106 protein-coding genes and 1 pseudogene (1 of these 107 running past the window's edge) are annotated in these 113,681 nt (G+C 61.9%); 56 read left to right on the plus strand and 51 right to left on the minus strand.

Annotated features, from left to right (window positions below):
• From VMP31_RS05620 to VMP31_RS05630, 3 genes are all read left to right on the plus strand, one after another.
• The coding region (locus tag VMP31_RS05620; protein ID WP_325504935.1) for an isomerizing glutamine--fructose-6-phosphate transaminase at nt 1-866 on the plus strand (866 nt) is incomplete at its 5' end.
• 11 nt (nt 867-877) lie between these two features.
• Complete coding sequence (locus VMP31_RS05625) at nt 878-1,108, plus strand: hypothetical protein (protein ID WP_325504937.1); 231 nt, start codon at nt 878-880, stop codon at nt 1,106-1,108.
• A gap of 33 nt (nt 1,109-1,141) precedes the next feature.
• A complete protein-coding gene (locus VMP31_RS05630; RefSeq protein ID WP_325504939.1) occupies nt 1,142-1,912 on the plus strand; it encodes a YoaK family protein in 771 nt (256 codons plus the stop codon).
• A 54-nt stretch (nt 1,913-1,966) separates the two neighbouring features.
• Here the strand turns inward: VMP31_RS05630 and VMP31_RS05635 are convergent, their stop codons facing one another.
• Nucleotides 1,967-5,035 (minus strand): efflux RND transporter permease subunit, encoded by a 3,069-nt coding sequence (locus VMP31_RS05635; RefSeq protein ID WP_325504941.1) that lies wholly within the window; start codon nt 5,033-5,035, stop codon nt 1,967-1,969.
• Nucleotides 5,035-6,129, minus strand: a complete 1,095-nt coding sequence (locus VMP31_RS05640) for an efflux RND transporter periplasmic adaptor subunit (RefSeq protein WP_325504943.1) — start codon at nt 6,127-6,129, stop codon at nt 5,035-5,037. The genes VMP31_RS05635 and VMP31_RS05640 overlap by 1 nt, the downstream gene beginning before the upstream one ends.
• A gap of 115 nt (nt 6,130-6,244) precedes the next feature.
• Between VMP31_RS05640 and VMP31_RS05645 the strand changes: the two genes are divergently transcribed.
• Nucleotides 6,245-6,487, plus strand: a complete 243-nt coding sequence (locus VMP31_RS05645) for a hypothetical protein (protein ID WP_325504945.1) — start codon at nt 6,245-6,247, stop codon at nt 6,485-6,487.
• Between the two features lie 82 nt (nt 6,488-6,569).
• The gene (locus VMP31_RS05650) at nt 6,570-6,962 is read left to right on the plus strand and encodes a VOC family protein (RefSeq protein ID WP_325504947.1); all 393 of its coding nucleotides are present in this window, start codon (nt 6,570-6,572) and stop codon (nt 6,960-6,962) included.
• Between the two features lie 191 nt (nt 6,963-7,153).
• Here VMP31_RS05650 and VMP31_RS05655 read toward each other — a convergent pair whose 3' ends face one another.
• The 6 genes from VMP31_RS05655 to VMP31_RS05680 form a co-directional block, all read right to left on the minus strand.
• The gene (locus VMP31_RS05655; RefSeq protein ID WP_325504949.1) at nt 7,154-7,633 is read right to left on the minus strand and encodes a YegJ family protein; all 480 of its coding nucleotides are present in this window, start codon (nt 7,631-7,633) and stop codon (nt 7,154-7,156) included.
• 144 nt (nt 7,634-7,777) lie between these two features.
• Nucleotides 7,778-8,839 carry a type VI secretion system protein TssA gene (tssA, locus tag VMP31_RS05660; RefSeq protein ID WP_325504951.1) on the minus strand — a complete coding sequence of 354 codons (1,062 nt, stop codon included), beginning with the start codon at nt 8,837-8,839 and terminating at the stop codon, nt 7,778-7,780.
• Between the two features lie 15 nt (nt 8,840-8,854).
• On the minus strand, nt 8,855-12,712 hold the full coding sequence (locus tag VMP31_RS05665) for a type VI secretion system protein (RefSeq protein WP_325504953.1): 3,858 nt from the start codon (nt 12,710-12,712) through the stop codon (nt 8,855-8,857).
• A complete protein-coding gene (locus VMP31_RS05670; RefSeq protein WP_325504955.1) occupies nt 12,709-13,473 on the minus strand; it encodes a DotU family type IV/VI secretion system protein in 765 nt (254 codons plus the stop codon). The genes VMP31_RS05665 and VMP31_RS05670 overlap by 4 nt, the downstream gene beginning before the upstream one ends.
• 9 nt (nt 13,474-13,482) lie before the next feature.
• Nucleotides 13,483-14,823, minus strand: coding sequence for a type VI secretion system baseplate subunit TssK (tssK, locus tag VMP31_RS05675; protein WP_325504957.1), 1,341 nt, complete (start codon nt 14,821-14,823; stop codon nt 13,483-13,485).
• 66 nt (nt 14,824-14,889) lie between these two features.
• Nucleotides 14,890-15,363 (minus strand): type VI secretion protein, encoded by a 474-nt coding sequence (locus VMP31_RS05680; protein WP_325504959.1) that lies wholly within the window; start codon nt 15,361-15,363, stop codon nt 14,890-14,892.
• A 187-nt stretch (nt 15,364-15,550) separates the two neighbouring features.
• Here VMP31_RS05680 and tssB point away from each other — a divergent pair, with 187 nt between their 5' ends.
• The 12 genes from tssB (at nt 15,551) to VMP31_RS05740 (ending at nt 29,044) form a co-directional block, all read left to right on the plus strand.
• Nucleotides 15,551-16,108: a type VI secretion system contractile sheath small subunit gene (gene tssB / locus VMP31_RS05685; protein ID WP_325504961.1), complete on the plus strand. Its 558-nt coding sequence runs from the start codon at nt 15,551-15,553 to the stop codon at nt 16,106-16,108.
• Nucleotides 16,109-16,139: 31 nt separating this feature from the next.
• A complete protein-coding gene (gene tssC / locus VMP31_RS05690; protein WP_325504962.1) occupies nt 16,140-17,618 on the plus strand; it encodes a type VI secretion system contractile sheath large subunit in 1,479 nt (492 codons plus the stop codon).
• A 74-nt stretch (nt 17,619-17,692) separates the two neighbouring features.
• Nucleotides 17,693-18,190 carry an Hcp family type VI secretion system effector gene (locus tag VMP31_RS05695; RefSeq protein WP_325504964.1) on the plus strand — a complete coding sequence of 166 codons (498 nt, stop codon included), beginning with the start codon at nt 17,693-17,695 and terminating at the stop codon, nt 18,188-18,190.
• A gap of 3 nt (nt 18,191-18,193) precedes the next feature.
• Nucleotides 18,194-18,643, plus strand: coding sequence for a type VI secretion system baseplate subunit TssE (gene tssE / locus VMP31_RS05700; protein ID WP_325504966.1), 450 nt, complete (start codon nt 18,194-18,196; stop codon nt 18,641-18,643).
• Nucleotides 18,627-20,420 (plus strand): type VI secretion system baseplate subunit TssF, encoded by a 1,794-nt coding sequence (tssF, locus tag VMP31_RS05705; RefSeq protein ID WP_325504968.1) that lies wholly within the window; start codon nt 18,627-18,629, stop codon nt 20,418-20,420. The genes tssE and tssF overlap by 17 nt, the downstream gene beginning before the upstream one ends.
• The gene (gene tssG, locus VMP31_RS05710) at nt 20,384-21,403 is read left to right on the plus strand and encodes a type VI secretion system baseplate subunit TssG (protein ID WP_325504970.1); all 1,020 of its coding nucleotides are present in this window, start codon (nt 20,384-20,386) and stop codon (nt 21,401-21,403) included. The genes tssF and tssG overlap by 37 nt, the downstream gene beginning before the upstream one ends.
• A 2-nt stretch (nt 21,404-21,405) precedes the next feature.
• A complete protein-coding gene (gene tssH, locus VMP31_RS05715; RefSeq protein ID WP_325504972.1) occupies nt 21,406-23,952 on the plus strand; it encodes a type VI secretion system ATPase TssH in 2,547 nt (848 codons plus the stop codon).
• A 69-nt stretch (nt 23,953-24,021) separates the two neighbouring features.
• Nucleotides 24,022-24,927, plus strand: coding sequence for a hypothetical protein (locus VMP31_RS05720; protein WP_325504974.1), 906 nt, complete (start codon nt 24,022-24,024; stop codon nt 24,925-24,927).
• Nucleotides 24,928-25,091: 164 nt separating this feature from the next.
• The gene (locus VMP31_RS05725) at nt 25,092-25,571 is read left to right on the plus strand and encodes a hypothetical protein (RefSeq protein WP_325504976.1); all 480 of its coding nucleotides are present in this window, start codon (nt 25,092-25,094) and stop codon (nt 25,569-25,571) included.
• 264 nt (nt 25,572-25,835) lie between these two features.
• Nucleotides 25,836-26,405, plus strand: a complete 570-nt coding sequence (locus VMP31_RS05730; RefSeq protein ID WP_325504978.1) for a hypothetical protein — start codon at nt 25,836-25,838, stop codon at nt 26,403-26,405.
• A gap of 46 nt (nt 26,406-26,451) precedes the next feature.
• Nucleotides 26,452-28,458 carry a type VI secretion system tip protein TssI/VgrG gene (tssI, locus tag VMP31_RS05735; RefSeq protein ID WP_325504980.1) on the plus strand — a complete coding sequence of 669 codons (2,007 nt, stop codon included), beginning with the start codon at nt 26,452-26,454 and terminating at the stop codon, nt 28,456-28,458.
• 37 nt (nt 28,459-28,495) lie between these two features.
• Entirely contained in the window at nt 28,496-29,044 is a 549-nt protein-coding gene (locus tag VMP31_RS05740; RefSeq protein ID WP_325504982.1) for a toxin-antitoxin system YwqK family antitoxin, read from the plus strand.
• A gap of 84 nt (nt 29,045-29,128) precedes the next feature.
• On the opposite strand, the gene VMP31_RS05745 is transcribed toward VMP31_RS05740, so the two are convergent.
• On the minus strand, nt 29,129-29,521 hold the full coding sequence (locus tag VMP31_RS05745) for a DUF4280 domain-containing protein (RefSeq protein ID WP_325504984.1): 393 nt from the start codon (nt 29,519-29,521) through the stop codon (nt 29,129-29,131).
• Between the two features lie 388 nt (nt 29,522-29,909).
• On the opposite strand from VMP31_RS05745, the gene VMP31_RS05750 reads away from it, so the two are divergent.
• From VMP31_RS05750 to VMP31_RS05790, 9 genes are all read left to right on the plus strand, one after another.
• Complete coding sequence (locus VMP31_RS05750) at nt 29,910-31,658, plus strand: sensor histidine kinase (protein ID WP_325504986.1); 1,749 nt, start codon at nt 29,910-29,912, stop codon at nt 31,656-31,658.
• A gap of 127 nt (nt 31,659-31,785) precedes the next feature.
• A complete protein-coding gene (locus VMP31_RS05755) occupies nt 31,786-33,138 on the plus strand; it encodes a sigma-54 dependent transcriptional regulator (RefSeq protein WP_325504988.1) in 1,353 nt (450 codons plus the stop codon).
• Nucleotides 33,139-33,627: 489 nt separating this feature from the next.
• Nucleotides 33,628-34,581 carry a TAXI family TRAP transporter solute-binding subunit gene (locus VMP31_RS05760; protein WP_325504989.1) on the plus strand — a complete coding sequence of 318 codons (954 nt, stop codon included), beginning with the start codon at nt 33,628-33,630 and terminating at the stop codon, nt 34,579-34,581.
• Between the two features lie 272 nt (nt 34,582-34,853).
• Complete coding sequence (locus VMP31_RS05765; RefSeq protein WP_325504991.1) at nt 34,854-36,881, plus strand: TRAP transporter permease; 2,028 nt, start codon at nt 34,854-34,856, stop codon at nt 36,879-36,881.
• Nucleotides 36,878-37,300 carry a DUF1850 domain-containing protein gene (locus VMP31_RS05770; RefSeq protein WP_325504993.1) on the plus strand — a complete coding sequence of 141 codons (423 nt, stop codon included), beginning with the start codon at nt 36,878-36,880 and terminating at the stop codon, nt 37,298-37,300. The genes VMP31_RS05765 and VMP31_RS05770 overlap by 4 nt, the downstream gene beginning before the upstream one ends.
• Nucleotides 37,301-37,507: 207 nt before the next feature.
• Nucleotides 37,508-37,999, plus strand: coding sequence for a GNAT family N-acetyltransferase (locus tag VMP31_RS05775; RefSeq protein ID WP_325504995.1), 492 nt, complete (start codon nt 37,508-37,510; stop codon nt 37,997-37,999).
• 120 nt (nt 38,000-38,119) lie between these two features.
• Entirely contained in the window at nt 38,120-38,623 is a 504-nt protein-coding gene (locus VMP31_RS05780) for a DUF3617 domain-containing protein (RefSeq protein ID WP_325504997.1), read from the plus strand.
• Between the two features lie 280 nt (nt 38,624-38,903).
• Complete coding sequence (locus VMP31_RS05785; protein WP_325504999.1) at nt 38,904-41,021, plus strand: TonB-dependent siderophore receptor; 2,118 nt, start codon at nt 38,904-38,906, stop codon at nt 41,019-41,021.
• 65 nt (nt 41,022-41,086) lie between these two features.
• Nucleotides 41,087-42,310 (plus strand): PepSY-associated TM helix domain-containing protein, encoded by a 1,224-nt coding sequence (locus VMP31_RS05790; protein ID WP_325505001.1) that lies wholly within the window; start codon nt 41,087-41,089, stop codon nt 42,308-42,310.
• Between the two features lie 162 nt (nt 42,311-42,472).
• On the opposite strand, the gene VMP31_RS05795 is transcribed toward VMP31_RS05790, so the two are convergent.
• Nucleotides 42,473-43,213: a transporter substrate-binding domain-containing protein gene (locus VMP31_RS05795; protein WP_325505003.1), complete on the minus strand. Its 741-nt coding sequence runs from the start codon at nt 43,211-43,213 to the stop codon at nt 42,473-42,475.
• 274 nt (nt 43,214-43,487) lie between these two features.
• On the opposite strand from VMP31_RS05795, the gene VMP31_RS05800 reads away from it, so the two are divergent.
• Nucleotides 43,488-45,155 (plus strand): BCCT family transporter, encoded by a 1,668-nt coding sequence (locus VMP31_RS05800; RefSeq protein WP_325505005.1) that lies wholly within the window; start codon nt 43,488-43,490, stop codon nt 45,153-45,155.
• Between the two features lie 257 nt (nt 45,156-45,412).
• On the opposite strand, the gene VMP31_RS05805 is transcribed toward VMP31_RS05800, so the two are convergent.
• From VMP31_RS05805 to VMP31_RS05825, 5 genes are all read right to left on the minus strand, one after another.
• On the minus strand, nt 45,413-45,877 hold the full coding sequence (locus VMP31_RS05805; RefSeq protein ID WP_325505007.1) for a hypothetical protein: 465 nt from the start codon (nt 45,875-45,877) through the stop codon (nt 45,413-45,415).
• Between the two features lie 87 nt (nt 45,878-45,964).
• Nucleotides 45,965-46,660 (minus strand): AbiV family abortive infection protein, encoded by a 696-nt coding sequence (locus VMP31_RS05810; protein ID WP_325505009.1) that lies wholly within the window; start codon nt 46,658-46,660, stop codon nt 45,965-45,967.
• 481 nt (nt 46,661-47,141) lie between these two features.
• Nucleotides 47,142-47,867 carry a 3'-5' exonuclease gene (locus tag VMP31_RS05815; RefSeq protein WP_325505011.1) on the minus strand — a complete coding sequence of 242 codons (726 nt, stop codon included), beginning with the start codon at nt 47,865-47,867 and terminating at the stop codon, nt 47,142-47,144.
• The gene (locus VMP31_RS05820) at nt 47,864-49,738 is read right to left on the minus strand and encodes a DUF294 nucleotidyltransferase-like domain-containing protein (protein ID WP_325505013.1); all 1,875 of its coding nucleotides are present in this window, start codon (nt 49,736-49,738) and stop codon (nt 47,864-47,866) included. The genes VMP31_RS05815 and VMP31_RS05820 overlap by 4 nt, the downstream gene beginning before the upstream one ends.
• A 317-nt stretch (nt 49,739-50,055) precedes the next feature.
• Nucleotides 50,056-50,460: a ribonucleotide reductase subunit alpha gene (locus tag VMP31_RS05825; RefSeq protein WP_325505015.1), complete on the minus strand. Its 405-nt coding sequence runs from the start codon at nt 50,458-50,460 to the stop codon at nt 50,056-50,058.
• A 205-nt stretch (nt 50,461-50,665) separates the two neighbouring features.
• Between VMP31_RS05825 and VMP31_RS05830 the strand changes: the two genes are divergently transcribed.
• Nucleotides 50,666-51,232 (plus strand): LemA family protein, encoded by a 567-nt coding sequence (locus VMP31_RS05830; protein WP_325505017.1) that lies wholly within the window; start codon nt 50,666-50,668, stop codon nt 51,230-51,232.
• Between the two features lies 1 nt (nt 51,233).
• Nucleotides 51,234-53,165: a DUF2207 domain-containing protein gene (locus tag VMP31_RS05835; RefSeq protein ID WP_325505019.1), complete on the plus strand. Its 1,932-nt coding sequence runs from the start codon at nt 51,234-51,236 to the stop codon at nt 53,163-53,165.
• Between the two features lie 190 nt (nt 53,166-53,355).
• Here the strand turns inward: VMP31_RS05835 and VMP31_RS05840 are convergent, their stop codons facing one another.
• Nucleotides 53,356-53,592, minus strand: coding sequence for a hypothetical protein (locus VMP31_RS05840; RefSeq protein WP_325505021.1), 237 nt, complete (start codon nt 53,590-53,592; stop codon nt 53,356-53,358).
• Between the two features lie 443 nt (nt 53,593-54,035).
• Here VMP31_RS05840 and VMP31_RS23340 point away from each other — a divergent pair.
• Both VMP31_RS23340 and VMP31_RS23345 read left to right on the plus strand, forming a co-directional pair.
• A pseudogene (locus tag VMP31_RS23340) lies at nt 54,036-54,803 on the plus strand (PAS domain-containing protein); the annotation flags it as partial.
• 78 nt (nt 54,804-54,881) lie between these two features.
• The gene (locus VMP31_RS23345) at nt 54,882-55,340 is read left to right on the plus strand and encodes a methyl-accepting chemotaxis protein (RefSeq protein ID WP_414705436.1); all 459 of its coding nucleotides are present in this window, start codon (nt 54,882-54,884) and stop codon (nt 55,338-55,340) included.
• A gap of 156 nt (nt 55,341-55,496) precedes the next feature.
• On the opposite strand, the gene folE2 is transcribed toward VMP31_RS23345, so the two are convergent.
• A complete protein-coding gene (gene folE2, locus VMP31_RS05850) occupies nt 55,497-56,393 on the minus strand; it encodes a GTP cyclohydrolase FolE2 (protein WP_325505025.1) in 897 nt (298 codons plus the stop codon).
• Nucleotides 56,394-56,469: 76 nt separating this feature from the next.
• On the opposite strand from folE2, the gene dksA reads away from it, so the two are divergent.
• Genes dksA through VMP31_RS05865 form a run of 3 tightly spaced genes read left to right on the plus strand, consistent with a single transcriptional unit; the run spans nt 56,470 to nt 58,759 of the window.
• Nucleotides 56,470-56,895: an RNA polymerase-binding protein DksA gene (gene dksA, locus VMP31_RS05855; protein ID WP_325506094.1), complete on the plus strand. Its 426-nt coding sequence runs from the start codon at nt 56,470-56,472 to the stop codon at nt 56,893-56,895.
• Nucleotides 56,896-56,909: 14 nt separating this feature from the next.
• Nucleotides 56,910-58,115, plus strand: a complete 1,206-nt coding sequence (zigA, locus tag VMP31_RS05860) for a zinc metallochaperone GTPase ZigA (RefSeq protein ID WP_325505027.1) — start codon at nt 56,910-56,912, stop codon at nt 58,113-58,115.
• Nucleotides 58,115-58,759, plus strand: a complete 645-nt coding sequence (locus VMP31_RS05865; RefSeq protein ID WP_325505029.1) for a DUF1826 domain-containing protein — start codon at nt 58,115-58,117, stop codon at nt 58,757-58,759. Before zigA ends, VMP31_RS05865 begins: the two co-directional genes overlap by 1 nt.
• A gap of 18 nt (nt 58,760-58,777) precedes the next feature.
• On the opposite strand, the gene VMP31_RS05870 is transcribed toward VMP31_RS05865, so the two are convergent.
• Nucleotides 58,778-59,131 carry an NADH:ubiquinone oxidoreductase gene (locus VMP31_RS05870; protein ID WP_325505031.1) on the minus strand — a complete coding sequence of 118 codons (354 nt, stop codon included), beginning with the start codon at nt 59,129-59,131 and terminating at the stop codon, nt 58,778-58,780.
• Between the two features lie 203 nt (nt 59,132-59,334).
• Between VMP31_RS05870 and VMP31_RS05875 the strand changes: the two genes are divergently transcribed.
• Nucleotides 59,335-60,297 (plus strand): CobW family GTP-binding protein, encoded by a 963-nt coding sequence (locus VMP31_RS05875; RefSeq protein WP_325505032.1) that lies wholly within the window; start codon nt 59,335-59,337, stop codon nt 60,295-60,297.
• A gap of 36 nt (nt 60,298-60,333) precedes the next feature.
• Here the strand turns inward: VMP31_RS05875 and VMP31_RS05880 are convergent, their stop codons facing one another.
• Both VMP31_RS05880 and VMP31_RS05885 read right to left on the minus strand, forming a co-directional pair.
• On the minus strand, nt 60,334-61,110 hold the full coding sequence (locus VMP31_RS05880; protein ID WP_325505034.1) for a hypothetical protein: 777 nt from the start codon (nt 61,108-61,110) through the stop codon (nt 60,334-60,336).
• A gap of 52 nt (nt 61,111-61,162) precedes the next feature.
• The gene (locus VMP31_RS05885) at nt 61,163-62,023 is read right to left on the minus strand and encodes a plasmid partitioning protein (RefSeq protein WP_325505036.1); all 861 of its coding nucleotides are present in this window, start codon (nt 62,021-62,023) and stop codon (nt 61,163-61,165) included.
• A 417-nt stretch (nt 62,024-62,440) separates the two neighbouring features.
• On the opposite strand from VMP31_RS05885, the gene VMP31_RS05890 reads away from it, so the two are divergent.
• Together VMP31_RS05890 and VMP31_RS05895 are read left to right on the plus strand one after the other, a co-directional pair.
• Nucleotides 62,441-64,183, plus strand: a complete 1,743-nt coding sequence (locus VMP31_RS05890) for a DUF1302 domain-containing protein (protein WP_325505038.1) — start codon at nt 62,441-62,443, stop codon at nt 64,181-64,183.
• Between the two features lie 12 nt (nt 64,184-64,195).
• Nucleotides 64,196-65,557 (plus strand): DUF1329 domain-containing protein, encoded by a 1,362-nt coding sequence (locus VMP31_RS05895; protein WP_325505040.1) that lies wholly within the window; start codon nt 64,196-64,198, stop codon nt 65,555-65,557.
• Here VMP31_RS05895 and VMP31_RS05900 read toward each other — a convergent pair.
• Nucleotides 65,554-66,174, minus strand: a complete 621-nt coding sequence (locus VMP31_RS05900) for a TetR/AcrR family transcriptional regulator (RefSeq protein ID WP_325505042.1) — start codon at nt 66,172-66,174, stop codon at nt 65,554-65,556. The two genes, VMP31_RS05895 and VMP31_RS05900, sit on opposite strands and share 4 nt — an antisense overlap.
• Nucleotides 66,175-66,354: 180 nt before the next feature.
• On the opposite strand from VMP31_RS05900, the gene VMP31_RS05905 reads away from it, so the two are divergent.
• Nucleotides 66,355-67,134 carry an alpha/beta hydrolase gene (locus tag VMP31_RS05905; RefSeq protein ID WP_325505044.1) on the plus strand — a complete coding sequence of 260 codons (780 nt, stop codon included), beginning with the start codon at nt 66,355-66,357 and terminating at the stop codon, nt 67,132-67,134.
• 126 nt (nt 67,135-67,260) lie between these two features.
• Nucleotides 67,261-68,139: an alpha/beta hydrolase gene (locus tag VMP31_RS05910; RefSeq protein WP_325505046.1), complete on the plus strand. Its 879-nt coding sequence runs from the start codon at nt 67,261-67,263 to the stop codon at nt 68,137-68,139.
• Between the two features lie 224 nt (nt 68,140-68,363).
• Here the strand turns inward: VMP31_RS05910 and VMP31_RS05915 are convergent, their stop codons facing one another.
• From VMP31_RS05915 to VMP31_RS05935, 5 genes are all read right to left on the minus strand, one after another.
• Complete coding sequence (locus VMP31_RS05915; RefSeq protein WP_325505048.1) at nt 68,364-68,756, minus strand: DUF3301 domain-containing protein; 393 nt, start codon at nt 68,754-68,756, stop codon at nt 68,364-68,366.
• 72 nt (nt 68,757-68,828) lie between these two features.
• Nucleotides 68,829-69,314, minus strand: coding sequence for an acyl-CoA thioesterase (locus VMP31_RS05920; RefSeq protein WP_325505050.1), 486 nt, complete (start codon nt 69,312-69,314; stop codon nt 68,829-68,831).
• 123 nt (nt 69,315-69,437) lie between these two features.
• Entirely contained in the window at nt 69,438-70,169 is a 732-nt protein-coding gene (locus VMP31_RS05925) for a transporter substrate-binding domain-containing protein (RefSeq protein ID WP_325505052.1), read from the minus strand.
• A gap of 49 nt (nt 70,170-70,218) precedes the next feature.
• Nucleotides 70,219-71,586 carry a glutamine synthetase family protein gene (locus tag VMP31_RS05930; protein ID WP_325505054.1) on the minus strand — a complete coding sequence of 456 codons (1,368 nt, stop codon included), beginning with the start codon at nt 71,584-71,586 and terminating at the stop codon, nt 70,219-70,221.
• Nucleotides 71,587-71,712: 126 nt separating this feature from the next.
• The gene (locus VMP31_RS05935) at nt 71,713-73,104 is read right to left on the minus strand and encodes an aspartate aminotransferase family protein (protein WP_325505056.1); all 1,392 of its coding nucleotides are present in this window, start codon (nt 73,102-73,104) and stop codon (nt 71,713-71,715) included.
• 131 nt (nt 73,105-73,235) lie between these two features.
• Here VMP31_RS05935 and VMP31_RS05940 point away from each other — a divergent pair, with 131 nt between their 5' ends.
• Nucleotides 73,236-73,997, plus strand: a complete 762-nt coding sequence (locus tag VMP31_RS05940) for an SDR family NAD(P)-dependent oxidoreductase (RefSeq protein WP_325506096.1) — start codon at nt 73,236-73,238, stop codon at nt 73,995-73,997.
• A 152-nt stretch (nt 73,998-74,149) separates the two neighbouring features.
• A complete protein-coding gene (locus tag VMP31_RS05945; RefSeq protein ID WP_325505058.1) occupies nt 74,150-74,797 on the plus strand; it encodes a GntR family transcriptional regulator in 648 nt (215 codons plus the stop codon).
• 22 nt (nt 74,798-74,819) lie between these two features.
• Here the strand turns inward: VMP31_RS05945 and VMP31_RS05950 are convergent, their stop codons facing one another.
• Nucleotides 74,820-75,230 carry an SMI1/KNR4 family protein gene (locus VMP31_RS05950; protein ID WP_325505060.1) on the minus strand — a complete coding sequence of 137 codons (411 nt, stop codon included), beginning with the start codon at nt 75,228-75,230 and terminating at the stop codon, nt 74,820-74,822.
• A 135-nt stretch (nt 75,231-75,365) separates the two neighbouring features.
• Here VMP31_RS05950 and VMP31_RS05955 point away from each other — a divergent pair, with 135 nt between their 5' ends.
• Complete coding sequence (locus VMP31_RS05955) at nt 75,366-75,923, plus strand: hypothetical protein (RefSeq protein ID WP_325505062.1); 558 nt, start codon at nt 75,366-75,368, stop codon at nt 75,921-75,923.
• Here VMP31_RS05955 and VMP31_RS05960 read toward each other — a convergent pair whose 3' ends face one another.
• From VMP31_RS05960 to uvrD, 6 genes are all read right to left on the minus strand, one after another.
• A complete protein-coding gene (locus tag VMP31_RS05960; protein ID WP_325505064.1) occupies nt 75,924-76,355 on the minus strand; it encodes a hypothetical protein in 432 nt (143 codons plus the stop codon).
• Nucleotides 76,356-76,413: 58 nt separating this feature from the next.
• Nucleotides 76,414-76,782 carry a VOC family protein gene (locus VMP31_RS05965; RefSeq protein WP_325505066.1) on the minus strand — a complete coding sequence of 123 codons (369 nt, stop codon included), beginning with the start codon at nt 76,780-76,782 and terminating at the stop codon, nt 76,414-76,416.
• Nucleotides 76,783-76,916: 134 nt separating this feature from the next.
• Nucleotides 76,917-77,765 carry a Tim44 domain-containing protein gene (locus tag VMP31_RS05970; protein WP_325505068.1) on the minus strand — a complete coding sequence of 283 codons (849 nt, stop codon included), beginning with the start codon at nt 77,763-77,765 and terminating at the stop codon, nt 76,917-76,919.
• A 159-nt stretch (nt 77,766-77,924) separates the two neighbouring features.
• Nucleotides 77,925-78,503, minus strand: a complete 579-nt coding sequence (locus VMP31_RS05975; protein ID WP_325505070.1) for a TetR/AcrR family transcriptional regulator — start codon at nt 78,501-78,503, stop codon at nt 77,925-77,927.
• Between the two features lie 162 nt (nt 78,504-78,665).
• A complete protein-coding gene (locus VMP31_RS05980; RefSeq protein ID WP_325505072.1) occupies nt 78,666-79,757 on the minus strand; it encodes a TRAP transporter substrate-binding protein in 1,092 nt (363 codons plus the stop codon).
• Between the two features lie 126 nt (nt 79,758-79,883).
• Complete coding sequence (uvrD, locus tag VMP31_RS05985) at nt 79,884-82,088, minus strand: DNA helicase II (protein WP_325505074.1); 2,205 nt, start codon at nt 82,086-82,088, stop codon at nt 79,884-79,886.
• A gap of 161 nt (nt 82,089-82,249) precedes the next feature.
• Here uvrD and VMP31_RS05990 point away from each other — a divergent pair, with 161 nt between their 5' ends.
• From VMP31_RS05990 to VMP31_RS06000, 3 genes are all read left to right on the plus strand, one after another.
• The gene (locus tag VMP31_RS05990; protein ID WP_325505076.1) at nt 82,250-85,192 is read left to right on the plus strand and encodes a putative bifunctional diguanylate cyclase/phosphodiesterase; all 2,943 of its coding nucleotides are present in this window, start codon (nt 82,250-82,252) and stop codon (nt 85,190-85,192) included.
• 327 nt (nt 85,193-85,519) lie between these two features.
• A complete protein-coding gene (locus VMP31_RS05995; protein WP_325505078.1) occupies nt 85,520-85,822 on the plus strand; it encodes a c-type cytochrome in 303 nt (100 codons plus the stop codon).
• A gap of 159 nt (nt 85,823-85,981) precedes the next feature.
• Nucleotides 85,982-87,226, plus strand: coding sequence for an MFS transporter (locus VMP31_RS06000; protein ID WP_325505080.1), 1,245 nt, complete (start codon nt 85,982-85,984; stop codon nt 87,224-87,226).
• Between the two features lie 88 nt (nt 87,227-87,314).
• On the opposite strand, the gene VMP31_RS06005 is transcribed toward VMP31_RS06000, so the two are convergent.
• Nucleotides 87,315-87,635, minus strand: a complete 321-nt coding sequence (locus tag VMP31_RS06005; protein ID WP_325505082.1) for a type II toxin-antitoxin system RelE/ParE family toxin — start codon at nt 87,633-87,635, stop codon at nt 87,315-87,317.
• Nucleotides 87,623-87,880 (minus strand): type II toxin-antitoxin system Phd/YefM family antitoxin, encoded by a 258-nt coding sequence (locus tag VMP31_RS06010; RefSeq protein WP_325505084.1) that lies wholly within the window; start codon nt 87,878-87,880, stop codon nt 87,623-87,625. The genes VMP31_RS06005 and VMP31_RS06010 overlap by 13 nt, the downstream gene beginning before the upstream one ends.
• 49 nt (nt 87,881-87,929) lie before the next feature.
• On the opposite strand from VMP31_RS06010, the gene VMP31_RS06015 reads away from it, so the two are divergent.
• Nucleotides 87,930-88,088 (plus strand): hypothetical protein, encoded by a 159-nt coding sequence (locus tag VMP31_RS06015; protein ID WP_325505086.1) that lies wholly within the window; start codon nt 87,930-87,932, stop codon nt 88,086-88,088.
• Between the two features lie 47 nt (nt 88,089-88,135).
• On the opposite strand, the gene VMP31_RS06020 is transcribed toward VMP31_RS06015, so the two are convergent.
• The 6 genes from VMP31_RS06020 to VMP31_RS06045 all read right to left on the minus strand — a co-directional run bounded on the left by VMP31_RS06020 (nt 88,136) and on the right by VMP31_RS06045 (nt 92,325).
• Nucleotides 88,136-88,684, minus strand: coding sequence for a cysteine hydrolase family protein (locus VMP31_RS06020; protein WP_325505088.1), 549 nt, complete (start codon nt 88,682-88,684; stop codon nt 88,136-88,138).
• A 92-nt stretch (nt 88,685-88,776) separates the two neighbouring features.
• Nucleotides 88,777-89,103, minus strand: a complete 327-nt coding sequence (locus VMP31_RS06025) for a phosphotyrosine protein phosphatase (protein ID WP_325505090.1) — start codon at nt 89,101-89,103, stop codon at nt 88,777-88,779.
• A gap of 120 nt (nt 89,104-89,223) precedes the next feature.
• A complete protein-coding gene (locus tag VMP31_RS06030; protein WP_325505092.1) occupies nt 89,224-89,514 on the minus strand; it encodes a lysozyme inhibitor LprI family protein in 291 nt (96 codons plus the stop codon).
• A 186-nt stretch (nt 89,515-89,700) separates the two neighbouring features.
• Complete coding sequence (locus tag VMP31_RS06035; protein WP_325505094.1) at nt 89,701-90,117, minus strand: GFA family protein; 417 nt, start codon at nt 90,115-90,117, stop codon at nt 89,701-89,703.
• A gap of 1,203 nt (nt 90,118-91,320) precedes the next feature.
• On the minus strand, nt 91,321-91,482 hold the full coding sequence (locus VMP31_RS06040; RefSeq protein WP_325505096.1) for a DUF2986 domain-containing protein: 162 nt from the start codon (nt 91,480-91,482) through the stop codon (nt 91,321-91,323).
• A gap of 168 nt (nt 91,483-91,650) precedes the next feature.
• Nucleotides 91,651-92,325 carry a hypothetical protein gene (locus VMP31_RS06045; RefSeq protein ID WP_325505098.1) on the minus strand — a complete coding sequence of 225 codons (675 nt, stop codon included), beginning with the start codon at nt 92,323-92,325 and terminating at the stop codon, nt 91,651-91,653.
• Between the two features lie 393 nt (nt 92,326-92,718).
• Here VMP31_RS06045 and VMP31_RS06050 point away from each other — a divergent pair, with 393 nt between their 5' ends.
• Nucleotides 92,719-93,393: a hypothetical protein gene (locus VMP31_RS06050; RefSeq protein WP_325505100.1), complete on the plus strand. Its 675-nt coding sequence runs from the start codon at nt 92,719-92,721 to the stop codon at nt 93,391-93,393.
• Nucleotides 93,394-93,465: 72 nt separating this feature from the next.
• Here VMP31_RS06050 and zwf read toward each other — a convergent pair whose 3' ends face one another.
• Nucleotides 93,466-94,953 carry a glucose-6-phosphate dehydrogenase gene (zwf, locus tag VMP31_RS06055; protein WP_325505102.1) on the minus strand — a complete coding sequence of 496 codons (1,488 nt, stop codon included), beginning with the start codon at nt 94,951-94,953 and terminating at the stop codon, nt 93,466-93,468.
• Between the two features lie 110 nt (nt 94,954-95,063).
• Here zwf and hexR point away from each other — a divergent pair, with 110 nt between their 5' ends.
• Both hexR and VMP31_RS06065 read left to right on the plus strand, forming a co-directional pair.
• Nucleotides 95,064-95,930, plus strand: a complete 867-nt coding sequence (gene hexR / locus VMP31_RS06060; RefSeq protein WP_325506098.1) for a transcriptional regulator HexR — start codon at nt 95,064-95,066, stop codon at nt 95,928-95,930.
• Between the two features lie 285 nt (nt 95,931-96,215).
• Complete coding sequence (locus tag VMP31_RS06065) at nt 96,216-96,440, plus strand: PA3496 family putative envelope integrity protein (protein WP_325505104.1); 225 nt, start codon at nt 96,216-96,218, stop codon at nt 96,438-96,440.
• Here VMP31_RS06065 and VMP31_RS06070 read toward each other — a convergent pair.
• Nucleotides 96,382-97,344 (minus strand): LysR family transcriptional regulator, encoded by a 963-nt coding sequence (locus VMP31_RS06070; RefSeq protein ID WP_325505106.1) that lies wholly within the window; start codon nt 97,342-97,344, stop codon nt 96,382-96,384. The genes VMP31_RS06065 and VMP31_RS06070 overlap by 59 nt on opposite strands.
• Before the next feature lie 233 nt (nt 97,345-97,577).
• Between VMP31_RS06070 and VMP31_RS06075 the strand changes: the two genes are divergently transcribed.
• From VMP31_RS06075 to glsB, 5 genes are all read left to right on the plus strand, one after another.
• Nucleotides 97,578-98,993 carry an acetyl-CoA carboxylase biotin carboxylase subunit gene (locus VMP31_RS06075; protein WP_325505108.1) on the plus strand — a complete coding sequence of 472 codons (1,416 nt, stop codon included), beginning with the start codon at nt 97,578-97,580 and terminating at the stop codon, nt 98,991-98,993.
• 11 nt (nt 98,994-99,004) lie between these two features.
• A complete protein-coding gene (gene oadA / locus VMP31_RS06080; RefSeq protein WP_325505110.1) occupies nt 99,005-100,828 on the plus strand; it encodes a sodium-extruding oxaloacetate decarboxylase subunit alpha in 1,824 nt (607 codons plus the stop codon).
• Nucleotides 100,829-102,010: 1,182 nt separating this feature from the next.
• On the plus strand, nt 102,011-102,952 hold the full coding sequence (locus VMP31_RS06085) for a sodium-dependent bicarbonate transport family permease (RefSeq protein ID WP_325505112.1): 942 nt from the start codon (nt 102,011-102,013) through the stop codon (nt 102,950-102,952).
• Between the two features lies 1 nt (nt 102,953).
• Nucleotides 102,954-103,256, plus strand: a complete 303-nt coding sequence (locus VMP31_RS06090) for a P-II family nitrogen regulator (protein WP_325505114.1) — start codon at nt 102,954-102,956, stop codon at nt 103,254-103,256.
• Nucleotides 103,257-103,625: 369 nt separating this feature from the next.
• On the plus strand, nt 103,626-104,534 hold the full coding sequence (gene glsB / locus VMP31_RS06095) for a glutaminase B (protein WP_325505116.1): 909 nt from the start codon (nt 103,626-103,628) through the stop codon (nt 104,532-104,534).
• 243 nt (nt 104,535-104,777) lie between these two features.
• Here the strand turns inward: glsB and VMP31_RS06100 are convergent, their stop codons facing one another.
• From VMP31_RS06100 to VMP31_RS06120, 5 genes are all read right to left on the minus strand, one after another.
• The gene (locus VMP31_RS06100) at nt 104,778-106,133 is read right to left on the minus strand and encodes an 8-oxoguanine deaminase (protein ID WP_325505118.1); all 1,356 of its coding nucleotides are present in this window, start codon (nt 106,131-106,133) and stop codon (nt 104,778-104,780) included.
• Between the two features lie 161 nt (nt 106,134-106,294).
• Nucleotides 106,295-106,750, minus strand: a complete 456-nt coding sequence (locus tag VMP31_RS06105; RefSeq protein ID WP_325505120.1) for a GNAT family N-acetyltransferase — start codon at nt 106,748-106,750, stop codon at nt 106,295-106,297.
• 93 nt (nt 106,751-106,843) lie between these two features.
• Nucleotides 106,844-107,239 carry a hypothetical protein gene (locus VMP31_RS06110; protein WP_325505122.1) on the minus strand — a complete coding sequence of 132 codons (396 nt, stop codon included), beginning with the start codon at nt 107,237-107,239 and terminating at the stop codon, nt 106,844-106,846.
• Nucleotides 107,240-107,342: 103 nt separating this feature from the next.
• Nucleotides 107,343-108,329, minus strand: coding sequence for an asparaginase (locus tag VMP31_RS06115; protein WP_325505124.1), 987 nt, complete (start codon nt 108,327-108,329; stop codon nt 107,343-107,345).
• Between the two features lie 79 nt (nt 108,330-108,408).
• Nucleotides 108,409-109,854, minus strand: coding sequence for an alanine/glycine:cation symporter family protein (locus VMP31_RS06120; protein ID WP_325505126.1), 1,446 nt, complete (start codon nt 109,852-109,854; stop codon nt 108,409-108,411).
• Nucleotides 109,855-110,005: 151 nt separating this feature from the next.
• On the opposite strand from VMP31_RS06120, the gene VMP31_RS06125 reads away from it, so the two are divergent.
• Nucleotides 110,006-110,824 carry a helix-turn-helix domain-containing protein gene (locus tag VMP31_RS06125; RefSeq protein WP_325505128.1) on the plus strand — a complete coding sequence of 273 codons (819 nt, stop codon included), beginning with the start codon at nt 110,006-110,008 and terminating at the stop codon, nt 110,822-110,824.
• A 9-nt stretch (nt 110,825-110,833) separates the two neighbouring features.
• Here VMP31_RS06125 and VMP31_RS06130 read toward each other — a convergent pair whose 3' ends face one another.
• From VMP31_RS06130 to VMP31_RS06140, 3 genes are read right to left on the minus strand one after another with little or no spacing between them, the layout of a single operon-like run.
• Complete coding sequence (locus VMP31_RS06130) at nt 110,834-111,511, minus strand: GNAT family protein (RefSeq protein ID WP_325505129.1); 678 nt, start codon at nt 111,509-111,511, stop codon at nt 110,834-110,836.
• A complete protein-coding gene (locus VMP31_RS06135; RefSeq protein WP_325505131.1) occupies nt 111,511-111,954 on the minus strand; it encodes a GNAT family N-acetyltransferase in 444 nt (147 codons plus the stop codon). The genes VMP31_RS06130 and VMP31_RS06135 overlap by 1 nt, the downstream gene beginning before the upstream one ends.
• Before the next feature lie 14 nt (nt 111,955-111,968).
• Nucleotides 111,969-112,601, minus strand: coding sequence for an FMN-binding negative transcriptional regulator (locus VMP31_RS06140; RefSeq protein ID WP_325505133.1), 633 nt, complete (start codon nt 112,599-112,601; stop codon nt 111,969-111,971).
• Between the two features lie 249 nt (nt 112,602-112,850).
• On the opposite strand from VMP31_RS06140, the gene VMP31_RS06145 reads away from it, so the two are divergent.
• Nucleotides 112,851-113,681, plus strand: the 5' portion of a protein-coding gene (locus VMP31_RS06145; RefSeq protein ID WP_325505135.1) for a PLP-dependent aminotransferase family protein. Its footprint extends 651 nt past the window's final position; the window shows 831 of its 1,482 coding nt (coding positions 1-831); it begins with the start codon at nt 112,851-112,853; its stop codon lies beyond the right edge, outside the window.

Below are 113,681 nucleotides of genomic sequence, written 5' to 3' on the forward strand. Positions count from 1 at the left end.
CCGAGGTGGAGTACGCGTCCGAGTTCCGCTACCGCCGACCGGTCGTCGAGCCGGAGACGCTCGCCATCGCGATCTCCCAGTCGGGTGAGACGGCGGACACGCTCTGGGCGATGCGGGAGGCGAAGCAGCAGGGCGCGACGTGCCTCGGCATCGTCAACGCCGTCGGGTCGACGATCGCGCGGGAGACCGACGCCGGCGTGTACCTTCACGCGGGTCCCGAAATCGGAGTCGCCTCGACCAAGGCGTTCACCTCGCAGGTGATCGTGCTCGCGATGCTGACGGTGCACCTCGGCCGTCTGCGCGGCTCCCTCGGTCCTTCGCGTGGCCGTGAGATCGTGCGGGCGCTGGCCCGGCTGCCGGAGCAGGTTGCCGAGATCCTCGAGATGGACCCCGCCATTCAGGAGCTCGCGCTGGAGTACAAGGATCACCCGAATTTCCTGTACCTCGGGCGGGGCTACAACTTCCCGGCCGCGCTCGAGGGTGCGCTGAAGCTGAAGGAGATCTCGTACATTCATGCGGAGGGCTACCCCGCCGCCGAGATGAAGCACGGTCCGATCGCGCTGATCGACGAGCACGTGCCGGTGATCGTGATCGCGCCGCACGATGCCTGGTTCGACAAGACGATGAGCAACGTGCAGGAGACGATCGCGCGCGGCGGCAAGGTGATCCTGTTCTCCGACCAGCGGGGCGTCGACACGCTCGCCGGCCAGACCGCCGCGGCCTTCGCCCTGCCGGAGGTGGATGCGCTGACCGCCCCGATCCTCTACGCGATCCCGGTGCAGCTGCTGGCCTATCACACCGCGGTGCTGAAGGGCACCGACGTCGACCAGCCGCGCAACCTGGCCAAGAGCGTAACGGTTGAGTAAGGAGGAACGCTGTGCAGCGTGAAGAAGTGAAGAGCAAGCAGGCCGCCGGGGTGTTTTTCGATACCCATGTCATCGTCAACCCGGCCAACACCCAGGAATGGATCGTGCTGTTCAAGAAGGGCGCGGGCACCAGCTTCTTTCTGGTCGATGACCAGGAGCAGGTGGAGTCCTTTGTCGACCTGAACCTGCTGATCGAGGAGTTGCGGCAACTCGGCATCAAAGGTGCAGAGATTCATTTCTGAGTCTCTCGCGCTACTTCGCCACGCAGGTGTCCCATGCCCATCCGCTATGCCCGCCGCCTGACCGGGCGCAGGCGCACTGCCATTGCCAACCGTCACCTGGGTTTTGCCCTGGCCTTTGTTGCCGGGGCGATCAATGCCGGCGGTTTTCTCGCGGTGCAGCAGTACACCTCGCATATGACCGGGATCGTTTCGGCGATGGCCGACAATATCGCCCTGGGGGCTTATCCCCTGGTGCTGAGCGGCCTGGGCGGGGTGCTGTCGTTTCTGCTCGGGGCCATCTGTTCGACCATGATGGTCAGTTATGCACGGCGGCGGCGGATGCACAGCGTTAATGCCCTGCCGCTGTTGTTCGAGGCTTTCCTGCTGCTGTGTTTCGGCTTTCTCGGCGCGACCCTGGCGAGCATCGAGGGCCTGTTCGTGCCGCTCACGGTGATGCTGTTGTGTTTCATCATGGGCCTGCAGAATGCCCTGATCACCAAGTTGTCACGGGCGGAAATCCGCACCACCCATATCACCGGCATCGTTACCGATATCGGCATCGAACTGGGCAAGCTGTTCTACTGGAACCGGCGCAAGATCGGCCCCAAGCTCGGCGTCATGGCCGACCGGCAACGGCTGCGGGTGCTCGCCTTATTGGGTATGTATTTCTTTCTCGGCGGGCTGGCCGGGGCCTTTGGCTTCAATCGCCTGGGCTATATCGCCACGGTCCCCCTGGCCCTGTTGCTGGTGGCCCTGGCCAGCGTACCGGCGCTGGATGATCTGCGCTCGGGGTGGCGTCGGTTCAGGCGCGCCAGGCTGGGCTGATCGGTTGCCAAAGGTGGGTGGACAAGCTGCGCATTGTCCACCCACTTCAAGCGTTTAGGCCTCTGCCGTGTGCTGTTCCTTGATCCCGTAGAACACGCAGTACAGCACCGGCAACACCACCAGGGTCAGCAGGGTGGCGAAGCCCAGGCCGAACATGATGACCACCGCCATGCTCTGGAAGAAGGCATCGGTTAGCAGCGGGCTCATGCCCAGGATGGTGGTCAGCGCGGCCATGGATACCGGGCGTACGCGGCTGATCGAGGCCTCTTCCACGGCCTGCAGGGCGTCCTTGCCGCTGTCTAGCTGCAGCTTGATCTCGTCCACCAGAACAATGCCGTTTTTCACCAGCATGCCGCTGAGGCTGAGCAAACCGAGCAGGGCCATAAAGCCGAAGGGAATGCCGGTGATCAGGAAGCCCAGGGTTACGCCGATCATCGCCAGGGGCACGGTGAGCCAGATCACCAGGGCGCGCTTGAGCGAGTCGAACAGCAGGATGGTGATCAGGAACATCACCAGATAACCCAGGGGTAGGCTACCGAATACCGCCGTCTGGGCATCACGCGAGCTTTCGTATTCCCCACCCCATTCCAGGGTATAACCCGCCGGCAAGGCGATGGCCTCGATTTGCGGCTTGAGGCGCTGCAGTAACTGCGCCGCCGTCTCGCCACTGAGCAGCGCTGGATCGGCCTGCACGGTGAGGGTGCGCTTGCGGTCCAGGCGCATGATCAGCGGGTCTTCCCACTCGGTGCTGAAGCCCTGCAGCACCTGCTCGATGGGCAGGTAACCGCCACGGGCGCTGCTCCAGATCTGCAGATCGGCCAGGCTATCGGCGTTGAGTCGTTCGCTGTCCGGCGTGCGCGCCACGATCGGCAACAGCCGCGTGCCGTCGCGGTACAGGCCGACATCCATGCCGGAGAAACTCATGCGCAGCAGGTCATCCAGCTCGCGCTTGTCCACCCCCAGCTCGCGGGCGCGGGCTTCGGCGAACTGTGGACGGATCAGCTTGGTGCGATCGTGCCAGTCGTGCATTACCGCATTGGCCACCGGGTCCTGGCGCATCAGGCGGCTGACCTCGGCCCCCAGGCTACGCAACACCTCGGGGTCGGGGCCGCTGAAGCGTGCCTCGATCTTGCTGTCGCTGCCGGGGCCGAGCATCAGCTGCTTGAACTTGGGCTTGATCTGCGGATATTGCGTGGCGACATGCTGCTGCAATTGATTGATCAGTGGCTCGATGCGCTCCAGGCTGTCGGTGCGCACCAGCAATTGCGCGTAGTTGGGATACTGCTTCTGCGGTGAGTAGGTGAGGATAAAGCGCAGCGCGCCCCGGCCGATGCTGCTGCTCACCGCCGTAACCCCCTCCTGGGCCAGCACATGCTGGTCCAGCTCCGCCACCAGCTGCTCGGTGTAACGAATGTCGCTGCCCTGGGGCAGCCACAGGTCGACGAAGAACATCGGCGTGTTGGACGGCGGGAAGAAGCTCTGGCGTACCGTGGCGAAACCGGCGATGGCCACCACCAGCAGCGCCACCAGCAGCCCCAGAGTCAGGCCGCGCCAGCGCAGGGCGAAATCGAGCAGAGCGCGATAGGCCGTGAAGATCACCCCGCCATACGGGTCGGCCTGATCCTGCTCGAGCAGGGTCTGGTTATCGCGGAAGAACAGGCTGGCGAAGAACGGCGTGATGCTGATGGCGGTGACCCAGCTCAGCAGCAGGGAAATCAACAGCACCTGGAACAGCGACAGGCAGTATTCGCCGGTGGAGTCGTCCGACAGGCCGATGGGGGCGAAGGCGATGATGGCGATCAGGGTGGCGCCGAGCAACGGCAGGTTGGTCTGGCGCACGATGGCCCGAGCCGCCTCCAGGGTGCTCTGGCCGCGCTGACGGCCGACCAGAATACCCTCGACGATGACAATGGCGTTGTCCACCAGCATGCCCAGAGCGATCACCAGGGCACCGAGGGAGATGCGTTGCAGCTCGATGCCCAGCAGGCGCATAAAGATAAAGGTGCCGAGCACCGTCAGGGCCAGGACCAGGCCGATCAACAGGCCGCTGCGCAGGCCCATAAAGATCAGCAGCACGACGATAACGATGACCACCGAGGCGACGAAGTTGAGCACGAAGTCGTCTACCGAGGCCTGCACCTCGGTAGTCTGGTCGTAGAACACCTGTAGCTGCATGCCGGCTGGCCGCTGGTCATCCAGCTCGGCCAGGCGCGAATTGATCGCCACGCCCACATCCACCACGTTGACCCCAGGGACGAAGGCAATCCCCAAGGCCAGGGCCGGCTTGCCATTCATGCGATAGAGGTTGTCGGGGGTTTCACTGAAGCCGCGGCTGACCTGGGCAATGTCGCCCAGGCTGACCTGCTGCGAGCTACCCGGTTCGCTGATGATCAGCCGCTCCAGTTCGCCCACATCCTGCAGTTCGCCAGTGGGGTGCAAGCGAATCGACTCGCTGCCGACCAGAATACGGCCCGCATTGGACACCACATTCTGCTGGCTGAGCACCTGGCTCAGACGCTCCGGCGCAATGCCCAGGGCCGTCATCTTGCTGCGTGACAACTCAACCTGTACCTGCTCCTGGCGCGCGCCGGCCAGGCTGACCTTGCCCACCCCGGGCAGCAACACCAGCTCGCGGCGCAGGTAGTCGGCGAAGTCACGCAGCTCCTGAGCGCTGTAGCCCTCGCCGGTCACCAGCAGGAAGAAACCGAACACATCGCTGAAATCGTCGCGGATCAGCGGTGGGTTGACCCCAGGAGGCAGATTGGGCTGCAGATCATTGATCTTGCGCCGCAGCTCGTCCCAGATCTGCGGTAGCTGCTCGCTCTTGTACTGGCTTTGCAATTCCAGGCTGATCTGCGACAGCCCGGCGCTGGAGATGGACGTGACCTTCTTGATCGAGGGCAACTGCTGGATAGCGTTTTCCAGCGGATAGCTGACCTCCTCCTCCACCTGCTGCGGCGACGCACCGGGGTAGCTGGTGATGACCATGGCGCTCTTCAGGGTGAAGGAAGGATCCTCCAGCCGACCGAGGTCCAGAAACGCGAGCATGCCGCCGATACCCAGCAGCAGCGTGACCAGCCAGCTTGTGACGCGGCGCTGGATAAAATAACCGGCGATATCCATTACAGACCCCGCTCGCGAACCCAGGGACGTACCGCCTGGCCTTCCTCCAGTTCGGCACCGCCGACAGCGACAATCTGCTCGCCAGGCTCCAGGCCACTGAGCACCTCGATGCCGCTGTGGGTCAGCTTGCCAACCTCGATCTGACGAGCGCTAAGGCGCAGCGCACCGTCCTGCTCGCGCGCCACCCACACCTGTTTGGCGCTGGCCGGGCCAGTGTCGGCGCTGAATACCGCCTCCACCGGCACCAGCAGGCGTGTGTCCGGGGTGCGCGAAAGCTGGGCGAAATCCACCCTCACCGTAGCGCTCATGCCCGGCAGCAGGGTGAGTTCCTCGGGGCGTGGCATGGACAGGGTGACCTGATAGGTCAGGGTGCGCGGGTCGGGCTGGGTGCTGTGTTCCTTGTATACCGCCTCGAATTCGCGATCGGGCAGGCTGTCGAGAATCACGCTGGGGTGATAGTCGATGCTGTCCTCGCGGCTGCGCAGGTTGGTCAGCAGGTTTTCCGGCATCTGGAACAGCACATCGAGGCGGTCGCCGCTCTGCAGGGTGGCGACCGGTTGCTTGGCCTGCACCACTTGGAAGTTATCCACATGGGTGTTGGCCACTACACCGTCGAAGGGCGCGAGGATGCGGGTGTAGTCCAGCTCCTGGCGGGCCAGGTTCAGGGCCGCGTTGGCCGAGTCGAGGGCAGCCTTGCGTTGGTCGTATTCGGAGCGGGAGATCATCTGCCGCTCGAGCAGCTTGGCAATCCGCTTGAACTGGGCGTTGGCCAGATCGAAGCTGGCCAGGCGATCACCCACCCGCAGGCGCTGGTCGGTGTCTTCGATGCTGGCGATCAGCTGGCCGCGTTTGACCGGCTGGCCCTGCAACACCTCCAGGCTCTTCAACTGGCCGCCGATGCGGAAGGACAGCTCGGCTTCCTCGGTGGCCTTGAGGCGTGCGGGGAACTCGCGCAGGCGCTGGCTGGCGGGGTCTTCCACGGTGAACAGCTTGACCAGGCGCGGTGCCTGCTCCTGGGGAGCGGGGGGCTGGTCGCATCCGGCCAGCAGCAGGCCAGCAGGCAGGCACAGGTAGAGGAGGGGGCGAAGGTTCAAGATGACTATTCCTGATAACGACACGATCAATAGAAGGTTGCACCCGATCGGGTGCAGATGGCCGAGAGTTTAAGGGGTAATTGCGGCTATCTCCACGTGGCTTGCTGAGACGACAGTGAAGTTCACGATCTGCCGGGTAGCGATATCCGAACACCTGGTACCCAGTACGAAAGTGATCAGGCAACTGGCCGAGGAAAAAGCGACGGCCGAAGACCAGGGTGCCTTTGCTCAACTGCTTGGTAATGCCCTTACCCATCTCCACGAAGGTAGCGTGGCCCGTTATCGGTTGCGGCATTCGGAGTTTCTGGCCTGGCAGCCGGTTAGGGATGGGGCGGAAGGCGCTGGTTCGGCAGGCTGATCGCCGAAGGGTCTTGTGCAGTACATACTCCGGCCATCTTGTCGCGATCTTATGTCCCTCTGCCCCTACCGAGAGCAAGCCTATGTTTTCCCATATCTGCATCGGCGTAAGCGATTTTCCGCAGGCGCTGGCCTTTTACCAGCCGATCATGACGCTGCTGGGTATCGAGCTGCGTTTTCTCGACGAGCACAAACCCTGGGCGGCCTGGCAATCTAAGCCGGAGCCCCGGCCGCTGCTGCTGATCGGCAAACCCCATGATGGTGCCCCGCATCACCCCGGTAACGGGCAGATGGTGGCGCTGTTGGCGCAGAGCCGGGCCCAGGTCGAGCAGGCCTATCGGCTGGCACTCGCCCACGGTGGGTACTGTGAAGGGCCGCCGGGGCTGCGCGCCGAGTACCACCCGGACTACTACGGTGCCTACTTTCGCGACCCGGACGGCAACAAGCTCTGCGTGGTTTGCCATCAGCGCGAGTGAGGGGCCACTTCGTGTCTGGTTTAGCCGGCGCTTGGCCAAGCAGCTCGTAGGATGGGTTGAGCGTAGCGCTACCCATGCTGTGGCCCCCCCATTCTAGGGCTGCGGATAACTCTCAACCGATACCCCCGAGCCCCTCCATCGGCCCGCGCAAAGCGGCAGTTCTGACTGGAGCACGCAAGGTTTCGTCGCTATCAGCAGTCGAAGCCGTGTTGGCTGCGGTAGTACTCCACCTGTTCAGCGGGCATCTCTTTGAACAGCGCGCAGATGGTGAAGCTGCCCACCTGGCGGCCGTTTTTCAGGTAGCCCCAGTCGGTGATCTGTTCGCGGGTAAAGCGCAGTTGCTGGCCCCAGGTCACGCTTTTGACGATGCGCGGCTCGTTGGCCACTTCACCGATAAAGCCTTGTTCAAGCGGCCGGAAGCGAGTGATCCAGAAGGTTTCAATACCGTTGCTGTCCTCGGCCATGACCTGAACCTGGAAGCCACTGGTATTGGCTGGCGGCTTGGCGGCCAGTGCCAGGAACTCTGTCAGGCCAGCCTGGGCCTGGCGTACGGCCGCTGAGATGGCGGGGTCCTGGCGATCGGCGGTGACCACTTCATTGGTGTCGCGCGCGCTGGCGTGAAATGCCGTCAGGCCGATTACGAGTAGAGAAGCAACATATGAGGGGTGCATGTCTGCCTTTTTGCTGCGTTGCCCAGATCGTCCTGCTGATTCTGCTCTGGCTGCTGGCGAGCATCTTACTGGTCGGGTGTAGGGCGTTAGGCGATGTGTTTTTCCTGATACGCCGCCATGCGCGCAGGTAGCGCGACTCGGTTGCTAGGGCAATACCCCAAGCAAGGTCCATAGCCGCCGCGATTCCGGGTCGGCGTTAATCAGTTCCGCCAGCAGGTCGCGCAGCGGCTTCTGTCCCCATTCGACGGCGCGATTGATCAGGTAGGGCACGGGGCTGTGCGGTTCGGTCTTGGCCAGGTATTCGGCGACCAGCGCCAGCTGTCGGTAGGCCTCGTCGCGGCTAGTCGGTGCGCGCCCCATGGTCACAGTGGGCGGCGGCTCGTCGGTGAAAAATGGCGATTCGTCGACGGTCGGCTGGGGCGGTGTGGCGGGATGCATGGCGAGAAACTCCTGCATAAGCGTGGTCAACTGCTCGATGGTTTGACGCAGTGGGGTAAAGGATGGCGAGTCGAACGCCAGTTGCCCATCGCTCCACGCCTCCAGCCTGGTGAGGGCGGCGCGGCTCTCCGTGAGCCAGAGCAGGTTCTGGCGAAACTGCACACCGGGCAGCATGCGCAGGCAGTCGTTCAACTGCCGTTGAGTCGCTTGTGCGGCCTCGCGTTCCGCCTTGGCACCTTTGCTGTCGCCGCCGGTCAATAGCTTGCGCTGCAGCTGCTGCCAGTCGGCAAAGCTGAATTTGGCGAAATCCTGGCCCACTTCGCCGAGCAGCGGCACGCGGGTCAGCAGCACCTCCGCATATCGCCGCACCAGCCATTCCAATGGGCTGGAGCGCCAGGACAGGTCGCCGTCTTCCGGCTGTGGGTGCAGTTCGTCGGCGAAGCGCTCGCAGAGGCTGGCCAGTAGATTCAACCCCGCGGCCAAGCCGGCGAAGCCGTGGCGATGCAGCCAGGCTTCGCCGAGCCAGACGGCGACCATCATGTCCTTGCTTTTGCGGCTGAGCACCTCGGTCGCCAGGCGCTCCACGACTACCCAGTCGGCGCGTTTCAGGTTGGCTTGCCAGACGCCCGTAGGCAGGCTCTCGTCGTCCTCGCGGCGAGCTTCGCGCAAGCTGTCGTATTCCGGTTGATGGCGGATATTGACTCCGCACGGGCGCGCGCCGGCTATTGGTTCCAGCAGCCCGGTGGCTTGAAAGGCGACGTCGTCCATTGGTGGGGCTAACTCCTAGTCTGGCTGGTTGGCGGAGACGGCGGCCGGCCAGGCTTCGGCAGGCGAGACGGCGAGGGAAGCAGCTGGGGCCCTGGTGAATGGCGAGGCCGGTGCTTTGACCGGTAGCGGTGCCAAGGCCAATGGTGCCTTACCGCTGGCGTTCATCAGGGCTACGCGCATAAACATCAGCGCGTGGTTATCGGGGCTGTAAGGGGCGTACACCGGCAAGCGGAAAGCCAGCGGTGTTTCGCTGTAATCGATGGTCGCCAGACGCTCGAAGGCGACGTGGGTACGCAGCAGCCGCAGCAATGCCCAGGGCCCTTCGTATTCCCAGCCAGCCTCGTGGTCGAACACCGCCAAGGTAGATTGCAGCGGATCGTCCGCCGGTTTCTGCGCGGCGTTCTTGGCCCAACGTAATGTCAGTTTGACCGGCTCATTAAGGGTCCAGCGCAGGCGGTGGTTGTCCTCGCCGGGATAGCGGATCAACTGGCTGCCCGACTGCATCGACCACTCGATTACTTGATCAGCACCAAGCTCGGCGGCCCGGTCGGTGCGCCAGCGCACGTCCAGGTCGATGCCTTTGATGCCGTCCTGATCACGCTGGAACAGCGGGTCGAGCCAGACCCTGGCCTGCTGCAGATTATTCAGAAAATCTGCTGCCGCCAGCGCATCGACGGACGGGCTTTGCGCGAGCCCAGTTTGTGCCTGGGCCAGGTTCTCATCGAGCAATTGCAGGAACAGGCGTACACGGTCGGGATCGGCATCCGGGGCGTTGAGGTTGAAGGAGAACGGGAAGCGCCCGGCCAGGTAGTGGGAGAAGTAGGTGGACAGATGATTCCAGGCAGCTGCCGCACTCTGCTCCTGCAAGTAGTGGCAGCGCTGTGCGGCTAGGCCGGCAACTTCGCGGGCGCGTTGGGAAAATTCATCCATGCCGCTGGGCAGCTCGGCTTCGCTGAGGACGGTGCGGCAGTTGCTCAGCTCTATGCTGTTGAGATTATTGGTGAACCGTTCGAATAGGGCCGGCGCGCTACTCGGGTTTTTGTCGGCGTATTTCTGCAACTCCACCGACATCGCTTGCCAGCGCAGCAGTTGTTCGACATTCCCGGAGGCCAGGCTGGCACGATTGGCCTGCAGCCAGCCGAGTGCCGGCGCTATGCGTCCGTGCAGATCGGCGACCAGGTTGGTCTGCGCCGCCAGGTATTGCTGCATGTCCTGGGCAGTGGCTGAGCGATAGGCACGTAGTCCTGGGTTCTGGCTGCCGTCCCACCAGTTGAAGTTGCCGTGCAGGGGTTGGTACAAGGCCAGGGCCTGCAGCTCGGCATTGGCATTGCCGAGGTCATGCAGGGCACGCCTATTCAGTTCCTGCTGCAAGGCGTTGGCCATATCCCCATGGCCGAGGGTGCGAAATGCCGTGACCACTTCGCTGGCAGCTTGCGCCGGCACAGTGAAGACACGGCCATCGTTCAGGCTGATAGCGTTGTTCGGCTTGAGCGCGGTGAGCAACCGCCAAAGGGTCGTGGCGGTGCTTGATTTGGCGCTAACGGTCAAGGCGTCGCGATACTCGTAGGGCACCTTGACCACGCCTTGTTTGAGGTAGCTGCGGTAGCTGGCGATATAACGCGAAGCAGCGTCGAGGCTATCGCTGTCGACACCGCGCAAGGGGGCGGCGTGGTTGATCTGACCATCGCCAAGCATTGCCGCAGCGGCGAAATCCTGGCGTAGCAGCATCTCGATGGCGATATCCAATTTGACCACGCTGGGCTGCAACTCGATGCTGCCGCCGTTTTGCTGGCGCAGGATGCTGTTTTGCGGATCGTCTTCATCCAGCCATTGATCGCGGAAGACTCTCTGCAGAAGGCTGGCGTGGTCGACTACTTGATCGACCATCGCCGGGCCGATCAAACTGCTCTGCCGCGCTTCGTCGAGCATCGCCGAATATCCTGGGGCCAGATCCTGGCCGGAGCTGCGGCTCCAGGCGGAGTTGGTGACGGCGACCATGCGCCGCAGCTGAGCGATGTTCAGGCTCAACTCTTCCAGTTCGAGTATCGAATTACGCTGACCGTTTTCCAGGTACTGCAGGTGGCGGCGAACCTGCCCGGCGGTGGCGCTGAAGCTTTCGTCGGCGAACAGCCGGTCAAGCCACATACGCATCTGTTGCACGTATTGCTTGCCGGTTTGCTGACGAATGGTGGCGAGCTCCACCGGGCTGGCCGGTGCCTCGCTGGTACGCGCGAACAGCCAGTTGTAACGGCTGTGCAAGGGTAGGGCCTGGGCACTCAAGGGCAGATTGAGCAGCTCGCCGGACAGCGCCGCGGCATCGTCGAGTGGGGTCTTGCTGCCCATTAGCATCTGGTTGAAATGGGCGCTGTTTTTTTCCAGGGCGATGGCTTGATCGAGCAGTTGCCGGGCGCGCAGGTAGCTCGACCATTCCTCCGGCGACTCGGCTTCGCCGCCACCGCGGCGCTGGTTATCCGTGTGTTGCGTGGTGATTGCCTCTATGTCCCGTTGCAGGCTGGCGCGCAAGGGCTGATAGAGGCGCTCGCTGGCGAGTTGGCGCAGGTACTGACGCAGCTGAGGATCAAGCGATGAGAGCAACGAACTGGGCATCAGCGCCGAGGCATAACGCCAGCGCGGTGCTTCGTCCAAGAGCGTCCAGAAGGTGCTGATGCTTTTGCGGGCCTCGGCGTCGCTGTCCAAGCCGGGGCGATGGTCGTCCCTGAGGTCATGCAGCAGGCTGGCGAGGGTGTCGGCCTCGTTGCGCTCGACCTGCCAGAGCCACAGCATGCCGACCAGCCAGAACAGCCCGAACGCGGCGGCGCTGATAGCGGCCACGCGTTGCCAGCGACGGCGCAGATAAAGAATCCGTGGCACCGGTTGGGTCAGCCCCTGCTCGGCCAGTACTCGCTGGCGCAGCAGGCGGCGCACGAACAGCGGGTCACGCGGCAACTCTGCCACTTCGGTCAGCGGGTCGGTATCGAAGCCGGGCACCGGCAAGGCGGCGCAGAAGTAGATGCCGCGTAGTTGCGGGGCCTCGCCCAGGGCGCTGCCTTGAAACACTGGATCGCACAGTGCCTGCAGATTGCCGCGAATGGCCTCGAACTGGCGCGGTAGCAGGTAGAGTGCTTCTTCTACTTTGCCGGACAGTGCGCCCAGCTCGGTGATCTCCTCGGACAGTACGCGCACCAGTTGATCAATGGCGATCTCGCTCCACTCCGGGTGCCAGGCCGTACCTGGGGCGAAGGGCGAGGACCAGCCGAACACCCGGTCGCGCGCATCATCGGGCAGCACGTCGGCCAGCTCCTTGATCCCGGGCAGGGTTTCCAGGCCGGTTATCAATAGATAAACCGGTACGCTCAGGCCCAGGCGCTGGAGCATCTCGTTGAGTTTGCGCCGCGCCTTCAGGCCGGTCGCAGCGGCTTGGTCGCTGGCCCACAGCTGTTCGGCGGTTACCGTCCAGATCAGCGCATCCAGTGGCCGACCGGCACGCATCATCAGCAGCAGGCGCAGCAACCGCCACCAGGCGGCGATCTGCACCAGGGCACCTTCGCCGTGGTTGAACATGGCACCGGGTACCGCCAGCACCGCCGCATCGCTGTCGTACCACCAGCGGCCGAACCAGCCGGGCTTGCCGGCGCTGGACAGGCGCCAGCCGCGACAGAGTTCGCTGCTTTGCTGCTCATCGCCGAGCAGCATGATCCAGGGAGTCTGGTAGCGATCCTTGACACCAAGGTCGTGCTCCATCTGTTGCACGGCGAAGTAGCAGCTGCGCGCGGCACCATCGATACGCCCGCGCAACCACAAAACCAGCGCTCCCAGCATCAGCAGAAGAAGCAGTGCGCCGATTACCAGCAGGAGTATTTCCAAGCCGCTCATAGATGCTGTCTCTCGGCACCGCCGACCTGGGAAAGGCTGGGTTCGAGGCGTTGCGCTATATCGCGCCAGAACAGGTGACCGACGAGCAGCATCAGTACCAGGCCGAGGCCGATAAACAGGCTTAGGCGCAAACCATCAGGCAGTATGCGCCGCAGCGGTAGCCGGCTCGGCGTGGCCATCGCGGGCTGTTCGAGCATAACGCCGACGCGCCGCTCATCGGCGTCGCGCTGCCAGGCGAAGGCAAACAGCGCGTGGCGCCATTTCTCATGCAGAATCCGCCCGCGGGCACCGCGCAGACGCCCCTGAAATCCCAGAATCAGACACTGCAGATAGACGTTGGCCAGATCGCGGGTAGCCGGATCGGATTCGCCGAGTAATTTGTTGATCGCTAGGGGTATACGCTCGCCTGCCGCGCGGCTGTTGAACAGGCGCGATTCCAGCGGTTGTTCCTGCCACAGCGCACGCCCCGGCCAGGGATTGAACACCAGGGTTTCGTCGAGCAGGGCGACAAAGGCGTAGACCATCGCCTTGGCCTGCCCGCCCGGAGCGTCGCCAACTGCGGCGTAGGCATCGCGCCACAGCCGCCGGGCCAGGCGGCCGGCTTCGGTGGCTGCCTGGGCGGCCACTTGTTCGGCGCCTTCGGTGCTGCCGCTGAGGCCGGACCAGATTTCCAACCACTGCACCCAGGATTTGCCAAAGGCTGCGCTCAGAGGGGCTTCGTTCATCGATCCGCTGCGCAGGCGCACGTGGCTATCAGGCATGCGTTACCCTCACTCGCTGCCATCGCCAGAGGTTTCGGGGACGAACAGCAGCACTTCCCAGGGCTCGACGCCGGTGCCGCCGCCGGGCACCAGAATACGCAAACGTTGACTGGGATCGAACCATTCCCGCTCGCCTTGCAGGCTGAACAGCCGGGTGTCCTCGCTCACGCTGTAGGCGATCTGTTCGCTGCGACTCAACGGCTGTTGCGCCATGCCATGCATGCGTTGCCGAGCCAGGGTAACGATATGCGCTTCAGAGGCCACTATGGCGCTCTCCAGCCATTGCCCGGCCGCCCGCTCGCCAACCCCGGCAGGCATGCGCAGGCCGATTACCAGACGCTGCCAGGGCTCTTCGCGCTCCGGCAGATCAATCCAGAATCCACGGGTGTCGCGGGCAAATGCCAGGGTGCGATAGCCGGCGCGCACCAGATCCAGGGTGGTGTTCAGCCAATCCAGCACCTCGCTGTAGCCATCCAGCAATTCTTCGTAGACCAGGGGTTTGAACGCCGGCACCCCGGCCAAGGGATTGAGCGTACACAACGAGCCGGCCATACCGGCCAGCAGCCGATGCAAGGTGGCCGGGGCCACGACGCGGCTGCCCAAGGCGGCTTCGACTTCCGGCAGGCGCGCCCAGAGTGCGGCGAGCAGGCGACCGATCTCGCTGGCGTCCTCGGCATTGCCGGCTTGTTGTGCCTGGCGCAGGCGACCGGCGAGGAACACGCATTTTTCCCGAGCGCGGGCGCAAACCGCGGCGACCTTGTGCCCCAGCGGCGTCTCCGGCAACACCCGTGAAGTGGGTGCTACGTAAGCTATGCGCGCGTAGCCGCCGGCCTGTTTGCCGATACGCAGCAGCGGTAGGCATATCGAATCGGCTTTGTTGCTTTCGCACACCAGGTGCAGATCGGGGCGCCAGACGTTGATCGGTTCGGGGAATTGGCCACTGGCCAGATCCGGAACCGGCTCGCCCTGGGCCGAGAGGAAGCGCCCGCTGAGTGGCACCAGTTGCCCAGCGCGGTAGAGCGGCGCGACGGCGAGGTAAACGGTGGTCATGGCCTGGGGCGAGGCGTCAATCGCCTCTATCACGTCCAGTTCCAGGGGGCTGCGACTGGCGGCGTCGAAGCCGACCGGTAAACCGTCAGGGAGTATGGCGTCGAGGCCGGTAATACGCACTTTGCCGCTGCTCAGCGCGGCCTCGTCCACTTCCAGCAGATCGATGCCCCAGTACCAGGGTTGCGCCGCTGCCGCTTGGCGTGAAGCCAGGGTTTCGGCTCGCAAACTCTGCAATTGGAAGTGTTGAGGCAGCAGGTGCATGCCTTCATGCCAACAGATTGCATCCGGTATGCCACTCATGCCACGCCCCTCCAACGTCCATTTTGCTACTGCAGGTAGCGTTCCCGTCGCGTGTCTGTGCGTGGCTCAGCGTTGAGAGGCGTCGCCGAGCAACCGCATATTCTTGCTTTCGAAACGAAGCCAGACCGTCTTCTGCTGATCCAAACGCAGTCTGTGCGTACCGGGATTGTTATAGCCGGCATACACCAAAAGTCCAACCGCGGGGTTGCCGGCCATAGGGATATCGCGTGACTCCATGAACTGGCCCGGAACCAGTTCCAGGCTCCACACATCGATGGCTTTGAGGTAATCGCGGCGCAACTGCTCGCGCTGCTCAAACCACTGCTTGGCGGGAATCGACAGCAGCAGCTTGAACAACTCGGGGTCCTGCACGGCGACGAAATCTATGGCGAGTGGGGTGTCGCCATTGGCCTTGGGTGCCATGTCCAGCGTGAGTGAGCGCAATTCGACCGAGGGTGGGGAGGAAAAAAACGAACAAGCAGACAGCAGGTTGAACAAGCCCAGCAGCGCGGCTGTGCAGGCGAAACGTCCGAGTTTCATGGGAATCCGTTAGTCAATGAATTTGCTTTTTTATAGACCTGTTCTAGCGTCTTGGGTAGTTCGCCGACAAGGCGAATGACAGATCGTTCCTCTCAGGATTCAACTCTGGGTAGTGATCTGCAGGAGCGTAATGGGAGGGAAACCGAAACATTGCGCGCGAGCTCAATGTTTGCAGAAGGGCAGGATCATGGCTGAAAGTACCCAACACAAGCTCGACCGAGTACGCCCGCCGCGTGTGCAGATTACCTACGACGTAGAAATTGGCGACGCCATCGAGAAGAAAGAATTACCCCTGGTGGTCGGCATCCTCTCCGATTTGTCCGGTAAACCGGAAACCCCGCTAGCAAAATTGGGCGAACGACGCTTTATCGAGATTGACCGCGACAACTTCAACGAAGTACTCGCCGCCACGGCACCGCGTCTGGCCGTGCAGGTTGACAACAGCATCAGTGGCGATGGCAGCAAACTTAACGTAGAGCTGAAATTCTCCCATTTCGACGATTTCGATCCGGTCAATCTGGTCAAGCAGGTGACGCCACTGCGCCGTCTGTTCGAGGCTCGTCAGCGCCTGCGCGACCTACTCACCAAGCTCGACGGTAACGACGATCTGGACAAGTTACTGCAGGAAGTCGTGGCCAACACCGATGGCCTGCAGGAAATCAAAGCAGCTCGCCCCGAAGGCTCCGCGGAAACCGCCGAGGCCTCCGCCGAAGCCCCCGAACAGCCTGAAGAACCCCAAGCCTGATCGTCCCGAATATAAACCGGAGTAAATTGCCATGGCCGAAACAGAACCCGGCACTCAAGGCACGACCTCGACTGCCAGCTTATCCCTACTCGACCGCATCGTCGCAGAAGGCCGCATGGCCCACGACGACAGCCAGCAAGCCTATGCCCGCGACATGCTCGCGGAGTTCGCCACCCAGGTACTCGATGAAGGCATGGTGGTCGACAAAGACACCGTAGCCATGATCAACGACCGCATCGATCAGATCGATCAGTTGATCAGCGGTCAGCTCAACGAAATCCTCCATCACCCCGAGGTGAAGAAGCTCGAGGCCTCCTGGCGTGGCCTGCATTTCTTGGTGATGAACACCGAAACCAGCACCCGGCTCAAACTGCGCCTGCTCAACGTGACCCAGAAGGAGCTGTTGAACGACCTGGAAAAAGCCGTCGAATTCGACCAGAGCGTACTGTTCAAGAAGATCTACGAAGAAGATTACGGCACCTTCGGCGGGCATCCGTTTAGCGTGTTGATGGGCGACTTCGAGTTCGGTCGCCATCCGCAGGACATCGCCCTGCTGGAAAAACTCTCGAATGTCGCCGCCGCCGCTCATGCGCCCTTTCTCGCCGCCGCCAGCCCGCGTCTGTTCGACATGAGCAGCTTCACCGAACTGGCCGTACCCCGTGACCTGGCCAAGGTCTTCGAGAGCATGGAGCTGGTCAAGTGGCGGTCGTTCCGCGCCAGCGAGGATTCGCGTTACGTGTCGCTGGTGCTGCCGCATGTGCTGCTGCGTCTGCCTTACGGCCCGGAGACCCTGCCGGTGGAAGGCATGAACTATGTCGAGGACGTCAACGGCACCGACCACAGCAAATACCTGTGGGGCAATGCCGCCTGGGCGCTGACCCAACGCATCACCGATGCCTACGCCAAATACGGCTGGTGCGCGGCGATCCGTGGGGTCGAGGGCGGCGGCGCAGTCGAAGGGCTGCCGGCGCATACCTTCACCACCAGTGCCGGTGATCTGGCGCTTAAATGCCCGACCGAAGTGGCGATCACCGACCGCCGTGAGAAGGAACTCGACGGGCTGGGCTTTATTTCCCTCTGCCACAAGAAGAACAGCGACCTGGCGGTGTTCTTCGGTGGCCAGACCACCAACCTGGCGAGGACCTACAACACCGCCGAAGCCAACTCCAATGCGCGTATCTCGGCGATGTTGCCGTACGTGTTGGCGGCCTCGCGTTTCGCTCATTACCTCAAGGTAATCATGCGCGACAAGATCGGCAGCTTTATGACCCGCGACAACGTACAGACCTACCTCAACAACTGGATCGCCGACTACGTGCTGATCAACGACAACGCACCCCAGGAAATCAAGGCGCAGTACCCGCTGCGCGAAGCGCGGGTGGACGTCAGCGAAGTGGCCGGCAAGCCCGGTGCCTACCGCGCCACCGTGTTCCTACGGCCGCACTTCCAGCTTGAGGAACTGACCGCCTCGATCCGCCTGGTGGCCAACCTGCCGCCACCTGCCGCCTGATGTTGCCCGCCGGCCCCTGGCCGGCGGTTTTTCGCTCGCTTTTTTCCTCTTTTTAGATTCAGGAGCTGCACGCGATGGATGCGATTATTCTCGACCTGGGTGCCGATATTAAAGGCGACAGCCTGCTCGAAGGTTTTGCCGACAAGATCGAGCTGATGTCCTACAGCCACAACGTCGCCATGCAGGTGACCAACGACGTCAGCAACTCGGAGCGCACCTCCGGTCGTCCTCATATCGGCGAGTTCACCGTCACCAAGTTCATCGACACCTCGACCCCTACCCTCAACGAATACTGTTGCGCCGGCAAACCCATCACCGAAGCCAAGATCACCATCGGCCGTAACGCCGCCGAGGGCAGCGGGCAGATCCTCCCCTTCATCGTCTACACCCTGACCAACGTGGTGTTCTCCAACCTCAGCGTCAGCGGCGGCACGGGCGGCAAGCCAGTGGAAACCCTGTCGATGAACTTCACCAAAATCAAATGGGAGCTGACCGCGCAGAAAGACGACGGCACCAAGGAAGGCACGGCCGCGTCCACCTGGGACCTGGCCGCTAACAAGGTCGTCAAGTAAGCGGTGGTCGCACTCCGGCAACGCAGCCGGGCGCCGCTGCTCGACCGCCTGGCCTCGCAGGACGAGGCCAGGTTGGCCCAGGCAGTGGCTTTCGACCGTCAAGCGCTCAGCGAATCGGTACGCCAGGAGCTGTTGCGCCTGCTCAACACCCGGCGCTCGGTTCGCCCACGGCTCAAGCAATTGACCGTGATCGACTACGGCATCGCCGACTGGAGCGGGCTGTATGCCGACCGCAGCGACGACCGTCTCAAGCTGGCGCGGGAGATTCGCCTGGCGATTGCCCACTTTGAGCCGCGTTTGCAACTGACCGATGTCGACGTACAACCTTTGGATGGCAGCCGCCATGCCCTGCGCGTAAGGATCGCCGGGCTGCTGCGCGGCGGTAGCGAAACCTGGCCGGTGGACTTTGTAATGGATATGGCCGACGGGGTGGTGCATGAGCGATTCGATTGACGAGAAACTGCTGGATTACTACCAGCGCGAGCTGACCTGGCTGCGCCAGGCAGGTGCCGGTTTTGCCGAGCGTTACCCGAAGATCGCCAGCCGCCTGGAACTCTCTGCTGGCGAATGCCCGGATCCGCATGTCGAACGCTTGCTGGAAAGCTTCTCGCTGCTCTCCGCTCGGCTGCAACGGCGCCTTGATGACGGCTATGCGGAATTCAGCGACGCCCTGCTCGAGCAACTTTATCCCCTGGCGCTGCGGCCCTTGCCGTCCTGCGCGATTGCCCGTTTCGAACCCGATCCGAGCAAGGGCAACCTTAGCGAAGGTTATGCGCTGCCCCGCGATACCCCTTTGTTTGTCACCACCGCTACGGGCGACAGTGTGTATTTTCGCAGCGCCGCCTCTCTCACCCTGTGGCCCCTGGAGGTAGTCGGTGCGGTGCTGCTCGACACCGAAGAAACCCAGGCCCTGACCGGCGTACCCATGGCCCGCTCGGCCCTGCGCCTGAGCCTGCGCTGTACCGCCGAGGAACCCTGGAGCGCCTTGCCGATTCAGACTCTGCGCATCCATCTGGCCGGTTCGCCGGTCACCGCCGCGGTGCTCTATGACCTGCTGTGCGGCAGTGCGCTGCACACGCTATGCGGCCTGCCCGGCAATCAGCCGCGCGCTTATTCCGGGTGCCCCGAGCCGGTTGGCTTTGGCCCTGACGAGGCCCTGCTGCCGGACGAGGACGGTCTGCATCCTGGCCTGCGCCTGCTCGCCGAATACTTCGCCTGCCCGGAAAAATTCGCCTTCTTCGACCTGCCCCTGACGATTCCCGCCGACGCCGGCGAACTGCTCGACATCTATATCCTCTTCGACCGTTCGCCTACCGCCCGGCTCAGCCTGCGCCCCGAGGACATTGCCCTCGGCTGCGCGCCGGTAATCAACCTGTTCCCACGCACTTCCGAGCCGCTGCGCCCGGACGGCACCCGCAGCGAGTACCGGCTGATCGCCGATGCGTACCGCGAGAACAGCGTGGAAATTCACAGCATTCGCAATCTGCGCGCCGGCAGCGGCCAGCGTGCGCAATGGATCGCGCCTTATTACGCCTGCCAACACGGCTTGGGTGAAGGCCGGCTGTTCTGGCACGCGCGGCGTATCTCCGGGCGCAATCCGGGCCGGCATGGCACCGATATGTTGCTGAGCCTGGTCGACACCCATTTCAATCCGGCCATCGATATTCCCGATTACAGCCTCACCGCTGAACTGCTGTGCACCAACCGGCACCTGGCGGAAACCCTGCCGGCCGGCACTCGTCTGGATTTCGAACGACCCGGCCCGGTGCTGCGCGTCAGCCTGCTGCGCTCGCCCCATGCGCAGTCGTTGCCGGACCTGGGTGGCGCTTCGCGTTGGCGTCTGGTGTCGCAACTGACCCTCAATCATCTGTCGCTGGTGGAGGGCGAGCAGGCCCTGGCCGCGCTCAAGGAAATGCTCACCTTGCACAACCTGCGCGATGAGGCCGCGGCGCGGCGGCAGATCGAGGGGCTCAGCGGCATCGCCAGTGTGCGCATCGTCGAGCGGGTCGGCAGCGATGCCTGGCGCGGTTGGCGCAATGGCTTGGAAGTGCGGGTCAGCCTTGATCCGCAGCACTTCGTCGGTGCCAGCACGCTGTTGTTTTCCGGGGTGTTGGCGCATTTCTTCTCGCTTTACGCCAATACCAACCGCTTCGTGCGCACCGTGCTGCTGCTTGGCGATAAGGAGATCAAGACATGGCGTCCCCAGGTCGGCGAACCCCTGTCGCTGTAGGCCAACGCCTGCGCGACGAGCCGCAGGCATTTGAGCTGTTGCAGGCCTTGCTCTTGCTCGAACGTGGGCAGCCCAACGCCACGCCCCTGGGCCAAGGTATAGACCCGCGCCGCGAAGCCGTGCGTCTGCGCGGGCCTTTGACCCCGCTGTTCTCTGCCAGCCAGGTGGCACTGCTGGAGTATCCCGAGCAGGCTCAGCCGATCTTGAGCACCCCGGTATTCGGCCTCGGTGGCCCGGACGGTCCACTGCCTTACGCCTATCAGGAATGGCTGCAGCAGCGCGCGCGGTTGAAGGATCACGGCCCGGCGGAATTCCTCGACCTGTTCCAGCATCGCCTGCTCTCGCTGCTCTATCAGATTTTGCGCAAGTACCGGGTGGCGATTGGTTTTGTGCCGCCCGAGGAAAGCCCGGTGCAGGATCAACTGCGTGCCCTCACCGGCCTGCTGCCGCGCCCGCTGCAAGGGTGCCAGGCGATCCCCGATGGCTTGATCTTCGCCCGCACCGGGTTATTCGCTGGGGCGCGTCGCTCTCTGGCCGGTTTCGAGACCATCGTCCGCCATCATTTTGCTGTGACCGCACGCCTCGAACAATTCCTGGGTGCCTGGCGTGAGATACCCGTTGCCAGCCGCAGTTGTCTGGGCCGCCCAGGACGCAACCTGCAACTAGGCGTGAGTGCGGTGGCCGGCAAGCGAGTCTGGGACGAGCACGCCGGCGTGCGCATCGTGCTCGGCCCGCTGAATGCCCAGCGCTACCCGACATTTCTGCCGGACGGTGCCGCCCATGGCCAACTGGCGGCGCTGGCCGCGTTCTACTTCGGCCCGGATCTGGACTGCTCACTGCGCCTGTTGGTCAGTGAAACCTCAGGCCTGACCCTGAGTCGCCAAGCGCCGCCGCGGGCGGCCTGGAATACCTGGCTGGAGCGTGAGCCAAAGCGTCATCAACGCCACATCGATACGCGCCTCACCACCGCGGGGAGTGCCTGACAATGGATCTCGGAACCCTGGTCACCCGACTTAATGGCGACTGCCGCCGCGCCCTGGAGCGCGCCGCCCAGCGCTGCATGCAACGCAGCCACCACTATGTGGAAATCGAGCACGTACTGCTCGAGCTGCTGGATATCGAAGGCGGCGACCTGGCCTGGTTGCTACCGCGCTTCGGCCTGGAGCGCGATGCCCTGGCCGCGGAAATCAACCTGGCGCTGGAACTGTTCAAGGGTGGTTGCACCCGCACCCCGGCGTTCTCCAATCAGGCTGTGGGGCTGCTGGAAGATGCGGTGCTGCAAGCCAGCATGCAGAACCAGCAGAGCGTGCGTTCCGGCTTGCTGCTGCTGGCCTTGCTGGAGCGCGACGAACGCCGCGCGCTGCTGCTCAACAGCGCCTCCTCGCTGCTGCGCATTCCTCGCGAGGCGTTGCGCAGCAACTTGCAGGAGTGGTGCGCGAGCTCCCGTGAAAGTGTTGCCGTCGGCGCAGCCAAACCGGGCAAAGCCACCAAGGCCGGTGCCGAGCCATCGCTGCTGGAGCAGTTCACCCAGGATCTTACCGAGGACGCGCGCAACGGCCGCATCGATCCCATAGTCGGGCGTGACGGCGAGATTCGTCAGTGCATCGATATCCTCCTGCGCCGCCGGCAGAACAACCCGATCCTGGTCGGCGCTCCTGGGGTCGGTAAAACCGCAGTGGTCGAGGGTTTGGCCCTGCGCATTGCCGCCGGCGATGTGCCACCGCCGCTCAAGGACGTCAGCGTGCGGGTGCTCGACCTCGGGCTGTTGCAGGCGGGTGCTGGGGTCAAAGGCGAATTCGAGCAACGCCTCAAGGGCGTGATCGAGGGGGTGCGCAGCTCAGAGAAGCCGATCATTCTGTTTATCGACGAGGCCCATACCCTGGTAGGTGCCGGTGCCGCCGAAGGTCAGAGCGACGCCGCCAACCTGCTCAAGCCGGCGCTGGCCCGTGGCGAGCTGCGCACTGTCGCCGCCACTACCTGGTTGGAATACAAAAAGTACTTCGAGAAAGACCCGGCGCTGACCCGGCGCTTCCAGCTGGTGCAAGTGGAAGAGCCGGACGAAGCCACCGCCGTGGACATGCTGCGTGGCGTCGCTGCCAAACTGGAACAGCACCACGGCGTACAGGTGCTGGATGCGGCTATCCACGACGCGGTAAAGCTCTCCCATCGTTATATCTCCGGCCGCCAGCTGCCGGACAAAGCCATCAGCGTGCTGGACACTGCCTGCGCCCGTGTTGCTCTGGCCCAGCACGATGTGCCGCCGCAGCTGGAAAGTCTGCGCCACCGCCAGGTTGCGGTGCAGGACGAACTCGATCGGCTCAAGCGCGAACAGGCCACCGGCCTCGACCATGGTCCGCGCCTCGGCGAGCTGGACAGCGAGACTCTCGACAACGCGCAGAGCATTCGCGAACTGGAAAGCCGCTGGGTTGAAGAGCGCGAGGCGGTGCGCGAACTGCTGAATGCACGTCGCGAACTGCTGGCGCTGAGCGAAAGCGCCGACGCGGTCAATCCGGGCAAGGAACTGGATAGCCGTATTGACCAACTGGCCGCCGAACTCGCGCGCCTCGAAAGCGGCCTGGAAGCCATTCGCCAGGACGATCCGCTGGTGCCCGAACAGGTGGACTCGAAGATAGTCGCCGCGGTGATCGCCGGCTGGACCGGCATCCCGGTGGGCAAGATGCTCGCTGACGAAGCCCACGCCGTGCGCACCCTCGGCCAGCGCATGGGCCAGCGGGTGATGGGCCAGGACGTCGCCCTCGGCACCATCGCCCAGCGCATCCAGGCCTACCGCGCCGGCCTTACCGACCCGGCCAAACCGGTTGGCGTATTTCTGTTGGTCGGCCCCACCGGCGTTGGCAAAACCGAAACCGCCTACGCCCTGGCCGACGCCCTGTACGGCGGCGAGCGCAATTTGATTAGCATCAACCTTTCCGAATACCAGGAAGCCCACACCGTCAGCCAACTCAAGGGCGCGCCGCCCGGCTACGTCGGTTACGGCAGCGGCGGCGTGCTCACCGAAGCGGTGCGGCGCAGACCCTATTCGGTGGTGCTGCTCGACGAAATAGAAAAGGCCCACCCCGATGTGTTGGAAGCCTTCTACAACGTCTTCGACAAAGGCGTGATGGAAGACGGCACTGGCCTGGTGGTGGACTTCAAAAACACCGTGATGCTCGCCACCAGCAACGTCGGCGCCGAACTTATCCTCGACACCCCGCCCGAACAGATCGGCAGCGATGCCTTCAACGCGCAACTGCGCCAGGTATTGCTGCACAGCTTTCGCCCGGCATTTCTCGCGCGCATGACCGTAGTGCCCTTCGGCAACCTCGACGACAGCACCCTGGAAAATATCGTCAAGGCCAAACTCGGCAAACTTCGCGCCCGCTACAAGGCCGCCACCGGCAAACACTTCGACTTCGACCCCGGCATCGTCCAGGCGGTACTGGCCAAATGCAGCTCGGCGGGGGTGCGGGATATCGAGAATGTGTTGATGACGGAAGTGGCGGGGAAGTTGGCGGAGTGGGTGTTGGAGTAGGCCAAATAAGCGCACACCTGATGCCTTCTCAAAGGCAAGTCGTTAGAGCCATGACATGAGATTAAAACAATGAAGATCACATACACCTATTATCGTTATGACGGTGCTGCTCCCGGAGGCAATAACTATTGTTCAAACCATCACATCCTCCCGTATCACTTGATGTATCTTATAGGAATATTTTGTATAGCTCTTACAAAAAAGAAGGAAGAGACTGATCAATATTCTTATTACGAAAAATTACTCGCTATTGCCCCCAACGCAGGAAATTTGGACAACTTGATAGAACAGGTGAAGGTCACCGATAACTTCGAGTATACATTCCCCAAAGATCAACTCGCACTGAACACCACAACTGGAGTCATCGGTAACACTAATCTCTATCTAGGCGACGTGGTAGGTGGCATTAGCTGGAATAGGTATAATATCTTCAAAGGGCCGCGCGGCTTATCGAGAAATGATGACCCATCTCAGCTTGGAGAAAAGACGAGACCAGAAAGTTTTCCAGCGAAGCGCTGGGAAAAATTAATCTCATTGCTAAAGATGTATTCAACAATTGGCAAGAAAAGTGCTGCGACCCAAGGCGAAACCGTCACCTATGTTGTTTCCTATCCATTGGCAAAGCAAATTGTCCAGTTCTTCCTTGATAACATAACTCCTGCAACGCCATGTCATCAGACACTTGTTAGCGATTGGGTCTTGGTTGACCAAGCCAAAAAAAAGTATAAATGCTGCGTCGATTTAAAGAACGTCGAAAAATACCACAAGATTGCCATTAGCACCGAATCAAGAGACAAAATATTTGCAGACCTCCTTTTTGAGTGCAAAGATTCTTCCGCGCTTGTAAATGATGTTTATTTCACGATCATCAAAGTAGATCGATCGACAGGTAAGATATTTGCCATAAAACGTAGCGGGGAACCTCCATCCGAAAATCTTAGTCAGCAATTCGAACCGCTGTTTGCTACTTACTGAACGGAAGGTGGATAGATTTATTTTTGTGAGAGAGAAAATAAATCCGTCACGTTTTGTGGCTCTTTCCCTCAAGTATTTTGTAGAGTGGCGTTGAATAAATAAAAGAAATTTATTATGCAAGAAAATATCTGTCTATAAAATTAACGACCAATTCGGAGATACCTATGCCTCATATCAGTGCGGCGGCTGGCCTCAACCGGGAACTCGCTAGAGAGCTTGCGATGTCATGTATCTACCAATTTGCTGATATTCGAGGTCCAGGAAATGGCGTTGGTAACGGCTCCTGTTGCGCTAGTGTCAAGTTACTCGCTGCGACTGCAGAGGGTGTAGCTGATTATAGGTTCGGACAAAGTCAGGCTCATTTACTCGACGCTGATGCGGTTCAGGCGGGAGGACTTTTCAACCCGCAACACCATGCTGAACGACAAGCACACAACGCCGGAGTTTTAGCTGGCGGCTATCACCCCTATATGTTTGTAGAGTTACCCCCCTGTGCGGGATTAAATGGTTGTGCGGCATGGTGCTTAGCAACAATACCTGGGGTAACTGTATGGTGGCTCTATCCAGACACGCCGACCATGAATGCCGCCCATGCGGCTGGAACAGTGGCCCAATTCACCGCGTTGAATATCGCACTTCCCTAATAACTGTAAGATTTACGCGGATTTTATAGAGAACATTGTTTTAAAAAATAGAAAGCAATATAGGATTGATATCATCTATAACCAAGGACCAATACATTTATGTCAAATGCTAGCCGCCCAGGCGGCCCTCTAACCTTTCCACACTTTCCAGTATCGTCTCAGACATTATTACCAAGCAGCCTTTGAATGACGCTGAGCAGAGCTTGCTTGCGATTCTTGATCCGTCTGGAGCGGGGGAATATTAAAATTTAACGGTATTTGATCATGCTGAAAGAAATACTTGAACAAAGAAACAAACATCTGAGGCCAACAAATATTCCCAATGCTCATGTTGGTGTAGTAAGTTTTAATCTAGACTCTGATGTCATGGAAGGTGTGCTTGCTGCTATGCCGGGCAATTCTCACAGCGCATATTATCTTCCATGGGATCCTGATACCGGGTATTTCATTGATCTTCCTGATCCTCCAGTAGGGCAAAATCCTCGTTTATTCTTAACTGCAAATTTGAGTGGTTGTTGTGTAGGCGTGCAAAATTTTGGTGGTTTCATCAGGGTTCGGCACTACAATTTATACACTTCGGGAAATCAGAATCCGGTTTTCTCCCAGGATGATTTTTTTCGCTATGGCACTAATGTGTCTTGGTTACTGCCCGCAGATAAATACAATGTCATCGCAATTAATCGGGCATCACCGTATACCCATGGTGGGCCTTACGCCGAGGCGGTACTATGGGGGGAATATGTCACTAGGTCATGGCCTTTCACGTCTAAGTGGCATTTTTATTATCAGAATGGGAGCTCTGATACAGCGATTCATGAGCTTAATTATCAATAAGTGCCGGGAAATTTGTTAATCACCAAACAGCTCCTAAAGGAGTTTTATGCCCCGCCCCACCGACACCACCACCAGCCTGTCCCTCACCGCCACGGCGTTGACCGATCTCTATCCGCAGCAGCTTTCCGGCGAGGAGGCGTTGAACAGTCTCGGCAGCCTGACCCTGCACGGTTACAGCGCCACCGCCCTGACCATGGCCGATGCGGTGGCGTCGCACCTGACTGCCACCCTGCATAACGACGCCATGCTGCGCCCGCTCGATGCGCTTTGTGCGGAGATTCGTCAGTTGCCCGGCGATGCCACGGCCGAACGTTATAGCCTGCTGTTGCGGCCCTGGCTCTGGTGGTTGACCCTGGCCAGCAATAACCGGGTGTTCCAGAACCTGGCGACCAGCGACATCGTCACCAGCATCTTCGACGAGCACGGTTTCAGCGACTATGAGCTGCAGCTGACCGGCAGTTACACGCCGCGCGAGTATTGCGTGCAGTACGGCGAGACGGATTTCGCCTTTGTCTCGCGGCTGCTGGAGGAGGAAGGCATTTTCTGGTTCTTCACCCATGCCGACGGCGCGCACACGCTGGTGCTGGGCGATAGCAACGAGGCATTTCCGCCGTGCCCGAACGCCACCACCATCGCCTACCTCGGCCAGCAGATGGGCGGGCGTGAGTTGCATGGCATTCGCTCGGGGCAGATCTGCCGGCAGGCGGTGTCCGGGGTCTACCGCGCCACCGATTACGAGTTCACCACGCCGACCACTTCGCTCTATGGCCAGGCTGAGGCAGTTGCCGGACCCTTGTCGGTGTATGAGCATCCCGGCGGCTATACCGCCAAGGCCCGTGGCGACGCCCTCGGCACGCTGCGGGTAAATGCGCTGCGCAGCCAGGAAAGCCGCTTTGTCGGCGAGAGCGATTGTCGCTGGCTGGTGCCGGGGCACAGCTTCACCTTGAGCGGCCATGAGGACGACACGGCGAATATCGAATGGGTGGTGACCAAGGTCAGCCACGAGGCCGACCACAGCAGTTACCGCAACCGTTTCGAGGCGATCCCCAAAAGCACCAGCTACCGCCCGCCGCGCAGCACGCCCAAGCCGCGCATGCACACCCAGACCGCCAAAGTGGTCGGCAAGGCCGGCGAGGAAATCTGGACCGACAAATATGGCCGGATCAAGATCCAGTTCCCCTGGGACCGCACCGGCGCCAACAACGAAACCAGCTCCTGCTGGGTGCGCGTGGTGCTGCCCTGGAGCGGCAAGGGTTTCGGTATGCAATTTATCCCGCGTATCGGCCAGGAGGTGATAGTCACCTTTATCGATGGCGACCCGGACCGGCCGCTGGTCACCGGCTGCGTGTACAACGGCGATAACGCGCTGCCTTATGCGCTGCCGGCCAACCAGACCCAGTCCGGAATCAAGACCAACTCCAGCAAAGGTGGCGGCGGCTTCAACGAGCTGCGCTTCGAGGACAAGAAGGACAGCGAGGAGGTGTTCCTGCAGGCGCAGAAGGACCTCACTATCAAGGTGCTCAACGACACCACCGCTACAGTCGGCCACGACGAAACCCTCACGGTGCAGAACGACCGCACCCGCACGGTGAAGGAGGGCGACGAGACCGTCACCTTGGAGAAGGGCAAGCGCACGGTGACCATCAAGACCGGCAGCGATACCCTGGATGTGAAGGACACCCGCACCCTCACGGTCGGCGGCGACCAGACCCACAGCACCGGCGGCAACTACGAGCACAAGGTCACCGGCAACTACGAGCTGACCGTGGATGGCAACCTGACCATCAAGGTCAGCGGCAACCTGACCCTGCAAAGCGGCGGCGACCTCATCGCCAAGAGCGACTCCAATCTCACCAACCAGGCCGCCGCCGCGCTGACCAATAAAGCTGGCACCGCATTGACCAATCAGGCTGGTACTACTCTGGACAACAAGGCCGGCACCACTCTGACCAACAACGGCGGCGTCAGCCTGATCAACAAGGCCAGCGCCGAGCAGACGGTGGACGGTGGCGGCATGCTGACCATCAAAGGCGGCCTGGTGCAGGTGAACTGATGACGAGCGATCCGTATAAACAAGCAAAGGCGTTGGCGTGAGCGGCAGCAACGGCACCTTCAACCTGCACCGTGGCGAGCGCCAGGTGCGCGGCACCCTGCACGACGGCGCCCTGGACGGGCCGCTGCGCGTCGACGAGGACGGCCGGCCGCAAGCCAGCCTGAGCTACCGTCAGGGCGTGCTGCACGGCCCTTACGTGTTGCTTTACCCCAACGGCAAAGCCTCGGCGCGGATGAATTATCACAACGGCAAACTGGAAGGCCTGGCGACCTACTACGCGCCAGAGGGTTGGGTGCAGCGCCAGGCCAACTACCGCGCCGGGTTACTGCACGGCGAGGCGAAAACCTTCTTCGCCGACGGCACCCTGTTCGAGTTGCAGCACTACCACGCCGGCGAGCTGCACGGCTTGCAACAGCGCTTTCATCCCGACGCCAAGTTGGCCTGGCGGCAGCTGTTCCAGCAAGGACAGATCGCCGAGCCCGGGCAGCGCTTCGGCGGCGATGGGCGACCGTTGGACGAAGAGGGTAAACCTATCTCGCGCCTGGCTTGGTGGTGGCGCCGGTTGACTCAGGCCCCGGAGGCTTGATGACGGGATTGAGCGCGATGGCTATCGCTGTGCTCGACGTCATCCTATGGTCGGCTGCGGCTGCGGCTGCGGCTGCGGCTGCGGCTACGGAATCAGCATCTGCACCTGGCCGGGGTAGGTGATGGTGATTACTCCGGCGTAGCTGCACATCAGCGTGCAGTTGGCGTCCAGCGCCGGCATTTTGCCGATCAATACTGTGGTTGCGCCGGGTATCCAGGGGCTGGCAGTGGCTGGTATGCAGGGCATCGGCGTCAAGGCACCGAGGGCGGCGGCGGTGGCGGCCGCTACCATGGGGTTGGCTAGGCTCTGGCACATGCCGAAGGTGCCGACGTTGACCATCGGGATGTAATCCATGATGTTCGCCGCCGGCATGCCGGCGACCATAGTGCAGTTCGCGGGCAGCACATTGAGCACCGCCGGGGCGACGCCAAAGCTGCATTTCAGCGTGGCACCGGAGCAGACTTGCGGGCAACCCATGTTTTTCTCCTTGGTAGGCGATCTTTGCCTAAGAAGCCTAGCAGGCTGCCAAATAAAGTGACGCAACGCGCCCCGGGGCGGCTTTTGTCGGGGCAGTGCACCAAGACAACGGCACCGATATTCACCTTGGTTAGAAAACAATCCTGCTGGGTCTGTAACGCACTTGCGCTTTGTCGCTCTAGTTGAATGCGGGCATACAAAACACCTTTCGACCGGTTCAATCAGGCTACCGAGGATTACTCCGTGACTACCAAGGCCGCTGCCCCCTGTTCCCCGGCCTGACCAGCAGCGGCGCTGTGGCAGAAGAAGCCAAATCCCACCTTCAATGCATAACGTGGCCAGCGTCTTTTGTCTTACCATGCCGGCTCTACCCCGTTGCGAGCCGCGCATGTCTGCCTTTCTGCTGCGTTACCGCGTTGCCTTGATCGTGCTGCTGATCGGCGTCGGTCTGCTGGGCAGCATCTGGCTGGCCGGACGTTATGCCGAGCAGCGCGCCTGGGAGCTGCGCAGCCAGGAGGCGCAGGGCCAGCTGCAGCTCTACGCGCAATCGCTGCATACCCTGGTCGAGCGCTTCCGTTCGGTGCCCGAGGTGCTGGCTCTGGACAGCGATATCCGCTCGCTGCTGCGCGCCCCGGATGATCGCCTGCTGCGCAAAAAGCTCAATCAGCGCCTGGAGCAACTCAACGCCGCAGCGGGCTCCACCGTGCTCTACCTGCTCGACAGCCAGGGCGAAACCCTGGTGGCGAGCAACTGGCGCGACTGGAGCAGTTTCGTCGGCAACAACTACGCCTTTCGCCCGTATTTTCAGGATGCCGTGCGCCAGTCTGCCGGGCGTTACTTCGCGGTGGGGGTGACCACCGGGATACCCGGTTATTTCCTTTCCCACGCGGTGCTCGATGAAGCTGGCACGCTGCTCGGCGTGCTGGTGGTCAAGCTTGAACTGGAGGAGCTGCAGCGCGAATGGGCCAGCCAGTCCGGGGTGTTGCTGGTGGCCGACAGCTACTCGGTGGTGATCCTCAGCAACAAGCCGGCCTGGCGTTTTCGCGTGTTGAGCGAGCTGAGCGAGCAGGCTCGCGCCGAGCTGGTGGAAGTGCGCAAGTATGCCGAACAGGCCCTGCAGCCTTTGCCCAGCACCCTGCGGCGGCAGATTGATGCCGACAGCCAGTGGCGGCGGGTAGAGGGCCCGGATGGCCCGCGTGATTACCTCTGGCAGCGCCTGGCCCTGGAGGGCGAAGGCTGGACCCTGCACCTGCTGATCGAGCCGCAGACCCTGGTCGACAGCGTGCGCAGCTACCGTCTGGCCGCCGCCGGGGTGTGGATGACCCTGGCCTTTCTGCTGCTGTTTCTCGCCCAGCGGCGCAAGAACCAGCGCCTGCAGGCTGGTATCCGCGAGCGCCTGGAGCGCGAAGTGGCGCTGCGCACCGCGGAATTGCGCGAGGCCCAGGAAGGCCTGGTGCATGCGGCGAAGATGGCCGCCCTGGGGCAGATGTCGGCGGCCATGGCCCATGAAATCAACCAACCGCTGACCGCCATGCAGATGCAACTGGGCAGCCTGCGCCTGCTGCTCGACAGTGGTCGCCAGGCCGATGTGCGCGAGGGCCTGCAGCGTATCGACGGGCTGCTGCAGCGCATGGCCGGGCTTACCGGACACCTGAAAACCTTCGCCCGCAAGAGCCCGGCGGGCCTTAGCGAACGCTTGCGCCTGAGCGATGTGCTGGAGCAGGCCCTGCAACTGCTGGCCCCGCGCATACGCAGTGAACATGTCGAACTGCACTGCGAGATCGAGGGCGAGGCCATGGTTCTTGGCGACGCCATCCGCCTCGAACAGGTGCTGCTCAACCTGCTGCACAACGCCCTGGATGCCATGGCGTCCGCCGAGTCGCGGCAGTTGCATATCCGTATCCAGCGCCAGGCCGACACCTGCCTGCTCAGCGTCGCCGACAGCGGCGGCGGCATCGCCGCCGAGGCGCTGGCGCATGTCTTCGAACCCTTCTTCACCACCAAGCCGGTGGGCGCGGGGCTGGGCCTGGGCCTGGCGGTGTCCTACGGTATCGTGCGCGAACTGGGCGGCAGCCTGGAGGCGGCCGATGGCGAGCAGGGCGCGGTATTTACCTTGCGCTTGCCGGCGGCGTCGTAAGCGTACTCGGTCGCGTAGGGTGCGCCGTGCGCACCGGCTAACGCATGCCACCAGCCTGCTGGTGCGCACAGCGCACCCTACAAAATACCAAGGCAGTTACACTGCCGCCGATTGATCAGGAGGTGATATGACCGGGCAAGTGATAGTCGTCGACGATGAAGCGGCAATCCGTGAGGCCGTGCAGCAGTGGCTGGAGTTGTCCGGTCTGCATGTGCGCAGTTGCGCCAGCGCGGCCCAGGCCCTGGCGCTCATCGACCGCGACTTTGCCGGTGTGGTGGTCAGCGATGTGCGCATGCCCGGTACCGATGGCCTGCAGCTGCTGGACAAGCTGCTGGAGCTGGATCGCGACCTGCCGGTGATTCTGGTCACCGGTCACGGCGATGTACCCATGGCGGTGCAGGCCCTGCGCCAGGGGGCCTACGACTTTATCGAAAAGCCCTTTACCCCCGAGCGTCTGCTCGACAGCGTGCGCCGCGCCCTGGACAAGCGCCGCCTGGTCTGTGAGAACCGCCAGCTGCGCGAGCAGTTCGCCCGCAAGGACCATATCGAAGCGCAACTGCTTGGCGTATCAAAGCCGATGGAAAACCTGCGCCGGCAGATCCTTGAGCTGGCCGGCACCTCGGTGAATATCCTTCTGCGCGGCGACACCGGCAGCGGCAAGGAACGGGTTGCGCGTTGCCTGCACGATTTCAGCAGCCGCGCCGGCAAGCCGTTTGTCGCGCTGAACTGCGCGGCGATTCCCGAGCATCTGTTCGAAAGCGAGCTGTTCGGCCATGAAAGCGGGGCCTTTACCGGCGCTCAGGGCAAGCGCATCGGGCGGATCGAACACGCCGATGGCGGCACCCTGTTTCTCGACGAGGTGGAAAGCCTGCCCCTGGCCCAGCAGGTCAAACTGCTGCGTGTGTTGCAGGAGAAAACCCTGGAGCGCCTGGGCTCGAACAAGAGCATCCGGGTCGATCTGCGGGTTATCAGTGCGGTCAAGCCGGACCTGCTCGACGAGGTCAAGGCCGGGCGTTTTCGCGAGGACCTGTATTACCGCTTGAATGTCGCCAGCCTGCGTATTCCACCGCTGTGCGAGCGTCGCGAGGACATCCCCCTGCTGTTCGAACACTTTGCCCAGCAGGCCGCGCAGCGCAATCAAAGGGAAATGCCTGCCCTGCCGCCCGGCGAGCTGGCGCGGCTGCTCGGGCATGACTGGCCGGGCAATGTGCGTGAGCTGATCAATGCCGCCGAGCGCCATGCCCTGGGCTTGAGTGGCGGGGTGGAGAGCGCCGCGGGTGCGCCGCTGCAATCTTTGGCCGAGCAGATGGAAGCCTTCGAGGCGCAGTGCCTGCACCGTGCCCTGCAGCATTGTCAGGGCAATATCGCCGAGGTCATGGCGCTGCTGCAGCTGCCGCGGCGCACCCTTAACGAGAAGATGCAGCGCCATGGTCTGCAGCGCAGCAGCTATCGCACGGCCGGTAGCAGCGACGAGGATTGAAAGCTCGCGTACAGCTCGTAGCCCGCATAAGCCTTAGCGCAATCCGGGGTCGCAGCTCCCGGATTGCGCTGCGCTTATCAGGGCTACGGTGATCTAGTCGGCGAAATTTCGCTTATCTAAGTTTTTTCACCGGCGGGTTTCCGCTTACCACAGCCGCCAGACTGGCCGCACTGATCAGGTTAAAGGCTCTAGCACGGGCTTTTCTCTCACTGGCACGGCATCTGCTATAGCTCTTGTCAGCCACGCGCTTAATTGCCGCGGGCAGCATAAGAAAGACAAGAGGTTAGCCCCATGAACTGCCAAGCATCCCCAGCGAGCCACGCTCGCCCAGCTGCACAACGCCACCTCTTGCGTGCACGGTTTCGGCCGGGTGCGGGCACTTGTCTCTTTCAGCCATTCAGCTAGCCAAGGCGCGGCTTTGCCACTCGGGCGAGGCATAGCGTCTACAGTGAAAACCTCTGCAATAACAACAACGACGGAGATTGATCCATGCGAATGACCAAACGACTCAGCCTGTTTGCCGCTGCTGCGGCCTTTACTGCCAGCACCGCGGTCCTGGCCGCCCCGACCTTTATCAATATCCTCACCGGCGGCACCAGCGGCGTGTACTACCCGATCGGCGTCGGTCTGTCGCAGCTGTACAGCACCGGCATCGACGGTTCGAAGACCTCGGTACAAGCCACCAAAGCCTCGGTGGAAAACCTCAACCTGTTGCAAAGCGGCCGCGGCGAGCTGGCCCTGGCCCTGGGTGATTCGGTGGCCGACGCCTGGAACGGCGTGGAAGATGCCGGCTTCAAGACCCCGCTGAAAAAGCTGCGTGCCATCGCCGGCACCTACCCTAACTACATCCAGATCGTTGCCAACAAGGAATCCGGCATCAACACCCTGGCCGACCTCAAGGGCAAGCGCATCTCCGTCGGCGCACCGAAGTCCGGTACCGAGCTGAATGCTCGCGCCATCTTCAAGGCCGCCGGCCTGAGCTATGAAGACATGGGCAAGGTCGAGTTCCTGCCTTATGCCGAGTCGGTCGAGCTGATCAAGAACCGCCAGCTGGATGCCACCCTGCAGTCCTCGGGTCTGGGCATGGCCGCGATCCGCGACCTGGCCGCTACCCTGCCGATCAACTTCGTCGCCATCCCGGCCGAAATCACCGCCAAGATCGACAACGCCGCCTATCAGGCTGCCTCGATCCCGGCCGGTACCTATGACGGTCAGGACAGCGATATACCGACCGTGGCCATCCAGAACATCCTGGTCAGCCATGACGGCGTGTCCGAGGAAGTGGCCTACCAGATGACCAAACTGATGTTCGACAACCTCGAGCGCCTGGGCAACGCCCACTCGGCGGCCAAGGACATCAAACTGGAAGGCGCGGCCAAGGACCTGCCGATCCCGCTGCATCCGGGTGCCGAGCGCTTCTACAAGGAAGTCGGCGCGCTGTAAGGCTGCCGAAGGGTTGGCTGCGTAGGATGGGTCGGGCCGCGCAGGTTGAGCATCGCGATACCTGCGCGGCCCGACCCATGCTGCACGGTTTGAGTTCGTAGGATGGGTGCAACCCATCACAACAGGTCGATGGGTTGCACCTACGCGGCCCGACCCATCCTACGGGCCAGCGCCAACCTCCATAGAGCTACGAATAAAACCGGCGTGCAGGGCACGGCAGGTTTTGTTGGCGACTCTTGTGCTATCGACGTTGTAACGAGGGTGTGACCTTCATGAGTGAGCAAAACCAAGGCCTCGCCGCCAATCCTGGCGACTGGCCAAAAGCGCTGTTCTATGTCGCGCTGCTGTTTTCCATCTTCCAGATCATCACCGCGGCCTTTCACCCGGTGTCCAGCCAGATCCTGCGGGCTGTACATGTCGGCTTTCTGCTGCTGGTGGTGTTTCTCTGCTTTCCCGCCCGTGGCAAGGACCAGCCCTGGCAGCCGATGGCCTGGCTACTCGGTCTGGCCGGCATGGCCACGGCGTTCTACCAGTGGTATTTCGAAGCGGATCTGATCCAGCGCTCGGGTGATTTGACCAGCAGCGATATGGTCGTCGGCCTGGTGCTGATCGTGCTGGTGTTCGAAGCCGCGCGACGGGTGATGGGCATCGCCCTGCCCTTTATCTGCGCGCTGTTTCTGGTCTACGGCCTGTTCGGCCAGTACCTGCCGGGCGACTTGATGCACCGCGGTTATGACATCGACCAGATCGTCAACCAGCTGTCATTCGGTACCGAAGGGCTGTACGGCACGCCGACCTATGTATCGGCCACCTATATCTTCCTGTTTATCCTGTTCGGTGCCTTCCTCGAACAGGCCGGGATGATCAAGCTGTTTACCGATTTCGCCATGGGCCTGTTCGGCCACAAACTCGGCGGCCCGGCCAAGGTCTCGGTGGTGTCGTCGGCGCTGATGGGCACCATCACCGGTTCGGGCGTGGCCAACGTGGTCACCACCGGCCAGTTCACCATCCCGCTGATGAAGCGTTTCGGCTACAAACCGGCGTTTGCCGGCGGCGTGGAAGCGACGTCCTCCATGGGCAGCCAGATCATGCCGCCGATCATGGGCGCGGTGGCCTTTATCATGGCCGAAACCATCAACGTGCCGTTCTTCGAGGTGGCCAAGGCCGCGTTGATTCCGGCCCTGCTGTATTTCGGCTCGGTGTTCTGGATGGTCCATCTGGAAGCCAAGCGCGCCAACCTGCGCGGCCTGCCCAAGGACGAGTGCCCGAACCCCTGGGCCGCGGTCAAGCAGCGCTGGTACCTGCTGATCCCGCTGTTTGTGCTGATCTACCTGCTGTTCTCCGGGCGCACGCCGCTGTTCTCCGGGATGGTCGGCCTGGCCCTGACCGCCATCGTGATTCTCGGCTCGGCGATCATCCTGCGGGTGTCGTCCAAGGTCATGCGCTTCGCCTTCTGGATTGCTCTGGGCGTGCTCTGCGCCGGCTTCTTCCAGCTCGGCATCGGCGTGGTGTTTGGCGTGGTGGCGCTGCTGGTGGCGATCTGCTGGTTCGTCAAAGGCGGCCGCGACACCTTGACCATCTGCCTGCACGCGCTGGTCGAAGGCGCGCGCCATGCGGTGCCGGTGGGTATCGCCTGCGCCCTGGTTGGGGTGATTATCGGCGTGGTGTCGCTGACCGGTGTGGCTTCGACCTTCGCCGGTTATATCCTCGCCATCGGCCAGGACAACCTGTTCCTCTCGCTGATCCTCACCATGCTCACCTGCCTGGTGCTGGGCATGGGTATCCCGACCATTCCCAACTACATCATCACCAGCTCGATTGCCGCACCGGCGCTGCTGGAGCTGGGCGTGCCGCTGATCGTCTCGCATATGTTCGTGTTCTATTTCGGCATCATGGCCGACCTCACCCCACCGGTGGCGCTGGCCTGTTTCGCGGCCGCACCGATTGCCAAGGAGAGCGGCCTGAAGATCAGCCTCTGGGCAATTCGTATCGCCGTGGCCGGCTTCGTGGTGCCGTTTATGGCGGTGTACGAACCGGCGCTGATGCTGCAGGGCGATAGCCTGCTGGCCACGCTCTATGTGGTGGCCAAGGCGCTGCTGGCCATCGGCATCTGGGGCGTGGTGTTTACCGGCTACCTGCAGGCCAAACTGAGCTGGTGGGAGCGGGCGCTGGGCTTTGCTGCCGGTGCCAGCCTGATTCTGGCCACACCCATGAGTGACGAGATCGGCTTCGCCCTGGCGGCGCTGTTTATCGCCCAGCACTTCTGGCGTGCCCATCGTGCTCAGGTGGCTACCGCGTGATCGGCCTGTGCCTGGGTTTGGCTGGCTCGGTATGGGCAGAAGTGCCCACGCCCAGCTTCACCCTGGCCTGGACGCACACCATCGAGAAAATTCGTTGGGAAGAGGATTACCGCGTTACGCCTGAGGGATTGCTCCTCGGCGAGGCGCGGGTCAAGGGTTCCGGGGCCGGTATGGAGATTCCAGACGGTGCCGAACTGCGCGAGGGCAGCTGGCATTACCAGCGTCAGCTACCACCCTTGCAACCACTGCGTTTGGGGCGAACCCCCGAGGCGGGGGATTATCAACTGTGTTTCAACCAGCGTTGCCACTCGATGAGTGAATGGCTTGGCCCGCCACAAGCGACCCAGCCGGCGTTGGAACTCTGGAGCTGTGAGCAAAGCTCCCCGGCCGCCTCGGCGGCAGGCCAGGACGACGGCTAACCCCGCGTTCGCTCCCGGGGCCACAAGCCTTGGTGTTGAAAGAGGAGAACCCCCATTTGGCCCAGCCGGTGGGGGTTTTGTTCGTTATGGCGCGGATTTCTGCCAGCTCGGCCTTGGGGCAGAGCCTTGCTTATGGTTTGGGGCTGGTTATCTTGGCTCGTCTGGCGGGCCACTCCCCGATTTTCGTGATTACAGAGCAGGAAGCCGATGAGTTACACCACCTATTACCTGGAAATGCACAACTCCGAGCAGATCCGCGCCAAGCCGCTGCCGGCGGATTTGAGTGTTGTCGAATGCGCGCACAAGCAGTTTCAGCTCAACCGCTTTCTCTACCAGCTGGTCGGTGAAGCCTGGCAGTGGACGGAGAAGCTGGAGTGGAGCGATGCGCAGTGGCGTGAGCTGATCAAGCAGCCCAATCACCGCACCTGGGTGGCTTATCACCAGGGCGCAATTGCCGGTTACTACGAGCTGCTGCGCGATGCCGAGGGCGCGGTGGAGATTCTCTATTTCGGTTTGGCCGAGGCCTTCTTCGGTCAGGGTTTTGGCGGCCCGTTGCTCACCCATGCCCTGCAATCCGCTTGGGCCTGGCCGAGCACCACGCGGGTCTGGGTGCACACCTGCACCCTCGATCACCCCAGCGCCCTGGCCAATTACCAGGCCCGCGGCCTGCAGATCTACCGCGAGGAAGTCACCCCGTAGGGTGCGCCGCGTGCACCGGGTTTTCCCCTGGCCGTGTCTGGCCGCTTGTGCCTCGGCTGCGCACGGGGTTGTAGGGCGCGCTACGCTTGCAGGGTCGCAAACTCACTTCAGGAGCCGATCATGCGCCGCGTCCTTAGCAACCCCCTGCTACTCAGCCTCTGCCTGTTGCCCGCCCTGGCCAGCGCGGTGGATATCCAGCCCGGCCTGTGGGAAATCAGCTCGAACAATATGCAGGTCGATGGCCAGGCGGTGCCAGGTATGGAGACGATGCTCGCGCAGATGAAAAACCTGCCCCCCGAGCAGCGCCAGATGATGGCCCAGCAAGGCGTGCAACTGGGCGACAAGGGCGTGCGCGTGTGCATGAGCGAAGCGCAGATCAAGGCTCAGCAGATACCCATGCAAGACCCCAAATCAGGCTGTAGCCATGAAGTCACCGAGCGCAGCGCCGAGCTGTGGAAGTTCCGTTTTAGCTGCCCGGACGGGCAGGGCGAAGGCGAAACGCGCTTTCTCAGCGATAAGGAATTCACCTCCCAAGTGCAGGGCACCTATGGCGGGCAGAACAGCAGTATGCAAAGCCATGCACGCTGGGTCTCGGCCGATTGCGGCGGCCTGCAACCGCGCTGATGGGTGGGCTGTGGTAGACGGTAGGGCCGCTGGATCGCCGGACCGCAGCAAGCGGGCTCCTACCTTCGTTGGCTACGACCACAATCGATAATTAATGCCAAAAGATAATAAACCTCAATTGCGTTGACGAGGATGGCGAACTGCTGCGAAAATCCAATCGATAATTATTAGCATTTGCGTCGGCGTGCCTGGGCAGCCGATGCGCGCGTGCTGGTGAGCACCTCCTGCAAGCAAGGACGCCCCTGCAGGGCATTCGATATTCGCATTGGGGAGAGTCCTTGTGTTGTCCAGAAAGACCCGTCTAGCCGTGGCCATCGCCGCTGCCTGCAGTTTCAACCATGCCCTGGCCGCTGAAGACGCTGCGGTGCAACTCGATGCCCAGACCATAGTCGGCAGCAGCGATGCCGCCCAGCCCGACAGCTACAAGGCCGCGCCCAGCAGCGCCGCGACCAAGCTGGAGCTGACGCCACGGCAGACCCCGCAATCGGTCTCCACTATCACCCGCGCGCAGATCGATGACTTCCAGCTCAACAGCATCAACGATGTGCTGAAATTTACCCCCGGCATCACTGTCGAGGAGATCGAGACCGACCGTACCTACTTCACCTCGCGCGGCTTCGACATCACCAACTTCCAGTTTGATGGCGCGGGGATTCCGTTCTCTTCCGGCGGCCAGGAGGGTGCCATTGATCTCGCGCCTTTCGAGCGTATCGAGGTGCTGCGGGGTGCCAACGGCCTGATGAGCGGAAGCGGTAACCCGTCCGCCACCGTCAACTTCGTGCGCAAGCGTCCGACCCTGGAACCCCAGGCACGTGTCGATCTGACTGCCGGCTCATGGGACAAACGGCGCATCCAGACCGACGTCTCCGGTGCCTTGACCGACGAAGGCAATATCCGCGGGCGAGCGGTCTACGCCCACGAGAACAAGAACTCCTACCTCGACCGCTACTCGCGCGAGGTCAATGTGTTCTACGGCGTGCTTGAAGCCGATCTGAGCGCCGACACCCTGTTCACCATTGGTTACAGCCTGGACAAGAACAACGCCAACAGCCCGTTGTGGGGTGCTTTGCCGCTGTTCGATTCGGTTGGCAAACCGACCGATCTGTCGCGCTCCACCAGTACTGCTGCTGACTGGGCGTGGTGGAACAACCAGGAGGAGCGCACCTTCACCGAGCTGACGCACAGCTTCGCCAATGGCTGGCAGGCCAAGGGCAGCGTCACCTACGTGAAGAAGAAGAGCGACTCGGAGCTGTTCTACGTGTTCGGGACTCCGGATGCGGTGACTGGGGAAGGGCTCTTCGGCTATCCGTCGCAGTACTCGGCCGACTTCCGTCAGTGGATCGCCGATGCGTCGATCGGCGGCCCGTTCAGCCTGGCCGGGCGTGAACACGAGTTGGTGCTAGGGGCCAACTGGTACAAGTCCGAGGTGGAAGAGCAGTCGCTTTATATTCCTGGCTTCTCCCTCGCCGTGCCTGCGGATGACATCTATAACGGGGATTTCCCGAAGCCGACGGCCTGGGGCAGCTCAAATGGCGGCGAGTATGAGGACAAGCAGCAGAGCTTCTACTCGGCGGCGCGCTTCAGCCTGACCGATGAGTTGACCTTTATCGCCGGGGCGCGCGCCATCGAGCTGAAGACCGAGGGCCTTTCCTACGGCCAGGAGCGCAAGCGCAAGGATGACACCATCCTGCCCTACGCCGGCCTGGTCTATGACCTGACCGAGCAGTACTCGGTCTACGCCAGCTACACCGAAATCTTCAACCCACAGAAGGAAGAGGGCGCTAGCCTGCAGCGCCTGGAGCCAATAGAGGGCGAGAACTACGAGGTGGGCATCAAGGGCGAGTTGCTCGACGGCAAGCTGAACGTTTCCGCTGCGGTGTTCAAAACCAAGCAGTCCAACGTCGCCGAGTCCATCGGCTTCGATCCGGTCAGCGGCAAACAGATCTACGACGGTGCCGACTACCTGAGCGAAGGCTACGAGCTGGAAGTGTCCGGCGAGGTGCTGCCGGGCCTGCAGGTTATGGGTGGCTACACCTATGTCGACATTCAGAATGCCGACCACAGCCATGGCCGACCTTACGCGCCGAAGCACATGTTGCGTGCTTCCACCGTCTACCGCGTTCCGCAACTGCCGCAGTTGAAGGTGGGCGCGAACCTGAGCTGGCAGGACGATATCTACCGTGCCGTGACCCTGGCCGATAATAGTGCCGGGCGGATCGAACAGGACGACTACGCCCTGGTCGGGCTGATGGCGGCCTACGACATCGACCAGAACTGGAGCGTCTCGGCCAACCTCAACAACCTCACCAACGAGAAGTACCTCTCCAGCCTGTACTGGGAGCAGGGTTTCTACGCCGCCCCACGCAACGCCAGCATGACTGTCAGCTGGAACTACTAGAACGCCAGCGCGCCGTGGCCTGAGCAGGCTGTCGGCGCGCTGCCACCTTCCTGACGAGATAGCCCATGCGTGCCTCCCTGGTTGTTCTCCATCGCTGGTTCGGCCTGTTTATCGCCGTGTTTCTGTTCGTCTCCGGCCTGACCGGGGCGGTGATTTCCTGGGATCACGAGGTCGACGAGTGGCTTAACCCGCAGCTGTTCGCAGCGCAAAGCGTCGGGCCGCAGCAGTCGCCCGAGGCCCTGGCTGCCCAGCTGGAAGCCCGCGACCCGCGTGTGCAGGTCGGCTTTATGCCGCTGTATACCGAGCCGGGCCACGCCTTTGGTGTCAGCCTCAGCCCGCGCATCAACCCGGCCACCGGCAAGGCCTATGAGCTGGATTTCAACCAGGTGGCCCTCGACCCGGTGACCGGCGAGGAGCAGGGCCGGCGCATGTGGGGCGCGGTATCGCTGAACCGCGAAAACCTGATGCCGTTCCTCTACAAGCTGCACTACAGCCTGCATATCCCCGACGGGTTCGGCATCGAGCTGGGCATTCTGCTGTTCGGCATTATCGCCATCGTCTGGACTCTGGATTGCTTTATCGCCCTGTGGCTGTCGTTTCCCAGCTGGCGCGCCTGGCGCAAGTCGTTCGCCTTTCGCTGGAAGCAGGGCGGCTACAAGCTCAACTTCGACCTGCACCGTTCCGGCGGCGTGTGGATCTGGGGCCTGCTGCTGATCCTGGCGGTCACCTCGGTGTCGATGAACCTCAATGTGCAGGTGACCCGCCCGCTGGTTGAGCTGTTCTCGCCGCTGACCCCCACCCCCTTCGCCAGCCGCACCCCGGTCAGTCTCGATGAGCAGAAGCAACCGGGTATCAGCCGCGCCGAGGCGGTCAGCCTGGCGACCGCCGAAGCGACGCGCCTGGGCTTGGAGAAACCTGCCGGTGGGGTGTTCTATTCGCCGGAGTTCGATGTTTACGGCGTGGGTTTCTACACCGCGGATAACGACCACGGCGACGGCGGCCTGGGCAACCCCTGGCTGTACCTGGACGCTCAGAGCGGTGCCCTCGCGGGCAGCTTGATACCGGGCAGCGGCAGCGCCGGGGATATCTTTATGCAGGCGCAGTTCCCCCTGCATTCGGGGCGCATCCTCGGCATGCCTGGGCGCATTCTGGTGTCGCTGCTGGGGCTGGCGGTGGCCATGCTGTCGCTGACCGGCATTGTTATCTGGGCGAAGAAGCGCCGCTCGCGGGTGCGCAGCGAGCAACGCATCCGGCAAAGTGATTTGCTGGTTCAGGGCGCGTTGCGTTAGGGCGATGTTCCGGCGTCAGCGCATAAGTGCGAAGAGGGCTGACTTTGTCGGGTGACGCGGGGCTGTGCATACCGAAAGTCTGCAGTCAGCCGTGGTGCGCACAGCGCACCCTACGAGGCCTCGCGTCACCCTACCCATTGGCCCATGGCTTTGCGTCTGGCGCTACGGCTCGATAATGCCGTGGCGCGCCTTTAGGGCTTGCACCTGTTCGGCCTGGCTGCTGAGAAAGGCATCGAACTGCTTGATCAACTCGGGGTGCTGGATGCTCGAGAGAAAGTAGTGGTCATCCTGATAGGCCAGGTTGCGGTCGAACACCAGGGCATTGCTGTCCATGCCGTTGCTGCGCAGGTGGTACGCCACCACCTGCGGGTTGAGGTAAACGCCATCGACCCGGTCATTCATGGCCATGGCCAGCAGCGACTCGATCTGGTTGGCCTGGATCAGGATGATCCGCCCCGCCTCGATATCCTCCAGATAGGGCCAGGGGGTAAAACCGCGCTGGGTGCCGAGGCGGCGCAGGCGCGCCTTGCCCTGGTTGAGGTGTTGGGGTTTGACCAGTATGCCGTCGATGGCCGGAGCCGCCGCCTGGCTGAAGTGCACCTGATGGCCGCGCTTGATATCGGCGTTCCAGCGCGGGTTGTCGGGGTATTTCAAATCCACCCGGCCGCCGAGAAAGTCGCTGAGCAAGCGCCGCACCGGTAGGGGGCGATAAATAAACTCATGGCCCTGGTGGGTGGCGAAGGCGTCCAGCAGGTCGCGGCCATAGCCCAGGTACTGGCCGTCATGCACATTCGAATAAGGCATATAGGGCTGCAGCTCGACCCCCACGGTAAAGGTCTGCGCGCGCAGGGTCGGGCTGAAGACAAGCGTCAGACAGACCAGCAGCGGAAGAAGGACTGTCATGGGCACGGGCTCTCGACATAACGGCATAGGGGGCTACAGAAACCATAGCCAATTGCATGCCACAGAGGGAGCCCGCACCGGAAAATTCTGACGATACGGCCAGCAACGCGGGCGCTAAATGGGCTGCAATGGCCGCCAATCCTGGCTTTGTGCCTGCAGGGATGGGCTATGGCTGCTACCCTGTCCGGCTCAGTTGCCGGTTTGGCGGCTGTACGAGTAGGGCAATCCGTCCTCGTGCGCGTAATGCGTGCCACACGCCTAAGGAGCATTCCATATGGGAAAAGACCCTTCGTCTGACACGACCCCGCAACCAGATGCGGCAAATCTGGATGGCATCCCGGCCCCGAGTGGGGCCGCCAATCTGATCGACACCGACTACGTGGTCGGCCAGGACAACATCAAAGGGCAGTTCCTGTTCGCCCTCGACATTCACGGCAAGGTCTTCAGCATTTCCGCACTCACCGTGGTGCTGTTCGTAGTGCTGACCCTGGCCCTGCAGAACGAAGTGGAACCGCTGTTCAGCGCCATCCGCGGTTGGCTGACCAGTAACCTGGCCTGGTTCTTCCTCGGTGCGGCCAATATCTTCGTGCTGTTGTGCCTGGGCCTGATCGTTTCGCCGCTGGGCAAGGTGCGCCTCGGCGGTATGGACGCCACCCCCGACCACTCCTACCTGGGCTGGTTCTCCATGCTGTTCGCCGCCGGTATGGGCATCGGCCTGATGTTCTACGGCGTGGCCGAACCCATGGGGCATTTTTCCGCCGCGATGGGCGGGGTCAGTGTCGGTGAAGATGGCCTGCGTACCGACTGGTCCCCGCTCGCGGGTGCCGCCGGGGATGCCGAGGCCGCTGCACGTCTGGGCATGGCCGCCACCATCTTCCACTGGGGCCTGCACCCCTGGGCGATCTACGCCATCGTCGCCCTGGCGCTGGCGCTGTTCTCCTTTAACAAGGGCCTGCCACTGTCGATCCGCTCGATCTTCTATCCGCTGCTTGGTGAGCGGGTGTGGGGTTGGCCGGGCCATGTGATCGACATCCTCGCGGTGTTCGCCACCCTGTTCGGCCTGGCCACCTCCCTCGGCCTGGGTGCCGAGCAAGCCGCCGCCGGCATGGACCACCTGTTCGGCGTCGCCGCCACCGACCTGAGCAAGGTGCTGCTGATTATCGGCATCACCGGTATCGCCCTGCTGTCGGTACTGGCCGGCCTGGACAAGGGCGTCAAGCGCCTGTCCGAGCTGAATATGGTCCTGGCCATCCTGCTGCTGCTGTTCGTCATCATCGCGGGCCCAACCCTAGCCATCCTCACCGGCTTCTTCGACAACCTCGGGGCTTACCTGCAACACCTGCCGGCACTGTCCAATCCGATTGCACGTGAAGACGCCAACTTCAGCCAGGGCTGGACCGCCTTCTACTGGGCCTGGTGGATCAGCTGGTCGCCGTTCGTGGGCATGTTTATCGCCCGGGTCAGCCGTGGCCGCACCGTGCGTGAGTTCCTGATCGCCGTGCTGCTGGTGCCGTCCCTGGTGTCGGTACTGTGGATGACCGCCTTCGGTGGCACAGGTATCAGCCAACTGGTGGGCGACGGCTTTACCGGCGTGCAGGACGCCGCGCTAGAGCTCAAGCTGTTCGCCATGCTGGCGGAACTGCCGTTGGCGGAGATCAGCTCCTTTATCGGCATCGTGCTGGTGATCGTGTTCTTCGTCACCTCGTCGGACTCCGGCTCCCTGGTGATCGACACCATCACCGCCGGCGGCAAGGTCAACGCCCCGGTACCGCAGCGCGTGTTCTGGGTGATTACCGAAGGCGTAATCGCCATCGCCCTGCTGCTCGGCGGCGGCCTGGTGGCCCTGCAAGCCATGGCGGTATCGACCGGCTTGCCGTTCACCATCGTGCTGCTGGTGGGCTGCGTATCGATCGTCAAAGGCCTGATGAGCGAACCGCGCTGATCGCTGTTGAGTAGTACAAGAGCGCGCCTTCGGGCGCGCTTTTTTATGCGCGGGGCTTGGGTGGGCTCGCGCCGGGCACCTGTAGGAGCGGGCTTGCCCGCGATGTTTTGCTTGGCACCCACAGCATCGTGTGCGCTGATGTTTTGTATTGCGCATGCCTTGGGGGTCTAACTTTTATTTGCGTGCGAGATTTAAATAAGTCTGTCCCCTTTTCCCATGACTGTTGCCTGCACTGGCTGTGATATTTATATTACCCATTAGCTATATCGCCAAATATAGAAACCACTTGATACACCTAAAAAAGTAAATAGCCAAGAATATATATCCCACTGAACCTGGTGAGCGGCTAGAGTTTTAATTTGCTCTATAAATGAACTGTCTAGTGCTATTTCTGCCCCTTCCCACAAATACCAAACAACAAAAAGGTCAGAGAAAAATATAGTAAACAATGTAAATGAAGTCGCTATTAATTGGTAAATAGGGCCTGAGCCATGTGAGGAATATATAACCGCGCCACTAATTAATGCACCAAATACAATAGAAACCCAAGCATACTCTGCTTCGAATATAGCCGCGATTGAAACCCAAGACAAAAATAAAATAACTGACATCAATGCTGCTGCTAAAATGGCTTTTGGAATACTACCTAAATCTTTTAAACAATAAACACATATTCCAGCTCTATCTGAAGTGGCACCGCAATTTTTACATTCAATATGCACAGTAATCCTTTCTATTCACATAACGTTTGGTTAAATGGCGGGCTTTAGCCCGTCCCAGCGAGCGAAGCGAGTGATTTGAACCACTTGTTAGATTTTTGGGAATGCTACGCCGTTTTCAATGAAATTTTTCATTGAATTGGTCTCGCCTTCTTTGAGCCCAGCATCCTGCATTGCTGCATACCATGTGATCAAAGCCTCTTTCATGGCATCAAAGTCGCTTCTTGAAGCTTTGCCGACATGCTCAATCCATAACTCAATTTCTTTTGTAGTGACTTCGCTCTTTCCTGCAAGGAGTTTTGCTGTTTGAACAAGTGATTTAGAGAGATCTTCGTTGACGACAACACTAGGTATTGACCAATTCTTATTTCCTAGGCAATCCGTATAAAAGCCTAATTGTTTTAGCTGATCAAGGATGAAGGGATGCTCTGCACCTTCCTCGAAGAGAGGGCGAAGGTCTTCCAGTTTCCTGGCCCCTTTTATTGCAAGCTCAGGAAGTAACCACTGAGCATTCTTGCTGGTATGAGAGCGATAATTTTTCCAACTTGCTTTGGTTTCTTCTGCGGTACTGGCCGTTGAAAGCTGGCGTAGGATTGAAACCTTTCCGGACTCCTCAATCGATAGGGCTGCGAGCGATGCCGCAGTTGGAAAACTTCCTGTCTCCAGCAGCTTCTGAGCATCGTTAGCTAAACGCATGGCGTTTGTGTTGGCTGCGTTCATGCCGGCTGCAATTTCTGATGCAGATAATTCGCCTTTATATGAATCAAGTTTCTTTTGGTTTGGCATAAAAATCTAACTATTAATTAGGCGACACATATGTCGCGATACGTGCCGCATAAACTTCCTTGTCGTCAGCTAAGTCCTTGTCTTTCTTAAAGGTGGTCGTGGCAAAAGCGACAGCACCTGGAGAGAAACACGACAGGGAGGACGGCAAACCCGGACTGCTGGCGTAATACTGGCTGGCTTGGGCCAAAGCTAGTTCATACAGGCTGAGGCGTCCATTACGGTGGTCGATGACGGAGATGCGGCCAGGTTTTGTCTTTGCTCTTTTTCCGTCAGCTGCTGAGATATCAGGCGCGTGCCAAGTCCTACTCAGGAGGCTGGCCCGAAGGGTGAGCGTAGCGAATCAAGTGACGCGCCCGAGGGGGCGCAACACAAAGCATCAGCAAACGCGATGTCATGCCGAATACAAAAAGCACCCTCACCCTCACCCCCAGCCCCTCTCCCGTAAACGGGCGAGGGGAGCAAAGCGGCTACCGTCGCGCCCTCAACTCCACAATTCCCCCACCGGCGTATCCACCGAATACCGCGTCGCCACCTGCGCCTGCAGCAACTCGGCAGTTGCCAGCGCATCGGTTAGCGCATGGTGGGCCTGATATTGCGGCAGGTTGTAGCGCAGGCGGCTGTCGGCCAGGCGGATGGAGACTGGTTGGCGGCCGAGCAGGCGGGCCAGCCAGCCGGGTTGGCGTTTGGGGTAGAGGCGCGCTTCCAGCTGCATGGTGTCGATCACCGGGAACTGCAAACCTTCACCCAGCTGCTGGCGCAGCGCCTGGTCGAGAAAGCTGCGCTCGATATTGCGGTAGTGCACCACCATTACCTTGCCGGCCATGGCCGCCAGCAGTTCGCCGAGTATCTGGCCCATGCGCGGGGCGTGGCGGATGTCTGAGTGGGTGATGTGGTGGAAGGTCACCGATTCGCCGCTTAGCTCGCTGGCCGGGTTGACCACCCAGTACAGCGCTTCGCCGCAGCGGATGCGGCGCAGGTTGAAGGGCAGCAGGCCGAGGCTGACGATGGCGTGCTGGTTGGCGTCGAGGCCGGTGGTTTCGACGTCCAGGGCCAGCAGCGGCACCTGTTGCAGCGGGGTGTCGGGGCTGACCGTGCCGGCGCGGTAGAAGGCTTGCAGGCGCGGGTCGCTGGCGCTTTCGGCGAGTTTGGCGAGGTGCCCGACCCAGTCGAACAGCTCGGCGGTGCTGGCCTTGGCCGCGCCGCTCATAGCGCCTGACCGGCTTGCGCCGGGTAACGGAAGCGGAGGAATTTCTGCGCGTTGCTGAGCACCTGAAAGGCTTCCTTGAGGTTGTGCCGCTCGCTGGCGGAGACCTTTTCCGGCTCGATGTAGTTGTTCGGCTCGCGGCCTTCTTCGATGGCGCGGGCCTGATGGCGGATGCGCACCAGGCTGAGAAACTCCAGGGCGTAGCGCAGCTGGCTGATGGCCTCGGGCTGCAGCAGTTTGGTCTGGGCGATGGCGTCGAGGCGCTCCAGGGAGTTCTGCGCCTTGCTGCCGCAGGCCAGGGCGTGCACGCGGATCAGGTCGGTGAGCGGTGCGCTGCCGCGGCCCTTGAGGTTGATGATGTTCTTCTGCTGGCCGTCGCTCTCCATCACAAAGGTGCGGAAGAAGCCCAGCGGCGGCGTGCGGTTGAGGGCGTTGCGCGCCAGGGCGGCGAGGAAGGCCGGGTTGCTGCTGGCTTTCTGCGCGAGCAGTTCCTGGAGGTTTTCCACCAGTTCGCTTTCGCCATGTACGCCGTCGAGGTCGAAGAAGATGCAGCTGTTGAGCAGGGTCTGCGGGTTGGGTTTGTCGATCCACTGTTGGAAGTAGTTACGCCACACCCGCAGCGGCTGTCGCCACTGGGCGTTGCTGGCCATGATGCCGCCCTTGCAGTAGCTGTAGCCGCAGGCCGCCAGGCCGTCGCTGACAAACTGGGCGAGGGCGGCGAAGTAGGCGTCGTGCTGTGCGGGGTCGAAGCGGTCGTCGAGCACCAGGGCGTTGTCCTGGTCGGTGACCAGCAGCTGTTCGTCGCGGGCCATGGAGCCGGCCACCATAAAGCAGTAGGGCACCGGCGGCGGGCCGAGTTTCTGTTCGGCCAGCTCCAGCAGGCGCTGGGTAAAGGCGCGGCCGATGCCGCTCATGGCGCTGCCGATCATCTGCGCGGTGGCCTGGTCGCTGACCATGCGCACGTAGGTGCCGCGCAGGTCCGCCAGGAGGTTCTGCAGGCCGGCGACATTCGGCTGGTTGAAGATGCTGTTGACCAGGTAAAGGCTGCTGTGGGACTCGTAGCGGATGATGTCGGACAGGTTGATCAGGCCCAGAGGGCGACGCCGCTGCACCACCGGCAGGTGATGGATATTGTGGCGCAGCATGCGCAACATGGCTTCGAACACGCTGTCATCGGCCTGGATGGTGATGGGATCGGGCGACATCACCTCGCTCACCGGCGTCGCGCTGTCGAGCCCGACTGCGAGCACCCGGGTGCGCAGGTCGCGGTCGGTGAGGATGCCGACCATCACGCTGCTGGCCGCTTCGCCGTCGACAATCACCAGGGACGATACGCTCTGCTCGGTCATCACCTGGGCGGCCTGCTGCACCGAGGTGTGCAGGGGCACGCAGACCGGCTGGCGGGAGATCAGCTTGCGCACTTTGAGCTGCATCAGCTCGCTGGCCTGGCCCTGGCTTTCCACTGCGGATTTGAGCCGCGACTGGCCCTCGGCCTCGACAAAGTCGGCAAAGCTGTCGTGGGCCTCGCACAGCTGGCCGAACAGTTTGCTGGGGATAAAGTAGACCAGGCTGTCTTCGATGGCCCGCGCCGGGAAGCGCACCTTGTTGCTGCGCAGCAGGCCGGCCTGGCCGAAGATATCGCCCTCGCTCAGGCGGTTGTACAGCTCGCCGTTGCGCCGGTAGATTTCCACCGCGCCGCTGCGCACATAGTGCAGGTCGTGAATCTCCGCGCCGTACAGAAGAATGTCGCTGCCGGCCTTGAAGTAGGCCACCTCGACCTGGCGGGCGATGGCGTCGAGGCTATCCTCGGGCAGGGCATCGAAGGGCGGGAAGCGCTGCAGGTGGTCGCGGATCTCCAGTAACTCGATCTGCATGGGGGCCTCTTGAAGGTGGGCGGGCCGACCGTCGCCGGCTTCGCCTTTGCGGGTCACATCGATGATGGCCTTGCGCGATCGTCTGCAAGGCCCGCCACGTCTGGGTGATTACCGGCGGGTCGAGCAGCGGCAACATGATGCCGGATAATCGGCAGGCGCTAACCATAACCTGTCCCGAAGCGGGCACGCGACTGTTTCGCTGCCGGGCCATGGCCCCGGCGAACACCGACGCATAGAAGGACAGCAGACCCGGCTCTGGCTCCAGCGACTGGATGCTGAGGCTGATCATGGCTGCGCAGTAGTACGGCGACAGTCGCCTAGTAAAAGCCCACCGCCTGCCCCGTGCGGTCGAAGGCGATAAAGTTGCCGATGCTGCCAGCCTCGATGGCCCCGACCATCATCTTCAAGGGCTGTTCGGCTTCGTCGCTGCTCGGTGCCATGCCTGCACGCCCGGCCAGGCCGGCGGCGAATACCAGGTCCCAGGCCACCCCGGTGCGGCTGGACTCGGCCAGCAACCCGGCGAAATCCACCAGTTCGTCCGGCAGCTTGTCGACGCACAGCACCGGCTTGAGCGAGCCGCCCTGGTTCTCGGCGTGGCGCTGGCGTTCCTCTGCGGTTGCGTCTTCCGGCAGCTCGGCGCAAACGAACACCAACAGTAAACGTTGCGGTTCCGGCTGGGCCTTGGAAGCGGCTAGCAGATCGGCGAATTCAGCAATATCCATGACAGTCCATCCGTACGAAAAAATAAGCGATGCGATAGGCCACACTGCCATGGAGGAGCCGACCCTGACCATATCTCTTAAGGTATAGAGGGCGCGTCGCGCGGCTCGCGTTATTGGCTTTACGCACGGGCGTTAGGTGCCGGCTATGGTGTTAGGACGATGGCGAACAGAGCGTTTTCAACGGCCTGCAAATCAAGGAGTGGCTATGCAAGGGGCGGGATTGTGGGTGGTGCTGGCGCTGCTGTTGGGGCTGAGCGGCCTGGGGATTTATTACTACAACCGCCTGGTGTTCAACCGCGCGCGGGTGGCCGAGGCCTGGAGCGGCATCGACGTGCAGCTCAAGCGTCGTTCCAGCCTGATCCCGGCGCTGGTGGAATGCGTGCGGCAGTATATGAGTTACGAGCAGGACACCCTGCAAGCGCTGGTGCAGGAGCGCATGCGTGCGGTGCAACTGGCCGATTCGCCGCTGGGCCTGCGCGCGCCGGTGGAGGCGCACCTGAGCACTCAGCTGCGTCAGTTGTTTGCCCTGGTCGAGGACTACCCGACGCTCAAGGCCGATGGTCAGTTTCTCGATCTGCAGCGCACTATCACGGACGTCGAGAACCATATCCAGATGGCCCGGCGTTACTACAACGGCGCGGTGCGCGAGCTGAATGTGCTGGTCGAGTCGGTGCCGAGCAATCTGGTGGCGCGGCCCTTTGCCTTTACCCAGGCCGAGTACTTCAGCCTGGATGACCCACGTGACGCCCAGTCGCCAAAAATGGAGTTTTGACATGCTGCGAGCCATGCGTGTTGCGCTGTTAAGCCTGTGCCTGCTGCCACTCTGGGCCGCAGCGGACGAGGTGATCGAAGACTTTGCCGTGACCCTGCAGGTGCAGCCGGACGCCAGCCTGCTGGTGACCGAGCGAATTACCGTGCAGGCCGAGGGCGAGCAGATCAGGCGCGGTATCTACCGCGATCTGCCGGTCAGGTATGCAATGGCATTGGGCTTGAACAAGAGCGGCCCGATCAGCCTGCTGGGCGTGACCCGCGACGGCCGGCCTGAGAACGTGACCACCGAGCGCAACGGTGCCTGGGTGCGCTACTACATCGGCTCGGCGGACCACCTGCTGCAGCCGGGGCGTTATCAGTACGAGCTGCGTTATCGGGTCAAGCGGCAGCTGTTGCATCACGAAGGCCGCGACGAGCTGTACTGGAATGTCACCGGCAATCAGTGGGTCTTCCCGATTCTTCAGGCCTCGGTCGAGGTCAAGCTGCCGCCGGGCGCGCGGATTGGCGACCTGGCGGCCTATACCGGGGCTGATGGCGAACAGGGCAAAGCGTACGAGGTGGTCGAGCAGGGCGACGACCATCTGCGCCTGGTCACTACGCAAACCTTGCCGGCCTATCAGGGCCTGACGGTTGCGCTGGATTGGCCGGCGGGCCTGGTGGCGCGGCCGGGGATGTTGCAGCGGCAGAGCTATCTGCTGCTGGATAACCTCGGCCTGTGCCTGGGCGTGCTGATGTTGGTTGGCTTGTTGCTGTTCTATCTGCGCGGCTGGGACCGGTTCGGCCGCGACCCGCAGAAGGGCCTGATCATCCCGCTATTCGAGGCTCCGCAGGGCCTCAGCGCGGCGCAGGCCGGCTACCTCTGGCACCGCGGCTTCAAGGGCCCGTATCAGGAGGCGCGGGCCTTCAGTGTGTGGCTCACCGATATGGCCATCCACAAGCACCTGCTTATCGAAGACGCCGCCCGCGGCAGTGGTTTTAGCCTGGCCACTGGCGCGGGCAGTGACCTCAGCGAGCCTGATCGCGAACTGCGCAACCGCCTGTTTCCGGCCGGCAAGGAAGGCGTCGCGCTGAAGATCGGCCGCAGCTACCAGTCGCGTCTGGCCGAAGCCGTGGCCGGGCTTAAAAGCCAGCTGCAAGAGCAGGGCAAGGCTTGGTTCAGCAACAACCGCGGTATCTGGGCCTGGGGTCTGGTCTGGGCGGTGGTCGCGTGCCTGGTGATGGTGTTTGCCGGTGCCCAGGGCGAGGACGATATAGCCACTGGCTTGGCCGGCGTGATGTTTACCCTGGGCTTTGGCGTACCGTCGCTGTTTGTGTTGTATATGGCTTGGCATCAGCCCAGTTGGGGTAAGCGGATCGGCCTGGGCCTGGCGGCTTTGATGTTTTTCTGGCCGATGCCGATTGGCCTGTGGATGCTCAGCGAGGCGGCGTCAGTGCCGGCCTTGCTGCTGCTCTGCGTGTATGTGCTGGTGGTGGCGCTGTTCTATTACCTGCTGCCGGCACCCTCGGTCGAAGGGCGGCGCTTGCTCGATAGCCTGGAGGGTTACCGCGAGTACCTGCAACTGGCGGAAAGCGACGCCCTGGCCCTGGCCGGCAATGCCCCGGCGATGAGCATCGCCCTGTACGAGAAACACCTGCCCTACGCCATGGCCCTGGGCGTGGAAGACAAGTGGAGCGAGCGCTTTAGTACGGCCCTGGCCAGCGGCCTGATCGACCCGGCGCAGCGCGACTATCAACCCGACTGGTACCACAGCCGCCGCAGTTTCAGCACCCCGCTGGCCATGAGCACCGCCCTGGCGGCTGGCCTGAGCAGCGCCACGGCGCTGGCCTCATCGCCACCCGCGAGCAGCTCATCAAGCGGTGGCGGCGGCGGTGGATCATCCGGTGGCGGCTCGTCCGGCGGCGGCGGTGGTGGCGGAGGGGGCGGCGGCTGGTAGGGCGCTGGGTCGCGGTGGGCGCTTTTGTAGGAGCGGGCCATGCCCGCGAAACGCATCGCGGGCATGGCCCGCTCCTACAGGTACCTACAAGCCGAAAGACGCAATTGCCCCCAGTTTGCAGGGCGACAGCGCGGCGTCTGGACGACGGGGATCTCCTACAGGTTTGCGACAGTCGAACCCTGTCGCGACACTACGGCTTGCGGGTTTCCTGCAGCTTGGCCAACAAGGCCTCGCTTTTCGCCAGCTGCTCGGCTTCGCTGAGCTGCGGGTTTTCCAGCACGCTATCGAGCTGTTCGATCAGCTCGCTTTGCCGGCGGATGCGTTCATCCAGCTTCTCCAGCTTGCGCTGGTTGTGCCAGCTCCACAGGGCCAAAGCGCAGGCGGCCAGCACAATCGCGGCTAGCACGATAATCGTCAGGGTGTTCATCGCGGCTCCAGAATTTTGCGCATCAGCATGCGCGGCAAGTTAACAGCGCCGCGCGTCAGCGTCTGTGCCTGCTGCACAGAAAAACCCTGGCGGGCAAAGAATGGCTGGGCGACCAGGCTGGTGCCAGTGAAGGCTGAAGACAACCAGAAATGCAGGGCTGCTTCAGACCAACTTTATGGATGGTCTGAAAAAGTTAGCATTCGCAGAAGATGCCACACCGCTACCTGCGGGTTGCAGGATGCCCTATTGCAAAGTAGGGGGCTTTTTCAGGGTTTTCTTAGGCCGGTGCTCAAGATGAAAGGTATCCGTGACTCGAAAAATACTAGCTATGCTTGATGACTATGTAACTCAAGGAATGGTGGCTTAGGCCGAGGCGATAATAGGTAACTCCTATTGAGTATTTTCAGATGCTCTTAATAATTAAAAAGACAATAGGAATTACTATGTTTTTCAAGAATAATAACGAGTTGCTCGAAAGCCAGAAGACAGTCGCCGATTTGCAACTGCGCCTAGATGCCATCAACCAGAATATAGCGATGATCCGCTTCAGGCCGGATGGTCACATCATCGAGGCGAATAGTTTGTTTCTTGGGGTGCTTGGCTATGACCTCAATGAGGTAGTAGAGAAACACCATCAGATGTTCTGTGACAAAAGTTATGTTAATTCAAGTGACTATCAGAAGTTCTGGCAAGCGCTCGCCAAGGGCGTCGCGCAGAAAGGTATTTTCAAAAGAATTCATAAGAACGGAAGTTCAATCTGGGTTGAGGCCACCTATACACCGATCAAAAATCAAGGTGGGCAAGTCATTGAAGTCGTGAAGTTATGCTCAGACGTCACGTCAAGACAGACGGAGCTATTATTTCTGGGCGCTGCCTATGCAGCTATCAGCCGTTCAATGGCCATGATTGAGTTCACCCCGGACGGTGACATTTTGCATGCAAATGACAATTTCCTTGGTGCTATGGGCTATCGCTTGAGCGATATTAAAGGCCGGCACCACCGCATTTTTTGTTATGACGCCTTTTATAAAGAGAACCCAGATTTCTGGCAGAGCCTGAAAAATGGAAAATTTTATAGCGGACAGTTTGAGCGTAAGACCGCGTCGGGCGAGCGCATTTATCTTGAGGCTACATATAACCCAGTCATTGATGAAAGCGGTCATGTTATCAAGGTGATCAAATTCGCCACTGATGTTAGTCCACAGAAGCATAAGGCTGAAGAAATTCGTCAAGCCGCAGAACTTTCCTTCACCACTGCAGAAGAAACCTCGCAAATTTCCGTGCGTGGCATGGAGTCCTTGGGCAGCTCCATTGATCTATCCCAAAAAACACTTAATTTGATTAACGGTGCCGTCACCTTGATCACCCAGTTAAATACTCAAGCCAAGGACATTGAGAAAATTGTTACCACCATTCAAGGTGTTGCGGAGCAGACCAATTTACTTGCACTGAACGCCGCAATTGAAGCCGCCCGCGCTGGTGAAATGGGCCGAGGCTTTGCTGTGGTGGCCGACGAGGTTCGCCAACTGGCAGCGCGTACCAGTAGTGCCACCGTGGAAATCAAGAATGTGGTATCGGAGAACGGCAAACTTACTCAGCAGCTCAACGTCAATATGGCCGGCATCGCCAAAAGCGCCGAAGAAAATAATGATCAAATCGCCACGGTGACAACCATCATGCGTGAAATCAGTGACGGTGCTGACCATGTTGCGCGCACCGTTTCAACGCTGTTCAAAGACAATAACTAGACGAGTTGCTAGATCCGCTGCACAGCAGGCTTGGAAGATGCTCTGTACTTACCGAAGCACCTAAACCCTCAGCGTTGAAAGTGCAGCGGCAGGCCCTGGCAGTCGTCTAGCTCCGGGCCTTGATGCCACGCCCCCACTGCAGGTTGTGGCTGTTGATCATGCCTGGCCCCAGTTCCAGCTACTAGCCGCCACTGCATCGTGGGCGTGCAGGCTTTCCGCATGCACCACGCGCAACTGAAAGGCGCTGAGCTCGCTCTGTTGCAGCAGCGCGCTGTGCAGACGGCGGGCGGCGTCTTCGCAGAACATCAGGTTCTGCCCATTGGCCAGAGCAAAGGCCTGTTCGTCGGCACGCTTTACGGCGGTTTGCACGGCGGTGCAGAGAGCCTGTTCGGCGGCATCGATCAGCTCCAGCAGCGGCAGCTCGGCGGCCTGTGGCGGCAAGCGTACGTCCAGGGTGGCGTAGCTGCGCTGGCTATGCGGCGTGGCGACGATGCCCTGGGGCGAACCGAGCCAGGCCAGCAACTGAGCATGTTCCAGCGGCTGGCCGGCGAAGTCCTCGATAAAGCGCTGTTGGATCAGCTGGCGCGCCAGTGCGGCGGAGCAGGGGCAGGTCGAGGAATAGGTCACTTTTACCTGCAGTTCCACGTGAAACCCCCATAAATCCTGGCGTGCACGCACTTCGAAGGGGTAGGACTTCCACCCGGCAAGGGGGCTGACCAGCGCTGGACGACTCAGTAGCGTCTCACCATGCAAGGTGATCGACGCCTGCTGCGACAGGTCCTGATGGCTGTCGAGAAACTCGCCCAGCAGCTGCTGCAGCGTCGCCGGACTTAGCGGGTTGTGCTCCAGCCCGTGCAGGGCCAGGTACAGGCGCGACATATGGATGCCACGAGCATTGCCATCATCCAGGCTGACCCCGACATCGGCGCGAGCATTGATGCGTTGCCCGGCCAGGTTGACCGGCAGCGCGATGCCTTGCATGCCGACCCAGTCCAGCGCTTGTTGGTGGGCAGGTGTTTGCGCGGCTATATCCGGCAAGGTCAGTGCGTTCATCAGAAATCTGCCGCTCGGCTATGGGTTTAAATGTTATGTTATAACAAGTAAATCGCAAAGCCAGTGAATCCTGATGATGACCGCCACCCCGCTTACCCACGCCGAACTGCTCGCCCAGCCGGCGGATGACTATATGAATGCCGCCCAGCAGCAGTTCTTCCGCAGCTTGTTGCTAAGCCAGCGCGACGAGCTGCAAGCCCGTATTGCCGAAGAGTTTGCAGGCCTGCGCGAGCGCGAAACCAGCAGCGATCCCGCCGATATCGGCAGCGCCGAAGAGCAACGCCAGTGGCAACTGCGCCTGCTGGAGCGGGAAAAGAAGCTGCTCGACAAGATCGATGAAGCGCTCGACCGCCTGGCCCGCGGCGAATACGGCTGGTGCCGGGAAACCGGTGAGCCAATCGGCCTCAAGCGCCTGCTGCTGCGACCCACCGCAAGCCTGTGCATCGAAGCCAAAGAGCGCCAGGAACAACGCGAAAAACATCTGCGCCACGCCGAACCCTGATGGAGCCTGAAACCATGAATAACCGTCTTCCCGTAACCGTGCTGTCCGGCTTTCTCGGGGCCGGTAAAAGTACTTTGCTCAACGCCATCCTGAAAAACCGCCAGGGTTTGAAAGTGGCGGTGATCGTTAACGATATGAGCGAAATCAATATCGATGGCAGCGAAGTTCAGCGTGATGTCAGCCTGAACCGCGCTGAAGAAAAGCTCGTGGAAATGAGCAACGGCTGCATCTGCTGCACTCTGCGCGAAGACCTGCTGGAAGAGGTCGGCCGTCTGGCCCGTGATGGCCGTTTTGATTACCTGTTGATCGAATCCACCGGTATTTCCGAGCCGCTGCCGGTGGCCGAGACCTTTACCTTCCGTGGTGAAGACGGCCAGAGCCTGGCCGATGTGGCGCGCCTGGATACCATGGTCACGGTGGTCGACGGGGTGAACTTTCTGCGTGATTTCCACGAGGCCGAGAGCCTGGCCAGCCGTGGAGAAACCCTGGGTGAGGAGGATGAGCGTTCGATCACCGACCTGCTGATCGAGCAGGTGGAGTTCGCCGATGTGCTGCTGGTGAGCAAGATCGACCTGATCAGTAGCCACGAGCGCGAAGAGCTGATGGCCATCCTGCGTGGCCTTAACACCCATGCCGAGATCCTGCCGATGGCCATGGGTGCGGTGCCGCTGGAAAAAATCCTCAACACCGGCCGCTTCGACTTCGAACGCGCCGCCCAGGCACCGGGTTGGCTTAAAGAGCTACGCGGCGAGCATGTACCGGAAACCGAGGAATACGGCATCGCCTCCACTGCCTACCGGGCGCGCAAGCCGCTGCATCCCGAGCGCTTCTTTAACTTTATCAACCGCGAGTGGAGCAATGGCCGCCTGCTGCGCTCCAAGGGTTTCTTCTGGCTGGCGAGCAAATACCAGGAGGCCGGCAGCTGGTCCCAGGCCGGCGGTTTGATGCGCCATGGCTTTGCCGGGCGCTGGTGGCGCTTCGTGCCCAAGTCGCAATGGCCGACGGACGAAGAAGGACTGCAGGCGATTATGAAAAACTGGGAGGCGCAGAGCGGCGACTGCCGCCAGGAACTGGTGTTTATCGGCCAGAACATCGACTTCGCCCAGCTGACCGCAGAGCTGGATACCTGCCTGCTGACGGATGCGGAAATGGCCCTGGGCGTGGACGCCTGGCAAGCGCTGCCCGACCCCTTCGGCCCCTGGCATGAGGAGGCCGCCTGATGCTGGCACCTGTTCTGAGGCAGCCGTTGCAGCAAGTCAGCAGTGAGCAGATCGACGTACTCGGCGAGGTGCTGCGCGACGCGGTCAATCTGGCCGTCTGGCAGCGCCAGTTACCGGCGCAAATCAGCGATTTCGCCAGCGCCTTGCTGGCTCAGGGCGAGCCGTTGGGGCAATCCATCGTGCTCGAGCTGGCCAGCCCGGAGAGCGCGCCGAACCTCAGTGGCTTGGTCGATGGTTATAGCGATCTGCCGGGGCAGGCGGCTTTTCTGCAGGACCTGAGCTGGCTGGTCGGTGCTTTTGCCTGTTTGTTCGATGCCAAACGGATCGGCTTGCGCCTGCGCATTCTCGACAAGGCCATGTGCCCGCGCTTTCACGTCGATCATGTGCCGGTGCGGTTGATTACCAGCTACGCCGGGGTCGGCAGTGAGTGGCTGCATGAAGGCGTGATGGCGCGCCGTCGCCTGGGTGATCCAACTGCTGAGCCCAGCGATGCCGCGCTGATCGAACGCGCCGAGGCCGGCCATGTACTGCTGGCCAAGGGCGAGAAATGGATTGGCAATGAGGGCGGCGGTTTGATCCACCGTTCGCCGCAACCACCGGCCGGTGAGCGGCGTTTGTTGTTGACCCTGGATTGGCTGGCGTAAGTGATTGCGGCAGGCGGCTTAGCGCGCCATCCACACACCCTTGCTCTGCTGCTCGCAGAAGGGCTTGAGGTAGGCGGCGTCCGTGGCGACTCCGTAATAATGCACGTCCTGCTTGTACGGGGTGCCGCCCACCGTGGAGTTGCGGCACACGCCGAAGGCCCCGATGGGGCATTGCTCGACAAAGGCCACTTCGACCTTCTGGCCTTTCAGTTGCGGCTGGCAGAAGCCGGTGCGAAACAGGTTGGGCGGGATGCTGCGGTTCTGCTGGCAGACCTTCACATCCAGACGCTCAGCCTGGCTATGCACCACACAGGCTTCACCCCAGGCCAGGCCGGATAACAGGGATAAGCCAAGCAGTAGAGCGGCACGCATCGTTGGCAACCTCGATAAACACAGCGGGTGGATTCTGTAGGAGCGGCCCATGGCCGCGATAGCCTTTCGCGGGCATGGCCCGCTCCTACAGTGCGGCGGTGGATGGCCAATAAAACAGTCTGCCGACTCTAGCATGCGGCTTTTATTCAGTCTGCGCCCTGCGCGGGGTTCTCTCCCGGCCGGCAAAGCCGCACCATAGGCCCATGCTCAAGAATATCCCCACCCATCTGATTGCCGGCCCTCTGGGCGCGGGCAAGACTAGCCTGATCCGCAACCTGCTGGCGCAGCGTCCGGCCAACGAGCGCTGGGCGGTGCTGATCAACGAGTTCGGCTTGATCGGTCTGGATGCCGCCCTGCTGACAACCGACGACGACGGCATCGCCATGGGCGAAGTGGCCGGCGGCTGCCTGTGCTGCGTCAACGGCGTGCCCTTTCAGGTCGGCCTGAGTCGTCTGCTGCGCAAGGCCAAACCGGATCGTCTGTTGATCGAACCCTCGGGCCTCGGCCATCCGCTGCAACTGCTGGAGCAATTGCGCGAGCCGCCCTGGCTGGACGTACTGGCGGTGCAGGAGCCGGTGCTGGTGCTGGATGCCATGGCCCTGGCCGCTGGCGCGGCGCTGCCCGAGAGTCAGCAGGCAACCTTGAGCAGTGCCGGTTTGCTGCTGCTGAACAAGGCCGAAAACCTCGACGCGGCAACCAGGGCGCGGCTGCAAGCGCTGCTGCCCGCGCGGCCGCTGTTGTGGACGACCCAGGGCACCTTGCCACTGAGCCAGCTACCCGGTTTTGCCGCTCGGGCCGATAGCGGCGGCACGCTGGATGTTTTGCCCGCAGGTGCCGCGACATTGCCGCAATTGTGGCGCAGCCCGAGCGAGCCTATCTGTCAGGTTCAAGCGCAGGCCGAGGGGTGGAGCATCGGTTGGCGCTGGCACCCGAGTCAGCAGTTCGAGCTGATGCAGGTTCAGCAGTGGCTGCATGGGCTGGCCTGGCGACGGGCCAAGCTGGTGCTGCAGACCAACGCCGGCTGGCTCTCGGCCAATGCCCTGGATGGCCAGCCCTTGCACTGGCAGAACAGCGAGTGGCGCAAGGACTCGCGTCTGGAGCTGATCTTTACCGAGGTGCAGGATGTGGCGGCGTTGCAGGCGGGGTTTGCCGCTTGCCGGCTGTGATGTAGGGCTGCCGGCCGCCTGGCCGAGGGCTGACGCCTACTGCGCGGCCTGGGCCAGGCTTGGCAATAGCGCCAGGTCTTCGATAATTCGGCTGCTGTAGCGGTTGACCAGCGAGGGGATATTGTCCTGCTGGTAGTGCCGCAGCGACGGTTCGATATAGCGCCACTTGCGCTCAATCTTCTGCAACAGGCGCTGCGCCTCGCCGCCCGGCTGGGTCTGTTGCAGTTGCTGCAAACCCTGGTCAAAAGCCTGGGTTTGACTATCCAGTGGTGGCTTGTCACCACCCAGCACATTGGCTCCGACGCTGTGGGCGAGGTAGTCGCTGTTAAGGGTTTGCAGCTGCATGGCCAGTGCCTGGCTTTGTCCCTCCAGTGGGCCCGCCGGCGTCGGGTAATAGCCGCTCAGGGTCTCGCCCAGTTGCGTCAGTTGCCGGTGCTGGCGGAGCAGCTCGGCTATCGCTCCGCCACTCGGGATTTGCCGCTGTTGCAGGCTGTTTGTCAGCTCAAGCAGCAGCGTGCGGTAAGCCGGCCATTGTCGGCGCAGCTGCGCCAGCACGGGCAATCCACCGCTGTCGCTGGGTGCCGCGAGCTGGCCGAGCAGGCTGTCGATCTGGCTGCCGCGGCGCTGCGCCGCTGCCAGGTGGGCGGGGTCGTTGTCGACGCCATAGAGCAGGTAGAAATCCCCGAGCGAGCCGCTCAGGTTCAGGCGTATCTGCTGCAACGGCGCGGCCTGTTGTGCGGCGGCGGCCTGGCCGGTGGTGCAGGCGAGCAGGGCTGCCAGCAGGCCGAGCAGCCGGAGGTGGTAAGCAATCATGGGGGCATCCTGAGGCGGCCGAGCCTGCGCCCGGCCGCTGCTGGGTGAAGGGTCAGGGGTGGGCGTTGAACCAGGCCAGCACCTTGCCCGGCGAGGCGTCGAACCATTCGTGCTGGCCCAGGGGTTCGGTGTGGCGGCCGGTGGCAATGCCCTGCTGGAGCAGGCGGTCGTAGTACAGATCCATGCTCCACCACGGCACTACAGCGTCGACAAAGCCATGGATAAAGTAGGTCGGCGGATGATCGGCCGGCAGCGTACCCGGCACTGAACAGAGCGGGCCGCTGCAGCTGGCGTAGGAGCCGGAGTGCACCACCAGGGCCTTGAACTGGCCGGGGAAGGACACGGCCATGCGGCTGGTGTTGTAGCCGCCGCTGGAGATCCCGGTGGCGTATTTGCGCTGAGCGTTGAGCGGGCCGAAATGGCCGCTGTCGATGGCCTGGAACAGGTTGGTCAGAAAGGTGAAATCGGTGCTGGTGGGGTACAGCTCGCCCGACAGACCGGGAATATTGGTGTGCCAGAACAGGTCGGCCGGGGCGCTGGGGGCGATTACCGCATAACCCTGATCGAGCAGTGCCTTGATGGTCTTGCCCTCGTTGTACAGCTTGCCCAGCCACTCGTTGCTGTAATAGACGAAGTCGTCCAGGGCGAAGAACGAGCCCTGATAGAACAGCGCCACCGGCCAGCCGCCCGCCGGTGGTGTACCGGCCGGGGTCTGGTAGATCACCTTGCGCAGGGTAAGGGGGCCTGAGGAAATCCAGGTCGATTGGTGGCTGCAGCTGATCTTGCCGGGCAGCAACAGGCTTTTCTTGCGTTCGCTGCAGGGTGAGTCGGCCCAGGTCGGGGTGGCGAAACAGCACGCCAGCAGGGCGATCAGGCCCAGCCAGCGGACAGACGGTTTGGCAGTGATAAGCATGGTAGTTCTCCACTTTCTTATTGGTTTTCTAGAGGATGTTTACAAATTACTGCGCTCGGCCATGCGGCGTTGAACTCAGCCTCAAAATGCTCATGTACTACTCGTACACTCCGCTTTCTCGGCTGATTTCGCCTTGCCTGGCCATCGCTCGCTACTTTTGTAAACACCCTCTAAGAGGCGTCCTCCTGACCAAACGCTCTGCTTCCCTGTTGTCGCTTATTAAATAGAAACCCGAATTCCGATTCCGTCAAGTAAGCCATCCCGCGCAATCTGGGCGCTGCAGCGCCGCGAACCCTCTAGCGCCGGCCACGGCTGGAAGAAAAAATCTTTGCTGGGCTTGCCAAAACGCGGATGGGCTACTACTTTATCGGAACCGATGTTCCGGTTCCGATAAAAACAACACAGCAGGAGATCATCGTGGCGACACAGAGATCAGCATGGACGGCGGGTTGCCTGGCGTTGCTGGCGGCGAGCCAGGCGAATGCCTTTCAGACGCGCTCGGGGGACTGGGCGCTGTCCCTGGATACCACCCTGTCCTACGGGGTGAACTACCGCATGGAAAGCCAGGATCGCCGGCTGATCGCCCGCGCCAATGGTGGCAAGGGCGACAACGGCGCATTGATCAACTCTGACGACGGCAACCTCAACTTCAAGAAGGGTGCGCTGTTCTCCGAGGTGGCCAAGGTGGTGACCGAGATGGACCTGAATTTTCAGGACGATTACGGCATCTTCCTGCGTGCCCGCGGTTTCTACGATTTCGAGCTGAAGGACGATAACCGCCGCCACCGCGAGATCCCCAACAAGGGCCTGGACGATGCCGGCTCCAGCATCGATCTGCTAGATGCCTTCGTTTACGGCAGCTGGACGGTGGGTGAGCGCGCCTTGAATGCCCGCCTTGGCCGGCAGGTGATCAACTGGGGCGAAGGGCTGTTCTATCAGAACGGCATCGGCGCGACCAACCCGGTGGATCTCAACGCCCTGCGCGCGCCTGGCTCCGAGTTGAAGGAAGCCTATATGCCGACCCTGATGGGCTATGCCTCGTTCGAGCTGAGCGAAGGGCTGTCCGTCGAAGGCTACTGGCAGCCCGGCAGCGCCTGGGAAGAAACCAAGATCGACCCCTGCGGCACCTATTTCTCTACCCTCGATGTGCTCGGTGGCGGCTGCGATTACCTGATGCTGCCGCCCTTGCAGGAGCCGCTGACCGGAGGCCTGGCCTTCGACAGCCCGGAGCAGGCCCAGGCCTTCGCCGACAGCCTGGGCCCGGGGTTTATCAATGATCTGCTCCGGGGCTATCTGCCCACCACCTATATCCCCCGCGGCCAGGACGTCAAAGCCGATGATGCCGCCCAGTACGGCGTGGCCCTGCGCTGGCTGGTGCCCGAGCTGAATGACAGCGAGCTGGGTTTCTACTACCTGCGCTACAACATGAACCTGCCGATGATCGGCCTGACCGTGGGCCAGCCCGTGGTGTTCCCGGTGGTGGGCGCGCTGCCGGTCGGCAGCAGTTCCAACTACTACGCCGAGTACCTGGAAAAGCGTCACCTCTATGGCCTCAGCTTCAACACCAGCATTGGCGGCGACAGCTTCCTCAATGGCCTGTCCCTGGCCGGCGAGCTCAGCTATCGGCCCAATGCTCCGATAGCCCTGGGCCTGGGCGAGTACCTGCCGAGTGCGCTGCTGGGCAATCTGGCCGGCATGCCGGTGGGCACGCGCCTCGATGGCTATGCCGAAAAAGCCATGTGGCAAGCCTCGTTGGTGGGCATCTACAGCTTCAACAACCTGCTCGGGGCCGATACCGCGACCCTGCTCACCGAGGTGGTGGGCAGCCGGGTGCAGGGCTTGGAGTCGGATATCGACTACTACGGGGCCACGTCCAGTGCCTGGGGGGCGCAAAGCAGCCTGTCGCTGACCTATAGCAACGTGTTCAACGTGGTCAATCTGGTGCCCAGCGTCAGCTACCAGTACGGCATCAACGGTGTGGCTCCGCAGCTGACCAACGGCCTGCTGGAAGAGCGCAAAAGCTATTCCCTGGGGGTCGACGCGATCTATCAGGAGTCCCTGACGGTCGGCGTCAAATATGTCGGTTACAGCGGCGGCGATCTGGCCAACAAGCTCAGTGACCGCGACTACCTCGGCTTCAACATCAAATACAGTTTCTAGGACGTGATCACCATGAAGACTTCAGGATTCTTGCGCGCCAGCCTGTTCGGTTCCCTGCTGCTCAGCGCCGGTCTGGTTCAGGCCCAGGTGACTGCGGCGCAGGCCGCGCGCCTCGGTCAGGAGCTGACCCCGATCGGCGCGGAAAAGGCTGGCAATGCCGCCGGCACCATCCCCGCCTGGGACGGCGGCCTGGCCCGCGATGCCAACGCCTACGACCCGGCTCTGGGCTACCGCGACCCCTATGCCGCTGACCAGCCGCTGTTCAGCATCACCGCGGCCAACGCCGAGCAGTACCGCGAGCAGCTCAGCCCCGGTCAGCTGGCCATGCTCACGCGCTTTAGCGAGAGCTGGAAGCTCAACGTCTACCCGACCCGGCGCTCGGCCTCTTACCCGGACAAGGTGTATGCCGCGGCCAAGCACAACGCCACCTCGGCCAAGCTGATCGAAAACGGCAATGGCATCGCTGACTTCAAGCTGGCCACGCCCTTTCCGCTGCCGCAGTCGGGCCTGGAAGTGCTGTGGAACCACCTGGTGCGCTACCGCGGCGACAGCGTCAAGCGCTACTACGCCCAGGCCGTGCCCCAGGCCAGCGGCGACTATTTTATGACCAAGATCGAGGACCTGTTTCTGTTCAACGAAGCCGCCGGCGATCACAGCCAGAGCAACGGCAACGTGCTGTTCTACTTCCGCCAATCCGTCCTGGCCCCGGCGCGCTTGGCCGGCACCGAACTGCTGGTGCATGAGACCGTCAACCAGGTGAAAGAGCCGCGCCTGGCCTGGCTCTACGCCTCCGGCCAGCGCCGTGTGCGCCGCGCGCCAAACGTGGCCTACGACTCGCCCGGTACCTCATCGGACGGCATGCGCACCACGGACAACTTCGACATGTTCTCCGGCGCGCCGGACAAGTACGAGTGGCAGCTGGTGGGCAAGAAGGAACTCTATGTGCCCTACAACAGCTACCGCCTGGCGGCCAAGAGCAACAAGTACAGCGACATCGTCAAGCGCGGTCACGTCAACCCGGACCTGCTGCGCTACGAGTTGCACCGCGTCTGGCATGTACGGGCCACGCTGAAGGCGGGGATGCGCCACCAGTACAAGCAGCGCGATATGTATTTCGACGAAGACAGCTATCAGATCCTAGTGGTCGACCACTACGACAACCGCGACACCCTGTGGCGGGTTGGCGAGTCCTACACCGTCAATCTCTACGATCAACCGCTGATCTGGACCAAAGGCGATGCGGTATATGACCTGATCGGCGGACGTTATGTGATCGGCATATTGTCCAATGAAGAACCGGCCAATCAATTTGATATTGCCCTGAAACCCTCGGACTTTACCCCAGCACAATTACGTCGGGACAGCCGACGTTAATGCTTGGCAACTTCCAGATAGTTACAGATCAGCCGGGAAAGTTCCTCGGGAATAACTTCCCGAGGCGTTTCGCCGAGGGTGCCGACCATGGTCAGGTAATTCAGGCTGGCCAACAGCATATGTGCCGCCAGGTCGGCGGCCTGCTGCGGCTGCGGGTGGCGCAGTTCGTTGCGCCGGGCCAACACGATGGCGCAGAAGGTCTGGCCGATGTAAGCATTGAGCTGATGGAAGCGCTGACGGAACTGCAGGTCGGCCGAACTGCGCCGAACCAAGGCGCGGAGCAGGCCTTCGCGGCCCTCGAACAGCGCGATCATACCGCGGATAAAGGCTTCGATCTGGTCGCTGAGCGGCAACTCGCTGTGGCCGAGGCCCTGCACCAGGCTGTCGATGGCGCTGCGGCCTTGCTCGACGAAGCGCTCGTGCACGGCGTAGAGCAGCACGTCCTTGTCGCCCAGCAGGCGGTAGAAGGTGCCCACCGAGGACTCCGCCAGCAGCGCGATCTGGGAGATGCCGGTGTCTTCGAAACGGTTGTCCGCAAGCAGTTCGGCAGCCACGTTGAGAAAGCGCTCAAGGGCTTTTTTACTGCGAGCCTGAGTCGGGCTGGAAATGCTGTACATGGGGAGAACTCTCTATAAGACGCAGGCCGATTCTAGGTTTTCCACCGGGATAAGGCAAACGCTCAGCTAATAACTAAGTTGGCAATCTTCCCCATTTAATCGATGTTTCCTGATCATTCTCGCGATGCAGGACGGCAGGAATAAATACGCAGCAAAGTTTGTATTAAAGGGAGTTTATTCATGCACTATATTCAATTACGCAATGGCCGCTGCGCCTATATCCGCAAGGGTCGCGGCCTACCGGTATTGTTGCTGCACGGCCTGGGTTCATCCTCCCAGGACTGGCAGCCACAGATCGATGCGCTGTCGCGTTTCGCCGAAGTTTTCGCCCTCGACCTGCGCGGCCATGGGGCCAGCGAACCCCTGCGTGCGCCGGTCAGCGTGGCCGAACTGGCCGACGATGTGGCCGAGTTTATCCGCGTCCAGGCCATTTCCGGCTGCGTGCTGGTGGGCATCTCCATGGGCGGCATGGTGGGCTTTCAGCTGTTGGCGCAACAACCGCAATTGATCAGCCGCCTGGTGGCGATCAACAGTGCGCCGAGCTTTCCCCTGGACTCCTGGAGCCTGCGCGCCAAGGTGCTGCTGCGTCTGGGGCTGATCCGCCTGTTCGGCCTCAAAACCATGGGCCGGCTGCTGGCGCGCAAGCTGTTTCCCCATGCCGAGCAGGGCGAGCTGCGCCGGCGCACCGCCCTGCGTATCGGGGCTAATGATCGGGTGTCCTACCTGCACGCCATCCGCGCGATTCTCGGCTGGTCGGCACTGCCAGCGGTCAATGGCGTCGACACGCCGATGCTGATTGTCGCCGGCGACCGCGACTACACCCCGCTGGCCTACAAGCAGGCCTATGTGGCGCAGTTGCGCAATGCCGAGCTGCAGGTGGTGAGCGATTCCGGACATGCCACGCCGCTGGACCAGCCGGAGCAGTTGAACGCCTTGCTGGAGCGCTTTATCCGCGTGTAGTGGATATCAGGGAGTTGAGCGTGGAGTTGGGGGCACCTCGGGGTGCCCTCTTTTTGTTTGTGCGGCGCTCGGCACCAAGCCATCACTGGCAGTAAACTGGCCGGCCAGTCGACAGTGAGTCGCCGTATGCACCTACAACCCTGGTCCCATGACAGTAGCGCTGGCTTTACCCTGCGTGGCTGGCACTCGCCGCCTTCGGGCAAGCCGCTGCTGCATTTTCTGCATGGCAACGGTTATTGCGGGCGGGTTTATACGCCCTTGCTGCAACGCCTGGCCGAGGATTTTGATCTGTGGCTGTGCGATGTTCAGGGCCATGGCGACACGGACCACGGCGGCCGCTTCCACGGCTGGAACCGCAGCGCCGAGCTGGCCCTGGAGGCCTTTGCCGAGGGGCGCAAAGCGTTTGCCGATGTGCCGGTTTTTGCCCTGGGGCACAGCTTCGGCGGGGTGCTGACCAGCCTGATGCTGGCCCAGCAACCGCAGCTGTTTAGCCGCGCGGTGCTGCTCGACCCGGTGCTGTTCACCCCGGCCATGATCGGGGTGATGGCGCTGTCCGATGTGGTCGGCCTGAGCCGGCGCAACACCCTCGCCAGCAAGGCGCATAAGCGCCGCAGCAGCTGGCCCGATCGCGCGAGCGCCCATGCCGCCCTGCATGGCCGCGGGATGTTTCGCGGCTGGACTGAGGAAGCGTTTGCCGCCTATATCCAGCATGCCCTGAAGGACAGCGACAAGGGCGTCGAGTTGAAATGCCGACCCAGCCGCGAGGCCGATATCTTCAGCTCCTTCCCCAAGCGCCTATGGCCGTCGCTGGCCAAGGTGACGACGCCGACCCAGGTGCTCTACGGTCAGCGCAGCTACCCCTTTGTCGCCAAGTCGGTGGCGCGCTGGTGCGCCGGCAATGGCCATATCAGCGGCCATGTGGTGGCCGGCGGGCACTGCTTTATGCAGGAGCAGCCGGAGGATGCGGCGGTGCGGGTGAGCGGTTTTCTGCTGCAGCGCGGCTAGCCGGCCGTTATGTGTGGCAGACGGCTTTTGTAGGGTGGATGGATAAAAAACGTCACTCTGCCTGGGCCGCGGATTGGGCTGATCGCGGGCAAGCCCGCTCCTACAGAACCGCTGCGGAGCCCACCAGGCTAGGCTGGCTGATGACCGCTTACCTGACGCACCCGCTGCGCAGTTGATGCTCAAGCCGGGCTTTGTGCAGGGGGTAGAGCCTTTTCAACGGCCTGTTATTCGCCGGGCGGGTTGTCGCGACTGGAGCGCCAGCGTTGCAGGTCGATAACCGGCGCGCTGTCGGGTGGCGGCGTGCGAAAGGGGTGGGGGGCCAGTTCGATGCGGCCCAGCTGCTGGCCGAACATGGTGATGCTGCCCTCATGGCGCTGTTCGCCGGTGACGGTGAACTCGAAGCCATAGATCCGGGCCAGGCGCTTGCGCCCGCGGGCGTCGGGCAGCAGGGCGAGCCGGCGCAGGGCGACGTTGCCGTCGAGCAGTTCGACATCGACTTTGCTGCAGTGCTGCTGGGTCAGCAGCAGGGCGCGCTCGCGGATGCCGTGGCCGCGCCAGAGCCAGGCACAGGCGCTGGCGAACAGCATCAGCAGGAATACATCAAACAGCTCGATCATGGTGGCTCCGACAGCGGGACGCCGAGCTTAACCCATCTGCCCGTGCCTGCTCAGCCCCGGCCAGGGGAGTGCTCAGCTCTTTTCTTCACTGAGGGCCTGGTAGCGCTGTTGCAGCTCGTGGCGGATCTCGCGGCGTTGCAGGGCCTGACGCTGGCGACGGTGGCCGTCGGGTGTTTGCGGTTGCAGGGCCGGAATGACGACCGGGCGACCCTGCTGGTCCACTGCCACCATGGTGAAGAAGCAGCTGTTGGTATGGCGCACCGAGCGTTCGCGGATATTTTCGGTGATCACCTTGATGCCGACCTCCATGGACGTGCGGCCGCTGTAATTGACCGAGGCGAGAAAGGTCACCAGTTCGCCGACATGGACGGGTTCGCGGAAAATCACCTGGTCCACCGACAGGGTTACCACGTAGCAGCCGGCATAACGGCTGGCGCAGGCATAGGCCACTTCGTCGAGGTATTTGAGCAGGGTGCCGCCGTGGACATTGCCGGAGAAATTGGCCATGTCCGGGGTCATCAGTACGGTCATCGACAGCTGGGTATTGCCGTGTTCCATGGTGCACTCCGCGCGTATTGATCGAGCAGGTGGACCTGCTTGTCGTGCCGTCAGGGTGACATGGATGGGGCGTTTTTGCAGCCGTTGTAGGCGCGCGTCTGGGGAGCGATGGAGGTGAGGTACTTAGCGCAAGCCGAAACGGCCGCGCAACTCGACCAGCTCGTCGTGTCGTTCGACCAGAAAACGGTCGAAGTGCTGGATCAGCCCGGGCTGGCTGGGGCTGCTGAGGTGGAAGCTGGTGTAGCTCTGCGGCAGTTGCTGATCCAGTTGCATACGCTCTGCGCTGTGGCCCATTTCCACCAGGTGGTAGCGCACCACCTCGGGGTTGGCATACAGCGCATCAATGCGTCCGCGCTCAAGCATGCGGATCAGGCTCTGGATATCCTGGGCTTCGACCAGCGTTACCCTGCCGCGGTTGAGCAGCGGCATCCAGGCCTCGGCGGTGAAACCGCGCACCGTGCCCAGCTTGCGGATGCGCGCCAGGCCCTGGCCGCGGTGTTCGCGGAGGACTAGGGTGCCGTCGACTATCTGCACGGCGGCATCGCTGTAGTAGAGACGCTTACCGTTCTTGGCCTGCCGCGACCAGGAAGGATTGTCGGGGAACAACAGGTCCAGGCTCTGCGCCTCGAGCAGGTTGTGGTACAGGCGGTTGATCGGCTGGGCGCGCAGTTCCAGCTTGAATCCCTCGTACTTGGCGAAGGCCTGCAGCAGCTCCACGGCATAGCCCTGGGGTGCACCTTCGGCCTCGGCTCGGTAATAGGGGTAATAGTCGTGGGCCTCGATGCCCACGCGCACGGGCTCCCCCTGGGCCAGGGTGCCAAGCAGCAAAACTGCCAGCAGCAGCCATCGTGTCATTGCGTGTTCGCCCCGCCCCTTTGTTCCATGCAGCTTAGTTCAACTTTGTCTAGGCGTGGCTCAGGTACCAGCGCCAGTCCTGTTCGCCCACTTCGCCCATAAATTGGCGAAATTCGGCCCATTTGATCGCCAGAAACACCTTGAGAAAGTCCTCGCCCAGCGCCTCTTTCGCCCAGCTGGAGTTCTCCAGGGCGCGCAGGGCGGTCAGCCAATCGGTGGGCAGGGTTTCGCGGGCCTGTTCGTAGCCGTTTCCGATGATTTCCTCACCCGGGTCGATCTGGTTTTTGATGCCGTGATGGATGCCGGAAAGGATCGCTGCCGCCGCCAGATAGGGGTTGGCGTCGGCACCGCAGATACGGTGCTCCACATGCCGGCTGTTGGCCGGACCACCCGGTACGCGGAACGATACGGTGCGGTTGTTCACCCCCCAGCTCTTGGCCAGCGGCGCGTAGCTGTTGGCCTGGAAACGGCGGAACGAGTTGGCGTTGGGGCAGAAGATCGCCTGGGTGTCGTTAAGCGTGGCCATCATCCCGCCAATCGCATATTTCAGCAGCGGCGTGCCATGTGGGTCTTCTGATGCCATCAGATTGTTGCCGTTTTCATCGGCCAAACTCACGTGCATATGCAGACCGCTGCCAGCCTGGTCGCCGAACGGCTTGGCCATAAAGCAGGCCTGCAGCCCGTGTTTGCCCGCCACTCCCTTGACCAGGCGCTTGTAGCGCACGCCTTCGTCGATGGCCTGCAGCGCGTCGAAGCGGTGCTCCAGGGTCAGCTCAAGCTGGCCCGGGGCGTATTCGGAAATCGCCGTGCGTACCGGCAGGCCCTGCACCTCGCAGGCGGCGTAGAGGTCGTCGAGGAAGGGCTGCAGCTGCTCCAGCTCGTACACGCCATACACCTGCGGGGCCTGCGGGCGCACACCGTTGGCTTGCAGCGCCGGTTGCGGGCGGCCATTGGCGTCGCGCTGCTGGTCCAGCAGGTAAAACTCCAGCTCCACGGCCATCACCGGGTGGTAACCGTCGGCCTTGAGCCGGTCGATGGCGCGCACCAGCACATGGCGAGGGTCGGCCGGGGCAGATGGCAGGCCCTGGGTCGGGTGCATGCTCACCTGCAGCTGGCCGGTGGGCGTGGTGCGCCAGGGTTGCAGGGTCAGGCTGCCGGGCAGCGGATAGGTCCAGCAGTCGGCGTCGGCCACTTCCCAGACCAGGCCGCTTTCTTCCACGTCCTCGCCCTGGATGGTCAGTGCCAGAATCGAGCTGGGCAGCGGTCGGCCGTTCTCATAGATGGCCAGCAGCTCGTCGCGGTGCAGCAGCTTGCCGCGCGGGATGCCGTTGGCGTCGATCAGCATCAGCTCGATGCTGCGTACTTGCGGGTGGGCGGCGAGGAAGTCGCGGGCTTCCTGGGGATTGGCAAATTGCATGGCGGTTATCTCGTTATTGGCCGGGCAAACGGCTTGTGTAGGAGCGGGCTTGCCCGCGATGGCCGGTAAGCAAAAGCATCGCGGCCAATAACTAGGCGTTCCCGCCGCTCCTACAGGATCGATGAGTTATTCGCGGGCACCGGGTATGGCCAGCAGCTCAGTCAGAGCCTGGTCGAGCATGCCGATCAGCTGGTCCACATCGGCCGCCGTGGTGCTCGGGCAGCACAGGGTCATGTTGTGGAACGGGGTGATCAGGATGCCGCGGTTGATCAGGTACAGGTGCAGGGCCATCTGCAGTTCGTCGTGGAACGCGGCTTCGGCCTCGGCACCGGTCTTCGGCGACACCGGGCAGAACTGGAACTCGCTGCGCGCGCCCAACTCGGTCACCGACCATTTGAGATCGTGTTTGCCGATCAGCGAACGGAAGCCGTCGGCCAGGCGCTTGGCCAGCGGCAACATATGCGCGTAGGCGGCGGGCGTCATCACCTGTTCCAGATTGGCGCGCATGCAGTGCATGGCCAGGGCGTTGGCCGACAGGGTGGTGCCCATGCCGCTATGACCATGGCCGTGGCTGCCTTCGCTGGCACGTTGGCGCGCGGCGGTCATGGCCTCAGCCATCGCCGCGCTGCAGCCGAAGATGCCGCACGGCACGCCGCCGGCAATCGGCTTGCCGACCACGAAGAAGTCCGGCTCAAGGTTCCACAATTTGGTGCAGCCACCCATATCGGTGGAGATGGTGTGGGTCTCGTCGATAATCAGCAGCGCGCCATATTTACGCGTCAGCTCGCGGCATTTCTGCATAAAGCCAGGCTCGGGCAGGACCATGCCGATATTGGTCATCGCCGGCTCACAGAGCAGGGCGCAGACATCGCCCTGGGCCAGCGCGGCCTCCAGCGCTTTGAGGTCGTTGAACGGGATCGAGCGGCTGTACTCGGTCAGGTCGTAGGCCTGGCCGATCAGGCCGGAACGCGGCACGGTCTCGCCGTCGATGCAGCGCACCATCACGTCATCCACCGTGCCGTGGTAGCAGCCGTCGAACACCAGGAGGGTCTTGCGCTGGGTAATGGCGCGGGCCCAGCGCAGCACATAGCGGTTCGAGTCCGTTGCAGTGGCGGTGACCTGCCAGAACGGCAGGCCGAAGCGCGCGGCCAGCAGTTCGCCGCAGACCACCGCGTCCTCGCCCGGCAGCATGGTGGTCAGGCCGTTGTTGCCTTGCTCGGCGATGGCCTTGGCGATCGGGTCCGGCGAGTGGCCGAACATGGTGCCGGTGTCGCCCAGGCAGAAGTCGATATATTCGTGGCCGTCGACGTCATAGAAGCGCGCGCCCTTGGCACGTTCGACGAACAGCGGTACCGGCGTCGACCAGTCGGCCATCCAGTGCATCGGCACTCCGCCGTACAGCGAGTGGCGCGCGCGTTCAGCCAGGGCCACGGATTTAGGATTGCGCGCGATAAAGCGCTGGCGCTCGCGCTGGGCGAAGGCTTCTACGGCGGATGGGCTGATGCCACTGGCAGTCATGTTGAACACCTCGTTCGAATTTCCGAACATAATCTTTTGTGATCACAAATAAGTCAATAGATGCCTTATAAGCGGTATTAAGGTAGATTAATCTTAAATTTGTGATCACAGGTTGGGTGTAAATGGAAAATATGCAGCAGGTGGCCCTGATCAGCGGGGCGGGTAGCGAGAGCGGTATCGGCATGGCCATCGCCCGCCGCCTGGGCCGTGCCGGTGTCAGTGTGCTGCTCACCGCCAGCAGTGCGCGGGTCGAACAGCGCGCCGCCGAGTTGTGCGCTGAAGGTATTCAGGCCCGTGCTTGCGTCGCCGATCTGACCGATGAGCAGCAGGTGGCCGAGCTGGTCGAATGGGCTCAGGCGCAGTGGGGGCAGATCGACATTTTGGTGAACAACGCCGGCATGGCCATGCAGGGCAGCCCGGAACCGTTCGCCGAGCTGGCCGATATGGACCTGGCCACCTGGAACCTGTCCATCGCGCGCAACCTGGGTACCGCCTTTCTGCTCACCCGTGGCGTGCTGCCGGGTATGCGTGCGCGTGGCTACGGGCGCATCGTCAATATAAGCTCGACCACCGGCACCCGCGGCAGCAACCCTGGCGAGGCGGCCTATAGCGCGGCCAAGGCCGGCATGCTCGGCCTGTCCATGGGCCTGGCGCTGGAAGTGGCCAAGCAGGGCATCACGGTCAACAGCGTGGCACCGGGCTGGATTGCTACCGGCTCAAGCACAGCAGAAGAACAGCACGCCGCCGAGTACACGCCGATGCGCCGCGCCGGCCGGCCTGAGGAAGTGGCAGCGGCGGTGGCTTTTCTGGCCTCGCCGGAGGCCAGCTATATCACCGGTGAAGTCATAGTGGTGGATGGCGGTAACTGCCTGATCGAAAACAAAGCCCCGTAGGATGCGCCGTGCGCACCACCTTCATTTATGGGGGGCGCTGGTGCGCACGGCGCACCCTACGGAGCCGTGAAACCCAACTAAGGAAATCAACATGCGCAACTGCCTACTGACCCTGGCCCAACTGCCCGCCCCGCCGCAAGGACGCTAGCGCCATGGCCGACAATCTGCAAGACCAGCTCTACCAACAACTGCGCGACGCTCTGTTGGCCGGGCGTTTCCGGCCCGGCGAGCGTTTGAAAATCCGTGACCTCGCCGCTGAATGGGGCACCAGCCCGATGCCGGTGCGCGCCGCGCTGCAACGTCTGGTCGCCGAAGGCGCGCTGGAGAGCGAGCCACAGCGTTCGGTACGAGTGCCGGCGATGACTCGCGAGCGCTTTCAGCAGCTGTTTCAGGTACGCCTGAGCCTGGAAGGCCTGGCCGTGGAGCTGGCCGCCGCGCGCATCGGCGCGGCCGAGATCGAGCTGCTGCGCGGTTGCATCGCGCGCATGGAAACGGCCCTGGAACAGCGCAATGTGCCGGCCTATCTGGACGACAACAGCCTGTTTCACCTGACCCTCTACCGCGCCTGCGCCAACCCGATTCTGCTGCGCATGATCGAGTCGCTGTGGTTGCAGGTCGGGCCTTTCTTCAATCGCCTGTTTACCGAGGCGGACCTGTCGCTACGTCTCAACGACTTCCACGAACAGGCCTTCACGGCCCTGGAAGCGGGGGATGGCAAGGCGGCGCGGGCGGCCATGGAGCAGGACCTGAGCTTCTTCGGCGAATATCTGCTGAAGCTGCTGGAGTTGGAGCAGGGCTAGCAGGGCTAGCAGGCCGCGCGGCTTAGCTTTCCAGCCAGACGTCGCGCACCCAGTGCCAGACCGATTCCCAGGTTTCTTCCTCGCTGACTTCGCTGGTATCGCTTTCCCAGAGCACCACGGTGCCGTCCAGCTCGACGCAGTAGTAGTTGCCGTGGTCTTCGCAGATCGGCACCAGCTCGCGGGAAACCCCCAGGGACCAGGCCACCGAGGCCACTTCCGGGAGGTAGGTGTGCGAGTGCGGGTCGGTGACGGTCACCGGCTCCAGGCGGCCGTAGACCACGTCGCTGACCTTGAGCAGGAATTCGCGCAGCTCGAACGGCAGGTTGATCAGCAACTGCTCCTCGATCTCCACCAGCAGCTCCTCTTCCGGCAGCTCCAGCGGCACCGGCACCGGTTCGTTGAGTTCGCGCAGTTGTTCGATGACTTCTTCCACGGGGTAAGCCTCCTGGGTAGCGGTGGATATGGGTGCGTCTTATACCCTAGCCGAGTACAGGCAAACAGTCGGGCGGGTGCTATTGTGCAGTTTGAGCGGTGCGTCATTTATTGAACGCCATTAAACGGTCCAGTCATGAACAAGCAAAGCGAAGAAACAAGCGACGACGCACTCACCGACGAGCAGCGCCTGCAATTGCTGACCCGTGCCGGCCAGCGCAATCGTCTGGTGATCTTTGTCCTGGCCGGCGTACTCGGCAGCCTGATGCTGCTGTCGGCGGGGCTCAACCTGTACGGCGTGCTGGGCGAGGGAGCCGACTCGCGGGTGGTCGCCCTGGAGCGGCAGGTGACCCGGCTGGAGAAGCAGTTGGCCGCCCAGCAGGTGGCCCTGAGCAATCAGGAGGAGCTGCTGGCCAGCCAGCAAAGCCGGCAACTGACCGGCTTGCTCGAACGGGCCGAGCATCCCGACAGCATCGCTGAAGTAAGCAAGGTGCTGCAGGCTCAGGAGGCGGACTATCAGGCAGTGCTGCAGGGGCTGAAGGTGGGCATGGCCGATCTGGCCAATATGCTGCCGGGCTCGCGCAGCTGGTTGAACCTGTATAACGAGCCGCTCGACCGCGCCCTGCTCAACAGTCGCCAGCGCAGTGAGGAAATCCAGGCTTGGGGCGAGCAGGCGGCACAGGGCCAGCCTTGATCAGCCGGCGCGGGCCATAAGCCGTGCATCCAGCAGGGCGTGGTGGGGTATTTCCGCCGCGTCCAGGTCGTCGAGCAGGTCGCTCTGTTCGCGGCAGCCCAGGGTCGTCGGCGGCAGGCCGGGACGGCCCAGCAGTTCCAGCAGCAGGGGCCAGTCCCAGGCCAGCGCATCGCTGACAATCTCCAGTTCACCAAGCTCGGCAAGAAAGGCCCGCAAGGCCGTGCCGGCTGCTGCCCGGCTGTGGCCATGGCGAGGCTTATCGAGCTGTGGCAGCACGATGTCGACGACGAACTCGGAACAGTCGGCGATAGTCCAGCCATCCACCAATTCCACATAGAACTCCACGCCGTCGGGCTCGACCAGGGCCAGGCTGATCAGCCGGCGGTCGAGGTTGAGGCGGGTGAATTCGGTATCCAGATACAGGGTGCGCATTGCTTTACTCCGCGCGGGCGGTGCTGTGCGGGGCCGCACAGCACTGTAGAAGGGCCTCTTAGCCCATATGGAAAAAGGCCAGCTTATTACCATCCAGATCGCGGAAATAGGCACCGTAGAAGCCCGGTATGCGCTCGCCGGGTTCGCCTTCGCAGCTTGCCCCGAGCTCGATGGCCTTGGCGTAGAGTGTGTCCACGCCCTCGCGAGAACCTGCTGGTAAGGCCACCATGTTGCCGTTGCCAGGATTGGGCGCTTGCTTGTCATAGGGCAGGCAAACGGCAAACATCGGCTGACCCTTGGCGATGCCGTAGAAGGCGATGCGGCCCATATCCATGACCACCTTGGCACCCATTTCAGCCAGCAAGGGAGTGTAGAAAGACTTGGCTTTTTCCATGTCAGTGGTGCCAACCGTTGTGTATCCGATCATTGTCGCGTCCTCAGGTGGTGTGGCGGGTTGTCTGCGTTGTGTACCTGAGTCTACCTCGGCCTGGCAAATGCACCCGCTGAATAAGGCGCAAAGAAAACCCGGGCAAGCCCGGGTTTCTGTGTCGCGTGGGGGAATCAGCCGTTCTGGCGGATACCGGCCACCAGCCATGGCTGGTTGTCGCCGACCGCGCGTTCCAGACGCCAGCTTTCGCTGAAGGCTTCGCCCTGGTCGAAGCGCGAGGTCTTGGCCACACCGGTAAAGGTCAGGGTGGCGACGGTCTTGTCGCTGAGGTCGTCGACGCCATCGAGCTGGGCATCGAGATCATCGATATAGGTGGACTGGAAGCCTTCGCCCAGGTCGGCACGCTCGCGGCTGAGGAACTCCAGCAGCTGCGGGGTGACGAACTCGCCGATCTTCTCCATTTCGTTGGCATCCCAGTGCTGCTGCAGGCTGAGGAAGTGCTCGCGACCAGCGGCCACGAAGCTCTGCTCATTGAACCAGGCCGGAGCGTTGATTACCGGCTTGATGGCTGCAGCCGCGCTGCCAGCGCCAAAGATCGATGCCGGGGCCGCCTGGCCGGGCATTTCGCGCTGCATCGGTGCGCCATTGGCGGTTACCGGGCCGGCCTGCTTGCGACGGGTGGCGAGGAAGCGGAACAGCAGGAAGGCGATCAGGCCGAAGATCAGCATGTCCATGATCTGCAGGCCTTCGAAGCCGTCACCCATAAACATCGAGGCGAGCAGGCCACCGGCGGCCAGGCCGGCCAATGGGCCCAACCAGCGCGAGGCACCGCTGGCGGCGGCAGGCTGACGACCGGCTGTCGGTGCGGTGGCAGTTTGCTGGGCCGGAGCCTGGCGGGTTTGATGGCTCGGCGCGGAACCGAAGGATTTGCCGCCGCCCAGACGCTTGGCTTCGGCTTCGAAACTCATGGTAAGGCCCAGGCTGAGGCACATGGCCAGGGCGACACTGAGAAAACGCTGCATGTTTGGCTGTCTCTTGGTGATTGGGACTACGCGCGGCATCTTGCCCGGCATGGCCGTTCCTGGCTAGACATAGAATGTTTCCGGCTTTTGCCCGAGTCGCTGCGTAGGGCGTGCCGCCTGGCGAGCGCCCTGGTGCGCGCGGCGCACCCTACGGGATCGCTATTGGCGCAGTAATACCAGCAGCGGGCCGCAGCGCAACTGGCTACGCAGCAGGGCGCGGAACTCGGCGGGGTCTTGTTCGGGGTGGCGTAGCCAGTGGATAAAGCAGCGCAGGTAGACGCCGGTCAGCAGGCTTTCCTCAGCGATACGGCACAGGTGCAGGGTTTGCCGCTGGGCCGCCTCGCGCCACCACTGCACGGTACGGCTGATGCGCAGCAGGCCGCCGATCTGCAGGTGGATATGCCCAGGTTCCAGCTTGTACAGCAGCATCTGCCCGCTGACCGTGCGGTGTGCCGCCAGGCTGGCGAGCCAGGCTAGCAGCAGTTCTTCCAGGCGCTTGGCCGGTGTCAGGGGCAGCAGGTCGGCGGCCTTGGCGCGGGCCAGCATGGCCTGGTCGGCGCGGTCGAACCAGGCTTCCACCAGGTGATCCTTTTCGCGGTAATGGCTGGCAATGCTATCCAGGCCGACGCCCAGGTCGGCGGCCACATCGAACAGGTGCAGACGCTCCCAACCGCAGACATCGGCCAGCTTGAGGGCGCTATCGAGGATCTGCGCTGCTGTGATTGTTGGTTCTTTCATCGGCTCACCTCGCCAAGCAGTATGGCCGGGGATCGCCGGGGCAGGGCCGGAAACGACAAACGGAAGCCGAAGCTTCCGTTTGTCGATGCGATAAATGACCTGCCAGCGTGGCGGCTGCGGCGTACTGCTGCGCGAGTACGTCCTACAGATTACGGCTATGGCTTAACGCCAGTCGTACAGCTCTTTCTCCGAGACCTTGTGCATCTGGCTGACCTGGGCCTGGAAGGCTTGCATCGAGGCCCAGATACGGCCGTTAAGCTCGCTCTGCGCGGCCAGTTCGCCGAGTACCACTTCCGATTCGCGCTGCATGGCGGCCAGCACTTCGTCGGGGAAGCGCTTGAGCAGGGTGCCCTGCTGCTTGAGTTCATCCAGGGCCATGGCGTTGTGGTAGACGTAGTCGTCCAGCATGTCCTGGCTGGCGGCGCGGGCGGCTTCCGTGAGGATTGCCTGCAGATCGGCCGGCAGGCTGTCGAGGGCCTTTTGGTTGATCAGCAGTTCGAGCACCGCCTGGGGTTCCTGCCAGCCCGGGTAGTAGTAGAACTTGGCGGCCTTGTGCAGGCCGAAGGCCAGGTCGTTGTAGGGGCTGACCCAGTCGGTGGCGTCGATGGCGTTGGTCTGCAGGGCAGTAAACACTTCGCCGCCGGGCAGGTTGACGGTGGTCGCGCCGAGTTTGCTCAGTACTTCACCGCCCAGGCCCGGCATGCGGATCTTCAGGCCCTTGAGGTCATCCAGCGAGTTGATTTCCTTGTTGTACCAGCCGCCCATCTGCATGCCGGTATTGCCCACCACCATGGGTTTTACGCCATAGGGTGCATAGGCTTCGTCCCACAATGCCTGACCGCCGCCCTTGCTTAGCCAGGCGTTCATTTCGCTGGTGGACAGGCCGAACGGCACGGCGGTGAAGAACTGCGCCGCTGGCACCTTGCCCTTCCAGTAGTAGGCCGCGCCGTGGCCCAGCTCGGCAGTGCCGCGCGACACGGCGTCGAACACTTCCAGCGGCGGCACCAGCTCGCCCCCGGCATACACCTTGATGGTCAGGCGGCCGTTGCTCATGGCGCTGACCCGCTCGGCCAGACGCTCGGCGGCGGTGCCCAGGCCGGGGTAGTTCTTCGGCCAGGCGGTGACCATCTTCCATTGGAAATGCTCCACGGCCGGCGTGGTGGTGGCTTGCGGCGCGGCGGGTTCTTCCTTGCAACCGCTCAGGCCGAGGGCGGCGAGCAGGGCGCTGGCGAGCAGCAGAGGGCGGCGGATCATTGAGGCTCCTTATTGTTTGAATGGTCGATCAATCACGCTGGGGAGCCTTTGTAGGAGCGGCCCATGGCCGCGACAGCAGGCACCCGAAAAAGCATCGCGGGCATGGCCCGCTCCTACGGCCTGTAGTTAAAGCGCCTGCAGCTTGGCATAGCTCAACATCAGCCACTTGCTGCCTTCGCTCTCGAAATTCACCTGCACCCGCGCCTGGCTGCCTGCGCCTTCGAAGTTGAGGATGGTGCCCTCGCCGAACAGCGAATGCTGCACGCGCTGGCCCAGATTGAAGCCGGTATCCGGCACGGCACTGCCGGCGAACATACTGTCGCCGCTCATGCTGTTGCCGCCCATATTGCGGCTGACCGCGCCAAACGGCCGGCTGACGCTATTGGACAGGCGCACTTCCTGGATCAGCTGTGGCGGAATCTCGCGGACAAAGCGCGACACCTTGTTGTAGGTCTCTGTGCCGTACAGGCGGCGCGTTTCGGCGTAGGTGATCACCAGCTTGCTCATGGCGCGGGTGATGCCGACGTAGGCCAGGCGGCGTTCCTCTTCCAGGCGGCCGGGTTCTTCCAGGCTCATCTTGTGCGGGAACAGGCCTTCTTCCATGCCCACCAGAAACACCTGGGGGAACTCCAGGCCCTTGGCGCTGTGGAGGGTCATCAGCTGCACGCTGTCTTCGTTTTCTGCGGCCTGGGTGTCGCCGGCTTCCAGCGAGGCGTGGCTGAGGAAGGCCTGCAGCGGGCTGAGTTCGTCGTCTTCGTTGTTCTCGAAGGTGCGCGCGGCGCTAACCAGCTCTTCCAGGTTTTCGATGCGCGCCTGGGCTTTTTCGCCTTTCTCGGCCTTGTGATAGGCGATCAGCCCGCTCTGCTCGATGACGGTCTGGGTCATCAGGTGCAGCGGCATGCTCAGCGCCTTGGCGGCGAGGTTTTCGATCAGTTCGATAAACCCGGCCAGCGCACCGGAAGCACGAGCCGGCAGGGCCTTGGCGGCGACCATCAGGCGAATCGCTTCCCACATCGACACATCATGATCGCGGGCATATTCGCGGATGGTCTCGACGCTCTTCTCGCCGATGCCGCGCGCCGGCACATTGATCACCCGCTCCAGCGCTGCGTCGTTGCCGCGGCCGTCGAGCAGGCGCAGGTAGGCCATGGCGTTCTTGATTTCGGCGCGTTCGAAGAAGCGCTGGCCGCCATAGATGCGATAGGGAATCTTCTCGCGCAGCAGGGCTTCTTCAAGCACCCGCGACTGGGCGTTGGAGCGGTAGAGAATGGCGATTTCGCTGCGTTTGAGGCCGTCCTTGCGCAGGGCGTCCTCGATCGTCTCGACCACGTAACGTGCTTCGTCGTGCTCGTTGAACGCCGAATACAGGTTGATCGGCTCACCGTCGCCGTCTTCGGTCCACAGTTCCTTGCCCAGACGGCCCTGGTTATTGGCGATCAGTGCGTTGGCGGCCTTGAGGATGCCGGCGGTGGAGCGGTAGTTCTGCTCCAGGCGGATCACTTCGGCATCGGCAAAGTCATCGGAGAACTGCTGGATATTCTCGATCTTCGCCCCACGCCAGCCGTAGATCGACTGGTCGTCGTCACCCACCACCATCAGGCTGTCGCCGCCCTTGGCGAGCAGGCGCAGCCAGGCGTATTGCACGGCGTTGGTGTCCTGGAACTCGTCGACCAGGATATGCCGGAAGCGCCGCTGGTAGTGTTCCAGCAGGCCCGGTTTGTCACGCCACAAGTCGAGGGCGCGCAGCAGCAGCTCGGAGAAGTCGATCACTCCGGCGCGGGCACAGGCGGCCTCGTAGGCTTCGTAGATCTTCAGCATGGTGGCGAGAAACAGGTCGCCGCCGGGCTGGATATTCTTCGGCCGCAGGCCTTCGTCTTTCTGCCCGTTGATAAACCACTGCGCCTGCTTAGGCGGCCAGCGTTGTTCATCCAGGCCGAGGTCGCGGATCACCCGTTTGACGATGCGCTGCTGGTCGTCGGAATCGAGAATCTGGAAGTTCTCGGCCAGGCCGGCCTCCTGCCAGTGCGCGCGCAACAGGCGATGGGCCAGGCCGTGGAAGGTACCGACCCACATGCCGGCCGGGCTCTGCCCGAGCATCTGCTCGATGCGGTGGCGCATTTCGGCGGCGGCCTTGTTGGTAAAGGTCACCGACAGAATGCTGTGCGGCGAGGCATTCTCGATCTGGATCAACCAGGCGATGCGGTGCACCAGCACGCGGGTTTTACCGGAGCCAGCACCGGCCAGCACCAGTTGGCGGCCCACGCGCGCGGCTACAGCCTGGCGTTGGGCATCATTAAGCGAGGCAATCAGGAGTTCGGGGTCATTTTGCATCGCGGCATTCTAGGGGGCTGCGTCAGGCAGGGCAAACCGCACTGCCGAGCTGTGCTGTTTGCGACGACCGGTTGGTCGCAGTCGGGCCTGAGCGGTCGCCCGCCGGACTGATCAAAAGTTGGGCGCCGGGGCGACGAATTAGCCCAGTTCCACCTTGGGCGATGTGTCTAGCTCGCGTATGCTCCGCCGACACTAGGGCAACCATTACAAGAATATCGCCTGTGACTGCACCGATCTTTTTTGCCGGCGCACATGACCTGAAACCGACCCCCGTTCGTGAGGTCGCCCAGGCATTTGCTACCGATATAGCTGCCGAACGCACCCGCCTGCTCTATCAAGGCTCGCGGTTGCCGACGCTATTTATGCTGCTCAACGGCGTGGCCTGTGCGGTATTGCTCTGGAGCTCCCAGGCCCACGAGTTGCTCGGCGGCTGGCTGGTGTGGCTGGTGCTGCTGGGGGTGTTGCGTCTGGTCCAGGTGCGCGCCTTCGATGCGGCACCGCCCAGCGCTCAGGCCGAGCCGCACTGGCGCAGGCGCTTTCAACTGGGCGCGGGGATTTCCGGGCTGACCCTGGCCTTCGCTGCGGTATTCCTGGTGCCGGCCGACGTGTTCTATCTGCAGGCTCTGGTCTATGGCCTGATCGCCGCCGCCATCCTCTCCGCCAGCGTGGCCTATGCGGTCAGCCTGTCGGCCTTTCTCTCCTTCGCCTTGCCCTGCCTGTTGCCATCGGTGGGTTATCTGTTGCTCAGCGGCAGCAGCCTGCAGCGCGGCTGGGGCTTGCTCGGCCTGATCCTGCTGGTGTCGCTGCTGGTGGTGGCCTGGCAGGTCAACCGTCTGGTGCAGCGCAGCCTGCTGCAGCGTTTTCAGAACCAGGCGCTGATCGGCAACCTGGAACAGGCCAAGCAGCAGGCCGAGAACCTCAATAGCGACCTGGCCCATGAAGTGGAGCAGCGCCGCCGCGCCGAGCGCGAACTGCGTGCCGCCCATGACGAGCTGGAAATGCGCGTGGCCGAACGCACCCTGGAACTGGATGCCGCCACCCACGCCCTGAGCAAGAGCCAGACGCGCCTGAGCCTGGCCATCGACGCCAGCGAACTGGGCCTGTGGGACTGGAACCTGCAAAGCGATGAGGTGCACCACTCCCAGCTCAAGGAGATCTTCGGCCTGGAGCCGGGCGAGGTGCAGGTGATGCTGCGCGACCTCAAGCCACGCCTGCACCCCGACGATCTGCCGGCGCTGCGCCGCGCCCTGGTCGAACATATGAAGGGCCGCAGCGACGGCTACCAGGTGGAATACCGCATCAAGCACGCCGAAGGGCGCTGGGTGTGGATCGAGGACCGTGGCCGCGCGGTGGAACGCGATGCCGCCGGCCGGGTGCTGCGCATGCTCGGCACCCGCCGCGATATCAGCGCGCGCAAGCTGCAGGAAGAACAGCAACGGCTGTCCGCCACGGTGTTCGAGGCGGCCAGTGAAGGCATTGTCATCCTCGACCCGGATTACCGCCTGCTGGCGGTCAACCAGGCCTTTACCCAGGTTACCGGTTACCGCCGCGAGGACGTGCTGGGACGCAACGTGGCCGTGCTGATCAGCAGCCGCGAGAGCCGCCGCCAGTACCAGCTGATCCGCCTGGAGCTGGAAAGCCGTGGCAGCTGGCAGGGCGAGCTGATCGAGACGCGCAAGAACGGCGAGCTGTACCCGCAGTGGTTGCAGCTCAATGTGGTGCGCGACTCCCGCGGCCAGGCCAGCCATATCGTCGGCTTCTTCGCCGACCTGTCGTCGCGGCGCGAGGCCGAGGAGCGCCTGCGCTACCTGTCGCACTACGATGAACTGACCGGCCTGGCCAACCGCAGCCTGTTCCGCGCGCGCCTGCACGAAGCCAGCCAGCGCGCGCGCCAGGGCGGACGCAGCATCGCCCTGCTGCATATCGACCTGGACCGCTTCAAGCTGCTTAACGACAGCCTCGGCCATGAAGTGGCCGACCAGCTGCTGCGCCAGATCAGCCGCCGTCTGACCCAGACCGTGTCCGAGGCCGACACCATTGCGCGCCTGTCCGGCGACGAATTCGCCGTGCTGCTCGACTCCTACGGCAGCCTCTCCAGCCTGGCACGGCTGGCCAGCCGTTTATTGAGCAAGCTGCGCATGCCGATGACCGTCGGTGGCCACGAACTGGTGGTCAGCGCCTCCCTGGGCATCAGCCTGCTGCCGGACAACGCCCGGGAGATTTCCGCCCTGGTCAGCCAGGCCAATATGGCCATGCAGCATGCCAAGCACCTGGGCGGCAACACCTTCCAGTTTTTCACCGACAACCTGCAGGCCTGCACCCTGGAGCGCCTGCAACTGGAAAACCAGCTGCGCAAGGCTATCGAGGAAGGCCAGCTGGAAGTGTTCTACCAGCCCAAGCTATGCCTGGCCGACGACAGCCTGAATGCCGCCGAGGCCCTGGTGCGCTGGCGTCACCCCGAAATGGGGCTGGTGCCGCCAGGCGAGTTTATCGGCCTGGCCGAGGAAACCGGGCAGATCGGTGCCATCGGCGAATTCGTCCTGCGCCAGGCCTGCCAGCAGGTGCGCGCCTGGCAGCTGGAGGGGCTGGCGCAGATCCGTGTGTCGGTCAACCTCTCGGTGCATCAGCTGCGTCAGGGCAACCTGGTCAGCCTGGTGCGTCAGGTATTGGATGAGACCGGCCTGGCCTCGCAATTCCTCGAACTTGAGCTGACCGAAAGCCAACTGCTGGATAACGTCGAAAACGTTATCGCCACCTTCCGCCAATTGCGCGAGATGGGGGTCAAGCTGGCCATCGATGACTTCGGCACCGGCTATTCCTCGCTGAGCTACCTCAAGCGCTTCCCGGTGGACTACGTAAAGATCGACCAGACCTTTATCCGCGACCTCACCCCGGGCAGCGAAGACGCCGCCATCACCCGGGCGATCATCGCCATGGCCCACAGCCTGGAACTCAAGGTGGTGGCCGAGGGCGTGGAAACCCAGAGCCAGATGGACTTCCTCAAGAGCCAGCGCTGCGACGAGATCCAGGGCTACCTGATCAGCAAGCCGGTGCCCGCCGAGCAATTCGCCCAGTTGCTGCGTGAGCAGGCCCGTCAGCTATAGACGGCGGGCGCTGAGGCGATCGGGGAGCCAGCCTGCTGGCTCCTGTAGCTGACGCGCAACCCCCGCGAATCCCCCCTTGCCTGCCGCCCTTCGGGCAATCGCTTCGACGCGCCTGCGCGCCGCTCCCCGCGCCCTGCAGAAAAGTACTTTGGTGCCATGCAATTGCAGCTTTTGTACAAGAGCCGAACAAAAGACCTACAAAATATACTGTCTTTGCCTAGTCATCAGAGAGGGAATCACAGTATGAAAATACGACTGTCATCATCATTAGCGTTGTTTTGCACAGCACTGGCTGCGGCTCCGTTCGTCCGGGCGGTAGAGGGCGGGATGGAAGCGGCTGGCCGTCAGTTGTTTGCGCACCACTGCACGGCATGCCACTCGTTGGATACCAGCGAGAACGCCTTCGGCCCCAGCCTGTTCGGTGTGGTCGGTCGCCCGGCGGCTTCTGTGCCGCGGTTTGCCTATTCCAACGCCATGCAGGCCTCGGGGATTACCTGGACCGAAGACAACCTGCGCAAGTGGATTGCCGACAACGAGGTGTTGGTTCCGGGCACCCGCATGCGTCACGTCGCCATTAGCGATCCAGCCGAACAGGATTACCTGATCAGCTTCCTGCGTTCATTGAAATAAGCCAGCAGTCGCTGGATTCCCTCGCTGCGGGGTAACCCGCCTCTCTCGCACGGTGCCTGCCCGTTGGGTCGGTACCGTCTGCATTTGCCCCGCACCGGGGCTTGTCGCCCCGGCGCGCTTGCGGCTACTGTCGCGGCCTATTCGCCGCGAGATATCCAGATGTTGCCGCCTGATCGCCGCCCGGCCAATGCCACCCTGATCCTGCTGGCCTCGCTGTATTGCGCCCAGGGCCTGCCCTCCGGTTTGCTGGCGCATGCGCTGCCGGTGCTGCTGCGCCAGCACGGCGTCGATCTGGCACTGATCGGCCTGCTCAAGCTGCTGGCGTTGCCCTGGTTGCTCAAGGTGCTCTGGGCTCCCTGGGTCGACCGCCTGGCATCGAGGCGTCTGGGCCATCACCGCGGTTGGATACTGCCGCTGCAACTGGCCAGTGTCACGATTATCACGACCCTGGCGCTGATGAACCCCGCGCGGCTGTTCGACAGTCACTTCCTCTTGCTGATTGGCCTGTTGCTGCTGGTCAACCTGGCCGCCGCCACCCAGGATATCGCCACCGACGGCCTCACCGTGCGCCTGCTGCCGGAGCGCTGGCGCGGCCTGGGCAACAGCCTGCAGGTGGGTGGCTACAAGGTCGGGATGTTGGTCAGCGGCAGCGGCTTGTTGTTGGCTATGGACTGGCTCGGCTGGCACCTCAGCCTGGGCCTGGTAGCCGCGCTGCTGGTGTTGATGACGGTCCCGATCTGGCGCTTCGCGGAAAACCGCCAGCTACCGTTCCAGCCAGCTTTGGCCGAACCCGCCGGGCCCGGCCTGCTGCTGCGGCATTACCGCGGCCTGCTGCTGCAGCCGGGGATGCTGCTATGGCTGGCGGTGCTGCTCAGCTTCAAGCTGGGCGACGCCCTGGGTTCGCCGATGATCAAACCGATGCTGGTCGACCAGGGCTGGAGCAACGCCGACCTGGGCCAGCTGACCCTGATCAGCAGCCTGGTCGGCATTGCCGGCGCACTGCTCGGGGGCCTGCTCTATGCGCGCATCGGGGCCCTGCGCGCGCTGCTGCTGTTCGGCCTGCTGCAGGCGGCGGGTATCGCCGCCATGGCCTGGTTGGTCGGGGCCGGCGGGCAGCCAGGCCTGGTCTACGCCGTGGCCCTGTTCGAACAGGCCGCCGACGGCATGTCCACCGTGGCCCTGTTCGCCGTGATGATGCGCCAGTGTCGCCCCGAGCATGAAGGGGCCGACTTTACCCTGCAGGCCAGCGTGCAACTGCTGCTGGCCGGCCTGGTGGGAGCCAGCAGCGGCTGGCTGGCCGAACAGCTGGGCTATCAGGCGCTATTTATCAGCGCTGGGGTTCTGGGCTTGCTGGCGCTGCCGCTGGTGGGGCTGTACTTCTGGCGGGGTGTAAGGGCGGGGTAGAGCTGGGTTTTTGCCGGGTGAGGGCGGGGGGGTGGAAGCTATTGGCTGGGCGCAACCGTGTTGACGGTAGGATTGACCAAGCGGTTCCTCACGGCTTGTGGGGCGAGTCCATATTCCCAAGCATCAAAGCACGGAGCAGCCGTTCTTCTCTCATGACATAGAGAATGAAAACCCGCTGGCCATCTTCACGATAAAAAATCCGGCAGGGTGGTGCCACTAGCTCCCTATAAACGGAGTTGGGAAGCTCGGGAGGCGTCCGCCCGGATTGAGGGAAATCTTCCAGGCGCTTGGTTTTTTCGAAAACAGTGCTGACCAACTGACGTGCTGCTGCGGGGTTATCCAGGGCGATGTACTCAGCGAGGGCATCCAGTTCTTGGAGGGCCGGCTCCGTCCAGACTACTTCAGCCATTTGCTCATTTTCTCCTTGGCCTCACCTTGGCTGTACGTCCTCCCTTCAAGTACAGCGCGCTCGCCACGCGAGAGTCCCTCAAGCAGGGCCAGTCGGCGCTGCATAAATTCGTAGTCCTGCACATCGACGAGATACGCCGATGGCTGACCATGCTCGGTGATCAGCACCGGCTCCTTTGAAACATGCAGGTCTGCCAGGATTTTCGTGGCTTGGCGCTTGAGATTGGTAACCAGCTCAACTTTCATGGGAGCACCCCGAATTAGACGAAAGTGCTACTTTAGTATCACTTTTGACGTGGCACAAGCCGCCGAAGCCCTGCTTGCCGTGATGATGCGCCAGTGCCGCCCCGAGCATAAAGGGGCCGACTTTACCCTGCAGGCCAGCGTGCAACTGCTACTGGCCGGCCTGGTGGGGCTGTACTTCTGGCGGGGTGCAGGGGCGGGGCAGGGTTGAAAAGGCTATGCCCCACTGCTTGCGTGGGAGAGATCAAGCTCGATTTGTTAGAGGGCATTTAGCAGTTCAGTGGTTGTAACCACTGTGGCGTACTCTCCATGAAGGTTGGCTAATGCCATCGCATGTACGTCTTCGGCGCTGCGCATAACACCGTTGAAGTCGGCCTTTGCGAAGGCAAATGTTGCATCAGCGGCTACATAGGTTTCAAAACCAAGATTGCCGGCTGTGCGAGCTGTCGCTTCGACAGAGTTATTAGTGCTGACACCTACGATTGCGATAGCTTCGAGGCCCCTGACTCGAAGCCAGCGCTCAAGTCCGGAGTTAATAAATGCGTCCGGAACGTTCTTTTCAACGACATGCTCTGTAGTTAATGGCTGTAGTTCTTCTTGGAACTCAACACCCGGTTGGCCTGGCCAGAATGAAGAACCGGGTGTTCTTGAAATATGACGCACATGAACAATAGGGGCTTTCGCCTCTCGCCAAGCTTTCAGCATTGTAGCGATTGCTTGTTCTGCTTGCGGGTTGTTGCGAGCACCTGCCGAAGGTTCAAGCATGCCACGCTGCATATCAATGATGATAAGGGCTGGTATGTGCATAAGCGAATAAACTCTAAAGTTAAGGGGCGGCTTTAGCTCGCCCCAGTAAGCGAAGCGAACGATTTAAATACCACTGGTTAGAGATCTGAACGCTAAAGGCCAAGATAACTACTCACAGACTCCTCCAGCATTTCTACGAGCTCAGGATCCATATATTTGTACTCATCAGGGATATCCAGCACATAAATAGGCTTGTGCTCTAGAAGACGAGTAAATTCTGCTACTAACCTGTTCTTATGCTTCTGCTCCATAACAACAATGACATCAGCCCAGTGGATGTCCACCGCACTGACTGTCCTTCGAGCACTTGGGTTTGTACCCGCAGATCGAACACTGATATCTGGGTGTTTACGCCAGACTGTTTCAGCTGTGGGGCTTCGCCACTGATTGCGGCTACAGATAAACAGCACATTTTTCATGACTCTATTTATCCTACAAGGACTGCGCGTCGTCCAGTATCTGATGAGGAATAGGGGGTAGACAGCGGTATCGCTTGAGTCATCAAGCAGAACAGAAAAGCTGTGGCCCCTATTAGCCTTTTAACCTGAGTGAACACCTTTAAAATATTCTGTACGCTCAATGGTCATTCTGAGTTTGCACTCTTCTACTTGGACGCCCTGCCAAGGTGAAGGGGTAGACGATATCCCTATGAACTCACATTCGGCATCTCTGAACTTTAGCCAAGTTCTTTGTGCTGAGCGAAGCAAACTAACTAATTCAGTGCTTGGCCATGTTTTTCGTAGTGCGGTTTCTTCTTCTGTAGTTCTTTTTATGGCTTTTTTATATTCAGCGTTCAACTGGTCATCAGCAAGCCTGTTTTTCTGTGCCACACACGAATATCCTGCTGTAACTCCACCTCCTTGGGCATGGCATGGGTCATCACTCTCCTGGGAGGCAAAGGCTGCTGCTGAAATGAAAAAACTACAAAATATATAATTTTCAAATTTACACCTAGCACCTAAGTCTTGTTTAAATGGAAAAGAGAGCAGGTTACTTGTTTCTTTTCTGTGCGGTTATTATAAATTTGTGCCTTGTGGCACATAACCCTCTAGGAATTGAGGTAAGTTATCCGTAATTTGAAACCAGTTTGCTTTGTGTGCAACATAAAAATGAGCGTGTGGTTCTGTATTTACATCATTATCTAGCGTACCAACCCTGATGCGCACCACGCCAGGCAGTTTTTCAGTTTTACTATAAATCGGAGAGCCACAGTTCTTACAAAAGCACCTTTGATTGCCAGGCGATGACTCAAAGGCTCCAAGCAAATCCTTGCCGGAGATAAATCTGAGATTCTCCTCCTGAACTGGTGTATTCGTTACAAACGCACTGCCCTGAGCCTTTCTGCATTGAATGCAGTGGCAAATTTGAACCGGTCCAATTTCTTGGTGTATTTCAAATCGGATACCACCACAAAGACAGCTTCCAGTGTGCATAAGATTACTCCGGTTATCGACGGTTCATGACGGTTGGCTATTGGCGAGCTTTAGCTCGCCCCGATTGAGCGGAGAGAGCGACTTGAGCTATATGATTAAACACGATACGCGCTGTAAGCAGGACTTGCGTAGTAAGAAGCCCAGCCGGAAAGGTAAGGCAATAGCGCTATAAATAGGAAAGCCAAAAATGTGAGTGCGCCTCGCCAGCCTCGCGTGTGAATGAGATACGCCGGTAGTACGATGGGCCAGAGGAAAAAAATAAAAGCACCGAACTCATAAGGGCGATGAAAATTGTATTTCTTTGCATCATCCAAGCACCACAATGCGACCATGAGCGCGAAAGACCAGGACATTAAATTTTCGTACTCAGGCGCCGGGTCATAACCCAAATAACCCATGGCTGAGTAATGAATTGTCGAGATTGCGACTATGATTGCTATGCTGGTGGAATGTCGCATAACTTCCTGTGGTGTCTAATATTTGGTTAGTTATAAAAAAGCAGACAAGTTTATTTGTTGGTGGTGCGGCTTGAAATAAATCCATCCCCTTTCCCCTTTTTGTTTGTTGGGGGGATGAATATTAGTCAATTTTTTAATCTGTTTTTACTCTTGCTCTTATGGCGATACATAAGGCTAGGAAGGTAACAGGTGGAGTGATAACTAATAGGAAGCCTGATAAGGCTGTAGCTATAGGCGATATCATTGATGTGTGAAGCCAGAAGTCCGTGTCGAATATGCTTCTGCCACTAATTTGTAAAAGTATTTCTATTACAGTTGATATTGCAAATATTTGATATGTTAGCTGCGTTAATCCATAAGTGAGTATGAAGTAGTAATGTCTCGGGAACGCTAGATTGTTTCGGATTGCGAAAAATATGAACATCAGCATGGCGATGGTCGAGGCGGCTCTAAAATAAGCAATTTCGTACGCGGCGGCTTTTAGATAAATGTGATGATATATTGAAATTCTTGCAGCTTTTTCTAGAGACCCACTGTGAACCGAGAGTATGTGGTAAAAATCTTTTGTGAGTATGTAAGCAGTTACGATAGCCAGTAAAAGAAAAAGAACGTTGATGTATGGTCCGCTCGCGGAAGTTCTTCTGTCTTCATACTCTGGGGTTTTGAACGGGTTGTGCACGAGAATTGTCTCTAACGTTTGGTTAAGGAGCGGGCTTTCATAAAGGCCGGAGTGTTTCCTTTTTATTCACTCCGCCCCCATTATGCTAGGGTCTTGCGTCTGCTCAGCAGCTAGTTTCAATCGGTCAGCTTTACTAATGTATTTAGACTTGTTTTTTGGTGCTAATTTAGAACTAGCCTTTTTGGCGTGGGCCTCTAGTAGTTGCTTTATTTTTTTACGGCGATTCATATTTGCCTACTTGGTTTTTAAGTTGTTGAATAGGTGCATGGCAGAACTAAAGTGGGTGTTTTTATTCACTCCGGCCCCTTTATTCCTGGGGCTCTGATATTATATTGGCCATAACGCTTATATTAGCGGCACCCATAGGCCGCGTACTACAGCGACTTGTTATATTTGCTACCGCCTTACACTATATTTAGCAGCAAGTTGCTGTGCCCGCGATGCCAATAAGGTTTTGTGCTTTGGCTCTGTTACTTCATTCAGGATGTCTCTGTATCTACTTCTGAGTTCTCTCAGGTCAGAAACAATGATTCTCTGATCTTTCACTGATATTTTTTCCGACTCGGTAAGATCAGAAATAAAGCGGTATTTTTCATCGACTGCTCTCTCCATGCGCTGCCTGTCTGTTTCGACCTCCGGAACCGCTGACCCCGTTCCAAAAATTCGATTGAAAAACAAACCTGCACCAAGGGTAAAAAGTCCATTCTTTTTGTCGCCAATCGATGACTTCAAATTCTTTCGGATGCTGAGGTCGAGGAGATCAATCGTTGGATTTTGAAGAAAGATGTCTCCAAGCCTTTGTAATCGCTGGAGCTGTATCGTGATATTGCTTTGAACGATAGCATAATGTTCTTCGAGCTCTTTCTCAGACAGCTTTGAAAACTCAATGATCTCTCTGTTGCGAGCAAGGCTTAATAGTTCATCGGCAGTTTCCACCAAATTCCCAAGGATGAAGTGGCTTTCAAACAACTCCACTATTCTTTCGTCATGCTGGCCTTCCCTATACTTTTCGTAGAGGGCCGGAAGGGCTCCTATCAAGGAATTCAAGAATTTACCCAAACCGTCCAGCATTGCGATCTCCAAAAATATAACTATTAATTAGGCGACACACCTGTCGCAATACGTGTCGCATAACCTTCCTTGTCGTCAGCTAAGCCCTTGTCTTTCTTAAAGGTGGTTGCGGCAAAAGCGACAGCACCTGAAATGAAACGCGACAGGGGGCGGCAAGCCCGGGCTGCTGGCGTAATACTGGCAGGCTTGGGCCAAAGCTAGTTCATTCGGGCTGAGGCTGTCCATTCACCCACATTTCGGCGCTGGCGTTTCTTCCATTCCCATCTGTTTACCCACCTTGCACTTCGGTATCAGTGCTGGCTTTTCGGGGCCGGGTGTACCCAATCAAAGATGGCTGCCTTGCTCGGTTATTGGGGCAATCCTGACGGCCTTTATGGAGTGAAGGAGGTGCGTATGCCTAAACCCGCGAACCTGAGTGTCGGCCTGCGTATATTGTTGGCGTCCCAGGGCATAGCTCCGCTGGCGGTAAAGCTGAGCCTGGTGCAGCAGTTGGGGCCCGAGAGGGCCGCGTTATTGGCCCCCCATCTGCCGGCAGAGCAGTTGCGCGAGCTGATCCAGGGCTTACCGGTGCCCTTTGTCGCCAAGGTGGTTACTCACCTCGATCCGCAGCTGGTGCTGGAGACGTACTTCAGCCTGCCCGACACCCTGCATCTGGAGGTGGCGCGTCAGCTCTGTGTTGACGGGGCCTTTGCCACGGCGGCCTGTTATGCCGAGTGCCTGTCACCCAAGCAGATCAAGGTGCTGATTTTTGGTATTCACGATGTGGATCATGTGTTGCAGATCGCCCGACATATCGTCGATATGCCGCTGATTAGCGAGAGTCTGCGCAGCTTCTCCACTGGTTATCTGTGCAAGCTTGCCGAAGCGGCGGCGGCCGATCGCAATCTGCCGGTGGCGGCTCAGGTGCTCGGGGGGATGTCGTTGGCAAGGCAGGCGGATGTCTGTGCCGGCCTGCAGCCCACGACGCTGCGCAAGCTGTTGCCGATGTTGTTGTTGATCAGCGGCGAGGGCCTGCGCAAGCAGTTGCCGGAGGCGGTGTTGCAGTCGTTTGAGGCGCAGCTCGGTTAGGGCGCTGGGCCACAGAGCCGGCGGTATCTTCGGTGCGCGCGGCGCACCCTACGGAATAGCCGAGCCGAAGTGTTATTCCATCCACTGACGGCCGTGGCGTTCCAGCAGGTTTTGTAGTTGTTCCGGGCCATTGCTGCCGGCCGGGTAGGGGCGCGGGCTCTGGTGGTGCTGGTGCCAGCCTTTGATGATCGGGTCGATCCAGGCCCAGGCGGCTTCCACTTCGTCGCGGCGCATAAACAGCGTTGAGTCACCTTCTATCACGTCCAGCAGCAGGCGTTCGTAGGCGTCCCAGCGGCGCTGTTTGTTGAAGGCGTCGGCCAGGTTGAGGTCGAGTTCCACCGGTTGCAGGTGCATGCCCTTGCCCGGGCTCTTGCCCATCAGTTGCAGGCTGATGCGTTCTTCCGGTTGCAGGCGGATCAGCAGGCGATTGGCTTCGCCTTCGCCGAACAGCTGGTGCGGCACCGGCTTGAACTGGATGAGGATTTCCGAACTCTTGTGCCCCAGGCGCTTGCCGGTGCGCAGGTAGAAGGGCACGCCGGCCCAGCGCCAGTTGTCGATTTCGGCCTGCACGGCGACAAAGGTTTCGGTGTCGCTGTCGTTGTCGACGTTCTTCTCGAAGTAGTAGGCGGGCACTTCCTGGCCGCCGATTTTGCCGGCGGTGTACTGGCCGCGTACGGTCTTGTCGCGCACATCCAGGCCGGAGATGGGTTTGAGTGCTTCGAGGATCTTCACCTTCTCGTTGCGCACCGCCTCGGCGTCGAAGCGCACCGGGGCTTCCATGGCCACCAGGCAGAGCAGCTGCAGCAGGTGGTTCTGGATCATGTCGCGCATGGCCCCGGCGTTGTCGTAGTACGCGCCGCGGTTTTCCACGCCGAGGGTTTCGCACACGCTGATCTGCACGTGGTCGATATGCCCGGCGCGCCAGATCGGCTCGAACAGGGCATTGGCGAAGCGCAGGGCCATAAGGTTCTGCACGGTTTCCTTGCCCAGGTAGTGGTCGATGCGGAACACCCGCGATTCGTCGAATACCGCGCCGATGGCGGCGTTGATCGCCTGGGCCGATTCCAGCGAGTGGCCGATGGGTTTTTCCAGCACGATGCGGGTCTTGGGCCCGGCCAGGTTGGCCACTTGCAGGTGGGTGGCGATGTCCTCGAACAGGTCCGGGGCGGTGGCCAGGTAGTAGATGCGCAGTCGCTCGGGGTCGCTACCCAGGCGCTTGCCGAGGCGACCGAAATCGGCGCTCTGGCTGGCGTCCATGGCGAAGTAGTCGAGGCGGGCGGCGAAGCTGGCCCAGGTGTCGTTGTCGAAGTCGGCGCGGGCCACCTGGGCCCGGCAATGACGTTCGGCCAGGGCCTGATAGGCTTCGCGGCTGTGCTGGCTGCGGGCCAGGGCGAGAATGCGCGTGTCGCCATGCAGGCGGCGGGCGCGATGCAGGTGGTAGAGCGCTGGCAGCAGTTTATGCAGTGCCAGGTCGCCGGTGCCGCCGAACACCAGCATGTCGCAGGGAATGCTCAAGGTGGGAACTCCGACTCGGTTTATAAGTGCGGGGGCGGTGCCCATGTAGTATAACTACAAGGCCACTACAACCCGTCGTGCGCCGATCATAACTGAGTCATGACTCCCATGAGGCGTGCTTGATGGATTCGCTAGCCAAAATCGAGCCTATTTCTGTGAACCTGTTGCAGCACATTGCCCAGTCGCGTCATCTGTTACGTAAATCCGAACTCAAGGTGGCCGACCACGTTCTGCTCGACCCGGCTTCGGTGATGCACAGCTCCATGGCCGAGCTGGCCCACAGCGTCGGTATCAGCGAGCCGACCATCGTGCGTTTCTGCCGGGCCATTGGCTGCACTGGCTTTCAGGACCTCAAGCTGAAGCTGGCGCAGAGCCTGGCCGCTGGTGCCAGCTTCGGCCAGTTCGCGATCCATGAAGACGATTCGGTGGCCGACTTCAGCCTGAAGATTTTCGACACCACCCTGCATACCCTGATCGAGGTGCGCGAGAAACTCGACACCCAGGCCCTGCAGCGTGCCATCGCCGCCATCGCCAATGCCCAGCGCGTGGAGTTCTACGGTTTCGGTGCCTCCGGCGCGGTGGCGGCGGATGCTCAGCACAAGTTCTTCCGCCTGCTGCTGACCGCCGCGGCCTATTCCGACCCGCATATGCAGGCGATGAGCGCGGTGACCTTGAAGCCCAGCGACGTGGCCATCTGCATCTCCCAGTCCGGGCGTTCCAAGGATCTGCTGATCACCGCCAACCTGGTGCGTGAAGCCGGCGCGACGCTGATCACCCTGTGCCCGAGCCAGACGCCGCTGGCCGACTTGGCCACGGTCAACCTGGCCATCGATGTGCAGGAAGACACCGAGATCTACACCCCGCTGACCTCGCGTATCGCCCACCTGGTGGTGATCGACGTGCTCGCCATGGGCGTGGCCATGGCCCGCGGCCCGGGCCTGGTCAACCACCTCAAGAGCGTCAAGCGCAGTCTGCGCAGCCTGCGCTTGTCGCCCAAGGCGCATAAGAACGTCGAAGACTGAAAACCTGCCTCTGGTGAGCGGTGGACAAGGCTGCGCCATGTCCACCCTACCGACTGCGGTGGATGCAAATGACGTCATCCACTCAACCCGACTCTTGTAGCCCGAATAAGCGCAGCGTAATCCGGGAAGCCTGGCCCCGGATTGCGCCAAGGCTTATCCAGGTTACGCGCACAGGTTTATGGCACCGTTCGTCGGGGTCACCACACCTTCATCGTCTTGCCCGCAAAGCGTCATATCCCTGGCCGATGCTGTGACTCCCGTTATTCAGCTTGGGAGTTGCACCCTATGTCTGCTTACTTGGATAAAGCCCAGAATCACGCCAACAGTGAGGCCCGTGCCCGGCGCAAGGTGATTGACCAGCGCCGCATGGAATACCGTCGCGCCATCGAAAGCTATGCCGAGCAGCGGCAATTGCAGCAGCAACTGTCCGACTTCCCCGAACTGATCGCGGCTAACTACCTGACGGCTGCTCAGACCGTGGGGCGGCGAAGCGCTCAGCCAGGGCGTTGATCTGGCTGCGTTGATCGCGCACAAAGGCGAAAAACGCCTGGGCCACCGGCGACAGGTATTTGCTCCGCGGGTGTACCAGGCACCAGCTGTGCAGCAGCGGCAGCTCGGCCACCGGCAGTTCGCGTAATACGCCGCAGTCCAGCTCGCGGCGCACGGCGTGACGGGGCAGCAGGGCCAGGCCGAGGCCGGCGATCACCCCTTCACACTGGCCTTCCATGGAGCCGACTTCCAGGGTCTGGGCGAAGTGTGCGCGCTTCTGATGGCAGTAAGCCTCGCAGGCCTGGCGCGTGCCGGAGCCGGCCTCGCGGACCAGCAATGGCCAGGCGCTGAGGTCGTGCAGGGTTAGCGCGCCCTGGCTGCACAGCGGATGGTCGGCTGGGGCCACAGCGATGATAGGGTTGTTGAGAAAGGGCAGAAACTCCAGATTCAGGTCGGTCGGCACCTGGGACATGATCAGCAGGTCGTCGCGGTTGGCGCTTAGCCGTCTGAGTGCCTGGGTATGATTGGTGACCACCATCTGCAGGCTGACTTCGGGGTATTGGCGGCGAAAAGCGGCGAACAGGTGGGGAACGAAGTATTTGGCGCTGGATTCCACCGCCAGGCTCAACTGCCCCTGCAGCGAGCCGCGTAGATCGCCCAGCTGCATATCGAGACTCTCCAGGCGGCCGAAGATATCCGCGCTGGCCCGCTGCAAGGCTTCGGCAGCGTCGGTCAGGTAGAGCTTCTTGCCGACATAATCGAACAGCGGCTGGCCGAGCAATTCTTCCAGCTGGCGAATCTGCAGGCTGACCGCCGGCTGGGTCAGGGCCATTTCCTCGGCCGCGCGGCTGTAGGAGCGCTGGGCGCATACTGCGCGGAATACCTGCAGTTGACGAAAAGTCATACGCAGCAGTGACTTACGCATGTTGGTTGGCTCGCGAATGGCTGCGCTCTGGGCGAGGCAGGGTGGCTGCGGAGGTGCGGCACAAGGCCGTGCTGGGCTGACTATAAGTCTTTGCTAATGCTTAACCCAATAAATACTGATTTTTGTTAATCGCTGGCGGGGCGTAGCTTAATTGCATGACCGCAAACTGAGCTGCGGTCATCCGACGACCGCTTTCCGCGGTCGCCTGCTGACGCGATCGAGGACCCAGGCCCGTGATCAAGAAAATCCTCATAGCCAACCGCGGTGAGATTGCCGTGCGTATCGTGCGCGCCTGCGCCGAGATGGGCATCCGCTCGGTGGCCGTCTATTCCGATGCCGATCGCCATGCCCTGCACGTCAAGCGCGCCGACGAGGCCCACGGCATCGGTGCCGACCCGCTGGCCGGTTATCTGAACCCGCGCAAGCTGGTCAATCTGGCGGTGGAAACCGGCTGCGACGCCCTGCACCCAGGCTATGGTTTTCTCTCTGAAAACGCCGAACTGGCGGAGATCTGCGCGGAACGTGGGGTCAAGTTTATCGGCCCAAGCGCCGAAGTGATTCGCCGTATGGGCGACAAGACCGAGGCGCGGCGCAGCATGATCAAGGCCGGCGTGCCGGTCACCCCGGGCACCGAGGGCAATGTCACCGACCTGGCCCATGCCCTGCGTGAAGGCGAGCGCATCGGCTATCCGGTGATGCTCAAGGCCACCAGCGGCGGTGGCGGTCGGGGCATCCGCCGCTGCAACTCGCGCGAGGAGCTGGAGCAGGCCTACCCGCGGGTGATCTCCGAGGCGACCAAGGCCTTTGGCAGCGCGGAAGTCTTTCTGGAAAAGTGCATCGTCAATCCCAAGCATATCGAGGCGCAGATTCTCGCCGACAGCTTCGGCAATACCGTGCACCTGTTCGAACGCGACTGCTCGATCCAGCGGCGCAATCAGAAGCTGATCGAGATCGCCCCCAGCCCCCAGCTGACCCCCGAACAGCGCGCCTATATCGGTGACCTGGCGGTGCGCGCGGCCCAGGCGGTGGGCTACGAGAACGCGGGTACCGTGGAGTTCCTCCTGGCCGAGGGCGAGGTGTATTTCATGGAGATGAACACCCGGGTGCAGGTCGAGCACACCATCACCGAGGAAATCACCGGCATCGATATCGTCCGTGAGCAGATCCGCATCGCCGCCGGCCTGCCATTGTCGATCCAGCAGGCCGATATCCAGCACCGCGGCTTCGCCCTGCAGTTCCGCATCAACGCCGAGGACCCGAAGAACAACTTCCTCCCCAGCTTCGGCAAGATCACCCGCTACTACGCCCCCGGCGGCCCGGGCGTGCGCACCGACACGGCGATCTACACCGGCTACACCATCCCGCCTTATTACGACTCGCTGTGCCTGAAGCTGGTGGTCTGGGCGCTGACCTGGGAAGAGGCGCTGGACCGTGGCCTGCGCGCCCTCGACGACATGCGCCTGCAGGGGGTGAAGACCACCGCGGCCTACTACCAGGAAATTCTGCGTAATCCCGAGTTTCGCAGCGGTCAGTTCAACACCAGCTTTGTCGAAAGCCACCCCGAACTGACCCAGTACTCGGTCAAGCGCAAACCCGAAGAGCTGGCCCTGGCCATCGCCGCTGCCATTGCCGCCCACGCCGGCCTGTGAGGAATCGACCCATGAGCAAGACTGTGCAAGCCAAACGAATCGCTGTCACCGACACCATCCTGCGCGACGCCCACCAGTCGATCATCGCCACGCGCATGCGCCTGGACGACATGCTGCCGATCTGCGACAAGCTCGATCAGGTCGGTTACTGGTCGCTGGAAGTCTGGGGCGGGGCGACCTTTGACGCCTGTATCCGCTTCCTCAAGGAAGACCCCTGGGAGCGCCTGCGTCAGCTCAAGGCGGCGCTGCCCAATACCCGCCTGCAGATGCTGCTGCGCGGGCAGAACCTGCTCGGCTATCGCCACTATAGCGACGATGTGGTGCGCGCCTTCGTGGCCAAGGCGGCGGTCAACGGCATCGACGTGTTCCGTATCTTCGACGCGATGAACGACGTGCGTAACCTGCGCGTCTCCATCGAGGCGGTGAAGGCCGCCGGCAAACATGCCCAGGGCACCCTGGCCTACACCACCAGCCCGGTGCATACGGTCGCGGCGTTCGTCGAGCAGGCCAAGGCCATGCAGGCCATGGGCATCGACTCGGTGGCGGTCAAGGATATGGCCGGGCTGCTCACCCCCTACGCCACCTTCGAACTGGTCACGGCGCTCAAGGCCGAGGTCGACCTGCCGGTGTTTATCCACAGCCACGACACCGCCGGCATGGGCGCGATGTGTCAGCTCAAGGGCATCGAAGCCGGTGCCGAGCATATCGACACGGCCATCTCCAGCTTCGCCTGGGGCACCAGCCACCCGGGCACCGAGTCGATGGTCGCGGCGCTCAAGGGCAGTGATTACGACACCGGTCTGGACCTGGCGCTGATTCAGGAGATCGGCCTGTACTTCTATGCCGTGCGCAAGAAGTACCACCAGTTCGAAAGTGAGTTCACCGCGGTAGACACCCGGGTGCAGGTCAACCAGGTGCCGGGCGGGATGATGTCCAACCTGGCCAACCAGCTCAAAGAGCAGGGCGCGTTGCACCGCATCAACGAGGTGTTCGCCGAGATCCCGCGGGTGCGTGAGGACCTTGGCTTCCCGCCGCTGGTGACGCCAACCTCGCAGATCGTCGGCACCCAGGCGGTGTTCAACGTGCTCGCCGGCGAGCGCTACAAGACCATCACCAACGAGGTGAAGCTCTACCTGCAGGGCCGTTACGGCCTGGCCCCGGGCAAGATCGACGAGCAGTTGCGCAAGCAGGCGATTGGCAGCGAAGACGTGATCGAAGTGCGCCCGGCCGATCTGATCGCGCCGGAGATGGCCAAGCTGCGCGGCGAAATCGGCAGCCTGGCGAAATCCGAAGAAGACGTGCTGACCTACGCCATGTTCCCCGATATCGGGCGCAAGTTCCTCGAAGAGCGTGCCGCCGGCAGCCTGACCGCCGAAGCCCTGCTGCCAATCCCCGAAGCCGGCGGTGTGGCCGCGGCGGGCGGCGGTGGCGTACCGACCGAGTTCGTTATCGACGTGCACGGCGAAAGCTACCGGGTGGATATCACCGGCGTCGGCGTGAAGACCGATGGCAAGCGTCACTTCTACCTGTCCATCGATGGCATGCCGGAAGAGGTGGTGTTCGAGCCGCTCAACGACTTCGTTGCCGGCACCGGCAGCAAGCGCCAACAGGCCAGTGGCCCGGGCGATGTCAGCACCAGCATGCCGGGCAATATCGTCGAGGTACTGGTCAAGGTCGGCGACACGGTCAAGGCCGGCCAGGCAGTGCTGATCAGTGAAGCGATGAAAATGGAAACCGAAGTACAGGCCCCGATTGCCGGCACCGTAAAAGCGGTGCATGTGGCCAAGGGCGACCGGGTAAACCCGGGCGACGTACTGATCGAAATCGAAGGTTAACCTCGGAGCCCCGGGCTGGTTGAACAGGCATTTAAGCAGATTGCCGGGGCTTCTTTTTTATTCACGGGCGGCGCGCATGGGTGCGTTGCAACAGGGCTTAAGTCCCATGGACATGCAGGGCCTCAGGGTCCTGCACAAATTAGCGATACCAACGCGGATAGAACCCTCTCCCCGTTGGGGAGAGGGCAGGGTGAGGGGTAGCGGGTTTAGGCAGAAATGCGCTATCCAGTCAGGGCCTCGTCCCCTCACCCCAACCCTCTCCCCCGGGGGGCGAGGGGGCTAAACGTGTCTGGCGGGAGAAGCTGGGTAATCCGAGCGATGTGCTGATAGATCGAAAGTTAACCTTGAAGCTCCGGGCTGGTTGGACAGGCATTTGAACAGATTGCCGGGGCTTCTTTTTTATTCACGGACGGCGCGCATAGGCGCGTTGCAACAGGGCTAAGCCCTTGGGCTCGCAGGGCCTTAGGGTTCTGTAGGGAATACCGACACTGCGCGGATAGAACCCTCTCCCCGCTGGGGAGAGGGCAGGGTGAGGGGCTGCGGATGTCGACAGAACTGCGCTATCCAGCCAGGGCCTCGCCCCCTCACCCCAACCCTCTCCCCCGGGGGGGGCGAGGGGGCTAAACGTGTATGGCGGGAGAGGCTGGGTCATCCGGGCGATGTACTGATAGATCGAAAGTTAACCTCGGAGCTCCGGGCTGGTTGGACAGGCATTCGAACAGATTGCCGGGGCTTCTTTTTTATTTACGGACAGCGCGCATAGGCGCGCTGCAAAAGGGCTTAGGTCCCTTGGGCTCGCAGGGCCTTAGGGGTCTGTAGGGAATACCGACACTGCGCGGATAGAACCCTCTCCCCGCTGGGGAGAGGGCAGGGTGAGGGGCTGCGGATGTCGACGGATATGTGCTGCCCAGCCAGGCCTCGCCCCCTCACCCCAACCCTCTCCCCAAAGGGGCGAGGGGGTGGACGGTGTATGGCGGTAGAGGGCATCTGGGTTTAACGGCGCTATAACCTTTTTCCGGTTATGCCCCGCGGTGTTCGCTTTGTCTGCGCCTGGCGCAGGTGGTGCGGGCACTACGGCGTGGGTACCAGCACAGCTTGCGCTGGGGGCATAACCTTTTATGCGGGTGGGCCATGTGACGTGGCAAGCGTCTCTGGTCAGGTAAATAACGGGAGGGTTGTGCGGTGGGTCTGGATCCGGTGGTGCTGTTTTTCGTTTTCGGCCTGACGGCTGGCCTGCTGAAAAGCGAGCTAAAGCTGCCGCCGGCGCTGTACGAGACGCTGTCGATCATTCTGCTGCTGGCCATCGGTCTGCACGGCGGGGTGGAGCTGGCCGAGCAGGCCAGCTGGCAGTTGCTTGGCCAGGCAGGGCTGGTGCTGGGGTTGGGCGTGGCCTTGCCGCTGCTGGCCTTTGCCGTGCTGCGCGGGTTGCGTTTCGATCGGGTCAATGCGGCGGCGGTGGCGGCCCACTACGGCTCGGTCAGCGCCGGTACCTTCGCCGTGGTGGTGGCCTATATGCTGGCCAAGGGCATCGAGTTCGAAAGCTATATGCCGCTGTTTGTCGCCATCCTCGAAATTCCGGCGATCCTGGTCGGTATTCTGCTGGCCAAAGGGCTGTCGCGGGACACCCAGTGGCGCGAGCTGGGTCGGGAGATCTTCCTCGGCAAGAGCATCATGCTGCTGCTCGGCGGCCTGATCATCGGCGCGGTTGCTGGCAAGGAAGGCATCAAGCCGCTGGAGCCGCTGTACACCAGCATGTTCAAGCCGGTGCTGGCGTTCTTTCTGCTGGAGATGGGCCTGATCGCCTCGGGGCAGCTGGGCGCGCTGAAACAGTTCGGTCTGCGTCTGCTCGGTTTCGCCCTGCTGATGCCGCTGCTCGGGGCGCTGGTCGGCGCACTGCTGGCGCGCTTGATGGGGCTGAGCCTGGGCGGTACGGCGATGCTCGCCACCCTGGCCGCCTCGGCGTCTTATATCGCGGTGCCGGCGGCCATGCGCCTGGCATTGCCGGAGGCCAACCCGTCGCTGTCACTGACCGCCTCGCTGGGTATTACCTTTCCCTTCAATATCCTGATCGGCATCCCGCTGTACCTGGCGCTGGCCGAACGACTGATCGCCTGGGGGCTTTGAGATGAACGCACACACCCGCACCCTGCTGACCGTGATCTGCGAAGCGGCCCTGGAGAAGAAACTGCTGGCCGACCTGGAAACCCTGGGCGCACCCGGCTGGACCCTCTCCGACGCCCGCGGCCGTGGTGGCCGCGGCGTACGCAGCGCCGGCTGGGAGGCCGAGGGCAATATCCGCGTGGAAATCATCTGCGCCCGGGACGTCGCCGAACGCATCGCCACCCACCTGCAGGACAAGTACTACGCCAACTTTGCCATGGTCTGCTATTTGGCCCAGGTGGAAGTGCTGCGCGCGGAGAAGTTCTGAGAACCTATTTACGATCTGCTGCGCGTCGGCCCTACTGCGTTAAAAACAGGCTCGGAATGCTCATTTACACCAGTAAACTCCGCTTCCTCGCCTGTTTTTGCCTTGTATGGCTCTAGCTCGCGAGATCGTAAACACGTTCTAACGGGCGAACTATCACGTGTAGGCCAGGCAAGCGCAGCTGTGTAGGGTGGATGACGCCTTTCTCATCCACCATCGCGGTCTGGTGGATGGATAAAGCGTCATCCACCCTACGGGTCGTAGACAGAGAGTCCAGGCTTCGGGAAGCCATTGCAGTGTGATCCGCTGCGCCGCGTGGGCGTCTATCAGCCATCGTCCGGGGTGGCCCCGGGCCCTGCTGCGAGCCCGAGCATGCAAGCGCTGTTGAATGAGATTCTCGATGAAGTCCGCCCGCTGATCGGCCAGGGCAAGGTGGCCGATTACATCCCCGCCCTGGCCGATGTGCCGGGCAACCAGCTGGGCATTGCGGTGTACAGCAATGACGGCGAGCTGTTCTGCGCCGGTGATGCCGAAACGGCGTTTTCCGTGCAGAGCATTTCCAAGGTGTTCAGCCTGGTGCAGGCCATCGAGCATTCCGGCGAGGCGATCTGGCAGCGCCTGGGTCATGAGCCGTCCGGGCAGCCGTTCAATTCCCTGGTGCAGCTGGAGTTCGAGCGTGGCCGGCCGCGCAATCCCTTTATCAATGCCGGGGCTCTGGTGATCTGCGATATCAACCAGTCGCGCTTCGCCGCGCCAGTGCCGTCGCTGCGCGATTTCGTCCGCCGGCTGGCCGGCAATCCGCTGGTGGCGGTGGACAACCGGGTGGCCGATTCGGAATACCAGCACCGCTCGCGCAATGCGGCGGCGGCCTACCTGATGCAGTCCTTCGGCAATTTCCATAACGATGTGGAGACGGTGCTGCGCAGCTATTTCAGCTACTGCGCGCTGCGCATGAGCTGCGTCGATCTGGCGCGGGCCTTCGGCTTTCTGGCCAACCAGGGCTTCTGCAAGCACAGCGGTGCGCAGATCCTTACGCCGCGCCAGACCAAGCAGGTCAACGCGATCATGGCCACCAGCGGCCTCTACGACGAGGCGGGAAACTTCGCCTACCGAGTCGGCCTGCCGGGCAAGAGCGGCGTCGGCGGCGGCATCGTCGCGGTGGTGCCGGGGCGCTTCAGCGTCTGCGTGTGGTCGCCGGAGCTGAACGCCGCCGGCAACTCCCTGGCCGGAATCAAGGCCCTGGAGTTGCTCAGCGAGCGGATCGGCTGGTCGGTGTTCTAGCGCGCCGTGGGAACGGCGGGAACCAGTGCCATGCCCGCGAAATGGAACGCGGGCATGGTCGCCATTATTAAATAGCCCGTATGTCATTGATTTTATGGGCTATGGTGTTTTTTTGTAGGAGCGGCCCATGGCCGCGATGGGTTTCGCGGGCATGGAACTAGGCGTCCCCCCGATCCTACAAGTGCCTACAAGCCGGTAGACCGATTGCCTCCAGTTTGCCGTGCGAGAGCTACGGGCTATGCATCACCCCGCAATCAGCTCCTTGGCCGCCTGGCGGTGATCGGCGATCAGCTGGGCCACATCCAGGCCTTCGATCTGCCCGTCGATCACCCGCCACTGGCCGCCGATCATCATCCGGTCGGCCTTGTCGGCACCGCAGAGCAGCAGCGCGGAAATCGGGTCGTGGCTGCCGGAGAAGCGCAACTCGTCGAGCTTGAAGAAGGCCATGTCGGCCTGCTTGCCCACCGCCAGTTCGCCGATATCGCTGCGCCCCAGCAGCTTGGCCGAACCCTTGCTAGCCCAGCCCAGCACCCGTTCCGGGGTGATCTTCTCCGCGCCGTAGCGCAGGCGCTGGATATACAGGGCCTGGCGCGCTTCGAGGATCATATTGGAGGCGTCGTTGGACGCCGAGCCATCGACGCCGAGGCCGATTGGCGCGCCGGCGGCTTCTAGGTCGAGGGTCGGGCAGATGCCCGAGGCCAGGCGCATGTTCGAGCTCGGGCAGTGGCAGATGCCGGTGCCGGCCTGGCCCAGGCGGGTGATTTCCTCGGGGTTGAAGTGGATGCCGTGGGCCAGCCAGGTGCGCGGGCCGAGCCAGCCGACGCTGTCCAGGTAATCCACGGTGCGCAGGCCGAAGCGCTGCAGGCAGAAGTCTTCTTCATCGAGGGTTTCCGCCAGGTGTGTGTGCAGGCGCACGTCCAGCTGCGCGGCCAGTTCGGCGCTCTGGCGCATGATTTCCTGGGTCACCGAGAAGGGCGAGCAGGGCGCGAGGGCGATCTGGATCTGCGCGCCGTCGCCGCGCTGGTGATAGGTCTGAATCAGACGCTGGCTGTCAGCCAGGATCACTTCGCCCTGCTGCACCGTTTGCTGCGGCGGCAGGCCACCATCGGCCTGGCCCAGGCTCATGGAGCCGCGGGTGAGCATGGCGCGCATGCCCAGTTCGCGTACGGCTTCGACCTGCACGTCGATGGCATTTTCCAGGCCGCCGGGGAACAGGTAGTGGTGATCCGCCGCGGTGCTGCAGCCGGACAGCAGCAGTTCGGCCAGGGCCACCTTGCTGGCCAGGGCGAGCTTCTCGGGGGTCAGGCGTGCCCATACCGGATAGAGGGTTTGCAGCCAGGGAAAAAGCGGCTGGTTGACCACCGGGCCCCAGGCGCGGGTGAGGGTCTGGTAGAAGTGGTGATGGGTGTTGATCAGCCCCGGCAGCACCACATGCTCGCGGGCATCGAAGCTCTGCTCGCAGGGCTGGGACGGTTGTTGACCGGCCTTGAGCAGTTCGCTGATCACGCCGTTTTCAATCACCAGGCCGCCGGCGGCGTCGAGGGTGTTGGCGGTGAAGATGGCGAGGGGGTTCTTGATCCAGATACGGGTAGCAGCCATTGAATTGGCTCCTCTGAAGGTGGGTTCAGGTTAGCCAGCTCAGTGTTTACCCTGTCTGCTGATCCAGGTACGCGCCGGCGCAGGTGGCCGGGCGTGGCGCAAAAGATAACGCCGTAATGTGCCCGCGGCAAGACTGTGGGTCGGACTTTCTGACCAGAAGGTCAGAACAGTTTGCGGTACTGAACAAACCCCGAACGCTCGGCGATGCGTTCATACAGCAGCATGGCGCGGCTGTTGCTCTCGTGGGTCAGCCAGTAGGTGCGCGCGCAGCCGTGGGCCTGAGCCGCCTGGTAGACATGCTCGATCAGCTGGCGGCCGGCACCGCTGCTGCGGATGTCCTTGGCAATAAACAGGTCCTGCAGGTAGCAGTAGTCGCCGGTGGTCCAGGTCGAGCGGTGGTAGATCCAGTGCACCAGGCCGATGGCCTGGCCGTTGTGCCAGGCCAGGGCGGCGTGCATAGGTTCGGCGGGGTCGAGGAAGCGCTGCCAGGTGATATCGCTGATGGGCGCGGCGATCTCGGTCATATAGAAGCGCTGATAGCCCTGCCACAGGGGTAGCCAGGCGGCGTGATCGGCGGCGCTGATCGGACGGATCTCGACGGGAATGCGAATAGGCATGGCGGCAACCTCCTCGGAATTGCGAGCTGGGTGATAGGCGTTGCAAACAGGGTAGATGGTTTGACCCCGTTTGCCCCCATTCACTCCACTCCGTCAGCGTGTGGCGCGATAGTCCTTGATCAGGGTGACCAGGTCTTCACGCGAGCATTCGGCCGGCAGGTGGCTGCTCAGGTCGTAGCAGCGCTGACCGAAGCTCATGGGCCAGTAGATGATGCTGTAGGGCGGCCAGAAGATCGACATCACGCGAAAGCGCGTGCGCAGCTTGCCTTCGGACAGGGTTTCGCCGGTGACACTGGTCAGCCGATAGGGCACGCCCGCGGCGCGGCTCCAGAAGAACGGGCGCACCTTCACCAGGCCTTGCGGGTGCTGCTCGGCGCGTTGGTTGATGCTGATGGTGCTGTGCTCCGGCAACTTGAAGTAGGCCTTGGTGGAGCAGCCAGTGATGGCCAGAGCGAGCAGCAGGAAAGTAGCGAGGCGAAGCGACGACATGCAGGTACGTCCTTGTAAGTCGGGTGGCTGAATTTTCTGTGGGTTGGCGGGCGGGCCGCGCCGGGGCGCGACTATAGCGATTTGCCCGCCACCCGGCAGCTATTTATTCGGCCCGTTCACCGCACAGATCCAGGGCAAACCAGTGCTCCACTTGCGCCTGCGAGAGGCCTGCGCCGAGCAGGGCGAACAGCTTGCCCAAGGCGGCTTCGCGGGTCATGCCGCCGGCGGAAACCAGCCCGGTGGCGGCCAACTGGCTGCCCGCCGCATAGACGCCAAATTCGACATGGCCGTGGGGGCTCTGGCTGATGGCGGCCAGCACCACGCCACGATCATGCGCAGCCTTGAGTACGCCGAGCAACTCGGCGTCGTCCGCAGGGCCGGTGCCGCTGCCGTAGCATTCCAGCAGCAGGCCCTGCACGCCGCTGTCGAGCAGTGCGCACAGGTGGCTTGCCTGGATACCCGGGTAAAACGGCAGCACGGCCAGATTGACCGGCTGACGCGGCTGGCGATAGTCGATGCTGGCCGGGATGCTCTCGGCCCGCGCGCTCTGGCGCTGGCGCGGCAGTACGCTGAAGGCGTCGAAGGCATCGCTGCGCAGTTTGCTGACCCGCGCGCCATGCATCAGCGTGCCGTTGAAATACAGGTGCACGCCTGGGGCGACGCCAGCCTGCAGCGCGCCCATGGCCCCGAACAGATTGCCCCAGGCATCGCTGCCCTCGGCACCGGCGGGCAGCATGGAGCCGCTGAGGATCACCGGGGCGGGCAGACCGAGCAGCAGAAAGCTCAGGGCGGCGGCGCTGTAGGCCAGGGTATCGGTGCCGTGCAGCAGCAGCACGCCATCGCAACCATCCTGTTCGATGCCAGCGCGAATCGCCGCGACCATCGCCAGCCAGTTGCTCTGGTTCATATTGGCGCTGTCGATGGGCGGCAGCAGCTCGCGGAAGATCCACTCAGGCAGTGGCTGGGCTTCGCGGCCCTGCTGAGCGCGCAGGCGCGCTTCGAAGCCGGACGCCGGGGCCAGGCCCTCGGCGCTCATCTGCATGCCGATGGTGCCGCCGGTATAAAGCACCAGGAGTTTTTTACAACCCATAGGGGTTCTCCGTTTTTTCATTGTTCTTATAAGCAAACAGGGGGCTAAGCCCCCTGTTTGTCACAGCTGTTACAGCGACTTAGCGCTGATGCACCGCGTTGCCGATTTCCGCATGGTTGCTGGCCTTGGCAGCTGGCGCAGAGTTTGACCAGACGGCTGGGTCCAGGTCCAGATCAGCGAAGTTTTTCGCGTCCAGTACCGGCGACTCGACACCGGCCTTGATCTGGCTGTCGTAGTCGCGCATCAGGCGCAGACCGACTTTGAACAGCAGGGCCAGGGCGATCAGGTTGCAGATGGCCAGCAGGCCCATGGTCACGTCGGCGAAGGCGAACACCGTGCCCAGATCTTGCACCGAGCCCCAGAGTACCAGAGCCACCACCAATACGCGGTAGACCACTACCGGGCCGCGTTTCTGGCTGAAGAAGCCCAGGGCGTTTTCACCCAAGTAGTAGTTGTAGATCAGGGTGGTGAAGACGAACAGCAGCAGGGCGACGCTGACGAACACCCGGCCCCACTCGCCAACCACGCTGGCCACGGCGGTCTGAGTCAGTACCACGCCGGCCATTTCGGTGCCCGGCTGATACACGCCCGACAGCAGGATGATCAGCGCGGTGCAGCTGCACAGGATCATGGTGTCGATAAATACGCTGAGCGATTGCACGATGCCCTGAGCCACCGGGTGCTTGACCTGGGCCACGGCAGCGACGTTGGGTGCGCTACCCAGACCGGCTTCGTTGGAGAACAGGCCGCGCTTGACGCCCATGATGATTGCCGCGCCGATGCCGCCAGCGAAGGCAGGCTCCAGACCGAAGGCGCTCTTGAAGATCAGCGTCAGGGTGGCCGGGATGGCGTCGATATTGCTGCCGATCACGAAAATGGCCATGGCGATATAGGAGAAGGCCATCACCGGTACCAGCACGTCGGCGAATTTAGCGATGCGCTTGATGCCGCCGAAGATGATCAGGCCGATCACCACGGTCAGGATTAGGCCGCTGATATAGGTCGGCAGGCCGAAGGTGTCATGCAGCGAGCTGGCCACAGTGTAGGACTGCACGGCGTTGAAGCCGAAGCCGAAGGTCACCAGCAGCAGGATCGAAACCACGATGCCCAGCCAGCGCTGGCCGAGGCCATGCTGGATGTAGAAGGCCGGGCCACCACGGTAGCTGCCGTCGGCTTCGCGGCGCTTGTACAGCTGCGCCAGGGAGCATTCGAAGTAGCTGGTGGCCATGCCGACCAGTGCTACGACCCACATCCAGAAGATCGCGCCGGGGCCACCGAGCATGATCGCTACCGAGACACCGGCGATGTTGCCGGCACCGACGCGACCGGCCACCGAGAGCATCAGCGCCTGGAACGAGCTGAGCTGGCCGGGCTGGCGCTGGAAGGCCTCACCGAAGATGCGGAACATGCTGCCGAAGTAGCGGAACTGGACGAAACGCGAGGCGATGGTGAAGTACAGACCAAGGCCGATCAGCATCACGATCAGCAACTTGCTCCAGATCAGGTCATTGAGAATATCGAGCATGGCAGGCGAGTCTCTCTTGTTGTTCTGGTTGGGAAAAATGCGGGGGTCGAATGGTTGAGCAGACGCGTTCGTCGTGCAATTTCGCAGGTCGCGGCGACTTGGCGCGAGTTGATGCTAGAATCGCGTCACTCGCATCATCAGGCCCCGCCATATGTCCGATCACTTCGGCAACAACCTCAAGCTGCTGTGCAGCCACTACCGCTCGATTGCCGAGGTGTGCCGCAAGCTGTCGATCAACCGCGCCCAGTTCAACCGCTACCTTGGCGGGCAGAGCCGGCCCACCGCTTACAACCTCAAGCGCATCTGCGACTTTTTCGGGGTCGAGGAGTACGAGCTGAGCTTGCCGGCCGAGCAGTTCGCTGACCTGATCGGCGCGCGTGCGCCGGGCCAGACGGCGGGCAGCCGCAGCGACCCGCTGATGGAGCTGCTCAAGCCGCTGCGCGCCCATGCCGGCAATCTGTCGCGCTACTGCGGTTACTACTTCGAGTACTCCAACTGCATGTCGGTGCCGGGTACGGTGCTGTTGTCGCTGGTACACCTATGGGAGGAGGACGGCGACTTTCTGTTCGAGCGCCAGGAGCGCCAGGAGCGTTCCGCCAGCACCGACGTGCAGGCCGAGGACTGGGTGCGCTGCCGCTACCTGGGGGCCGCGTTCCAGCTGCAGGACCGGCTGTTTCTGATGGACTACGAGTCGCTGACCCTTAACGAGATGAGTCAGACCATCCTGATCCCCAGCTACAAGAGCCGCATCACCCGCCTCAATGGCCTGAAGACCGGCGTCTCCAGCGGCGACCGGCGCAACCCGGCCTGCACCCGCGTGGTGTGGGAATACCTGGGTACAGAGATCAACCGCATCAGCGCCTATCGCCAGGTGCGTCTGTACCGTCCGGACGACCCGCGCATCGATGACGACGTGCGCCAGCGCCTGGCAGTGGCACCGCTGCAGAACGGCTTGTTCGAGATCGAATAAGCCGCAGGTCTATTTTCTTAAATCTTCCAGGCGCTGCTTCTGCTGGCCATCGACGTTGAAGTTGTCCGCTGCCAGCCAGCGCGAGAAGGCCACGTTGCAGGCCGGCCATTCGCTATCGAGGATGGAAAACCAGGCGGTATCGCGGTTGCGACCTTTGCGCACCATATGTTGACGGAACAGGCTTTCGGCACTGAAACCGAAGCGCTCGGCGGCGCGCAGCGAGCGTGCGTTGGCGGCATCGCACTTCCATTCCAGGCGGCGGTAGCCGAGGTCATCGAAGGCGTGCCGGGCGAGCAGATAGATCGCCTCGGTGGCCCCTGGTGTGCGCTGCATGGGCGCGCCAAAAGCGACATGGCCGATCTCGATGCAGCCATCCTGCGGGGTGATGCGCAGGTAACTGAATAGGCCCAGGGCTTTGCCGCTGGCGTTGTCGAGCACCGCGTAGAACAGTGGGTCGCGGTTGCTGGCGTTGCCGGCCAGCCAGGTGTCGAATGCAGCCCGCTCGCTGAACGGGCCGTAGGGCAGGTAGTCCCACATAGCCGGGTCGCTATCGGGGCCCTGCAGCGCGGCCCATAGATCGTCGCCGTGGCGCGCCAGGTCGAGTGGTGCCAGGTGCACGAAGCAGCCATGCAGCGCACGCCGGTCGGGCGTCGGGCGCGGCTGCCAGTGGGCGAGGTCGGTGGTCATCAGAAGAGCTTCCTGTATTGGATAAAGCCGGAGCGGTCGGCGATGCGGTCGTACAGCTGCCTGGCGTTGCTGTTGCTTTCCTGGGTCAGCCAGTGCACTCGCGATGCACCGGCGGCGCGGGCCTGGGCGTAGACGTGCTCGATCAGCAGGCGGCCGATGCCATCGCCACGCAGGCCATCGGCGACGAACAGATCCTGCAGGTAACAGTAATCGCCCACCGTCCAGCAGGAGCGGTGGTAGATAAAATGCACCAGGCCCACGGCGCGCCCATCCTGCCAGGCCAGTGCGGCATGCATGGGTTCGGCCGGGTCGAGAAAGCGCTGCCAGGTGATGGTGCTGACCTCGGCGGCGATCTCGGCCTGGTAGAAGTCCAGATAGCCCTGCCACAGCGGCAACCAGGCGGCGTGATCGGCAGTGCTGGCGGGGCGGATTTCGATAGACATGGTTCTTCCTTGGGTTAGTGACTGTCGTTTATTCGTGCGGCCAGTTCGCGGTCGCGTGGGTCATGGCTGGCTTGCAGGCCTTCGCGCACACCTGTCTGGTCGGCCTGGCTGCGGTTCTGCCCGAGCTTCCATTTGCCCTCCAGGCGCTCGATGGGCAGGGCGAAACCGACGATGGCGCGCAGCATGCTGTCGATGTAGTCGCGCGGTGCATCGCTGACTGCCCAGGGTTGCGGGCGCTCGGCTTCGTGCAGCGTGCTGAGGCGGCTGACCAGTTGCAGCAGACGCTCGGCGTCATCGAACACCTCGGCGCGGCCATGGGCCTGCACGCTGATGTAGTTCCAGGTCGGTACCACCTTGCCGTGCTCGGCCTTGGCCGCGTACCAGGCCGGGCTGATATAAGCCTCAGGGCCTTGGAAAATCACCAGCGCCGGGCTGCCTTCGGCCAAATCGCGCCATTGCGGGTTGGCCCGGGCGAAGTGGCCGTACAGCGTGCCGTAGGGGCCTTCGTCGGCCTCCAGCAGCAGCGGCAGATGACTGGCGAGCAAACCCTGGGTGCCGTGGCTGACCAGCGTAGGCAGGCGTGTTGCGCGCATCTGCTGGTGCAGCGTGGCGAGGTCGTCCTGGCGAAAGGCGGCGGGCGTGTACATGGGCGGGCTCCTAGCAGGCCGTTGAAAAACGTTGGCGAGGCAGCCAGTGCAAGGCAAAAACAGGCGAAAAAGCGGAGTTTACGAGCTGTAAATGAGCATTTTGAGACGCCGTGTCCCGGCCTGTTTTTAACGCCGCAATGGCAACGCAGGTAGTTTTTCAACAGCCTGCGAGCGCGATGGAGCCATGCTAGGCAGAATATTGGTCTGTTGTAAGATCCACTTTCTGTGACTTCTATGGAGCCAATCGCCATGCCTGCCCCGTCCGCTCCGCCGCTACCGGTCGATTTGTCCGGCATCCGCCTCGATCCACAGCAGGGCCTGGCGCGTCAGCTGTATCAGGCCCTGCGCGAACGCATCCTCGATGGACGCCTGCAACGCCGCACGCGCCTGCCGGCCAGTCGCGACCTGGCAAGCCTGTTGGGCGTCTCGCGTAACACCGTGACTCGCGCCTTCGATCAGCTGTATGCCGAGGGTTATATCGAGGGGCGCATCGGTGCCGGCACTTATGTCGCCGAGTTAAGTGGCGCGGCGCGGCCGACTCCAACGGCCTCGACGCAGCCGTCCGTCAGCCCGCAGAGTGCGGCTCTGCAGCTGTTGCAGAGCCATCATCTGAATCCGCCATTAAGCGGCGCGCCACGGGCGTTTCGGGTCGGCGTACCGGCCTTTGATCTGTTCCCCTTCGAGACCTGGGCGCGCTTGTCCGCGCGCTTCTGGCGCAAACCGTCGCCGGCGCGGCTGGGCTATGGCGACCCGGCCGGCGACCTGCAATTGCGCGAGCTGATCGCTGCCTACCTGCGCAACAGCCGTGGCCTGCACTGCGACCCGGTGCAGATCGTGGTGACCAATGGCGCGCAGCAGGCCATCAGCCTGTGCGCGCAGTTGCTGGTTACCCCCGGCGCGCGGGTGGCCGTGGAGAACCCCGGCTACCGCGCCGCCGGGCATGCGCTGGCGATAGCCGGGGCGCAGCTGTATGGGGTGGCGGTGGATAACGAAGGCTTGGACACTGCCGCGCTGGAGCAGATCGAAGGCTGTCGGCTGGTTTACCTGACGCCGTCGCACCAGTACCCGACCGGCGTCACC

The sequence above is a fragment of the Pseudomonas sp. genome, from assembly GCF_035512415.1.
Classification (GTDB): Bacteria; Pseudomonadota; Gammaproteobacteria; order Pseudomonadales; family Pseudomonadaceae; genus Aquipseudomonas.

Bases quoted from the DNA above. Each gene is read 5' to 3' on its own strand.
- VMP31_RS05820 (WP_325505013.1), bottom strand. From the start codon at position 49,738: ATGCAGATCGAGTTACTGGAGATCCGCGACCACCTGCAGCGCTTCCCG.
- VMP31_RS06090 (WP_325505114.1), top strand. From the start codon at position 102,954: ATGAACGCACACACCCGCACCCTGCTGACCGTGATCTGCGAAGCGGCC.
- VMP31_RS05885 (WP_325505036.1), bottom strand. From the start codon at position 62,023: ATGCTTATCACTGCCAAACCGTCTGTCCGCTGGCTGGGCCTGATCGCC.
- VMP31_RS06020 (WP_325505088.1), bottom strand. From the start codon at position 88,684: ATGCACATACCAGCCCTTATCATCATTGATATGCAGCGTGGCATGCTT.
- tssC (WP_325504962.1), top strand. From the start codon at position 16,140: ATGGCCGAAACAGAACCCGGCACTCAAGGCACGACCTCGACTGCCAGC.
- tssB (WP_325504961.1), top strand. From the start codon at position 15,551: ATGGCTGAAAGTACCCAACACAAGCTCGACCGAGTACGCCCGCCGCGT.
- VMP31_RS05930 (WP_325505054.1), bottom strand. From the start codon at position 71,586: ATGCAATTTGCCAATCCCCAGGAAGCCCGCGACTTCCTCGCCGCCCAC.
- VMP31_RS05655 (WP_325504949.1), bottom strand. From the start codon at position 7,633: ATGCACCCCTCATATGTTGCTTCTCTACTCGTAATCGGCCTGACGGCA.
- VMP31_RS05865 (WP_325505029.1), top strand. From the start codon at position 58,115: ATGCTGGCACCTGTTCTGAGGCAGCCGTTGCAGCAAGTCAGCAGTGAG.
- VMP31_RS05730 (WP_325504978.1), top strand. From the start codon at position 25,836: ATGCTGAAAGAAATACTTGAACAAAGAAACAAACATCTGAGGCCAACA.
- VMP31_RS05915 (WP_325505048.1), bottom strand. From the start codon at position 68,756: ATGATCGAGCTGTTTGATGTATTCCTGCTGATGCTGTTCGCCAGCGCC.
- zwf (WP_325505102.1), bottom strand. From the start codon at position 94,953: ATGGGCACCGCCCCCGCACTTATAAACCGAGTCGGAGTTCCCACCTTG.
- VMP31_RS05905 (WP_325505044.1), top strand. From the start codon at position 66,355: ATGCACTATATTCAATTACGCAATGGCCGCTGCGCCTATATCCGCAAG.
- tssI (WP_325504980.1), top strand. From the start codon at position 26,452: ATGCCCCGCCCCACCGACACCACCACCAGCCTGTCCCTCACCGCCACG.
- tssH (WP_325504972.1), top strand. From the start codon at position 21,406: ATGGATCTCGGAACCCTGGTCACCCGACTTAATGGCGACTGCCGCCGC.
- VMP31_RS05815 (WP_325505011.1), bottom strand. From the start codon at position 47,867: ATGAGCGGCGCGGCCAAGGCCAGCACCGCCGAGCTGTTCGACTGGGTC.
- VMP31_RS06045 (WP_325505098.1), bottom strand. From the start codon at position 92,325: ATGCTGGACGGTTTGGGTAAATTCTTGAATTCCTTGATAGGAGCCCTT.
- tssF (WP_325504968.1), top strand. From the start codon at position 18,627: ATGAGCGATTCGATTGACGAGAAACTGCTGGATTACTACCAGCGCGAG.
- VMP31_RS05940 (WP_325506096.1), top strand. From the start codon at position 73,236: ATGCAGCAGGTGGCCCTGATCAGCGGGGCGGGTAGCGAGAGCGGTATC.
- VMP31_RS05630 (WP_325504939.1), top strand. From the start codon at position 1,142: ATGCCCATCCGCTATGCCCGCCGCCTGACCGGGCGCAGGCGCACTGCC.
- oadA (WP_325505110.1), top strand. From the start codon at position 99,005: ATGAGCAAGACTGTGCAAGCCAAACGAATCGCTGTCACCGACACCATC.
- VMP31_RS06010 (WP_325505084.1), bottom strand. From the start codon at position 87,880: ATGAAAGTTGAGCTGGTTACCAATCTCAAGCGCCAAGCCACGAAAATC.
- VMP31_RS06035 (WP_325505094.1), bottom strand. From the start codon at position 90,117: ATGCACACTGGAAGCTGTCTTTGTGGTGGTATCCGATTTGAAATACAC.
- VMP31_RS05780 (WP_325504997.1), top strand. From the start codon at position 38,120: ATGCGCCGCGTCCTTAGCAACCCCCTGCTACTCAGCCTCTGCCTGTTG.
- VMP31_RS05750 (WP_325504986.1), top strand. From the start codon at position 29,910: ATGTCTGCCTTTCTGCTGCGTTACCGCGTTGCCTTGATCGTGCTGCTG.
- VMP31_RS06115 (WP_325505124.1), bottom strand. From the start codon at position 108,329: ATGGGTTGTAAAAAACTCCTGGTGCTTTATACCGGCGGCACCATCGGC.
- VMP31_RS05760 (WP_325504989.1), top strand. From the start codon at position 33,628: ATGCGAATGACCAAACGACTCAGCCTGTTTGCCGCTGCTGCGGCCTTT.
- tssG (WP_325504970.1), top strand. From the start codon at position 20,384: ATGGCGTCCCCAGGTCGGCGAACCCCTGTCGCTGTAGGCCAACGCCTG.
- tssK (WP_325504957.1), bottom strand. From the start codon at position 14,823: ATGAGTGGCATACCGGATGCAATCTGTTGGCATGAAGGCATGCACCTG.
- glsB (WP_325505116.1), top strand. From the start codon at position 103,626: ATGCAAGCGCTGTTGAATGAGATTCTCGATGAAGTCCGCCCGCTGATC.
- VMP31_RS06070 (WP_325505106.1), bottom strand. From the start codon at position 97,344: ATGCGTAAGTCACTGCTGCGTATGACTTTTCGTCAACTGCAGGTATTC.
- VMP31_RS06105 (WP_325505120.1), bottom strand. From the start codon at position 106,750: ATGCCTATTCGCATTCCCGTCGAGATCCGTCCGATCAGCGCCGCCGAT.
- VMP31_RS06065 (WP_325505104.1), top strand. From the start codon at position 96,216: ATGTCTGCTTACTTGGATAAAGCCCAGAATCACGCCAACAGTGAGGCC.
- VMP31_RS06135 (WP_325505131.1), bottom strand. From the start codon at position 111,954: ATGTCTATCGAAATCCGCCCCGCCAGCACTGCCGATCACGCCGCCTGG.
- VMP31_RS06100 (WP_325505118.1), bottom strand. From the start codon at position 106,133: ATGGCTGCTACCCGTATCTGGATCAAGAACCCCCTCGCCATCTTCACC.
- VMP31_RS05935 (WP_325505056.1), bottom strand. From the start codon at position 73,104: ATGACTGCCAGTGGCATCAGCCCATCCGCCGTAGAAGCCTTCGCCCAG.
- VMP31_RS05870 (WP_325505031.1), bottom strand. From the start codon at position 59,131: ATGCGTGCCGCTCTACTGCTTGGCTTATCCCTGTTATCCGGCCTGGCC.
- VMP31_RS05670 (WP_325504955.1), bottom strand. From the start codon at position 13,473: ATGCCTGATAGCCACGTGCGCCTGCGCAGCGGATCGATGAACGAAGCC.
- VMP31_RS05800 (WP_325505005.1), top strand. From the start codon at position 43,488: ATGGGAAAAGACCCTTCGTCTGACACGACCCCGCAACCAGATGCGGCA.
- VMP31_RS05960 (WP_325505064.1), bottom strand. From the start codon at position 76,355: ATGCGCACCCTGTATCTGGATACCGAATTCACCCGCCTCAACCTCGAC.
- VMP31_RS05755 (WP_325504988.1), top strand. From the start codon at position 31,786: ATGACCGGGCAAGTGATAGTCGTCGACGATGAAGCGGCAATCCGTGAG.
- VMP31_RS05830 (WP_325505017.1), top strand. From the start codon at position 50,666: ATGCAAGGGGCGGGATTGTGGGTGGTGCTGGCGCTGCTGTTGGGGCTG.
- dksA (WP_325506094.1), top strand. From the start codon at position 56,470: ATGACCGCCACCCCGCTTACCCACGCCGAACTGCTCGCCCAGCCGGCG.
- VMP31_RS05680 (WP_325504959.1), bottom strand. From the start codon at position 15,363: ATGAAACTCGGACGTTTCGCCTGCACAGCCGCGCTGCTGGGCTTGTTC.
- VMP31_RS05765 (WP_325504991.1), top strand. From the start codon at position 34,854: ATGAGTGAGCAAAACCAAGGCCTCGCCGCCAATCCTGGCGACTGGCCA.
- VMP31_RS05975 (WP_325505070.1), bottom strand. From the start codon at position 78,503: ATGAAAGAACCAACAATCACAGCAGCGCAGATCCTCGATAGCGCCCTC.
- VMP31_RS06050 (WP_325505100.1), top strand. From the start codon at position 92,719: ATGCCTAAACCCGCGAACCTGAGTGTCGGCCTGCGTATATTGTTGGCG.
- VMP31_RS05650 (WP_325504947.1), top strand. From the start codon at position 6,570: ATGTTTTCCCATATCTGCATCGGCGTAAGCGATTTTCCGCAGGCGCTG.
- VMP31_RS05790 (WP_325505001.1), top strand. From the start codon at position 41,087: ATGCGTGCCTCCCTGGTTGTTCTCCATCGCTGGTTCGGCCTGTTTATC.
- VMP31_RS06110 (WP_325505122.1), bottom strand. From the start codon at position 107,239: ATGTCGTCGCTTCGCCTCGCTACTTTCCTGCTGCTCGCTCTGGCCATC.
- VMP31_RS05910 (WP_325505046.1), top strand. From the start codon at position 67,261: ATGCACCTACAACCCTGGTCCCATGACAGTAGCGCTGGCTTTACCCTG.
- VMP31_RS06005 (WP_325505082.1), bottom strand. From the start codon at position 87,635: ATGGCTGAAGTAGTCTGGACGGAGCCGGCCCTCCAAGAACTGGATGCC.
- VMP31_RS05720 (WP_325504974.1), top strand. From the start codon at position 24,022: ATGAAGATCACATACACCTATTATCGTTATGACGGTGCTGCTCCCGGA.
- tssA (WP_325504951.1), bottom strand. From the start codon at position 8,839: ATGGACGACGTCGCCTTTCAAGCCACCGGGCTGCTGGAACCAATAGCC.
- VMP31_RS06025 (WP_325505090.1), bottom strand. From the start codon at position 89,103: ATGAAAAATGTGCTGTTTATCTGTAGCCGCAATCAGTGGCGAAGCCCC.
- VMP31_RS05775 (WP_325504995.1), top strand. From the start codon at position 37,508: ATGAGTTACACCACCTATTACCTGGAAATGCACAACTCCGAGCAGATC.
- VMP31_RS05970 (WP_325505068.1), bottom strand. From the start codon at position 77,765: ATGCAGCGTTTTCTCAGTGTCGCCCTGGCCATGTGCCTCAGCCTGGGC.
- VMP31_RS06140 (WP_325505133.1), bottom strand. From the start codon at position 112,601: ATGTACACGCCCGCCGCCTTTCGCCAGGACGACCTCGCCACGCTGCAC.
- zigA (WP_325505027.1), top strand. From the start codon at position 56,910: ATGAATAACCGTCTTCCCGTAACCGTGCTGTCCGGCTTTCTCGGGGCC.
- VMP31_RS05895 (WP_325505040.1), top strand. From the start codon at position 64,196: ATGAAGACTTCAGGATTCTTGCGCGCCAGCCTGTTCGGTTCCCTGCTG.
- VMP31_RS05965 (WP_325505066.1), bottom strand. From the start codon at position 76,782: ATGATCGGATACACAACGGTTGGCACCACTGACATGGAAAAAGCCAAG.
- VMP31_RS06120 (WP_325505126.1), bottom strand. From the start codon at position 109,854: ATGCTCGATATTCTCAATGACCTGATCTGGAGCAAGTTGCTGATCGTG.
- VMP31_RS05900 (WP_325505042.1), bottom strand. From the start codon at position 66,174: ATGTACAGCATTTCCAGCCCGACTCAGGCTCGCAGTAAAAAAGCCCTT.
- VMP31_RS05635 (WP_325504941.1), bottom strand. From the start codon at position 5,035: ATGGATATCGCCGGTTATTTTATCCAGCGCCGCGTCACAAGCTGGCTG.
- VMP31_RS06125 (WP_325505128.1), top strand. From the start codon at position 110,006: ATGTCCGATCACTTCGGCAACAACCTCAAGCTGCTGTGCAGCCACTAC.
- VMP31_RS05925 (WP_325505052.1), bottom strand. From the start codon at position 70,169: ATGACACGATGGCTGCTGCTGGCAGTTTTGCTGCTTGGCACCCTGGCC.
- VMP31_RS05945 (WP_325505058.1), top strand. From the start codon at position 74,150: ATGGCCGACAATCTGCAAGACCAGCTCTACCAACAACTGCGCGACGCT.
- VMP31_RS05990 (WP_325505076.1), top strand. From the start codon at position 82,250: ATGTGTCTAGCTCGCGTATGCTCCGCCGACACTAGGGCAACCATTACA.
- VMP31_RS05745 (WP_325504984.1), bottom strand. From the start codon at position 29,521: ATGGGTTGCCCGCAAGTCTGCTCCGGTGCCACGCTGAAATGCAGCTTT.
- VMP31_RS05695 (WP_325504964.1), top strand. From the start codon at position 17,693: ATGGATGCGATTATTCTCGACCTGGGTGCCGATATTAAAGGCGACAGC.
- VMP31_RS05810 (WP_325505009.1), bottom strand. From the start codon at position 46,660: ATGCCAAACCAAAAGAAACTTGATTCATATAAAGGCGAATTATCTGCA.
- VMP31_RS06000 (WP_325505080.1), top strand. From the start codon at position 85,982: ATGTTGCCGCCTGATCGCCGCCCGGCCAATGCCACCCTGATCCTGCTG.
- VMP31_RS05795 (WP_325505003.1), bottom strand. From the start codon at position 43,213: ATGACAGTCCTTCTTCCGCTGCTGGTCTGTCTGACGCTTGTCTTCAGC.
- VMP31_RS05980 (WP_325505072.1), bottom strand. From the start codon at position 79,757: ATGATCCGCCGCCCTCTGCTGCTCGCCAGCGCCCTGCTCGCCGCCCTC.
- VMP31_RS05955 (WP_325505062.1), top strand. From the start codon at position 75,366: ATGAACAAGCAAAGCGAAGAAACAAGCGACGACGCACTCACCGACGAG.
- VMP31_RS05995 (WP_325505078.1), top strand. From the start codon at position 85,520: ATGGAAGCGGCTGGCCGTCAGTTGTTTGCGCACCACTGCACGGCATGC.
- VMP31_RS06040 (WP_325505096.1), bottom strand. From the start codon at position 91,482: ATGAATCGCCGTAAAAAAATAAAGCAACTACTAGAGGCCCACGCCAAA.
- VMP31_RS05835 (WP_325505019.1), top strand. From the start codon at position 51,234: ATGCTGCGAGCCATGCGTGTTGCGCTGTTAAGCCTGTGCCTGCTGCCA.
- uvrD (WP_325505074.1), bottom strand. From the start codon at position 82,088: ATGCAAAATGACCCCGAACTCCTGATTGCCTCGCTTAATGATGCCCAA.
- VMP31_RS23345 (WP_414705436.1), top strand. From the start codon at position 54,882: ATGGAGTCCTTGGGCAGCTCCATTGATCTATCCCAAAAAACACTTAAT.
- VMP31_RS05840 (WP_325505021.1), bottom strand. From the start codon at position 53,592: ATGAACACCCTGACGATTATCGTGCTAGCCGCGATTGTGCTGGCCGCC.
- folE2 (WP_325505025.1), bottom strand. From the start codon at position 56,393: ATGAACGCACTGACCTTGCCGGATATAGCCGCGCAAACACCTGCCCAC.
- VMP31_RS06130 (WP_325505129.1), bottom strand. From the start codon at position 111,511: ATGACCACCGACCTCGCCCACTGGCAGCCGCGCCCGACGCCCGACCGG.
- VMP31_RS05875 (WP_325505032.1), top strand. From the start codon at position 59,335: ATGCTCAAGAATATCCCCACCCATCTGATTGCCGGCCCTCTGGGCGCG.
- VMP31_RS05880 (WP_325505034.1), bottom strand. From the start codon at position 61,110: ATGATTGCTTACCACCTCCGGCTGCTCGGCCTGCTGGCAGCCCTGCTC.
- VMP31_RS05665 (WP_325504953.1), bottom strand. From the start codon at position 12,712: ATGAGCGGCTTGGAAATACTCCTGCTGGTAATCGGCGCACTGCTTCTT.
- VMP31_RS05725 (WP_325504976.1), top strand. From the start codon at position 25,092: ATGCCTCATATCAGTGCGGCGGCTGGCCTCAACCGGGAACTCGCTAGA.
- VMP31_RS05920 (WP_325505050.1), bottom strand. From the start codon at position 69,314: ATGGAACACGGCAATACCCAGCTGTCGATGACCGTACTGATGACCCCG.
- VMP31_RS05825 (WP_325505015.1), bottom strand. From the start codon at position 50,460: ATGGATATTGCTGAATTCGCCGATCTGCTAGCCGCTTCCAAGGCCCAG.